At 64.9% G+C, this 111,752-nt stretch carries 118 protein-coding genes and 2 tRNA genes (1 of these 120 cut by a window edge); 62 read left to right on the top strand and 58 right to left on the bottom strand.

The window, feature by feature from the left end:
* Window positions 1–35: 35 nt before the first annotated feature.
* Window positions 36–488: a universal stress protein gene (locus M0209_RS12215; RefSeq protein WP_258888540.1), complete on the bottom strand. Its 453-nt coding sequence runs from the start codon at window positions 486–488 to the stop codon at window positions 36–38.
* Between the two features lie 99 nt (window positions 489–587).
* On the opposite strand from M0209_RS12215, the gene M0209_RS12210 reads away from it, so the two are divergent.
* The 5 genes from M0209_RS12210 (at window position 588) to M0209_RS12190 (ending at window position 5,937) form a co-directional block, all read left to right on the top strand.
* Window positions 588–1,913 carry a pyruvate dehydrogenase complex dihydrolipoamide acetyltransferase gene (locus M0209_RS12210; protein WP_258888539.1) on the top strand — a complete coding sequence of 442 codons (1,326 nt, stop codon included), beginning with the start codon at window positions 588–590 and terminating at the stop codon, window positions 1,911–1,913.
* A gap of 117 nt (window positions 1,914–2,030) precedes the next feature.
* Window positions 2,031–2,444: an endonuclease domain-containing protein gene (locus M0209_RS12205; protein WP_258888538.1), complete on the top strand. Its 414-nt coding sequence runs from the start codon at window positions 2,031–2,033 to the stop codon at window positions 2,442–2,444.
* Complete coding sequence (gene lpdA, locus M0209_RS12200) at window positions 2,437–3,831, top strand: dihydrolipoyl dehydrogenase (RefSeq protein ID WP_258888537.1); 1,395 nt, start codon at window positions 2,437–2,439, stop codon at window positions 3,829–3,831. The genes M0209_RS12205 and lpdA overlap by 8 nt, the downstream gene beginning before the upstream one ends.
* A 214-nt stretch (window positions 3,832–4,045) precedes the next feature.
* Entirely contained in the window at window positions 4,046–5,323 is a 1,278-nt protein-coding gene (locus M0209_RS12195) for an amidohydrolase family protein (RefSeq protein WP_258888536.1), read from the top strand.
* The gene (locus M0209_RS12190) at window positions 5,320–5,937 is read left to right on the top strand and encodes a phosphatase PAP2 family protein (protein ID WP_258888535.1); all 618 of its coding nucleotides are present in this window, start codon (window positions 5,320–5,322) and stop codon (window positions 5,935–5,937) included. Before M0209_RS12195 ends, M0209_RS12190 begins: the two co-directional genes overlap by 4 nt.
* Window positions 5,938–5,941: 4 nt before the next feature.
* On the opposite strand, the gene M0209_RS12185 is transcribed toward M0209_RS12190, so the two are convergent.
* From M0209_RS12185 to M0209_RS12170, 4 genes are read right to left on the bottom strand one after another with little or no spacing between them, the layout of a single operon-like run.
* Window positions 5,942–7,741 (bottom strand): aminopeptidase P family protein, encoded by a 1,800-nt coding sequence (locus M0209_RS12185; protein WP_258888534.1) that lies wholly within the window; start codon window positions 7,739–7,741, stop codon window positions 5,942–5,944.
* Window positions 7,734–8,621: an alpha/beta fold hydrolase gene (locus tag M0209_RS12180; protein ID WP_258888533.1), complete on the bottom strand. Its 888-nt coding sequence runs from the start codon at window positions 8,619–8,621 to the stop codon at window positions 7,734–7,736. Before M0209_RS12180 ends, M0209_RS12185 begins: the two co-directional genes overlap by 8 nt.
* Window positions 8,618–9,082: an NUDIX hydrolase gene (locus M0209_RS12175; RefSeq protein WP_258888532.1), complete on the bottom strand. Its 465-nt coding sequence runs from the start codon at window positions 9,080–9,082 to the stop codon at window positions 8,618–8,620. The genes M0209_RS12180 and M0209_RS12175 overlap by 4 nt, the downstream gene beginning before the upstream one ends.
* Window positions 9,079–9,357: a BolA family protein gene (locus M0209_RS12170; RefSeq protein WP_408988201.1), complete on the bottom strand. Its 279-nt coding sequence runs from the start codon at window positions 9,355–9,357 to the stop codon at window positions 9,079–9,081. Before M0209_RS12170 ends, M0209_RS12175 begins: the two co-directional genes overlap by 4 nt.
* Window positions 9,358–9,395: 38 nt before the next feature.
* Here M0209_RS12170 and M0209_RS12165 point away from each other — a divergent pair, with 38 nt between their 5' ends.
* Both M0209_RS12165 and M0209_RS12160 read left to right on the top strand, forming a co-directional pair.
* A complete protein-coding gene (locus tag M0209_RS12165) occupies window positions 9,396–9,902 on the top strand; it encodes a hypothetical protein (protein ID WP_258888531.1) in 507 nt (168 codons plus the stop codon).
* Entirely contained in the window at window positions 9,899–10,483 is a 585-nt protein-coding gene (locus tag M0209_RS12160; protein WP_258888530.1) for a J domain-containing protein, read from the top strand. Before M0209_RS12165 ends, M0209_RS12160 begins: the two co-directional genes overlap by 4 nt.
* Before the next feature lie 5 nt (window positions 10,484–10,488).
* Here M0209_RS12160 and M0209_RS12155 read toward each other — a convergent pair whose 3' ends face one another.
* From M0209_RS12155 to M0209_RS12085, 15 genes are all read right to left on the bottom strand, one after another.
* A complete protein-coding gene (locus M0209_RS12155) occupies window positions 10,489–11,484 on the bottom strand; it encodes a hypothetical protein (RefSeq protein ID WP_258888529.1) in 996 nt (331 codons plus the stop codon).
* 85 nt (window positions 11,485–11,569) lie between these two features.
* The gene (locus M0209_RS12150; protein WP_258888528.1) at window positions 11,570–12,415 is read right to left on the bottom strand and encodes a TIGR04222 domain-containing membrane protein; all 846 of its coding nucleotides are present in this window, start codon (window positions 12,413–12,415) and stop codon (window positions 11,570–11,572) included.
* 2 nt (window positions 12,416–12,417) lie between these two features.
* Complete coding sequence (locus tag M0209_RS12145; protein WP_258888527.1) at window positions 12,418–12,996, bottom strand: hypothetical protein; 579 nt, start codon at window positions 12,994–12,996, stop codon at window positions 12,418–12,420.
* 59 nt (window positions 12,997–13,055) lie between these two features.
* Window positions 13,056–13,565, bottom strand: coding sequence for a DUF1697 domain-containing protein (locus M0209_RS12140; RefSeq protein WP_258888526.1), 510 nt, complete (start codon window positions 13,563–13,565; stop codon window positions 13,056–13,058).
* Window positions 13,562–14,002 carry an SRPBCC domain-containing protein gene (locus M0209_RS12135; protein ID WP_258888525.1) on the bottom strand — a complete coding sequence of 147 codons (441 nt, stop codon included), beginning with the start codon at window positions 14,000–14,002 and terminating at the stop codon, window positions 13,562–13,564. The genes M0209_RS12140 and M0209_RS12135 overlap by 4 nt, the downstream gene beginning before the upstream one ends.
* A gap of 11 nt (window positions 14,003–14,013) precedes the next feature.
* Window positions 14,014–14,661, bottom strand: a complete 648-nt coding sequence (locus M0209_RS12130) for a glutathione S-transferase family protein (RefSeq protein WP_258888524.1) — start codon at window positions 14,659–14,661, stop codon at window positions 14,014–14,016.
* Window positions 14,658–15,107 carry an aminoglycoside 6'-N-acetyltransferase gene (gene aac(6'), locus M0209_RS12125; protein WP_258888523.1) on the bottom strand — a complete coding sequence of 150 codons (450 nt, stop codon included), beginning with the start codon at window positions 15,105–15,107 and terminating at the stop codon, window positions 14,658–14,660. Before aac(6') ends, M0209_RS12130 begins: the two co-directional genes overlap by 4 nt.
* On the bottom strand, window positions 15,104–15,502 hold the full coding sequence (locus M0209_RS12120) for a hypothetical protein (RefSeq protein WP_258888522.1): 399 nt from the start codon (window positions 15,500–15,502) through the stop codon (window positions 15,104–15,106). Before M0209_RS12120 ends, aac(6') begins: the two co-directional genes overlap by 4 nt.
* 3 nt (window positions 15,503–15,505) lie before the next feature.
* Window positions 15,506–15,985 carry a VOC family protein gene (locus M0209_RS12115; RefSeq protein ID WP_258888521.1) on the bottom strand — a complete coding sequence of 160 codons (480 nt, stop codon included), beginning with the start codon at window positions 15,983–15,985 and terminating at the stop codon, window positions 15,506–15,508.
* 130 nt (window positions 15,986–16,115) lie between these two features.
* Entirely contained in the window at window positions 16,116–16,931 is an 816-nt protein-coding gene (locus M0209_RS12110) for a VOC family protein (protein ID WP_258888520.1), read from the bottom strand.
* Between the two features lie 11 nt (window positions 16,932–16,942).
* Window positions 16,943–17,293, bottom strand: a complete 351-nt coding sequence (locus M0209_RS12105) for a DUF1428 domain-containing protein (RefSeq protein WP_258888519.1) — start codon at window positions 17,291–17,293, stop codon at window positions 16,943–16,945.
* Window positions 17,294–17,307: 14 nt separating this feature from the next.
* On the bottom strand, window positions 17,308–17,679 hold the full coding sequence (locus M0209_RS12100) for a DUF1428 domain-containing protein (protein WP_258888518.1): 372 nt from the start codon (window positions 17,677–17,679) through the stop codon (window positions 17,308–17,310).
* Window positions 17,676–18,113, bottom strand: a complete 438-nt coding sequence (locus tag M0209_RS12095) for a VOC family protein (RefSeq protein WP_258888517.1) — start codon at window positions 18,111–18,113, stop codon at window positions 17,676–17,678. Before M0209_RS12095 ends, M0209_RS12100 begins: the two co-directional genes overlap by 4 nt.
* 22 nt (window positions 18,114–18,135) lie before the next feature.
* Window positions 18,136–18,549, bottom strand: coding sequence for a VOC family protein (locus M0209_RS12090; RefSeq protein WP_258888516.1), 414 nt, complete (start codon window positions 18,547–18,549; stop codon window positions 18,136–18,138).
* A gap of 4 nt (window positions 18,550–18,553) precedes the next feature.
* Entirely contained in the window at window positions 18,554–19,189 is a 636-nt protein-coding gene (locus M0209_RS12085; protein ID WP_258888515.1) for a TetR/AcrR family transcriptional regulator, read from the bottom strand.
* A gap of 129 nt (window positions 19,190–19,318) precedes the next feature.
* Between M0209_RS12085 and cobS the strand changes: the two genes are divergently transcribed.
* Complete coding sequence (cobS, locus tag M0209_RS12080; RefSeq protein WP_258888514.1) at window positions 19,319–20,323, top strand: cobaltochelatase subunit CobS; 1,005 nt, start codon at window positions 19,319–19,321, stop codon at window positions 20,321–20,323.
* On the opposite strand, the gene M0209_RS12075 is transcribed toward cobS, so the two are convergent.
* From M0209_RS12075 to M0209_RS12065, 3 genes are all read right to left on the bottom strand, one after another.
* The gene (locus M0209_RS12075; protein WP_258888513.1) at window positions 20,320–20,871 is read right to left on the bottom strand and encodes a hypothetical protein; all 552 of its coding nucleotides are present in this window, start codon (window positions 20,869–20,871) and stop codon (window positions 20,320–20,322) included. The two genes, cobS and M0209_RS12075, sit on opposite strands and share 4 nt — an antisense overlap.
* Window positions 20,872–21,146: 275 nt before the next feature.
* Window positions 21,147–21,404, bottom strand: a complete 258-nt coding sequence (locus tag M0209_RS12070; RefSeq protein ID WP_258888512.1) for a hypothetical protein — start codon at window positions 21,402–21,404, stop codon at window positions 21,147–21,149.
* Window positions 21,405–21,434: 30 nt separating this feature from the next.
* On the bottom strand, window positions 21,435–22,241 hold the full coding sequence (locus M0209_RS12065; RefSeq protein WP_258889635.1) for a transglutaminase family protein: 807 nt from the start codon (window positions 22,239–22,241) through the stop codon (window positions 21,435–21,437).
* Between the two features lie 153 nt (window positions 22,242–22,394).
* On the opposite strand from M0209_RS12065, the gene M0209_RS12060 reads away from it, so the two are divergent.
* The 3 genes from M0209_RS12060 to M0209_RS12050 are packed head-to-tail and all read left to right on the top strand — an operon-like array spanning window position 22,395 to window position 24,105.
* Window positions 22,395–22,919: a hypothetical protein gene (locus tag M0209_RS12060; protein WP_258888511.1), complete on the top strand. Its 525-nt coding sequence runs from the start codon at window positions 22,395–22,397 to the stop codon at window positions 22,917–22,919.
* Window positions 22,916–23,914: a UDP-glucose 4-epimerase GalE gene (gene galE / locus M0209_RS12055; protein WP_258888510.1), complete on the top strand. Its 999-nt coding sequence runs from the start codon at window positions 22,916–22,918 to the stop codon at window positions 23,912–23,914. The genes M0209_RS12060 and galE overlap by 4 nt, the downstream gene beginning before the upstream one ends.
* Window positions 23,911–24,105: a DUF1737 domain-containing protein gene (locus tag M0209_RS12050; protein ID WP_258888509.1), complete on the top strand. Its 195-nt coding sequence runs from the start codon at window positions 23,911–23,913 to the stop codon at window positions 24,103–24,105. The genes galE and M0209_RS12050 overlap by 4 nt, the downstream gene beginning before the upstream one ends.
* Window positions 24,106–24,887: 782 nt before the next feature.
* Here the strand turns inward: M0209_RS12050 and M0209_RS12045 are convergent.
* Both M0209_RS12045 and M0209_RS12040 read right to left on the bottom strand, forming a co-directional pair.
* Window positions 24,888–25,511 (bottom strand): NYN domain-containing protein, encoded by a 624-nt coding sequence (locus M0209_RS12045; protein WP_258888508.1) that lies wholly within the window; start codon window positions 25,509–25,511, stop codon window positions 24,888–24,890.
* A 21-nt stretch (window positions 25,512–25,532) separates the two neighbouring features.
* Window positions 25,533–26,282, bottom strand: a complete 750-nt coding sequence (locus M0209_RS12040; RefSeq protein ID WP_258888507.1) for a hypothetical protein — start codon at window positions 26,280–26,282, stop codon at window positions 25,533–25,535.
* 80 nt (window positions 26,283–26,362) lie between these two features.
* Between M0209_RS12040 and M0209_RS12035 the strand changes: the two genes are divergently transcribed.
* Window positions 26,363–27,007: a hypothetical protein gene (locus tag M0209_RS12035; RefSeq protein ID WP_258888506.1), complete on the top strand. Its 645-nt coding sequence runs from the start codon at window positions 26,363–26,365 to the stop codon at window positions 27,005–27,007.
* Window positions 27,004–27,903, top strand: coding sequence for a DUF1838 domain-containing protein (locus M0209_RS12030; RefSeq protein WP_258888505.1), 900 nt, complete (start codon window positions 27,004–27,006; stop codon window positions 27,901–27,903). The genes M0209_RS12035 and M0209_RS12030 overlap by 4 nt, the downstream gene beginning before the upstream one ends.
* Before the next feature lie 260 nt (window positions 27,904–28,163).
* Here the strand turns inward: M0209_RS12030 and M0209_RS12025 are convergent, their stop codons facing one another.
* The gene (locus M0209_RS12025) at window positions 28,164–30,662 is read right to left on the bottom strand and encodes a TonB-dependent siderophore receptor (RefSeq protein WP_258888504.1); all 2,499 of its coding nucleotides are present in this window, start codon (window positions 30,660–30,662) and stop codon (window positions 28,164–28,166) included.
* A gap of 134 nt (window positions 30,663–30,796) precedes the next feature.
* Between M0209_RS12025 and M0209_RS12020 the strand changes: the two genes are divergently transcribed.
* The gene (locus tag M0209_RS12020) at window positions 30,797–31,105 is read left to right on the top strand and encodes a DUF1330 domain-containing protein (protein WP_258888503.1); all 309 of its coding nucleotides are present in this window, start codon (window positions 30,797–30,799) and stop codon (window positions 31,103–31,105) included.
* 18 nt (window positions 31,106–31,123) lie between these two features.
* Window positions 31,124–32,095 carry a quinone oxidoreductase gene (locus M0209_RS12015; protein WP_258888502.1) on the top strand — a complete coding sequence of 324 codons (972 nt, stop codon included), beginning with the start codon at window positions 31,124–31,126 and terminating at the stop codon, window positions 32,093–32,095.
* 31 nt (window positions 32,096–32,126) lie between these two features.
* On the opposite strand, the gene M0209_RS12010 is transcribed toward M0209_RS12015, so the two are convergent.
* From M0209_RS12010 to M0209_RS11950, 13 genes are all read right to left on the bottom strand, one after another.
* Entirely contained in the window at window positions 32,127–32,264 is a 138-nt protein-coding gene (locus tag M0209_RS12010) for a hypothetical protein (RefSeq protein WP_258888501.1), read from the bottom strand.
* Window positions 32,265–32,428: 164 nt separating this feature from the next.
* On the bottom strand, window positions 32,429–33,673 hold the full coding sequence (locus M0209_RS12005) for an ABC transporter permease (protein WP_258888500.1): 1,245 nt from the start codon (window positions 33,671–33,673) through the stop codon (window positions 32,429–32,431).
* Entirely contained in the window at window positions 33,670–34,389 is a 720-nt protein-coding gene (locus tag M0209_RS12000; RefSeq protein WP_258888499.1) for an ABC transporter ATP-binding protein, read from the bottom strand. The genes M0209_RS12005 and M0209_RS12000 overlap by 4 nt, the downstream gene beginning before the upstream one ends.
* On the bottom strand, window positions 34,373–35,629 hold the full coding sequence (locus M0209_RS11995) for an efflux RND transporter periplasmic adaptor subunit (RefSeq protein ID WP_258888498.1): 1,257 nt from the start codon (window positions 35,627–35,629) through the stop codon (window positions 34,373–34,375). The genes M0209_RS12000 and M0209_RS11995 overlap by 17 nt, the downstream gene beginning before the upstream one ends.
* A 55-nt stretch (window positions 35,630–35,684) precedes the next feature.
* Window positions 35,685–36,572 carry a VOC family protein gene (locus tag M0209_RS11990; protein WP_258888497.1) on the bottom strand — a complete coding sequence of 296 codons (888 nt, stop codon included), beginning with the start codon at window positions 36,570–36,572 and terminating at the stop codon, window positions 35,685–35,687.
* Window positions 36,569–37,315 carry an enoyl-CoA hydratase/isomerase family protein gene (locus tag M0209_RS11985; protein WP_258889634.1) on the bottom strand — a complete coding sequence of 249 codons (747 nt, stop codon included), beginning with the start codon at window positions 37,313–37,315 and terminating at the stop codon, window positions 36,569–36,571. The genes M0209_RS11990 and M0209_RS11985 overlap by 4 nt, the downstream gene beginning before the upstream one ends.
* Window positions 37,315–38,169, bottom strand: coding sequence for a polysaccharide deacetylase family protein (locus M0209_RS11980; protein ID WP_258888496.1), 855 nt, complete (start codon window positions 38,167–38,169; stop codon window positions 37,315–37,317). Before M0209_RS11980 ends, M0209_RS11985 begins: the two co-directional genes overlap by 1 nt.
* Window positions 38,170–38,320: 151 nt before the next feature.
* Complete coding sequence (locus M0209_RS11975) at window positions 38,321–39,121, bottom strand: SDR family NAD(P)-dependent oxidoreductase (protein WP_258888495.1); 801 nt, start codon at window positions 39,119–39,121, stop codon at window positions 38,321–38,323.
* Window positions 39,118–39,426, bottom strand: coding sequence for an REDY-like protein HapK (locus M0209_RS11970; protein WP_258888494.1), 309 nt, complete (start codon window positions 39,424–39,426; stop codon window positions 39,118–39,120). The genes M0209_RS11975 and M0209_RS11970 overlap by 4 nt, the downstream gene beginning before the upstream one ends.
* On the bottom strand, window positions 39,423–40,598 hold the full coding sequence (locus M0209_RS11965; protein ID WP_309547065.1) for an amidase: 1,176 nt from the start codon (window positions 40,596–40,598) through the stop codon (window positions 39,423–39,425). The genes M0209_RS11970 and M0209_RS11965 overlap by 4 nt, the downstream gene beginning before the upstream one ends.
* Window positions 40,598–41,944, bottom strand: a complete 1,347-nt coding sequence (locus tag M0209_RS11960; protein ID WP_258888493.1) for a phenylacetate--CoA ligase family protein — start codon at window positions 41,942–41,944, stop codon at window positions 40,598–40,600. The genes M0209_RS11965 and M0209_RS11960 overlap by 1 nt, the downstream gene beginning before the upstream one ends.
* The gene (locus tag M0209_RS11955) at window positions 41,941–43,350 is read right to left on the bottom strand and encodes an MmgE/PrpD family protein (protein WP_258888492.1); all 1,410 of its coding nucleotides are present in this window, start codon (window positions 43,348–43,350) and stop codon (window positions 41,941–41,943) included. The genes M0209_RS11960 and M0209_RS11955 overlap by 4 nt, the downstream gene beginning before the upstream one ends.
* A gap of 118 nt (window positions 43,351–43,468) precedes the next feature.
* On the bottom strand, window positions 43,469–44,701 hold the full coding sequence (locus M0209_RS11950) for an MmgE/PrpD family protein (RefSeq protein ID WP_258888491.1): 1,233 nt from the start codon (window positions 44,699–44,701) through the stop codon (window positions 43,469–43,471).
* Between the two features lie 26 nt (window positions 44,702–44,727).
* Here M0209_RS11950 and M0209_RS11945 point away from each other — a divergent pair, with 26 nt between their 5' ends.
* A complete protein-coding gene (locus M0209_RS11945) occupies window positions 44,728–45,465 on the top strand; it encodes a GntR family transcriptional regulator (RefSeq protein ID WP_258888490.1) in 738 nt (245 codons plus the stop codon).
* 1 nt (window position 45,466) lies between these two features.
* Here M0209_RS11945 and M0209_RS11940 read toward each other — a convergent pair whose 3' ends face one another.
* From M0209_RS11940 to M0209_RS11910, 7 genes are read right to left on the bottom strand one after another with little or no spacing between them, the layout of a single operon-like run.
* Window positions 45,467–46,507, bottom strand: a complete 1,041-nt coding sequence (locus M0209_RS11940) for a CaiB/BaiF CoA-transferase family protein (RefSeq protein WP_258888489.1) — start codon at window positions 46,505–46,507, stop codon at window positions 45,467–45,469.
* Window positions 46,507–47,685: a CaiB/BaiF CoA-transferase family protein gene (locus M0209_RS11935; protein WP_258888488.1), complete on the bottom strand. Its 1,179-nt coding sequence runs from the start codon at window positions 47,683–47,685 to the stop codon at window positions 46,507–46,509. Before M0209_RS11935 ends, M0209_RS11940 begins: the two co-directional genes overlap by 1 nt.
* On the bottom strand, window positions 47,682–48,191 hold the full coding sequence (locus M0209_RS11930) for an endonuclease domain-containing protein (RefSeq protein WP_258888487.1): 510 nt from the start codon (window positions 48,189–48,191) through the stop codon (window positions 47,682–47,684). The genes M0209_RS11935 and M0209_RS11930 overlap by 4 nt, the downstream gene beginning before the upstream one ends.
* A gap of 8 nt (window positions 48,192–48,199) precedes the next feature.
* Entirely contained in the window at window positions 48,200–49,384 is a 1,185-nt protein-coding gene (locus M0209_RS11925) for an acyl-CoA dehydrogenase family protein (protein WP_258888486.1), read from the bottom strand.
* Between the two features lie 11 nt (window positions 49,385–49,395).
* Complete coding sequence (locus M0209_RS11920) at window positions 49,396–49,905, bottom strand: MaoC family dehydratase (RefSeq protein ID WP_258888485.1); 510 nt, start codon at window positions 49,903–49,905, stop codon at window positions 49,396–49,398.
* Window positions 49,898–50,707, bottom strand: a complete 810-nt coding sequence (locus tag M0209_RS11915; RefSeq protein WP_258888484.1) for a CoA ester lyase — start codon at window positions 50,705–50,707, stop codon at window positions 49,898–49,900. Before M0209_RS11915 ends, M0209_RS11920 begins: the two co-directional genes overlap by 8 nt.
* Window positions 50,708–50,753: 46 nt before the next feature.
* A complete protein-coding gene (locus M0209_RS11910) occupies window positions 50,754–51,434 on the bottom strand; it encodes a hypothetical protein (RefSeq protein ID WP_258888483.1) in 681 nt (226 codons plus the stop codon).
* Window positions 51,435–51,571: 137 nt separating this feature from the next.
* Here M0209_RS11910 and M0209_RS11905 point away from each other — a divergent pair, with 137 nt between their 5' ends.
* The 15 genes from M0209_RS11905 to M0209_RS11835 all read left to right on the top strand — a co-directional run bounded on the left by M0209_RS11905 (window position 51,572) and on the right by M0209_RS11835 (window position 68,647).
* Entirely contained in the window at window positions 51,572–54,070 is a 2,499-nt protein-coding gene (locus M0209_RS11905) for a TonB-dependent receptor (RefSeq protein WP_258888482.1), read from the top strand.
* Window positions 54,067–54,780, top strand: a complete 714-nt coding sequence (locus tag M0209_RS11900; RefSeq protein WP_258888481.1) for a DUF3108 domain-containing protein — start codon at window positions 54,067–54,069, stop codon at window positions 54,778–54,780. The genes M0209_RS11905 and M0209_RS11900 overlap by 4 nt, the downstream gene beginning before the upstream one ends.
* Window positions 54,777–56,006 (top strand): MFS transporter, encoded by a 1,230-nt coding sequence (locus M0209_RS11895; protein ID WP_258888480.1) that lies wholly within the window; start codon window positions 54,777–54,779, stop codon window positions 56,004–56,006. The genes M0209_RS11900 and M0209_RS11895 overlap by 4 nt, the downstream gene beginning before the upstream one ends.
* Window positions 56,006–57,547, top strand: coding sequence for an FAD-binding oxidoreductase (locus M0209_RS11890; protein WP_258888479.1), 1,542 nt, complete (start codon window positions 56,006–56,008; stop codon window positions 57,545–57,547). Before M0209_RS11895 ends, M0209_RS11890 begins: the two co-directional genes overlap by 1 nt.
* Before the next feature lie 26 nt (window positions 57,548–57,573).
* Window positions 57,574–58,041, top strand: coding sequence for an endonuclease domain-containing protein (locus M0209_RS11885; RefSeq protein ID WP_408988234.1), 468 nt, complete (start codon window positions 57,574–57,576; stop codon window positions 58,039–58,041).
* On the top strand, window positions 58,038–59,063 hold the full coding sequence (locus M0209_RS11880; protein WP_258888478.1) for a nitrilase-related carbon-nitrogen hydrolase: 1,026 nt from the start codon (window positions 58,038–58,040) through the stop codon (window positions 59,061–59,063). The genes M0209_RS11885 and M0209_RS11880 overlap by 4 nt, the downstream gene beginning before the upstream one ends.
* Window positions 59,060–60,304 (top strand): class I SAM-dependent methyltransferase, encoded by a 1,245-nt coding sequence (locus tag M0209_RS11875; protein ID WP_258888477.1) that lies wholly within the window; start codon window positions 59,060–59,062, stop codon window positions 60,302–60,304. The genes M0209_RS11880 and M0209_RS11875 overlap by 4 nt, the downstream gene beginning before the upstream one ends.
* Before the next feature lie 69 nt (window positions 60,305–60,373).
* Entirely contained in the window at window positions 60,374–60,724 is a 351-nt protein-coding gene (locus M0209_RS11870; protein WP_258888476.1) for a BREX-1 system adenine-specific DNA-methyltransferase PglX, read from the top strand.
* A gap of 54 nt (window positions 60,725–60,778) precedes the next feature.
* Window positions 60,779–62,770 (top strand): threonine--tRNA ligase, encoded by a 1,992-nt coding sequence (gene thrS, locus M0209_RS11865; RefSeq protein WP_258888475.1) that lies wholly within the window; start codon window positions 60,779–60,781, stop codon window positions 62,768–62,770.
* A gap of 59 nt (window positions 62,771–62,829) precedes the next feature.
* Window positions 62,830–64,065 carry a putative DNA modification/repair radical SAM protein gene (locus M0209_RS11860; RefSeq protein WP_258888474.1) on the top strand — a complete coding sequence of 412 codons (1,236 nt, stop codon included), beginning with the start codon at window positions 62,830–62,832 and terminating at the stop codon, window positions 64,063–64,065.
* A gap of 67 nt (window positions 64,066–64,132) precedes the next feature.
* Entirely contained in the window at window positions 64,133–64,969 is an 837-nt protein-coding gene (locus tag M0209_RS11855; RefSeq protein WP_258888473.1) for a DUF2971 domain-containing protein, read from the top strand.
* A gap of 77 nt (window positions 64,970–65,046) precedes the next feature.
* A complete protein-coding gene (locus M0209_RS11850) occupies window positions 65,047–65,976 on the top strand; it encodes an ABC transporter ATP-binding protein (RefSeq protein WP_258888472.1) in 930 nt (309 codons plus the stop codon).
* The gene (locus M0209_RS11845) at window positions 65,973–66,749 is read left to right on the top strand and encodes an ABC transporter permease (protein WP_258888471.1); all 777 of its coding nucleotides are present in this window, start codon (window positions 65,973–65,975) and stop codon (window positions 66,747–66,749) included. Before M0209_RS11850 ends, M0209_RS11845 begins: the two co-directional genes overlap by 4 nt.
* A gap of 42 nt (window positions 66,750–66,791) precedes the next feature.
* The gene (locus M0209_RS11840; RefSeq protein WP_258888470.1) at window positions 66,792–67,280 is read left to right on the top strand and encodes a hemerythrin domain-containing protein; all 489 of its coding nucleotides are present in this window, start codon (window positions 66,792–66,794) and stop codon (window positions 67,278–67,280) included.
* 23 nt (window positions 67,281–67,303) lie between these two features.
* The gene (locus tag M0209_RS11835) at window positions 67,304–68,647 is read left to right on the top strand and encodes a UdgX family uracil-DNA binding protein (RefSeq protein WP_258888469.1); all 1,344 of its coding nucleotides are present in this window, start codon (window positions 67,304–67,306) and stop codon (window positions 68,645–68,647) included.
* A gap of 95 nt (window positions 68,648–68,742) precedes the next feature.
* Here the strand turns inward: M0209_RS11835 and M0209_RS11830 are convergent, their stop codons facing one another.
* Entirely contained in the window at window positions 68,743–68,997 is a 255-nt protein-coding gene (locus tag M0209_RS11830; protein ID WP_258888468.1) for a hypothetical protein, read from the bottom strand.
* Window positions 68,998–69,129: 132 nt separating this feature from the next.
* Here M0209_RS11830 and M0209_RS11825 point away from each other — a divergent pair, with 132 nt between their 5' ends.
* The 13 genes from M0209_RS11825 to M0209_RS11765 all read left to right on the top strand — a co-directional run bounded on the left by M0209_RS11825 (window position 69,130) and on the right by M0209_RS11765 (window position 78,501).
* Entirely contained in the window at window positions 69,130–69,702 is a 573-nt protein-coding gene (locus M0209_RS11825) for a NifU family protein (RefSeq protein ID WP_258888467.1), read from the top strand.
* Between the two features lie 22 nt (window positions 69,703–69,724).
* Window positions 69,725–70,312 (top strand): malonic semialdehyde reductase, encoded by a 588-nt coding sequence (locus tag M0209_RS11820; protein ID WP_258888466.1) that lies wholly within the window; start codon window positions 69,725–69,727, stop codon window positions 70,310–70,312.
* Window positions 70,309–70,920, top strand: coding sequence for a tRNA (adenosine(37)-N6)-threonylcarbamoyltransferase complex dimerization subunit type 1 TsaB (gene tsaB, locus M0209_RS11815; protein WP_258888465.1), 612 nt, complete (start codon window positions 70,309–70,311; stop codon window positions 70,918–70,920). The genes M0209_RS11820 and tsaB overlap by 4 nt, the downstream gene beginning before the upstream one ends.
* Window positions 70,917–71,372, top strand: a complete 456-nt coding sequence (gene rimI, locus M0209_RS11810) for a ribosomal protein S18-alanine N-acetyltransferase (protein ID WP_258888464.1) — start codon at window positions 70,917–70,919, stop codon at window positions 71,370–71,372. Before tsaB ends, rimI begins: the two co-directional genes overlap by 4 nt.
* A gap of 109 nt (window positions 71,373–71,481) precedes the next feature.
* Window positions 71,482–71,904: a MucR family transcriptional regulator gene (locus M0209_RS11805; protein WP_258888463.1), complete on the top strand. Its 423-nt coding sequence runs from the start codon at window positions 71,482–71,484 to the stop codon at window positions 71,902–71,904.
* Between the two features lie 62 nt (window positions 71,905–71,966).
* Window positions 71,967–72,389, top strand: coding sequence for a Fur family transcriptional regulator (locus tag M0209_RS11800; RefSeq protein WP_258888462.1), 423 nt, complete (start codon window positions 71,967–71,969; stop codon window positions 72,387–72,389).
* The gene (locus M0209_RS11795) at window positions 72,361–73,281 is read left to right on the top strand and encodes a 1-acyl-sn-glycerol-3-phosphate acyltransferase (RefSeq protein ID WP_258888461.1); all 921 of its coding nucleotides are present in this window, start codon (window positions 72,361–72,363) and stop codon (window positions 73,279–73,281) included. The genes M0209_RS11800 and M0209_RS11795 overlap by 29 nt, the downstream gene beginning before the upstream one ends.
* Before the next feature lie 8 nt (window positions 73,282–73,289).
* Window positions 73,290–74,606 carry a tRNA (N6-isopentenyl adenosine(37)-C2)-methylthiotransferase MiaB gene (gene miaB / locus M0209_RS11790; RefSeq protein WP_258888460.1) on the top strand — a complete coding sequence of 439 codons (1,317 nt, stop codon included), beginning with the start codon at window positions 73,290–73,292 and terminating at the stop codon, window positions 74,604–74,606.
* Between the two features lie 54 nt (window positions 74,607–74,660).
* Window positions 74,661–75,599 (top strand): PhoH family protein, encoded by a 939-nt coding sequence (locus M0209_RS11785; protein WP_258889631.1) that lies wholly within the window; start codon window positions 74,661–74,663, stop codon window positions 75,597–75,599.
* Window positions 75,596–76,108, top strand: coding sequence for an rRNA maturation RNase YbeY (ybeY, locus tag M0209_RS11780; RefSeq protein WP_258888459.1), 513 nt, complete (start codon window positions 75,596–75,598; stop codon window positions 76,106–76,108). The genes M0209_RS11785 and ybeY overlap by 4 nt, the downstream gene beginning before the upstream one ends.
* Window positions 76,105–77,001: a hemolysin family protein gene (locus tag M0209_RS11775; protein WP_258888458.1), complete on the top strand. Its 897-nt coding sequence runs from the start codon at window positions 76,105–76,107 to the stop codon at window positions 76,999–77,001. The genes ybeY and M0209_RS11775 overlap by 4 nt, the downstream gene beginning before the upstream one ends.
* Window positions 77,002–77,018: 17 nt before the next feature.
* Window positions 77,019–78,329, top strand: a complete 1,311-nt coding sequence (locus M0209_RS11770; RefSeq protein WP_258888457.1) for a sorbosone dehydrogenase family protein — start codon at window positions 77,019–77,021, stop codon at window positions 78,327–78,329.
* Window positions 78,330–78,425: 96 nt separating this feature from the next.
* Window positions 78,426–78,501, top strand: a tRNA-Ala gene (locus M0209_RS11765).
* A 15-nt stretch (window positions 78,502–78,516) separates the two neighbouring features.
* Here M0209_RS11765 and M0209_RS11760 read toward each other — a convergent pair.
* The 4 genes from M0209_RS11760 to M0209_RS11745 are packed head-to-tail and all read right to left on the bottom strand — an operon-like array spanning window position 78,517 to window position 81,993.
* A complete protein-coding gene (locus tag M0209_RS11760; RefSeq protein ID WP_258888456.1) occupies window positions 78,517–79,089 on the bottom strand; it encodes an ABC-type transport auxiliary lipoprotein family protein in 573 nt (190 codons plus the stop codon).
* Window positions 79,086–80,027: an MlaD family protein gene (locus tag M0209_RS11755; protein WP_258888455.1), complete on the bottom strand. Its 942-nt coding sequence runs from the start codon at window positions 80,025–80,027 to the stop codon at window positions 79,086–79,088. Before M0209_RS11755 ends, M0209_RS11760 begins: the two co-directional genes overlap by 4 nt.
* Window positions 80,027–80,890 carry an ABC transporter ATP-binding protein gene (locus tag M0209_RS11750; protein ID WP_258888454.1) on the bottom strand — a complete coding sequence of 288 codons (864 nt, stop codon included), beginning with the start codon at window positions 80,888–80,890 and terminating at the stop codon, window positions 80,027–80,029. Before M0209_RS11750 ends, M0209_RS11755 begins: the two co-directional genes overlap by 1 nt.
* Window positions 80,887–81,993 (bottom strand): ABC transporter permease, encoded by a 1,107-nt coding sequence (locus M0209_RS11745; protein WP_258888453.1) that lies wholly within the window; start codon window positions 81,991–81,993, stop codon window positions 80,887–80,889. The genes M0209_RS11750 and M0209_RS11745 overlap by 4 nt, the downstream gene beginning before the upstream one ends.
* A gap of 62 nt (window positions 81,994–82,055) precedes the next feature.
* On the opposite strand from M0209_RS11745, the gene M0209_RS11740 reads away from it, so the two are divergent.
* The gene (locus M0209_RS11740; protein WP_258888452.1) at window positions 82,056–82,751 is read left to right on the top strand and encodes an HAD family phosphatase; all 696 of its coding nucleotides are present in this window, start codon (window positions 82,056–82,058) and stop codon (window positions 82,749–82,751) included.
* Window positions 82,752–82,760: 9 nt separating this feature from the next.
* Here the strand turns inward: M0209_RS11740 and M0209_RS11735 are convergent, their stop codons facing one another.
* The 4 genes from M0209_RS11735 to lgt are packed head-to-tail and all read right to left on the bottom strand — an operon-like array spanning window position 82,761 to window position 86,824.
* On the bottom strand, window positions 82,761–84,065 hold the full coding sequence (locus tag M0209_RS11735; protein WP_258888451.1) for a cystathionine gamma-synthase family protein: 1,305 nt from the start codon (window positions 84,063–84,065) through the stop codon (window positions 82,761–82,763).
* A 43-nt stretch (window positions 84,066–84,108) separates the two neighbouring features.
* Entirely contained in the window at window positions 84,109–84,870 is a 762-nt protein-coding gene (gene pgeF / locus M0209_RS11730; RefSeq protein ID WP_408988200.1) for a peptidoglycan editing factor PgeF, read from the bottom strand.
* The gene (locus M0209_RS11725) at window positions 84,867–85,931 is read right to left on the bottom strand and encodes a class I SAM-dependent methyltransferase (RefSeq protein WP_408988199.1); all 1,065 of its coding nucleotides are present in this window, start codon (window positions 85,929–85,931) and stop codon (window positions 84,867–84,869) included. Before M0209_RS11725 ends, pgeF begins: the two co-directional genes overlap by 4 nt.
* Window positions 85,928–86,824: a prolipoprotein diacylglyceryl transferase gene (gene lgt / locus M0209_RS11720; RefSeq protein WP_258888449.1), complete on the bottom strand. Its 897-nt coding sequence runs from the start codon at window positions 86,822–86,824 to the stop codon at window positions 85,928–85,930. The genes M0209_RS11725 and lgt overlap by 4 nt, the downstream gene beginning before the upstream one ends.
* A 69-nt stretch (window positions 86,825–86,893) precedes the next feature.
* Here lgt and M0209_RS11715 point away from each other — a divergent pair, with 69 nt between their 5' ends.
* The 10 genes from M0209_RS11715 (at window position 86,894) to M0209_RS11670 (ending at window position 98,464) form a co-directional block, all read left to right on the top strand.
* Window positions 86,894–88,615: a class I adenylate-forming enzyme family protein gene (locus M0209_RS11715; RefSeq protein ID WP_258888448.1), complete on the top strand. Its 1,722-nt coding sequence runs from the start codon at window positions 86,894–86,896 to the stop codon at window positions 88,613–88,615.
* Window positions 88,616–88,716: 101 nt separating this feature from the next.
* Complete coding sequence (locus M0209_RS11710) at window positions 88,717–90,876, top strand: molybdopterin cofactor-binding domain-containing protein (protein ID WP_309547064.1); 2,160 nt, start codon at window positions 88,717–88,719, stop codon at window positions 90,874–90,876.
* Complete coding sequence (gene hemH, locus M0209_RS11705; RefSeq protein WP_258888446.1) at window positions 90,876–91,886, top strand: ferrochelatase; 1,011 nt, start codon at window positions 90,876–90,878, stop codon at window positions 91,884–91,886. The genes M0209_RS11710 and hemH overlap by 1 nt, the downstream gene beginning before the upstream one ends.
* A 28-nt stretch (window positions 91,887–91,914) precedes the next feature.
* Entirely contained in the window at window positions 91,915–92,637 is a 723-nt protein-coding gene (phbB, locus tag M0209_RS11700; protein ID WP_258888445.1) for an acetoacetyl-CoA reductase, read from the top strand.
* 203 nt (window positions 92,638–92,840) lie between these two features.
* The gene (locus M0209_RS11695) at window positions 92,841–93,167 is read left to right on the top strand and encodes a hypothetical protein (protein ID WP_258888444.1); all 327 of its coding nucleotides are present in this window, start codon (window positions 92,841–92,843) and stop codon (window positions 93,165–93,167) included.
* Window positions 93,168–93,249: 82 nt separating this feature from the next.
* Window positions 93,250–93,819, top strand: a complete 570-nt coding sequence (locus M0209_RS11690; protein WP_258888443.1) for a Uma2 family endonuclease — start codon at window positions 93,250–93,252, stop codon at window positions 93,817–93,819.
* 7 nt (window positions 93,820–93,826) lie between these two features.
* The gene (locus tag M0209_RS11685) at window positions 93,827–94,081 is read left to right on the top strand and encodes a ribbon-helix-helix domain-containing protein (protein WP_258888442.1); all 255 of its coding nucleotides are present in this window, start codon (window positions 93,827–93,829) and stop codon (window positions 94,079–94,081) included.
* Between the two features lie 49 nt (window positions 94,082–94,130).
* Entirely contained in the window at window positions 94,131–96,647 is a 2,517-nt protein-coding gene (locus tag M0209_RS11680; protein ID WP_258888441.1) for a TonB-dependent siderophore receptor, read from the top strand.
* Window positions 96,648–97,319: a Fe2+-dependent dioxygenase gene (locus M0209_RS11675; protein WP_258888440.1), complete on the top strand. Its 672-nt coding sequence runs from the start codon at window positions 96,648–96,650 to the stop codon at window positions 97,317–97,319.
* Between the two features lie 14 nt (window positions 97,320–97,333).
* Complete coding sequence (locus tag M0209_RS11670; protein WP_258888439.1) at window positions 97,334–98,464, top strand: PepSY domain-containing protein; 1,131 nt, start codon at window positions 97,334–97,336, stop codon at window positions 98,462–98,464.
* On the opposite strand, the gene M0209_RS11665 is transcribed toward M0209_RS11670, so the two are convergent.
* Together M0209_RS11665 and M0209_RS11660 are read right to left on the bottom strand one after the other, a co-directional pair.
* A complete protein-coding gene (locus M0209_RS11665) occupies window positions 98,450–103,078 on the bottom strand; it encodes an NAD-glutamate dehydrogenase (protein WP_258888438.1) in 4,629 nt (1,542 codons plus the stop codon). The two genes, M0209_RS11670 and M0209_RS11665, sit on opposite strands and share 15 nt — an antisense overlap.
* A gap of 93 nt (window positions 103,079–103,171) precedes the next feature.
* On the bottom strand, window positions 103,172–104,467 hold the full coding sequence (locus tag M0209_RS11660; RefSeq protein ID WP_258888437.1) for a hypothetical protein: 1,296 nt from the start codon (window positions 104,465–104,467) through the stop codon (window positions 103,172–103,174).
* A gap of 146 nt (window positions 104,468–104,613) precedes the next feature.
* On the opposite strand from M0209_RS11660, the gene M0209_RS11655 reads away from it, so the two are divergent.
* Together M0209_RS11655 and M0209_RS11650 are read left to right on the top strand one after the other, a co-directional pair.
* Window positions 104,614–104,689, top strand: a tRNA-Thr gene (locus tag M0209_RS11655).
* A gap of 173 nt (window positions 104,690–104,862) precedes the next feature.
* On the top strand, window positions 104,863–105,576 hold the full coding sequence (locus M0209_RS11650; protein ID WP_258888436.1) for a hypothetical protein: 714 nt from the start codon (window positions 104,863–104,865) through the stop codon (window positions 105,574–105,576).
* Between the two features lie 123 nt (window positions 105,577–105,699).
* Here M0209_RS11650 and M0209_RS11645 read toward each other — a convergent pair whose 3' ends face one another.
* On the bottom strand, window positions 105,700–106,713 hold the full coding sequence (locus M0209_RS11645; protein WP_258888435.1) for an AraC family transcriptional regulator: 1,014 nt from the start codon (window positions 106,711–106,713) through the stop codon (window positions 105,700–105,702).
* Between the two features lie 110 nt (window positions 106,714–106,823).
* Between M0209_RS11645 and M0209_RS11640 the strand changes: the two genes are divergently transcribed.
* The 5 genes in view from M0209_RS11640 to M0209_RS11620 are tightly spaced (at most 34 nt apart) and all read left to right on the top strand, a layout consistent with a single transcriptional unit that may run on beyond the window.
* Window positions 106,824–107,801 (top strand): quinone oxidoreductase, encoded by a 978-nt coding sequence (locus M0209_RS11640; RefSeq protein ID WP_258888434.1) that lies wholly within the window; start codon window positions 106,824–106,826, stop codon window positions 107,799–107,801.
* The gene (locus tag M0209_RS11635; RefSeq protein ID WP_258888433.1) at window positions 107,798–108,646 is read left to right on the top strand and encodes a TauD/TfdA family dioxygenase; all 849 of its coding nucleotides are present in this window, start codon (window positions 107,798–107,800) and stop codon (window positions 108,644–108,646) included. Before M0209_RS11640 ends, M0209_RS11635 begins: the two co-directional genes overlap by 4 nt.
* Before the next feature lie 18 nt (window positions 108,647–108,664).
* Window positions 108,665–109,720: a 3-keto-5-aminohexanoate cleavage protein gene (locus M0209_RS11630; protein ID WP_258888432.1), complete on the top strand. Its 1,056-nt coding sequence runs from the start codon at window positions 108,665–108,667 to the stop codon at window positions 109,718–109,720.
* 9 nt (window positions 109,721–109,729) lie between these two features.
* The gene (locus M0209_RS11625; RefSeq protein WP_258888431.1) at window positions 109,730–111,079 is read left to right on the top strand and encodes an MFS transporter; all 1,350 of its coding nucleotides are present in this window, start codon (window positions 109,730–109,732) and stop codon (window positions 111,077–111,079) included.
* A 34-nt stretch (window positions 111,080–111,113) separates the two neighbouring features.
* A protein-coding gene (locus M0209_RS11620) for a TonB-dependent receptor (RefSeq protein ID WP_258888430.1) crosses the window boundary here: on the top strand, window positions 111,114–111,752 show its 5' portion. It continues 1,722 nt past the right edge of the window; the window shows 639 of its 2,361 coding nt (coding positions 1–639); its start codon is at window positions 111,114–111,116; its stop codon lies beyond the right edge, outside the window.

Genomic DNA, 111,752 nt, shown 5'->3' with positions numbered 1-111,752 from the left:
CCTTTGCGCCTTCGCGCCTCCTTCGCGTTCAAACCTCAACTCAACCGGTCGAGCGCTTCCGTGTCCAGCCCGCCTGGTACGATCATCACGGGGCACGGCAGCTGCCCCGCTTCGCCCGCAAAATGCGATACCAAAGGCCCCGGCGCGCCGCTCGCCGCCGCGCCCAGCACCAGCGCCGCGACATTGGGATTATCGGCAATCGCCTTGCGGATCAGCGGCACCGGCTCGCCCGTCTCGACCAGGATCGAGGGGTGGATGCCCTGTTCCTCGCTCAGCATGCCCGCCGCGCCCGCGACCAGCGCCTCGGCGTGCTGCCGCGCTTCCTCCTCCATGGTCGCCTGAACGCCGCTCAGCCCCACGAACTCGACCGGCGGGATCAGCGCCAGGATCTGCACCGTCCCCCCGGTCTTGGCCGCGCGCCGCGCCGCAAAGCGCAGCGCCGCCTCGGCTTCGGGCGTTTCGTCGATGACGACGAGATAGGTCCGCATTGAAATCTCCCCTGCGATATAAGCTGCACACAGCACGGGCTTGACCGCAAGCCCCCCCTTGGCGAAGGGGGATTGACGCTACGGCCATAAGGAAGAGCGATGCCGATCGAGCTGAAGATGCCTGCCCTGTCCCCGACGATGGAAGAGGGGACGCTTGCGAAATGGCTCGTGAAGGTTGGCGATACCGTCAAGTCCGGCGACGTGATGGCCGAAATCGAAACCGACAAGGCGACGATGGAATTCGAAGCGGTCGACGAGGGGGTGATTGCGTCGATCACCGTCGCGGAAGGGACCGAGGGGGTGAAGGTCGGCACCGTCATTGCGACGATTGCGGCGGACGGCGAAGAGGCCCAACCCTCTCCACCCCGTGGAGAGGGCGGGGAGGCGCAGCCGAGCCGGGAGAGGCCCGAACCGGCGGCAGTGGCTGCGGCGCCGGTCGCGGCAGCGCCCATGCCCGCACCTGAATCCTCTCCCGATGCTGGCGCATCGCCCTCTCCGCAAAGCGAAGAGGGTAGGATTCTCATCTCCCCGCTCGCCAAACGGCTGGCCGAGGAAAAAGGTATCGACCTGTCGACGCTCAAGGGCACCGGCCCCAATGGGCGAATCGTGAAGGCGGACGTAGAGGGCGCAACGCCCGGAGCCGCGAAGGCCGCGCCTGTCGCTGCCGCTCCGGCACCTGCCGCGACACCTGCACCCGCGGCCCCTGCGCCCGCTGCCGCGCCGTTCGCCTCCGACATCCCGCACGAGGCGGTCAAGCTCACCAATATCCGCAAGGTCATTGCGCGCCGCCTGACCGAATCGAAGCAGCAGGTGCCGCACATCTATCTGACCGTCGACGTGCGGCTCGATGCGTTGCTCAAACTGCGCGGGGAGCTCAATGCGGCGCTTGCGGGCCAGAATGTGAAGCTCAGCGTCAACGACCTGCTGATCAAGGCGTTGGCGAAATCGCTGGTCGCAGTGCCGAGCTGCAACGTCAGTTTCACGCCCACCGACCTCATCAAGTTCAGCCGCGCCGACATCAGTGTCGCGGTATCGACGCCGACCGGCCTCATCACCCCGATCATCGTCGATGCAGGCAGCAAATCGGTGTCCGCGATCTCGACCGAAATGGCGGCGCTCGCGGTCAAGGCGAAGGACGGCAAGCTGCAACCGCACGAATTCCAGGGCGGCACCGCGTCGCTCTCGAACATGGGCATGATGGGCATCAAGCAGTTCGAAGCCGTCATCAACCCGCCGCAGGGCATGATCATGGCGATCGGCGCGGGCGAACAGCGCCCCTATGTGGTCGACGGCGCGCTCGCCATCGCGACCGTGATGAGCGCCACCGGCAGCTTCGACCACCGCGCCATCGACGGCGCGGATGGCGCGCAGTTGATGAAGGCGTTCAAGGAACTGGTGGAGAGCCCGCTGGGGTTGGTGGCGTAAGTGGCGACGGGGGCGCACTCTAGCCCCTCCCCCCCTGCGGGGGAGGGGTTGGGGAGAGGGGGTGGCGGCGATAGCCGCCCAAAGACTCTGGCCGAGGCCCAAACACGGCACGCGCTTATGCGGGAGCGCGCCAATTACATGCGCTCAAACCCGACGGACGCAGAGATTCGCCTGTGGTCGATCCTTCGAGCCAAGCGGCTGGAGGCGCTCAAATGGCGGCATCAAGTCGTATTTGACGACCTCTACATCGCCGACTTCGTATGCTTCGAGCATCGCTTGATCGTCGAGGCCGATGGCGGCCAACATGCCGACGGCAAGCACGATGCGATGCGGAATGCCTGGTTTAGACGGCAAGGCTTCCAGATTTTGCACTTCTGGAACAACGACATTCTGACCAATACAGAAGGCGTCGCCACAGCAATTCTTCACGCCGTTGAGTCTTTGTGCGCCGCAGACGCGGCGCGTCCCCTCTCCCCAACCCCTCCCCCGCAAGGGGGGAGGGGCTTTGAAGGTGCTCTCGACCATGCCTGACCAATACGACCTCATCGTCCTCGGCTCCGGACCCGGCGGCTATGTCGCGGCGATCCGCGCGGCGCAGCTCGGGCTCAAGACTGCCATCGTCGAGCGCGAGAATCTCGGCGGCATCTGTCTCAACTGGGGGTGCATCCCGACCAAGGCGCTGCTGCGGTCGGCGGAAATCTATCACTATATGCAGCACGCCAAGGACTATGGCCTTGCCGCATCGGGGATCAGCGCCGACATCGAGGCTGTGGTGAAGCGGTCGCGCGGGGTCGCGAGGCAGCTCAATCAGGGCGTCACGCACCTGATGAAGAAGAACAAGATCACGGTGCACATGGGCGACGGCAAGCTGACCGCCGCGAATGCGATTTCCGTCACCAAAGACGGCACGACGACCGAACTGACCGCCAAGAACATCATTATCGCGACCGGTGCCCGCGCCCGCGACCTGCCCTTCGCGCCTGCCGACGGCAAGCGCATCTGGACCTATCGCCACGCGATGGTCCCGCCCGAAATGCCGACGAAACTGCTCGTCATCGGGTCGGGCGCGATCGGGATCGAGTTCGCCAGCTTCTACAACGACATGGGCGCGAAGGTGACCGTCGTCGAAATGCTCGACCGCATCGTGCCGGTCGAGGACGCGGACGTCTCGACGTTCCTGCACAAGGCGCTGGCGAAACAGGGCATGGACATCCGCCCGTCGACCGGCGTGCAGAAAATCACCGATACCGGCAGCGGCATTTCGGCAGAGATCAAGGCGAAGGACGGCAATGTCACCACCGAGGATTTCAGCCATGTCATCGTCGCGGTCGGCATCGTGCCGAACACCGAGAACATCGGGCTGGAAGCGCTCGGCATCGCGACCGACCGCGGCCATATCGTCACCAATGCGATGTGCCAGACCAGCGTTGCGGGCGTCTGGGCTATCGGCGACGTGACCCAGCCGCCGTGGCTGGCGCACAAGGCTTCGCACGAAGGCACGATTGCGGCAGAAGCGATTGCAGGCGGCCATCCGCATGCGATGGACCCGAAGAACATCCCCGGCTGCACCTATTGCCACCCGCAGGTCGCGAGCGTCGGCCTGACCGAGGCCAAGGCCAAGGAAGCGGGCCACGCGGTCAAGGTCGGCAATTTCCCCTTCATCGGCAACGGGAAGGCGATTGCGCTGGGCGAAGCGGAAGGGTTCATCAAGACGGTGTTCGACGCGAAGACCGGCGAACTGCTCGGCGCGCATATGGTGGGGGCCGAGGTTACCGAACTGATCCAGGGTTATACCGTCGGCAAGACGGCGGAGCTGGTCGAGGCGGATTTCATGCACACCGTCTTCCCGCATCCGACGTTGTCGGAAATGATGCACGAGAGTGTGCTGGGCGCATACGGTCGGGCGTTGCACTTTTAACTCCTCCCCAGCGCAGCGCAGGGGAGGTGCCCGCAGGGCGGAGGGGCCGCCGCGTTCAGCGGCGGACGGTCTCACCAAACGAAACGGCGTCCCGACGGAAACATCGTCGCTCGCTGCGCTCGCGCCACCTCCCCTGCGCTTCGTGGGGAGGAATTAGGGAGTTCCCCTCGCTCCCGACCCCGCTAAGCTGTCCGCAACCATAAAGGGGATTTCCATGCGCCTGTTGCTCACCGCTGCCGTTCTGACCCTCGCCGCCCCTGCGCTCGCCGAGACCGTCCACTTTCGCGCCGCGCACATGATCGACGTCGAGACCGGCCGCGTCATCGACTATCCGCTGGTCACCGTCACCGACGGGCGCGTTGCGGGGATTGCGGATTCACGCACCGTGCGCCTCTCCGGCGAGGCGAAGATCGTCGATCTGGGCGACCGGACAATCCTGCCCGGCCTCATCGACATGCACGTCCACCTCGATTCGCCCGCCGATATCGGCGGCTATCGCGGGCTGGAATTCACTGACAGCTTCTTCGGCATGACCGCCGTCGGCAATGCCCGCGCGATGCTCGATGCCGGGTTCACCACCGTCCGCAATGTCGGGTCGGGCAACCGCAACGACATCGGGCTGAAACAGGCCATCGACAATGGCTATGCGGTCGGCCCGCGCATCGTCCCTGCCGGTTATGCGCTCGGCGCGACCGGCGGGCACTGCGACAGCACGTTCCTGCCACCCTCCCTTGAAAAACCCAAGAAGGAAGAAGGGGTCGCCGACGGGGTCGAGGAGTTCCGCTATCAGGTTCGCCGCCAGCGCAAATTCGGGGCCGAAGTCATCAAGGTCTGCGCGACCGGCGGCGTGTTCAGCCGCAACACCGAACCTGGCCAGCAGCAGCTGAGCGAAGTGGAACTCCGCGCCATCGCCGACGAGGCGCACCAATGGGGTCTGCAAGTTGCCGCCCACGCGCACGGGGCCGACGGCATCAAGGCCGCGATCCGCGCCGGCATCGACACCATCGAACATGCCAGCCTGGTCGATGACGAAGGCATCAAGCTCGCGGTCGCGCGCGTCCGCCCGGTGTGGTTTTCGATGGACATTTTCAACACCGATTACACCCAGGCCGAGGGCGCGAAGAACGGCGTGCTGCCCGACAACCTCCGCAAGGACCGCGAGATCGCGCAGCTCCAGCGCGATAATTTCCGCAAGGCCGCGCGCGCGGGCGTCCGGATGGTGTTCGGCAGCGACGCGGGGGTGATGCCGCACGGGCAGGTCGGCGGGCAGTTCCGTTACATGGTCGAATACGGGCTGACCCCGTTGCAGGCGATCCAGGCCGCAACCCGCAACGCCGCGCAGGCACTGCGCCGCGAAAAGGACGTGGGGGCGATTGCGGTCGGTCGCTATGCCGACATGATCGCGGTCGATGGCGACCCGCTGAAGGACGTGCGCGTGCTCGAAAAGGTCGCGGTGGTAGTGAAGGGCGGCGTGGTGGTGAAGGGTCGTTGAACCGCCGCATCGCGACCGGGGCTGCGCTGGTCGCGGCTGCCGTCGCGCTCGGTTTTGCGATCGTGGCGGGGTGGCTGGCGTGGTTCGACACGCCGGTCATGTACGCGCTGGCGCTGACCGGGGCGTCGCCGCGCTGGCTGGTCGCGGCGACGCAGTTCGTCACCGAACTGGGCGATGTCGATCCGCGCAGTGTGTTCGTGATCCTCGTCTGCATCGTGCTGATCGCGCGGCACTGCTGGCGCTCGGCGGTGGTTTACCTGATCACCGTCAGCGTCTCGATCATGGGACATACGCAGGCCAAGCTGTTCTACGGCCGCGCGCGTCCGCGCCTGACGCCGTGGTTCGACCAGGCGGGCGACCTCAGCTTCCCCAGCGGCCATGCGGGCGGCGCCATGGTCGTGCTGCTCGCCGCCGCGCTGTTGATGCGCGAGGGGTGGCTGCGCTGGCCCGCGCTCGGCATTGCGCTTGCTATCGCCGTCACCCGCCCGATGCTCGGCGTCCATTGGCCGACCGATATCATCGGCGGTGCCCTCTGGGGCGCAGGCTTCGCGCTGATCGGCGCGGGAGTCGCAGGCGCGCTGGGACTGCCGAAAGCGCGGATGCTCCAAGGCTGACCGTTCAAAGCGGCGCGCAAACGCTTTCCAGCCACGCCTTTGCTTCGCCCTCGACCTGCGGCCCGACGATCCGCAGCACATCCGCATGATAGCCGTCGAGCCACGCGCGTTCGGCGTCGCTGAGCAGCGCAGGTTCGATCATCGTCTTGTCGATTGGGGCAAAGGTCAGCGTTTCGAACCCCAGCATCGGCATGTCGCCGCCCGCGATCTGCCGCTCCTCGACCAGCACCAGATTCTCGATGCGGATGCCGTAATGGTCGGGCTTGTAATAGCCCGGCTCGTTCGACAGGAACATGCCCGCGACCAGCGGTTCGGCCGTGCCCGGCTGTCCGCCGCCGGGCTTGGCGATGCGCTGCGGCCCCTCGTGCACCGCGAGGAACGCGCCGACACCGTGGCCGGTCCCGTGCGCGTAGTCGCACCCTGCCGCCCACAGGAACTGGCGCGCAAATCCGTCGAGTTGCCCGCCGGTCGTCCCCGCCGGAAAGACCGCGCGCGCAATCGCGATATGCCCTTGCAGTACGCGGGTGAAGCGGTCCTTCACTTCGGCAGGCGGATCGCCCGGGCCGACCCAGATCGTCCGCGTCACATCGGTGGTGCCGTCGGCGTACTGCCCGCCACTGTCGCACAGATAGACCGACGACGGATCGATCCGCCGGTCGGTCTCGGCGCTCGCCTTGTAATGCATGATCGCGCCATGCGGCCCCGCGCCCGAAATGGTGTCGAAGCTCAAATCGAGCAGCTTGCCGGTCGCTTCGCGGAATTTGCGAAGCTGGTCGGACGCCGAAATCTCGGTCAGCCCGCCCTTCGGGGCCTCGACCGACAGCCAGTGGAGATAGCGGCTGAGCGCCGCGCCGTCGCGCGCCTGAGCCGACCGCTGCCCCGCCTGTTCGACGCGGTTCTTGATCGCCTTGGCCAGCACCGCCGGATCGCGCGCTTCGACGATGGTCGCGCCGCCCTTCGCCAACGCGTCGAACACCGCGACGACCGCGCGTTCGGGGTCGCTCGCGATGCGCTTGCCTTGTAGGCTCGCCAGCATCGCCGCGAACGCCGCGCGGTCATGCACCCGCACGCCATTGCCGAGCGCCGCGCGCACCGTTTCGTCGATCTTGTGCGGCTCGACGAACAGGTCGGCGGTCGCATCGGCGTGGAGGATCGCGAACGCCAGCCCGACCGGCGTGTGCGTCACATCGTCGCCGCGCAGGTTGAACGTCCAGGCGACCGAATCGAGCGCGGTCATCACTGTTGCGTCGAGGCCATGGCCGGTCAGCCAGTCGGCGATTTCGGCGCGTTTGTCGGCGGCGCTGCGTCCGGCGAGCTCGTTCGACTGGACCTTCAGCTTGGCGGGCGACATCGCCGGACGGTCGGCCCACACCGCATCGAGCGGATTGCGGGCAACGGGCACCAGCGTGACGACCTTGCCGACGCTCTCCACCCAGCCCTTGTTATGCAGCCAGGGATCGTAGCCGATCCGCGCGCCAGCCTTGGCATGCTCGCCCAGCCACGCCGCGATGCTCGATTGCGGCACGCCGACATAGTCGAACAGGCTGCCGTCGACCTGCTGCTGCACCTGCAACGTGTAGCGTCCGTCGACGAACACCGCAGCGCGGTCGGGCAGGACCGCCGCCGCCCCCGCCGACCCGCGAAAGCCGGTCAGCCATTCGAGCCGCTTGGCATAATCGCCGACATATTCGCTCATATGCTCGTCGGTCAGCGGCACGACGAAACCGTCGAGTCCGTCCGCCGCCAGTTGCGTGCGAAACGCGGTCAGGCGTGCGGCATAATTGGGGAGGTCATGGTCAGCCATCGAGAAACTCGCGCAATGCCGAGGTCACCGCCTCTGGCTTTTCCCAGGTAATGAAATGGCCCGCGTCGGCCACTTTCACAAGGCGCAGGTCGGCGCACAGTTCGTCGAGGCCGACGAGTTGCGACGGGGTGAGTGCCTTGTCCTGCATCCCCCAGACGACCAGCACCGGCATCTTGAGCACCGGGAAGGGCGCGTCGAGGAAGGCGGGGCGCTGCGGCGTCTCGTCCATGGCGGGGACGATAATCGTCGCCGCGCGATACCAGTTGAGCATTGCGGTGACTGCGCCGGGCTGGCCCCATTCGTCGAGATAGGCGGCTTTGTCATCGGCGGTCACGTTCAGCGAGAAATGCTCGCCGAAGGTCTTGCGAAAGAAATTGTCGAGGTCGCCGCCGATATGGTCCTCCATGCCGGGGACGCGGAAGGCGCGGATATATTGCGACGCCTCACGCTGGCCGATGTCGTCGAACATCGCCTTTTGAAAGACGAAGGGGTGCGGCGCGTTGACGATGGCGAGCCGCGCGACCCGGTCGGGATGGCCGAGCGCCACCGCCCAGGCAATCGCGCCGCCCCAGTCGTGGCCGACCATCGTGAACTTGTCCACGCCCACCGCATCGGCCAGCGCGATCAGGTCGGCAACGGGCTTGTCGTGCGTATAGCTCTCGACCCCCGCCGGTTTCGAAGACCGCGCAAAGCCGCGCTGGTCGGGCGCGAACACGCGGTAGTTGCGCGACAGATCGGCCAGCTGATGCCGCCACGTCCGCGACGATTCGGGAAAGCCGTGGAGGAAGAAGATCGCAGGCGCATCCTCGGGGCCGCCATGGGTGACGTCGAGCTCGACGCCGGTGGGCAGGGCAAAACGGGTGGTGGTCAGTGCAGTCATCGCGTTTTGGCATCCTCGGCTGCGTTCAGGCTCGCCTCGACAAGGTCGGCCAGATCTTCGGGAAACACGGTCTGCCGCGTTTCGCGCAATTCGTCGAGCGTCCACCAGTGGTGTCCAGTCATCACGCGGCGTTCGAGTTCGGTATAGCCGTCTGCCGAAATCGTGCGGTCGGCAACACGGACGAGGAAATAGCGCTCGTCCGCGCTGACATCCTGTCCCTCGATGGTCGTGAATTCGGCTGTCTTTTGGGCGACTTCGGGGCCGGGGTCGGCGTCGATCCCCGTTTCCTCGATCAATTCGCGCCGCGCGGCTTGCGCGTAGGTCTCGCCCGGGTCGCACGCGCCGCCCGGCGTCGCCCAGAAGTCCGCGCCGTTCGGGGGCGTGAAGTGGAACATCAGCACGCGGCGCTCGGCATCGACGATGAGCAGCCGCGCGGCAGGGCGGGCAACGCGGACAGTCATTCACCCGGTGCTATCGCCTTGATAGCCAGCGCGTGCACCCGTTGCCCCGGCAGGTCGCCGAGCGCGCGGTTGACCATGCGCTGACGCTCCAGCCGCCCGACGCCGGTGAAGGCCGCGCTTTCCACCGTCACGCTGAAATGCGATTCGCCCGACCCGTCGTCGCCGCTATGCCCGCTGTGCTTGGCGCTGTCGTTCGACACGATCAGACGGTTGGGGGCGAGCGCGGCGCGCAGCCGGTTCTCGATTTCCTGCGCGACAGGTCCGGTGGTCATCATGGCTTAACATTCGGCGCATCGCTTGCCATGTTCAAGCGATGATCGTGACGATTACCAAGCAGCGCGACCACGACCGCATCCTGATCGACCGCCCGGACTGCCCGCCCGTCGAAACGCGCTTCCCGAAAAAGGGCAGCGTGCCGCACGATGCCGTCCATTTCATCGTCGAACGCGCACTCGGTCTTCGCCGGGGATTCTGGGGCTTGGTTGCCGATGGCGTCGATCCCGGGGAAATTCAAAATCTGGCGAAGCAAGCTGGACACGCCAGTGCGAGCCGCGCCCATCCGCCAGCGCCGCAGATCGTCGAACTGCTGCAAGCCGAGCGGCTGGTCGAATGTTTCGAAGCCGCGTTGTGGGACAATGGAGCTGACCCGGCCACGCTGCGCGACATCGCGCGGGTGGCGTGCGAGAGTTCGTTCGTGGCATTGCCCCCGCTGGACGACGCGACAATATTGGCGATCATGGCGCAGGTTCGGGAGCTTCATACGGGGTGGGCGAACGCCCCTGTCGGTCATGCCATCCGTTATGACTGGCAAGTCGCGTGACCGACGCATTCCGCTCCCGAACCCGTTTCCACGGCCGCATCGAGCGCGATGCGCCGTGCAGCGAGCCAGGATGCAGCGAGCCCGGCGAATTCCGCGCGCCGATGTCGCCCGGAAACTTCGACGGGCCGGGGTCGTGGCGCTGGCTGTGCCTCGACCATGTCCGCGAGTTCAATGCGAAGTATAACTATTTCACGGGCATGACCCCCGACGAGATCGAGGAACAGCAGCGTCCGATGGCGGGCTGGGAGCGCGAAACACGCGCCTTCTCCACCGGCGGGGCCGACCGCCCACCGAGTTGGGCCGACTTCACCGACCCGCTCGACGCGATTTCGGGCCGCTTCCGCCGTGGCGCGCCTGTGGAGCGCAAGGACGGCCGCGCGCTGTCAGGCGAACAGCGCCGCGACCTGAAAACTTTGGGCCTCGACATCGACGCGGACCGCCGTGCGCTCCGTACCCGCTATTCCGACCTCGTCCGCCGTTACCACCCCGACCGCAATGGCGGCGACCGCAGTCATGAGAAGTCGCTGACCGAGGTCATAGCCGCCTATCAGCGGCTGAAGGGCGCAGCGGCATTTGCTTGAAGGGCTCAGTGCGCTGCGGACCTCGCCGCGAGCTGGCGGCACACTGCGTGTTCGACAGGTTCGGTCCATGCGGCATCGCCGTCGCTCCCGAGCTTGCCAAGATAGACACCGGCCTCGCTCCCGTCGCCCATGCGGCAGGCAATCTTCGCAAAATTCGCGAAGTTCCAGTCGTCGGGATAACGCACAGCCACATCGGCCATGGCGGTCTTCATCGTCGGCCAGTCGATCTCCGACCGGCGCAGGCAGTTGCACTGGTCGAGGTGCCAATAGAAGCGCGCATAGCCGCCGGTGCCCTCGACCGCGCTCGACCGTTCGGCGGCGAAACGGGCGAGCGCATCGACTTCGGCATAGCTGCCGAACCATTGCGGCTGATAATATTGAAAGGCGTTGAAATAGAGCGGCCAATAGGCCGGTTCGCGCGCCGTCGCCTCGTCGAGCATTCGCCGAAACGCCGCCTTGTCGCGGCCCTGCAACAGGTAAATCTCCGCCATGACGGCATAATATTCGGGATCGGCGGAGGCGACGCGCTTGTTCGCGGCGAGCAGGGCATGCGCTTCGGCGACGGCGGCGGCCACTTTCGGCCATGCGGCGGGATCGACCTGCGCCGCCGTCCCCGATCCACGCAGGCACCAGGCGCGATCGACAAGGACGGCCGCCCCGACGATCGACGGTCCCGGTGCATCGGGCGTCGCCGCGCGCCAGTCGGCAAGGAAGCGCGCCGCGTCATTGTCGCACGATCCCTCAATCTGCTTGCCCTTTGCCGCGTAGCGGAGCTGGGCATGAAACAGCGCAAGCTTCCACGTGCCGCTGGGCGTGCGGACCCGATGCGTCGCATAGTCGGTTTCGAGTGCGCTCAGCCGGGCAAAATCGCGCGCGGTCGCAGCTTGTCCCGTGGCGTCGAGGATTGCCTTGCGCGTGCCGAGTTCGCCGCCCGGCGTCGCGGCTTGGACCGCGCAAATCGGCAGGAGGATGACGGCGAAGAGAAGCTTCCAGAAGCTCATTGCTGCAAGCTAATCGGCAATCCTTGCCGAAGCGTTGCCGGTCCGCTGGCGTGCGAAGAAAAGGGCGGGGTTATGTCATCCCGCCCTAACTCCCGCAGCCGCCGCATCCCCCGCCGCCGCAACCGCTTCCCCCAACGCCGCAACCGCTGCTGCCGCCATCGCCCGACGACGAACTGCCGCCGTCGCCGCTGCCTGCCGAGCGCATCCTGTGGAGGTCGCTCCATGCCGATCCCGCCAGCACGCCGGTGCCGAACAGCGCGACTGCCGTGCCGATCTCGCTCGATGTCGGTGCGCGCTTCAGCCTTTCGTTACGGCTGGCGGCATCGGCCAGCGCGCCGTGCGCGGCTTGCGTCCGGCGGTCGATCCTGAACCAGCGGATCGCGGCGAACACCGCCGTGACCACCAGCAGGCCGATCAAGAACCCGACCGGTTTGCCACGCGCCTCGCCGACCATCAGCTTGACCGTGCCGAACCCGATCAGCAGCACATAAGGCAATGTCTGCCACCAGCGGGTCCGCGCGGCCTCCTCATCGGTCATGTACAGCCCGCTGCCCGCCAGCTTGCGCGCGACGGGTTCGGCGTAATCGGCGATTTGCGTCTGGATGGTCGTCCATTTGATCGGTGCGGACAGCGCGAGCACCCGCTGTTCGGCGGCGGTGTTGCCGCTTGCGCCTGCCTTTGCGGCAAAGCCACTGCGCCCGAGGATGACCAGCGCCCCGCGCGCCAGCAGCCGCGCGACCAGCGCCTCGACGAAGCGCCCCTTGCCGCCCGCCAGCACCGCCAGCATGTCGGGGTCGGCAATGTCCTGCGCGCGCCCCGGCGGACGCAGGCGGACGGGAATGACGAAGCCCGCCACCACCGCTGCCACCAGCAGCACGAGGTAGAGGATCAGGAACGGTCCGCCGGTCAGATCGAAAGGGCCGAGCCCCATGACTATGCTCCTTGCCAGAGAAACACGCACACACCGCCCGCCAGCGCCGCCAGCGCGAGCAGGGCAATCAGGATGGATTTACGGATGACGATCCCGTCGCGCGGATGGATCCGCCGCGCGCGCGGATCGTCGTTCAGCCGCCGGTCCGCCGAGGGCCACAGATCGGGCGGCGGGCTTTCGCCGAACACGCTTTCGTAGCTTTTGAGCGTGTCGGCATATTGGTCGAAATAACGTGCCTGCTCCGCCCCGCCGCCTGCCGTCGGGCCATGGTGGAGCGGACGGCCGAGCACGTCGGGGCAGAACCGCTCCCAATAGTCGCGGCTGTAGGTCAGATGCAGATGCCAGGCTTGGTCGACTGCGTCCGACGGGGTGACCGGATGCGCAGCCACGACGGCAAGGAAGCAGAAGCGCCGGTATTCCTCGATCACCCGCGCAGCCCGCACCGCCGTCCAGCCGTTCTCGCGCGCAAGCCGCTGCGTGAACGACAGCGCCGCGTCTTCGGGGCCGATGATGTAACGGGAGAGCGCGATCCGGACCGGGTGGCCGGGATACGAAACGGGCATGACGTCCGGATCGCTCATCTGGAATTCCTATTACACGAATAGGAATTAAATGTCAAGCTTCGGGTGCATGCCCCGGTTCAGGCGTTGAGCAACGTCGCCATCTTCTTCACCGAGTTCATGTTCCGCCCGGTGCGGTCTTGCTTTCCCGCGATCTTGAGCTTGGTGAAACGGATACCTTCGCCGTAATCCACGAATAGCTCGCGCGTCCCCAGCGCAAGCCGTTCGCCCTGTATATCGCGGCACTCAGCGATCACGTCGGGCGGCGGCGGCGCGTCGTAGAAAAACACCATGTGCCGGCTGCCATGCGCGTCGGGGAAGGGATCGGCGGCGACGATGGCCGCCAGTTCGGCAGCGTTGCGGACCAGCACCGGCACCCGCTTGCCCGCATAGACGGCGAGCCGCGCCTCGAGTTGCGCCTTGACCTCGCCCTCCGGCAAGTCGCTGTCGAACAACAGATTGCCGCTGGCGATGAATGTCCGCACCCGCGCAAAGCCCAGTGCTTCGCCCATGGCCCGCAGGTCGGCCATCGCCAGCTTGCCCGTGCCCCCGACGTTCACCGCGCGGAGCAGCGCGACATAGCTCGTCATGCTTCGCAGAGCGCCTTCAACTGGTCGGCGCAGGCACCCCAGCCCTGGTCGAAGCCCATATCGGCGTGGTTCTTCGACGCCTCCTCGGTCCAGTGGCGCGCGACCGCCGCGTAGCGTGTGCCCTCGCCTTCGGGGGCGACCGACCATATGCCGATCATGAACGGTCCGGCCGGTTCGAGGTCGCCGACGATCGCGTCGGTAAAGGCAAAGCGCCGCCCCTCGTCCCATGCCAGCACCGTGCCGGGGTGCGGGTGCACTTCGCCGTCGGGACCGTACATCGTGCAGGTCGAGGTGCCGCCCGCGCGCCGTTCGAGCGTCGAGAACTCGGCGCGCCAGGGTGTCGGGCACCACCATTCCTCGATGCGGTCGGTCATGACCGACCACACTTCGGCCGGCGGTGCCGCGATGAAGCGGGTGACACTCAGTTCGTTACTCATCCTTGGTCTCCTTAATCGCGGTCGGGTGCGCCGAGCGGGAAATAATGGCGATAGGGGCGCGCGCCGTCGACACAGCGCGCCATCGACGGCCGCGCGAGCAAGCGGGCGCGATAGGCGCGCAGTGTGGCGAATTCTGGGGCAATGGGGTGCACCCAGTCGGCGTAGAACAGCGAGGGCGCGCCCGCACAATCGGCGAGACCGAAGTCGTCGCCTGCCGCCCAGGTCCGCCCGGCCAGCCGTGCGTCGAGCCAGCCATAGATTTTGTCGAGCGCCGTCGCGCACGTGGCGCGCGCCTTCGCTACCTCATCGGAGTCGCGGCCATGGACGATGGCGGCGAGCACGACCTGCTGCATCATGTTCATGACATGATTGTCGAAAATCCGGTCGAGCATCCGCACCTCGCGCGCGGCATCGCGGTCGTCGGGCACGAAATGCGGCGCGACATGTTCGACGATGATGCTCGATTCGACGATGACATTCCCGCCGTCCACCAGCACGGGGAACTTGCCCACCGGCCAGTGCGCCGCCAGCGCCGCACCGTTCTCTGGAAATTCCGCATCGAGCACCCGGAATTCAAAGGGCGTGCCGGTTTCATACAGCGGGATCAGCGCCTTCCATGTATAGGACGAAAAGGGGTGTCCGAAGAGTTCGAGGGTCATTGCAAATCCCTTTTGAAAAACACCACGCGCTCGGTTTCGGCAAGGCCGACGGCGGCGTGGAACGCATGGCTTTCGACGTCTTCGATCAGCGCATCCGAGGCAAATTCGGTGCAGCCCTGCGCCCGGCCCCAATCGGCGACGGCCTCGACCAGCATGCGCCCGACGCCCTTCAGCCGTCCGGCGGGATCGACACAAATCCCCTCCAGATAGGCGACAGGTGACGTGTCGCACGCCTCGACATAATCGTGCCGCAACGCCGCCTCGGCAAAGCCGATAATGTCGCCGCCATCACTGACGGCCATGAACGCAGCCTGCTCAGGGTTCGACGCGGTGAAATAGGTCGCGATTTCGGCGCGGTGGTCGTCGGGATCGTCGTCATGCCAGAGGATAGCGCGCAGCGATTGCCAGCGTGCGGCGTCGGCTGGTTGTGCGGGCCGGACGATCACAGGCCGCCTTCCGCAATCTTCATCTGTTGCCCTACACGGTGCCCGCCGAGCACCGCAAACGGGACGATACAGGCCCACCAACCCAGATGATACCAGACGGGATACTGGTCCCAGATCCTGATATGCCAGACGACGGAAAGCACGAGCAGGACTGTGCCGAAGGCCAACGCTGCGGACCTGCTGCCCCTGTCCGCCCGAGCCGCCACCGCCCCGCCTGCGACCGCCGCCAGCGATCCGGCTGTCAGCCGCACAAGCAGCATTAACAGATCATAGGCACGGGTAGGTTCGGCCTCGGCATAGGCGGGCCAGCCCGTACGCGCTGCGAACAGGCACAGCAGTACGACGGCCTCGAAGGCCAAAAAGCCCGCCAGCACGGCACCGGTTCGTCGCAACACAGTCTAATCGCCCCGCACCGCTGCCTCGATCGCCGCGACGTCGATCTTCTTCATCGGCATCATCGCGGCGAACGCGCGCCCGGCAACTTCTCCCCCCGCCGACATCGCCTGGGTCAGGGCGCGGGGCGTGATCTGCCAAGAGATGCCCCATTTGTCGCGGCACCAGCCGCACTGGCTTTCCTCGCCGCCATCGCTGGTCAGCGCATCCCAGTAACGGTCGGTCTCGGCCTGGTCGTCGGTCGCCACCTGAAAGCTGAACGCCTCGCTGTGCTTGAAGCGGGGCCCGCCGTTCAGGCCGATGCAGGGCACCCCCATCACGCTGAATTCGACGACGAGCGCATCGCCCTTCTTGCCGTCGGGATAGTCGCCGGGCGCGCGGTGGACGCCGGTGACATGGGTGTCGGGAAACGTCGCCGCGTAAAAATTCGCGGCTTCTTCTGCGGCATGTTCGTACCACAGGCAGACGATATTCTTGGCCGTCATCGTTGCTCACCTCCTTCTTGTCGCCGAGCGCGAGCGAGGTGCTCCTTCGAGCGCCAGCGAGAAACGTCGCATTGCAAACCTCGCTTGCGCTCGGTGGAGCACCTCGCTGACGCTCGGCGAGGAATGGCCATCAACCCTTCCTGCTGCCGACCAGCGCGAAAAACGCGCTCTGCGGATCGATCCCGTTCAGCGAATAATCCCCTCCGGGAATTTCGACCGGGCCGTGGATCACCTTGCCGCCGCTCGCTTCGATGTGCGCGACGGCGGCATCGATATCGGCAACGCGGAAATAATGGTTCCACGCCGAAACCGGCACTTCGGGTACCTTCGGCATCACCGCGCCCAGCATTCCCTGTCCCGGCGGCGACCCGTCGGGCGCGCGACCGGCGTGCCGCAGGAACGCGTATTTGCCCATCGGCCCCATATCCATCTCGCCGTCCTTCACCCAGCCGAAGCGCTGGCCGTAGAAGTGCAGCGCGGCAGCGGGGTCGCTGGTGTGCAGCTCGTTCCACGCGCAATGGCCAATGCGGGGGCGGTCGTATGAAAAGGCGTTGCTCACCTTGTCCGGATCGTTGGCGGGCGGTATCGGCTTCATGACATAAAAGGCCGCGCCCTGCGGGTCGGCGACCATGGCGAAGCGCCCGATACCCGGCATGTCGCGCGCGGGCATGTAAGTCCGTCCGCCGCCATGTTCGATTGATTCGACCATCTTGTCGACGTCGTCAACGAGTACATAGCCGACCCAAGCCGGACGCGCGCCGCCCGCCGTCATTTCGGGGGTCAGTTGCAACATCCCGCCGACGCCGCCTTCGCTGCCCTGTATTTCGCGGTATTCGTCGTTGCCGCTGAAGCTCCAGCCGAGCAGCGGGCCGTAAAATGCCGCCGAAGCTGCGCCCTCGGTCGTCATCAGTTCGTACCAGATGAAATCGCCGTGATGATTGGTCATGGGTCTTCTCCCTATTTTGCGTGCACCGACACCGCCTCGAACGCGCCGAAGATCATGCGCTTGCCGTCGAAGGGTGGCTGGCCGCCGCCCATGCGCTCGTCTTTCATCGCCGCTTCCCAGCCGGTGTCGCGCGTCGCTTTGTCGGGCCATTCGATCCAGCCGAACACCACCGTCTCGCCTTCCTCGGCTGCGACCGCACGATAGAAGTCGGTCTGTTTGCCGCGCGGCACATCGTCGCCCCAGCTGTCGACCACGCGCGTCGCCCCGTAATCGAGAAACAATGTGTCCACGCGGTTGGCATAGGCGGTGAAAGCGTCGCGTTCGCCGTCTTTCACGCTCGCCATGAATCCGTCGATATACATCGGTTCTCTCCCTTTCAGAGTTCGACGACGGGGGTGAAGCCGCCGTAGATCATCCGCGCGCCGTCGAAAGGCATCGGGTTCTTCGCCGGATCCATGCGCGGGTCGCTTTTCGCTTCCATCATCTCGGTGGTCTTCGCCATTGCCGCATCGCGCGTCGGCTTGTCGGGCCATTCGATCCAGCTGAACGCGATCGTCTCGCTCTCCTTTGCCGCCACCGCCCGGTGGAAATCGGTCTGTTTGCCGTGCGGCACATCGTCGCCCCAGCATTCGACGACGCGCAGCGCGCCGAGTTCCTTGAAGATGGCGTCGATCGTTTTCGCGTGGTGGATGAACTTGTCCTTGCCCGCAGCGGGAACCGGGATCACGAACCCGTCGATATAGGTCATTGGCCTGCTCCCTCGATTGGCGCGCCCAGCGCCCAGCGATAGCCGAACGGGTCGGCGACCTGGCCGTAACGGTCACCCCAGAACATGTTTTCGGGCTTCATCGCGGGGGTCGCCCCGGCAGCGACGGCGCGGTCGAACCATGCATCGACGTCATCGACTTGCAAGTGAAGCGTCACCCCCAGCGGCGGCCCCGAACCGACATCGGCACCCCCGCGATATTCGGGGAAGTCGTCGTTGAGCATCAGCGAAGATCCGTTGACGACCAGATGCGCGTGCATCAGCCGCTTGCCGTCGTCGGCGGGCATCCGCATCAGCTCGGTCGCGCCGAACGCCTTTTTATACCAGTCGATGGCTTCGGCAGCGGTCCCGCCGCTGGCGATGGTCAGGTGCGGGGTAAGGCCGCCGATCGGGTCCTGGTCGGGATTCCTTGCCATTTTTCCTCTCCTTCGTTGACGATTATGCCGCCGCACCTCCCGCAGCCGCCGTATCCATCCAGAACGGTTCCCAGACATGGCCGTCGGGGTCGAGGATGGTGCGCTGGTACATGAACCCGTGGTCCTCGGGCGGGTTGACGTCGGCGGTGCCGCCCGCCTTTGCCCCTGCTTCGACAAGCGCATCGACCGCGGCGCGGTCGTCAACGGCCAGCGCCAGCGACACTTCGCTTGCGCCGGCGTCGCAGATCGGTCGTTTGGTAAAACCGCTCCATTTGGCGTGCGTCAGGATCATGACGTAAATCGCCTCGCTCCACACCATGCATGCCCCCGCATCGTCGCTGAATGCCGGATTATGGGTGAAGCCGAGCGCTTCGTAGAAGCCGCGCGCACGGGCCAGGTCGGCGACCGGCAGGTTGATGAAAATCATCTTGCTCATGGGGTTATTCCTCTCCCGAACTGCATTTCCCGAACAGCATCTCGACGTAACGCTTCAGATGCGTGACCGATGCCCGCGCAATCGCCGGATCGTTCTTGGCCTTGGCCAGAATGAACGCCCCCTGCAGCACCGCCTGGATATGATAGGCGAGATCGAGCGCGGTTGTGTTGCCCGCGATGCCGTAGCGGTCGATGGCAGCTTGAACGTCCTCGGCCAGTCGCTCGGCGTAGGCGGCAATGCTGGCGTCGCACGCGGCCCGGATATTGTCGTTGGTCGCAAATGCTTCCTGCACCATCGTGCCGACGAAGCAGGTGAATTCCTCGACCGGCCCGTCGAGCATCGCCAGGCGGAAATCGATGTGGGCGAGGAGGCGTGCTAGGGGGTCGTCGAAACGCATCCATGGCGCGTCGGTAAATATCCGCGCCTCGGCATGGTCGGTCCAGGCCTGTGCGCCCGCGACCGCCAGCGCTTCCTTCGACGGAAAATGGTGAAAGAACGCGCCCTTGGTGACGCCCGCCGCTCTGCACAGATCGTCGATACTGGTCGCCGCATAGCCCTTTTGCCGGACAATCGTCGTCGCCGCTTCGAGCAATTTGGCTCGTGCACCAGGGGGCTTGGCAAGGGCAGATCGACTCGACATCAGCTGAACATACCGACCGACCGGTATGTAGTCAAACTTTCAGGTGTGACTTTTGTGACCTTTGGCCGTTTTCCTTGACCTTTGCGTTTCACATCCGCACGGACTTTGCCGTTCCTCCAGGAAGCACCGATGACCGATCTGCCCAACGCCCAGCCCGACAGCCGCACCGACACGGTGATGGACGCGCCCGACCTGAAGGTTTCGGTGCGCGACATCTTCGGCATCGACACCGACATGATGGTCCCCGCGTTCAGCGAGGCCGACGAGCGCGTGCCGGACCTCGACCCGAGCTATGTCTTCGACGGCGACACCACGCTCGCGATCCTCGCAGGCTTCGCGTTCAACCGCCGCGTGATGGTGCAGGGCTATCACGGCACCGGCAAATCGACGCATATCGAACAGGTCGCGGCGCGCCTGAAATGGCCGTGCATCCGCATCAACCTCGACGCGCATATCAGCCGGATCGACCTGATCGGCCGCGACGCCATCGTGCTGCGCGACGGGCAACAGGTCACCGAGTTCCGCGAGGGGCTGCTCCCCTGGGCGCTGCAGACCCCTACCGCGTTGGTCTTCGACGAATATGATGCCGGCCGCCCCGATGTGATGTTCGTGATCCAGCGCGTGCTGGAAACCGAGGGCAAGCTGACCCTGCTCGACCAGAACCGCGTCATCCGCCCCAACCCGTATTTCCGCCTGTTCGCGACCGCCAACACCGTTGGGCTGGGCGATACCAGCGGGCTGTATCACGGGACGCAGCAGATCAACCAGGGCCAGATGGACCGCTGGAACATCGTCGTCACGCTCAACTACCTCCCCGCCGCCGTGGAGGCGCAGATCGTCCTCGCGAAGAGCGGCGAGTACGACCACGAGGGCGGCAAGGCCGAGGTCGACAACATGGTCAAGGTCGCCGAACTGACGCGGCAGGGCTTCATCAACGGCGACATCTCGACCGTGATGAGCCCGCGCACCGTGATCACCTGGGCGCAGAACGCGCTGATCTTCAACGACGTCGGCTTCGCGTTCCGCTTGAGCTTCCTCAACAAGTGCGACGAGGCGGAACGGGCGCTGGTGGCGGAATATTACCAGCGGGTATTCGGGAAGGATTTGCCGGAGAGTGTGGTCGGGCGGAGCTAATTCGCCGCCCCGCTCATCTCCACCTTGTCGACCCACTCCGGGTAGAACACCGGTTCGCGGTTCGACCAGCCGGGCGCTGTCGCGGCGGCTTCGCTGATCGACTGGAGCAGGGTACGCCGCTTCTCGGGGTGGAGATGCGGGAGCGCTGCCGCTGCGCAGAACGCGCCGGGCAGCCACGGCCGCGCCGCTGCACCGATCAGGCGTTCGTAGAGAAAGCGATACGCGGCAAAGCCCGACAGGCGGTCCTGCCCCAGGTCGAATGCCGACATCGTGACCAGCGGGGCCATGAATGGTTCGACGCGGTCGAGGCCGCTGTCTTCGGGGACTTGCGCGCGGACGCTGTCGAGGCGGCTGTAGACTTTGGTCTGCGCCTTGATGCTGGCTGCTTCGATCGGGTCGCGGGACCACAGGCCGATGGCGTCGGTACGCTGGAACCCGATGTCGAGCGAACGGCGGATGTAGCGCTGCGTGCCCTTGTCGAAACCCGCAAACTCTTTCAGCTCGTTGAGCGTGTTCGCGCCCTCGGCCGGTTTCGCACTCGTACCCATCACCTTGCACTCCGCACCCAAAGTGCCGCAGCCCCGCGCTGCGGACGGCTGCGATCATGCGCCTTCATGGTTAGCAAGAGCTTAACCATCTGTTCGGGCATGATTCAGGCCGCAGACGCAGTGAATCACAGCATTTGTTGCAGTGCAACAGGCAAATGCGATGAAGCGATGTACGCCGAACTCGCGACGAGGAACAGGGGACTGTCCCCTCTTGGGGACTGTCCCCCGCTAAGGTGAAGAGGGACAGTCCCCAAGAGGGGACAGTCCCTAGCCTGTTATGCGTTGCTGCGGACTTCGGGTTCCTCGCCGTGCTGGCCATCGGTGGGCGCAGGTTCGGCGGCACGGGCGGGCTGGGCGATGGAGATCGGGTCGGACCCGTCCATCGAGGCATCGAGCGCGGCGTCGAGCTGGGCATCGGGGTCTTCGGGGTTGGCTTCGAGCCGCTCGACCAGCGCCTCGTCCTGCAAGGCGGTCTGGCCCTCGGGATGGGCGGGATTCCGGTCGGTCGGCATGCGGGTCTGGGCGTCGGTCACGGTCACTCTCCGTTGCGGTTCGTGCCTCCTTCAACCCGCAGGTGCGCCCACGGGTTCCGCCGTCACCGACACCCGCTGGTCGAGCAGAGTCGCGGTGCCGAACACCGTCATGAACGCGATATCGGTGGCGTCGCGGCCGATGGCGACGCGCGCGATCTCGTCGGGATGCGCCATCCCCGTCGCATCGACCAGATGCCAGCCGCCGTCGAGCCAGACCTCGACCACCGCATGGAAATCGGGCGGGGTCACGCCGGGTGCATAGGCCGACACGAGCCGCGCCGGGATCAACGCCGCGCGCGCGAACGCCGCCATCAGATGCGCATAGTCGCGGCACACCCCTTCGCGCCGGACAAAGGTGTCCTTGGCGGTGGTGTAGCCGTCGGACGCGCCGGGGACATAGCTCAGCTCGCGCATGATCCAGTCGCGCATCGCCACGACCTTGGCCCCGCCGACCAGATCGCCGAACTGGCGCTGGACGAAGGTTTCGAACAAATGGCTTTCGACATAGCGGCTGGGCAGCAGATAGGGCAGCACCAGTCCCGGCAGGTCGCGCGCGAGCGTAAGGCCCAGCGGCGCGAGATCGGGAACCGCGCGGTCGATGTCCACGGTGGCGGCATAATGCGCGGAGAAGCGACCGACGCCTGCCGCCCAGGTACGTTGTCCGATCGAGTCCTCGCCAGGGACGGCGCGCAGCCGTTCGGGTGAGGTCGCGGTCAGTTTCTCGCTGACGATCCGCTGGTCGGCCATGGCGGCGGCCTCGACCTGCAGCAGGACATCGGTGGGTTCGTCGGTCGGCGGCAAGGAATAATCGAGCAGGACGTCGATGGCGAGGCGCATCGCGGGGAGGACTTTCACATCTGGAGGGCCGCCCTTGTCGGGGCGGTTCGTTACGGTATCGAGGCGCTGCGATGAATGCGCCGTCGCTCGACAAGTTCCGTGGCGGTCGCCATAGGCGCGCAAAGTCGGTTTGTCTCGGGAGTTCGTTTCGCCATGGTGCGTTTTTTGCCGGTGCTGCTGGCGCTGCTGCTCGGCCTGTTCCCCGCCAGCGCGCGCGCCGATATCGAGGTCGGTTTCTGGACGCGCGAGCTGGGACTCGAACTGCCGCACGCCTTTTTCACGATCGACGGGACGGTGGACGGGAAGCCGGTCAGCGAGACCTATGGCTTCACGGCGAAGGCGATCACACCTGCGCTGCTGTGGGGACCGGTGCCCGGCCGCATCGATATCGCCAGTAAGGGCTATATGGCGGCGAGCCACAAACTCTACACCGTGACCGTGCCCGATGCGGCCTATGCGAAACTCAAGGCTGTCGTCGCACGCTATTCGGAAAAGCCCGGCAGCATCTACCGGATGAACGAGCGCAACTGCGTGCATTTTACGGCTGAGGCCGCGGCGGCCATCGGCTTCCGGCTGCCCGACGGCAAGGGCATGATGAAGCGTCCGACCAGCTACATGATGGCGGTTGCCGCCGCCAACAAGGACTTCCCGACGCTGAAAATGGTGGCGCACAAATGACCGCAAAGCCGACCGTTCTCGTCACCGGCGGGGCCGGCTATATCGGCAGCCATGCCGTGCTGGCGCTGCGCGACGCCGGCTATGGCGTGGTCGTCATCGACAATCTGGTCACCGGCTTTCGCTGGGCGGTGCCGGAAGGGGTGCCGTTCGTCGAGGCCAGCATCGACGATGCCGCAACCGTGGCAGCAACGATCCGCGACCACGATATCGGGGCTATCGTGCACTTCGCCGGATCGGTGGTCGTGCCCGAATCGGTCAGCGACCCGCTCAAATATTATCTCAACAACACTGTCCGCAGCCGCAGCCTGATCGAGAGCGCGGTGACCGGCGGCGTCAAGCACTTCATCTTCTCCTCGACCGCGGCGACCTATGGCATTCCCGACACGGTGCCGGTGCGCGAGGATATGCCGACGGTGCCGATCAATCCCTATGGCATGTCGAAACTGATGACCGAAGCGATGCTGCGCGACACCGCCGCCGCCCACCCGCTCAACTACGCCGCGCTACGCTATTTCAACGTGGCGGGTGCGGACCCCAAGGGCCGCACCGGGCAATCGACCGCAGGCGCGACGCACCTGATCAAGATCGCGGCGGAGGCGGCGACCGGCAAGCGCGCGTCGGTCAGCGTATTCGGCACCGATTACGCGACCGAGGATGGCACCGGGGTGCGCGACTATATCCATGTCAGCGACTTGGCTGACGCACATGTCGCGGCGCTCGACTGGCTGATCGCGAACCCGACCGAGAATCTGACGGCGAACGCGGGCTATGGCACAGGTTTCAGCGTGAACCAGGTGCTCGATGCGGTCGACCGCGTCACCAACATGAAGCTCGACCGGCGTTATGAAGGGCGTCGCGCGGGCGACCCCGATGCGCTGGTTGCCGACAATGCTCGCATCCTTTCGACGCTCGACTGGACGCCGCAACGCGCCGACCTCGACGGTATCGTTCGCGATGCGCTGGCGTGGGAACGGCATCTGGGAGAACGCGCATGAGCAGGACTTCGCCGCCCGATGGGAAGCTCGTCTATCGCTTGATGACGGGGACCGACGACAAGGTATTTTGCCAACGTGTGTCGCAGGCGCTGGCAGAGGGCTATGAGCTCTACGGCCTGCCCGTCATGACGTTCGACCCTGCGCGCGTCGAGATGCGCGTCGCGCAGGCGGTGGTGTGGAGCGGAAGTTAGTCTGACGGAGTAAGAGTAAGCGAAGGGCTTCGACAAGCTCAGCCAAGTCGGGTTGAGAGCCTGTCCCCCCAACCGACTTGGCTGAGCTTGTCGAAGCCCCTTCTTGCTGAAATCTCCAACATCGACAGACACACGCCTCCCTCCGCAGCTACCCCGCGCGAAATTGCGGCCGGCGCGTCCTGCCACGGGCATCCGGGCGGGACGCTTGTTTTGGGGACAAGCATCCCCGTCTAGGCACTTGGGAGAGTGCCGTGTCGTCGCTGGTCCTGCCTCGTCATGAAATGTGGCGACGTCGGCATGTCGATCCTGACCCCGCTGCCTGCACCGTGAGGGGTGCAGGGGTCGAACGACCGGCGCAGTCCCGCACGCGGCGGGACCGACGACCGGCAAGCCTCCCCCTGAAAGGAGCGGCCTGGCCGTGCCGGACGTCCAGCGGGCGTTGCGGTTGACCGAACGGCTGGACCGGTGACGATCCGGCGACGATGCATCGGTTTGAAACCGGATGACTCCGCGCCGGCCGCATGTCGCAGACAGAGCCGAAGCCCCGCCCGCGCATCCCGGCCGCCACGCTGCGCGGGCGTTTAGGCCGGGACCGGGTTCTGATAACCGATCTGGTTATGTCTGTCAAGTACAAAGTGAGAACATTGTTACACGGCGGATGCGCAGACAAGTCCTCCCCAGCGCAGCGCTGGGGAGGAGTTGGTAACCCAAGCGACCACCGCCTTCCCGATCTTCCCCGGCGTGCGCGGCGGCTCGCCCTGCCGGACCGCGAAGGGGCAAGGTCAGTCGTCGCCTTCGCCATCGACCCCGTTTTCAGGCCGGTCGTCGTCTTGCCGGTGGTCGTCGTCGTGGTAATCGATGAACGGCTTGCCGACCTCGTCGAAAAAGTCGCGCAGGTCGATGAATTCGTTGACCGCGCGCTTCAGTTCGCCCGACATCGCCTGCGGCAGGCTTGCCGCCTCGACATGGATGCCGCGCCGCCGCAGCTTGTTGGCGAGATAGGCGAAATCGCCGTCGCCCGAGACGAGCACGACGATATCGGGCTTTGCCTCGAGCGAAAGTTCGAGCGCGTCCATCGCCATCAGCATGTCGATATTGGCGGCAAAAGCGGGCGGGTTGCTGTTGAACAATTGCTTGCCGCGCCACGCGACTGTCATGATCCCGTTGTTCTCGAGCGCATGGCGCAGGCGGTGCTTGCTGTCATAGGCGCGCCGCCAGCCTTCGGGCAGGTCTTCCGGCCGCCAGTCGGGCGGCAGGCCGATATAGACGACCATCTCGATCAGGTTGCGCCCGGTCTCGGGGTCGGCGAGCCAGTTCTTGAGCGCGATCAGGTCGGGCTGGAACCCGGCGTGGCGGGCGGAACGACCGAAATTGGCTTCGTCGACGAAAATCAGCAAGCGGGGCATCAATAGAATTCCTTCAAAAAATCACATCTTCGGTGGGGCGAACAGGCTGTCATCGACCGGACCGTTCACGACCGTTTTCGTCCAGTACACCGTGTTCGCTTTTACGCCATTGTAATAGAGCGTCACAATGCGCGCCTGCAACCAGCGCGGGTTCTTGAGCGCGACGAAATCGTCATAGGTCCGCAGGTGCCAGCCCTTGGGGGTCATGAAACCCATGGTGCGAATGGCATAGCTGCGCCGGTCAACGCCGAACAACGTGACGCCACCCGTCGGGTCGGTCAGGCGGACCATATAGAGTTGGTGGCTACCGACCGCGTCATCGGCGACGCGCTCGGCCTTGAAGCCCGGATTGCCCGCCCGGCGGATGATGCCGAAGCCGAAGTTCGACGCCCAGAACACATCGGCCTCGGCCTTGGGGATCACGCCTTTCTCGTTCCACGTCGTGGCGCCGTCGAAGCCGACCGTGAATTGCTGCACGCCCTTCGCCTTCGACACGATCCGCACTTTGCCCTCCGCACTGTGCGCGGCAGTGCGGCCGGGGTCGAAGACGCGCCACATGCGATAGTCGTCGGCGGTCGAACGCGGCGTCGCGCCGGTCGACCCCCAGAAGACGGCATGCCCCTCCAGCACCAGCGTCTTGGCATTCGCCCAGCCTTCGCCGCCATGCGCCTCTGCCGCGCGGGCGAGGATGGTTGCGCCGTCGGGTGCGTCCGCCGCAACGGCGGCCGCCGGAAGCAGCATCAGCAGGATGGGGAACAGCCAGCGCATCATATCTCTCGCATAAAGTTGTCCGGACATATTTGCTTTTTTTTCGAATCGGTCTAGCCCTGCCGGTCGAGGGAGAAAAGGCGATGCACGGACCGATGCTGGCACTGGCGGCGCTCATTGCGCCTGCGCTTGCCGCTGCGGCACCGCTCCCGCCCGGCATCTATACCAACGAAGAAGAAGTGTATTTCGACAAAGAGGCCAAGCGCGCCGCAGCGCCCTGGCTCGGCGTGACGGTTGCGGCGGACGGCAAGGTCGCGTTCGTCGATCTGTTCGGCAAGTCGGTCGCGGCTATCCCGTACAAGTTGGTTTCGTCTATCGAGCCATTCGATCGAATTCGCATGACCCTTGCCGATGGCCGTGTCACCGAACTCCGCCGCGCGCGTACCGCGACCTGCTGGGGCGCGGCCCCCAAAGCCGTGAAAAAGGCCGATGGCAGCGAGGACTGGGCGGGCGCGCGCGACCTGAAACTCCATGATCAGGGCGGGCGCGTCAGCTTCGGCGGCGGCACCACGGGTGCGCCCGAAGTGGTCCTGCGGATGCGGAATGTCATCTGGCCGAGCGGCCCGAGCCGCCCGAGCCTTGTCCTCTATGTCCACAAGCCCGACGCGCCGGACAAGGCGGTCAGCTACAGCTGGGCGGACCCCGGCGCCAAAATGATCGGCATTAACCTGCGCTGGATGCAGGCAAGCTGCACCATCGACACGACCAATGAGGAGAAGGCCAAGTGAAGCTCATCAAACTCGCGCTGCTCGCGACAGCAGCGCTCGGCAGCGCCGCTTCGGCGCGGATGCTCGATCCTGCCGTTCCCGCCGATGCCTTCGAGATTTCGAAGCGCGTCCAGTGCGGCGAGGCCGATGGCAAGCAGGCGGTCTATCATTTCTCGGGCAAAATCTATTCGCGGGTCGCGGGCGAACCCGACCGGCTGCTGTTCCTCGCCGAGGGGATGAACGTGCGCCAGTGCGTCGCGGTGACCGATCCGGTGCGGGGCAAGGGCTACCGCCTGGTCAGCCGCGAAGTGCTGTTCTACCTCGACCCCAAGACCGGCCAGGTGCTGCGCCAATGGGCCAATCCCTGGTCGGGCGAAACCGTCGAGGTCATGCACATCAACAACGATCCGGTGAATTCGCGTCCCAATTTCCCGATCGGTGCCGACGGCAAGCCCGCGACGTTCAACGGTCGCCGCGAAGGCAAATGGATTTTCATGCCGTTCGAAGCGCCGCTGTTCTACGAGAACCCGCTGTCGGGCGCGTATCAGGATTATGTCGGCGGCAAATACCACGCGATGGAGATTTTCGACTTTTTTGCCGACGCCAGCGACATCCTCGATACCAAGAATCCGACCGCCTATCCCGGCGTCGGCTGGGTCCGCATTTCGGACTGGATGCCGTGGATGAAGCAGCGCGGACGCCAAGGCCAGATGGTGTTCAACGCAATGGGGTCGAAGCTCAAGAGCTTCGACGAACTGCCGACGGTGATGAAGGAAGAGATCGCGAAGAACTATCCGATCTACACCGCGCCGCCGGCGGGCGACGATACCCGGCCGAATGCGACGACCTGGACGGTGTTCAAGGCCAAGGTCGACGCCGAGCGCGCGGCGGCGAAGGGCGAAGCGGGCCGCAAATAGAGCAGCGGTCGCGTAGCGACGCGCAAGCTATTTGCGGACTCCGCGCCCGCCCGGACGGCGGGTTGGCACAGCCAAGCCCGACCGACGGGTGCGGGATTTATTCCCGCGCCTTACATGGTCTTGCCGCACCAGACCGGGATTAGAATTGCATAAGCATCGCGGCAAAGCCGCGCCGTCGGTCCTCGCGCGCGAGGACGTCCGACCGTTCGCGTTCGCCGGTGGCGAGCCGGCTCGCAGCGCCGCTGCCAGCCTCGCTCCGGTCAGAACCCTGCGCTGAACACCACCCCGAAGCGACGCTGCGGCCGCAGCCCTGCCGTGAAGTTGCGGCGCAGGTCGTTGTTTGCATCGGCGTAGCGGATGATCTGGTTGATCGCCGTCTCGTTGGTCGCGTTCTTTACATAGAACTGGACCTTGAACCGGTCGTTCTGGAACCCCGCGCGAAGGTCGACGACTGCCGAACCGCCGGTCGAGGCCAGATTGTGGACCTGTGCATAGCTGGTCGAGATCACGTTGACATTGGCGCCGGCAAAGAAGTTCCAGCCGCTGCCGCCCACCGGCATACGCCAGTCGATATCGGCGAAGATGGTGTGCTGCGGGGCGCGCGGGATACGCTTGCCCACGATCGAGCCATAGGCCGACTGGCACCCTGTCACGAGCGGGAACTGGTCGCCGGTCGAGCAATTGACGAGCTGGTCGTCGAGCACGTCGTTCAAAACGCCCTGCTGCTCGTCGAAGCCGCTGGTGAAGAGCGCATTGGTAAAGGCGTAGTTGGCCGTGAAAGTCAGGTTGCGGACCGGGCGCGCCTGAAGTTCCACTTCGAAGCCCCGGATGCGCGCATTGCCGGCGTTGACGATCAGCGACACCTGGTTGGGCGGCACCGACACGTTCTGGGTCAGCTGGTATCCGGTAATTGTATTCTGGAATGCCGCGAAATTTGCGATGAGCTTACCGCCGAACAGCGTGTGCTTCATGCCGAGCTCGAAGGTTTCGACGTCCTCGGGGGCGTAGGTCGGGAAGCCCGCGACGATCGCCGTATTGCTGTTGAACCCGCCGGGCTTCTGGCCGCGCGCGAAGACTGCATAGAACAGATTGTTCGGTGTCGCCTGCCAGCTGGCGGTGATGCGCGGCGTGAACTTCTTGAACGTTGCGGTGACGACGCTCGGTGCGGGGATCGGATTGGTCAGCGTGGTATAGGTCTGCGTCGCCTGGGTGATCTGTTCCTCGGCGTAGCGGCCTTCGGCGCTGATCGAGAATTGCGGCGTCAGCTTGAGCGTAACCGCACCGAAGATCGCCTTGTTCTCGATATCGTAGTTGTTGACGTTGCGCGACGGCGCATAGAGGCCATAGTCGGCGCTCCCGACAGCCGGAACGGTCGTCGCAATCGCGATCGGCGTGAACGATCCGCAGTTGGCGATGCGCGCACAAAGCGCGGCGGCTGCGGCCGTCGCATTGGCCTGCGCCAGGGCCACTGCCCCGGCGGGGACGACGCGGGTATCGTTGGTGTCGTCGTCCTGGCGGAAATAATAGCCGCCGAGCAGAACATCGACCGCGTCGCTCTTGAACTGCAGCCGCAGCTCCTGCGACCAGTCTTTCGTGACCTGGCGGTTCGAGAAAGTGAAATCCTGCGTCGAGCGCGCGACTCCGGCATAGTTGAGCGTGCGCGGCGCAACGCCGCCAATTGCCGGACCGGTCGGCGCGGCGGCGAAGAACACCTGCTGGAAACTGTTCGCCGAATAGTCGCCGTCTGTCTTGTTGTCGGCCGTCCGCTTGTTGTAGCCGGTCAGCGAGGTCAGGGTCAGGCTGTCGCTGAGATCGACGTCGAGGCGGAACGCCGCGTTGAGCGTTTCCGAATGAAGGCCGACATTCTCGGGATCGACGAACTGGCGGCTGTAATCGCTCGACGCCTGTCGCGGCTGGATGACGCCGCAGAAATACCGGCCCTGGCCGCGATATTGCGAGCCGGTGCCATTGTCGAAATAGCAGTTGTTCTCCGCCGGACTCGTCGCGAAAATCGCGGGCTGACCGTCGTCGGTCTTGTTCCAGTTCGCCCTCAGGCTGGCGCGGATCGGGCCGTCATTGTCGTACATCAGCACGCCGAACAGCGACTTCGTCCGCTGCTTGCCGAGGCGCGACCCGTCATAGGCGTTCACGAACTCGCCCTTGTTGTCGTAATAGCGCCCGCCAAGCGACACGCCGAGACCCTGTGCGATCGGGCCGCGCACGCCCGCCGTGATTTCATAGCGGTCGCGCTCGGACAGGTCGACGCTGGCGCGCCCGGTCCAGCTGTCGCCGGGCATTTTTGAAATGATGTTGATCGCGCCCGAATAGGTATTGCGCCCGTAAAGCGCCGATTGCGGCCCCTTCACGACTTCGATCCGCGATACCGACTCCACATCGTAATCGGCGATCGACCCCGAATAATAAATGCCGTCGATGAAATAGGCGACGCCCGACTGGCCAAGGATGTTGGCCTGCCCGCGGATGACGGGGCGGTTGCCGTCGCGACCGAAGCTGTCGTCGAACACGATGCCCGGCGTCGTCTTGGTGATGTCGGCGATGCTGTCGAGGCCGAGCCGGTCGATCTGCTCCGCCGTCGCGACGGCGACTGTGGTCGGCGCGTTCTGCAGCTTTTCCTCGGTCTTGCGCGCAGTGACGATGATGTCGCCATAGCCGGTATCGGCAGGCGCGGCCTGCGCGAGCGCTGCGGCGGGCACCAGGGCCGTCACGGCAAGCAGGCTGGCTTTGATCGACGTTTTCATGCGGTGTCCCCCCAAAGGTCACATTTATATTAGCCCTAGGCTTCCATTTTTCCGATAAGTTGTCCAGACAAATTTTACCTGCTGGGCAATCGCGGCCAGCCTGTTACCCAAGTGCAACACGAAGGGGTTTCTCCATGCCGGCCTATATGATCGTCACCGCCGAAATTGCCGACCGCGAGGCGTTCATCGGCGGTTATGGCGCCGCAGCGGGCGCGCTGGTCGCCAAATTCGGCGGCAAATACGTCTTGCGCGGCCCGGGCGCGACTTTGCTGGAAGGCCATTTCGGCGACGGGGCGTCGATGGTCATATCGGAATGGGCCGACAAGGCCGCTGCCGAAGCGTTCTGGAACTCTCCGGAATATGCCGAGGTGAAGAAGCTGCGCGCCGGGATTGCCGATTGCCAAGTCTTGCTGATCGAGACATCCACGTCGATCGCAGGCTGAATCCGAGGAGAACGAACGATGGCGCGTGCAGCACGGATTACGGCCCACGGCGGACCAGAAGTGATCGAATGGGTCGATATGGATGTGCCGGCGCCCGGCCCGGGCGAAGTGCGGTTCCGCTCGACCGCCGTCGGCCTGAACTTCATCGACACCTATCACCGGCGCGGCATCTATCCGGTGGCGTTGCCGAGCGGACTGGGTCTCGAGGCAGCGGGTGTGGTCGAGGCGGTGGGCGAGGGGGCCGGTTTCGAGGTGGGCCAACGCGTCGCGACCTTCGGCCCGGCGCTGGGCGCTTATGCCACCGAACGCAATGTCGCGGCGTCGAGCCTGTTCGCCATTCCCGACGACATCGACGACGCAACCGCGGCAGCGGGATTGTTGAAAGGGTGCACGACCGAATTCCTCGTCGAGCGCTGTGCCCGGGTGCAGCCGGGCTGGGACGTGCTGGTCCATGCGGCGGCGGGGGGTGTCGGATTGTTGCTGGTGCAATGGTTGAAACATACCGGCGCGCGGGTGATCGGGACGGTCTCGACCGAAGCGAAGGCCGACGCCGCGCGCGCCGCAGGGGCGGACGAGATCATCCTCTATTCGCAGGAAGCCGTCGCGCCGCGCGTGCGCGAGCTGACCGGCGGCGCGGGGGTTCGGGTGACGTTCGACGGCGTCGGCATGGCCACCTGGGAGGCGTCGCTCGATTCGACCGGACGGCGCGGGATGATCGTGAATTACGGCAATGCCGATGCGCCGGTCGGCGGGGTCGATCTGGGAATATTGGCGCGCAAGGGATCGCTGTTCAACACGCGACCGACCCTGTTCGATTACTATGCCACACCCGAAGAGCGCGCGGCGGGGAGCGATTATGTGTGGGACATGTTCCGGCAGGGCATCATCGCGGTGACGGTCGGCCAGACCTATGCGCTCGAGGACGCCGCGCAAGCGCATATCGACCTCGAGGGGCGACGGACGACGGGGAGTACGGTATTGACCGTGTGACCCCGCCGTCCGCGCCGGACCACCGCACCGCTTAGCGGGCTGGGGTGGTGGCGACGGTCGTCTGGGCGTGGACCGGCTGCGCGATGCCGACAGCAGTCACGGCGAAGAAGGCGACCCCGATGACGATGGTGACGATGTTGGCGGCGCTCGAAGCGAGAGTGTTGTTCATGGTAAGTCTCCGTTGGTTTTCTCCGGCCCCTTGCCGGTATGCCAACGTCAATGCAGCAAGCGTGCCAATTTGAAAAATGTCGGAAATCCGTCGATTTCATTTGATGATGCAAGTGTAATATCAAGCAAGTTGGTATTTTTTCCCAACTATCGGCAGCGATCTGATCACTCGCTCCTGAGCGCCTCGATCGGCGACAGGCGCGAGGCGCGGATGGCAGGATAGCTGCCGAAGGCGAGGCCGATGAAGGCCGAGAACAGGATCGCGCCAATGGCGGTCGAGAGGCTGACGACGACCGGGAAATCGAGCGCCTTTTCGAGCACGACCGAAAGCCCCGCCGCCAGCGCTAGCCCGATGGCCCCGCCGATCACGCACAGCACCGCCGCCTCGACCAGGAACTGGTTGCGGATGTCGCTGCGTTTCGCGCCCAGCGCCATGCGGAGGCCGATCTCGCGGGTGCGTTCGGTCACGCTGACCAGCATGATGTTCATGATGCCGATGCCGCCGACAAGCAGCGAGATCGACGCGATGGCGACGAGCACGCCCTGAAACACCGACGTTACCACGCCGGTCTGCTTCATGAACTCCTCGGTGGTGTTGACGGTAAACGGGCTGATCTCGCCCTTGGGCACATTGTTGCGCGCGCGCAGCACGCGGACGATGTTCTTCTTGGCTTCGGCAAGTTCGATGCCGTCGTCGAATCCCACGAACAGGACGTGGAGGTCGTCGGGCCCCTGTGTTGCGGTGCTGGCAAAGCGTTGCCGCGCGGTGGTGATGGGGACGAGCGTCAAATCGTCGTTGTCGTTGCCGAAGGTGCTGCCCTTGCTCGCCAGCACCCCGATGATGGTGAAGGGCACACGGTTGACGCGGACGCTCTGGCCGAGCGGATCGAAGCTGCCGAACAATTTGGTCGCGACGCTTGCGCCCACGACGATGACGCGCGACGCGGTGCGGACATCGGCTTCCTCGATCAACCGACCGGTGTCGATTTCGACATTGGCGACGCGCGGATATTCGGCAGTGACCCCGACGGCCGTGGTCGTCGTGTTACGCCCCTGAATGACGAGTTGCACGGTCGAGCGCAGCTGCGGCGCGATGCCGCTGACGCCGGGAACCAGGCGCTGGATTGCGGCGGCGTCGCGCTCGGTCAGCCGCCCCCGGTCGACCACCCGCCGTCCGCCGCGGTTTTCGGGCTGGGGAAAGATGATCGCCATGTTGGAGCCGAGCTGGTTGATCGACTCCATGACCGAAAGCTTGGCCCCGTCGCCGACCGCGACGGCGAGGATGACCGCCAGCACCCCGATCATCACGCCGAGCGTGGTCAGGATCGAGCGCATCAAATTGGTCCGCAGCGCCGTCAGCGCGATCGCGATGTTGATGCCCCAACCGGCAATGGTGCGAGCCAGATTCATGCGGCCCGCCTGCGGTCGGCGACGGGGGCGTCCTCGATCACCTTGCCGTCGCGGAACAGGATGCGGCGGGCGGCATATTGCGCGACATCGGGTTCGTGCGTCACGACGATCACGGTAATGCCGTCGTCGTTCAGCCGCTGGAAAATGCCCATGATGTCCTCGGAGGTGGCGGTGTCGAGCGCCCCCGTCGGCTCGTCGGCGAGCAGCATCAGCGGCTCGGTGACCAGCGCGCGGGCAATGGCTACGCGCTGCTGCTGCCCGCCCGAGAGTTTGGCGGGGGTGTGGCCCATGCGGTCGGACAGGCCCATGCTAGCGAGGGTCTTTGCGGCCCGCTCGCGGCGTTCGGTGCCGTTCAGGCCCGCATAGACCAGCGGGGTCGCCACATTGTCGAGGGCGGTGGTGCGCGCGAGCAGGTTGAACTGCTGGAAAACGAAACCGATCTTGCGGTTGCGGATTTCGGCGAGTTCGTCGCTTGAGAGCCCGCCGACATCGACCCCGTCGAGCAGGAGCGTGCCGCTGGTCGGCAGGTCGAGCGCGCCGATCATGTTCATGAAGGTCGATTTGCCCGAGCCGCTCGCGCCCATGATCGCGACGAATTCCCCGCGCGCGACGGTCAGCGAAACATCGGCGACGGCATGCACGGTCTCGCCGCCGAGGACATAGTCCTTCACGAGGTGGCGGGTTTCGAGGAGCGGAACCTCAGTTGGTGTCGGCATCGTCGCTCTCGTCGGCGGCGTCCTCGTTCACGGCTTTCTTGACCTTCGATTTGCTCCGCACGACGACCTTCTCGCCGGGTTTCAGGCCGGACCTGACTTCGACGAAATCCTCGCCTTGTAGCCCCAGCTTCACGAGGCGGCGTTCGGGTTTGTAGGGATCGGCCGCCGCAACGAAGAGATAGGGCGTTCCCGGCGCCGGCGCCTTGCCCTTGGGCCGGTCGCTGGTTTTGGGTCGGAAGCGCAGCGCCGTTGTAGGCGCGCGAACGACGTTACGCACGATTCCGGTGATGATCTCGACGTTCGCGGTCATGCCCGGGAGCAGCTTGCCGTCCTTGTTGTCGACATCGAGAATAACGAGGTAGCTGACGACGTTCTGCGTCTCGGTCGCGGCCTTGCGGATTTGGCGGACGGTCGCCGCGAACGTCTCGCCGGGGTAGCTGTCCACAGTGAACCGCACTCCTTGGCCGTCGCGGACCTGCCCGATATCGGCTTCGTCGACCGACGCCTCCACCTGCATGCGCGTGGTATCGGCGGCGATCTCGAACAGGTTCGGCGTCTGGAAACTGGCAGCAACGGTGGTGCCGGGTTCGACCAGCTTGTTGATGATGACGCCCGACGCCGGGGCGATGATGGTCGTGCGGCTGAGGTCGAGCAGTGCCGACGACAGCTCGGCACTGGCCTGCGCGATCTGGGCACGGGCGCTGGCGACCTGTGCGGCGGCGGTGCGGGTGCCCGCGCGGGCGGAGGCGAGCGCGCTCGATGCCGTGTCGAGGCCCGATTTCGAAACGAAACCGCGTTCGGCGAGCTGCGCGCGGCGGCTGTATTCGCGCTCCTGAATCAGGATATCGGTGCCGGTGCGCGAGACCGAGGCCTGCGCCTGTGCGAGCGCCGCCTGCGCGGTCGCAACCTGCGCGCGCGCCTGTTGCGCGCGGGCATTCAGCCGGGTGGGGTCGATGCGGGCCAGCACCTGTCCTTTGGTCACCGGCGAATTGAAATCCACGTAAACGTCGGTGATCTGGCCCGACACTTCGGCCCCGACTTTGATCGTATTGAGCGCGCGGAGTTTCCCCGACGCCGTGACACGGCGCACCACTTCGCCCCGGTCGGCGGCCTGCGTCACGTATTCATATGTTTTGGGGGTCGGCTTCAGGACCATGTAAAGCAGCAGCAGCGTCGCAATGCCGATGGCAATCGACCATTTCGGGTGTGCCCTTATCCACGCACGTATCCGTTCGAACATTGGCAACCCCGGTTGATTTTAAGGTGTTTTAGCGGGGTAGGACAGTCGCGGCTAGTCAGATTTCGACCAATTCCAGCAATTCGCCCGCCAGCCCCCGCACCGTCGCCGCGCGTCTCCCCGCATAGAGCGCACCTGCCCGCGCCACCGGCGGGGCGATCCAGTCGAGGTCGAGCGCGTCGAGGTCTTCCGCCGCCAGCGTGACCATGGCGTTCCCCGGCACCAGGCTGCCCGTGTCGCAGGGGCGCACCGTGGCGGCTTCGGGGTAACCGTCGATCTCGACGATCGGCATCCGGCCCTTTTGCGCCATGGTGATCGTCGAGAGATGGTCGTCGGGCAGGCCGAACGCCTTGGAAATCATCGTATAGGGGATGGTGTAGTCCGCGCCGATATCGAGATGCAGCCGCTGTGCGTACCAGTCGAGCACCGCTGGCCGCTCGGCGCAGGCGAGGATGACGATGAACAGGCGGTCGACCGGCGACTGCGCGGGCGGCAGGTCGCTCGTCGGCGTGTTGCTGCGGACTTCGTTGAGATAGACCATCTCGCGCCCGCGCCCGAGCATCTGCATCGCAACGAAATAGGGCAGGCCGGGGATTTCCTTAGGCGCGCCAACGATGTCGAAGCCCGATCCGGCGAGTTTGGCGGGCCAGCCGAACACATCCTGCACGGTGATTTCGAAGGCGGCCCAGCCGTAGGTGGTCGTCGGGACGAAGGCGGGCGGCAGCGGCTGTTCGACAAGGCGGATGAACGCGCGGGAGCCGCTCTGCGGTTGGAGGATGGCGTAGCGCGCGCCGGTGCTTGCGGGCGCGGCCCAGCTCGTGGCGAGGTCGGCGGGGATGGTGCCGCTTTCCACCACCGACAGGCCCAGCGTGTCGCGATAATCGGTCAGCGCCGCGTCGAGATCGGGCACCGTTGCGGTGCCGCAGAGGATTTGGCCGTGGGTCATTTGAAGTCGGCTTTGCGCTTCCCCAGAAACGCGGCGACCCCTTCCCTGAAATCCGGCCCTTCGAAGGCTTCGGCGAACATCGCCAGCGTCTCGGCATCGTCGGCGGCCTGCCCGTCGAGGATGCGCCGCACGATATGTTTCGACTGGCGCTGGCTGTGCAGCGAATTGCCAGCGATGCTGCCCAGCAGGTCGTCGGGATGATCGGCGATCAGGTCGATCAGGCCGATCCGTAGCGCTTCCTCGGCCCCGATCAGATCGCCGGTGTAGAGGATGCGCTTGGCCTGTCCCGGCCCGACGAGATCGACCAGCAGCTTGGTGTCGTGGAGCGGATAGACGAGGCCGAGCTTCGCAGGCGTAATGCCAAAACGTGCGCGCAGCGTCCCCACCCGGATATCGCAGGCCAGCGCCATGCCGCAGCCGCCGCCGACGCAATCGCCGTCGACGAATGCGACCGTCGGACGGTCGGCGCGGGCAAGCGCCAGCTGTGCCGCATTGATCGCCCGCTGGTTCGCCCCGCGCCACGCAGGATCGCCGGCATGGGCGGACAATTCGCCGATGTCGGCCCCCGCACAGAACAGCCCCGCACGCGCCGATGTGAGCAGGATCGCGCGGACGTGTTTCTTGCCCTCGGCTTCGGCGACGAGCCCGGGAATGCTCTCGAACATCGCCGTGTTCATCGCATTGCGCTTGAGCGGCTGGTCGATCAGCAGCCGCGCAATCCCGCCGATGACTTCCATCCGCATCACGGCAACACGACTTTCGCGATTTCGTGGCGCGTCGCGAACCAGACGCCGTCGTGGCCGCGCACATGTTTCAGGAATTCGTCGAGCGCCCAGATGCGGCCCGGTCGCCCTATGATCCGCAAATGCAGGCCGAGCGACATCATCTTGGGATCGCCCGCTTGCCCCTCCGCATAGGTCCAGTCGAACGCACGCCGGGCATAGTCGAGCCAGTTGGCGGGCGTATAGGCGGGGTCGCTCCACATCTTCATGTCGTTGGTGTCGAGTTGATAGGGGACGATGGCAATCGGTTTTCCCGCCACCGTGGACGAATCGACGAACGGCACGTCGCCCGAATAATCGTCCATATGATAGGCGAAGCCCTCCTCGATGAGCAGGCGCCGGGTGTTGTCGGTGTGAAAGTAGCGTGACAGCCAGCCATAGGGGCGCGTGCCCGTCGAATCTTCGATGCTAGTGACGGCCTTGCGGATGAAGTCGCGCTCGGCGGCTTCGTCCATCTTGAACTGGTGGACCCAGCGATAGCCGTGGCTAACCGGCTCGTCGCCACGCACGCGGATGGCGGCGGCGATGTCGGGGTAATTTTCTAGGCTGAGCGCCGCCACCGTCCAGCTCGCGCGGACATCGTGCTTGTCGAGCAGGGCGACAACGCGCGGCGCGCCTGCCTTGATCCCGTAGAGGTAATTGCTCTCGTTGCCGTAATTGCGGATCGGCGACTTGATATGGATGCCGAGCTCGTCGACCGGTTCCATTCCCCGGTCGCCGCGCGCAACGGTCATCTCGCTGCCTTCCTCGACGTTGACGACGATGGACAGGGCGATTTTGGCAGCGTTCGGCCAGTCGATGCTTTCGGGGATCATTTGTTGCACTTATGATCGGGAGGAATGCATGCCATCCTGCATGGTTTTCCTTTCTTGCAAGGCGGCGCGAGCAGACGTTTTCCGTCACAAGCAGCGGTCGTGAGTAGCGCCATTACGAGCAGGCCAACTGGCGCGGCTTTGAACGTTTTCATCAATGCATCTCCTCCCCGCCGCTGACGTTGATCGCCTCGCCGGTGATGTAGGCGGCGTCGTCGCTCGCCAGCCATGCACACGTTGCGGCGGTGTCGCTGGCGAGTCCGGGTCGCCCCATCGGGTTTTTTGCCGCCATGTTTTTGAGGTACGCGGCGACGCTGTCGAAGCCGAGCAGCCGCGAGAAATACTCGTTCTGGTCCGACCCTAGGCCCGTCGTGACATGGTTCGGGCAGACCGCGTTGACGGTGATCCCGTGTGCGCCAAGTTCGATTGCGCTGGTCCGCGTCAGGCCGATCATACCGTGTTTCGACGACACATAGCTCGCCATATGCGGGAAGCCGGTCTTGGCCGCCTGCGACGCGATGTTGATGATCCGCCCGCCGTTCTTGCCCGCGATCATCGCGCGCGCCGCCGCCTGGGTGCAATAGAATGCCCCCGACAGGTTGACCCCGATGACGGTGTCCCAGTCGCTCGGCTCGACGTCGAGCAGCGGTTTCATCATGAACCCGATTCCCGCGTTGTTGACGAGAATGTCGAGCCGCCCGAACGTCTCGACCGTCTTTCGCACCAGCGTCTGGCACTGCGTGACCTTGCCGACGTCGCAGGGAATGGTCGCGACCTTTACTCCGCGCGCCGACAAGTCGGCGGCGACGCCTTCGGTCTCGGGCGTGATGTTCTGGTCGCTGACGACGCAGTTCGCGCCTTCGTCGGCAAAGCGGCGCAGGATGGCCTGGCCGAGGCCACGCTCGCGGCCCGAGCCGGTGACGACGACGGTCTTCCCCTCGAAGCGCTTGGTCACAGCTCGTCCGACGTGATGAAGACGGGGTCGTCGGCGTAGTTCCGCATGTCGGCGGCGAGCGCCTGCACCACCGGTCCCGCTGCTTCCTCGCCGAATAGCGCGACATCGCCGATCTCGATGATTTCGATATAGGCGTAAGGCGACGGGTCGCCGCTTCCGAGGATGCCGGTCGCGCGCTGGACATGATAGCCGCTGACCGATTTCAGCGCGCGGACGCCGGGGATGTCGGTCCCGCGCGCCCATGCTTCGTACGCCTCGACCGAGACGCCGGGTTTCAAATTGAACAGGACGATGATCTTCATCATTTTTCTCCCTTGAGGTGCGTATCGAGCATTTCGGCGACCGCGAAAAGGCGGTCTTCGCTGTGCGCGGGGCCGACGATCTGGACGCCGACGGGCATGCCATCCTCGTCCTCGCCCATGGGAATCGCCAGCGCAGGCAGGCCTGCGACACTGGCGAGGCAGGTGAAATCGGCCTGGTTGGCGGGGGGACGGCCATGCGGGAAGGCGGCTTGCGGGGCAGTGGGCATCAGGAGGATGCCGTCGGTGCCGAGCGCATCGGTCAGAGCGGTGCGGGTGTCGGCGAGGATATCGGGGCGCGGTTCCTGATTTTCGGCATAGTCGAGCATGAAGTGCAGTTCGGGCGAAATCAGCTTGGCACGCGTATGCCGCAACGCGCCGAGTTCGCCGATCAGATAGCGGCCCGAAGCGATAAAGCCCGCGAGGCGGACGTCGGTGACGGGATGGGGGAGGGTGAGTTCGAGCGATGACTGGCCGAATGCGGCCAGCGCGCGAGTGTAGGCAGTCTGGACGGCGGATTGGACGGTGACGTTGGCGAGATTGGCGATGGTGAGAACCCTGTGCTCCTGCGAAAGCAGGAGCCTTGAAGACGGTCGAACGTTCGCGTCGCCAAGGCTCCTGCTGTCGCAGGAGCGCATCGCTTCCCACACCCGCTCCAACACCGCCAAATCCTGCGCCAGCGGCCCGATGCAGTCGAGCGACGGTTCCAGCATCGCGAGGCCATCCTGCGACACCGCACCGTGCGTCGGTTTCAGCCCGTAAACCCCGTTATACGCCGCCGGAATCCGCACCGAACCCATCGTGTCGGTGCCGAGCGCCGCGTCGCACAGCCCCGCCGCGACCGCAGCGCCCGATCCGCCCGACGATCCGCCGGGGGTATAGCCGATGCGCCTTCCGTTTTCGGTCCGCCCGTAGAACGCATTATCGGTCGTCGCGCCGAGTGCCGCTTCGTGCATGTTGAGCGTCCCGGGGATCTTCGCGCCCGCCGCGCGCAGCCGCGCCACGACTTCGGCATCGCGCAGCGCGATCCGGTCATGGAACAGGCCCATCCCTGCCGTCCACGGCAGCCCCGCGACCATGATGTTCGACTTGATACCGATGCTCAGGTCGGACAGCGGGCCGGTACCGGGCGCGGCATCCGGGTCCAGATCCACAAAGGCGTTCCAGCGGTCGTCCACTAAACGCCCCGCTCGTCGATCAGACGGATCGGCTTTTGCCGACTGTCGATCTGCGTCGCTGCCGCCGTCCCGCCCGGCGGGCACAGTGCGACCGCGACTTCGACACCCAGCCCCTGTCGCAGCAAGGCAATCAGTTGCGCCTCATCGGTTCCGCCCCGGCTTTCAATCGTCACCACCATGTCGTCGCGCCCCTCGGTGCGGGTCAGGTGGCAGACATACTCACCCGTCAAATCGCTGCGGTTCTCGATCAGAGATGCGATGGCGTGGGGGAATAGGTTGATGCCACGCAGCTTGACCATGTTGTCGCTGCGTCCCTTGAACCCGGCGATGCGCTTGAAGGCGAGCGCGCCGCGCCCCGACAATTCATGCGTGATATCGTGCGTGTTGAACCGGATGCAGGGCGCGATATCGTCCTTGAACAGGCAGGTGACGACCATGTCGCCGGTCTCGCCCTGCGCGACCGGCGTGCCGTGATCGACGTCGAGCAGTTCGAGATATTGCGCGTCCTCCCACACGTACAGCCCGTCGCGGTCGGGCCCCTCGCCCGCGATGCTGCCGGTGTCGCCGACGCCGTACCAGTCATAGGCTTTGGCGCCGTGCCAGGCGGCTTCGGTCGCGGCACGGTCTTCGGTGCCAAGGTGGCCGATGATCATCTTGAGCTTGATCCGGTCGAACAGCTTTTCCGCCTCTGCGACTTCGGCCAGCTTGCGGATGTAATCGACGAAGCCGACCATCACCGTCACCCCGAAATCGGCCATCAGATTGACCTGCGCGGCGCTCCGCGTCTCGATCCCGGTGCCCGCTGACAGGAACAGCGAGTTGGTGAAATGCGTCACCGCCTCGCGGATGTAATGCCCGCCGTTGATCATGCCGTGTCCGTACACCGACTGGACGACATCTTCGGGCCTCAATCCCATCCAGCGATACATGCGCCCGACGAGCAAATTGGTGATCTCGCGGCCTTTGGGGCCGAACAGCAGCGGTTGCGGGCGGCCTGTCGTGCCGCTGGTGGTGTGGAAGACGACAGGATCAGTGCCGCGCCCGCTGAAATCGCCATAGGGCGGATTGGCGGCGACCGAGGCCATCAGGTCGGTCTTGTCGTAAACCGGCAGCTTCACGATGTCATCGAGGCTGCGGATATCGCCCGCCTCGATCCCCTTCGCGCCCCACAGCCGCTGATAGAAAGGGATTTCCCAGCCGCGCTTCATGAGTGTGGCGAACCGCGCCTCCTGCAGCGCGCGGAGTTCGTCGGTCGACATGGTGCCATAGGCACCGACCAGATCGAGCGGGTAGTCCGCCAGCATCGCCTTTGCATCGAACGCTTCGAAATAGGTCGGGTAACTCATTGAGGCTCCGTGGCGTAGGCGAGGGGGGCGTCGAAAATCCGCGGGTCGGCATCCGGCGCGAGCGCGCGGCACAAATCGTATTTGGCGGCAGCCTGCGCGGGTGACATTGGGGCAGCGGGGCTGCCGAGCGTGGCCGGGATCTGGCGTTCGATAACGCTGCCGTCCTTCAGCGTGACGACCAGTCGCTGCGGCGACAGTGCGTTGCCGTCGGGGTTGCCGTCGAGCACGACCTCGACGCGGCGTGCCAGATTTTCATCGGTCTCCGTCAGGCGGGGGTCGATGATGCCGTCGCGCAGCATCAAGGGCGCAAGGAACGCGAGGCAGAGCCGGTTGTAGCTCATCGGCGCATCGCGCTTGAAAGGTCGCCCGACGAGGCGGTGGATCAGCGGCGAGGCGTGGAGGGTGATGGCTTTGATGAAATCCTCCCCTAAGCGCAGACTTAGGGGAGGGGGACCGCGCCGCGTAGACGGCGTGGTGGAGGGGCGAGCATCCGTCAGACTATGCGCGAACCGGTCGTCCGCTCGCCCCTCCACCACGCTTCGCGCGGTCCCCCTCCCCTGCGTCTCCGCGCAGGGGAGGATTTCATCGCGCAATTCCTGCAACGCACCCAGCGCACCATGGCTCGCGCGGCCGCTGGGGAAGGGTTTGATGCTGACTTCGGCGATGCGCCACCGCGGGCCGGGGGTGTAGCGCGACAGGTCCAAAGGCTCGATCAGCGCGCCATAACCGAACGGCCCCTCCAGTACGTCATGCGGCCCATCCAGCCCCGCGCGTACGAGATCGACCGCCTGCACCGCCGCCTGCGCGGCGCGCCCGATCTGCAACGGCAGTGCCACCGACGCCTCGACATGCGCCTGCATCGTGCCGCCTGCGAAGCTGTAGGCGAGGCCGAGCACGTCGGCGAATTGGTAGCGCGACAGCCCTTCGAGCCGAGCTACTGCCAGTGCTGCGCCGATCACTCCGGCGGTGGCGGGGCGGAAGAACTTCATCGGGCCGGTGGCGCACAGACCGAGGCCGCTGGCGATATCGACGCCGACCGCGAGTGCGGTGAGAAATTCGTCAGGATCGCTGCCGCCCGCGCGATCCGAAGCCGCAAGCAGCGCCGCTGTCACCACCGACAGCGCATGGACGACGGCGGGCTCGTGCACTGCATCCCATTCGAGGCAGTGAATCGCAAAGCCGTTGAAGAAGGCGGCAGCGGGTGCGGGCGCGGTGCCGCCGGAGAGAAGGCGGACTTCGGTGCCTTCTCCGATCGTTGCGAGCAGCTTCACCGCCTCGGGCGAAGCCGCCCCTGCCGCTCCGCCCGCGAGCGTATCGGCGAGCAGGCGTTCGGCATCGGCGCGGACGGGCGGGGGCAAGGCGTGCGGACCGTGTGCGAAGTCGAGGATGGCGGTGGTGTGGGTCACGCCGTCTCCTCTTGTTCGAGCGCGAGCGAGAACCCCCTTCGAGCGCAGCGAGAACCGCTGCGGTGCAAACCTCGCTGACGCTCGGCGGGGCTTCTCGCTCGCGCTCGAAGAAGAAGACTCACGACAGCCACTCCTCGAGCATCGCCACAATCGCCCCGGCATCGTCCCCGCGCAGCGCGAGGTCGGCGGCGCGGTCGGCTTCGCTGGGGGGCAGGCCGCCCCATTCGGCGAGCATGTGCATCTTGGCGATAATGTCGGCCTCGCCGACGGGGCGTTCGGGGTCTCCCCGTGTGTCAACCAGCTCGAAGCCGTTCAGCCGAGCCCCAAAATGCGCGGGGTAGCGTGCGGTGATTTCGGGGGCTTCGGCGACGGTCACTTGCGCGCGCAACGGGGCGAGCGCCGCAATCGCTTCGGGCGTGAAATCAGCGGGAGTCGCATTGCGACCGTCGGCGATCACCGCGATGGCGTGCTGGAGCGAGAATTTCGCGTCGGTCTCGGTCGTCGGGTACGGCTTGTCGCAAAAGGTCAGCGCGTCGGCATAGGTGTCGAGCGTGTAGGGCGCGGACAGCTTGCCCGCCGCGCGCAATTCGAGCGCGCAGTCGATGGCGGGGTGTGCGTGGCGGCACGCGGCCCAGGGCTTGAAGCTCATCTCCTCGATCCGCCAGCCGGGGCCGAGGACCATGGGTTTGGGCTCGCGACAAGTGGCGGCGTAAAGGCCTTGCGGCCCTTCGAGAATTGCAAGTGGACCCGAAACTTGGTCGATAGCCGCCCAAGTCGCATCAACACCTGTTCGCATCGCATGATGCGAATGCCACTGTTTTGAGCGCACGTCGTCGTGGCGCAAGTGCCACAGCCCCCCACTCACCGACCCCGCGTTTGCCAATGCCCAGCCAGTTTCGGCTTCGTCCAGCCCCGCTGCGGAGGCGCAAGTGGCTGCGCTACCGAACACGCCGGCGGTAGCCGTAGGGTGCCAATGCGCGTAGTGATAGGCGTCGAAAGTCGCGCCGACAGCAACCATTGCTTCGTAACCGCGCGCCGCAGCGTCGAGCAGCACGATCAAATCTTTCTCAACGAACCGGAACATGAAGGCGCTCGGCCATATGACCGGTCCGGGATGAAGCAAAGCGCTCCGGTGGACATCGTCCATTTCCAGGACATTTCCCAGAAATGGTGGCTGCCACATCCGAAGCGGCTCGCCGAGCATTTCCCGCCGTCCGAGCATCGAACCCCGCGCGCCCGCCACACACGCCAGCCAGTCGAGCAAATGCAGCCGCGCCTTTGTCCGGACATTCGCAGGCACCGGGCGTTGCAAATGGCGGGCAAGCTGCGCGATAAGCGGTTCTGCGGTCATCGGTTACAAACCGCCGGGAGACAGGGGTGCCCAACAGAGCGAAGCGGAAGCCCCGCTATCTGGAGCTTGCCGACGAACTGCGCGCCGAGGTATTGGCGGGGGCGTTTCCCGACGGATTTCCGACCGAAAGTACGTTGTGCGCGCGTTTCGGTGTTTCGCGCTTTACTGTGCGCGAGGCGCTGCGGACGCTGTCGGGCGAAGGCCTGATCGAGCGCAAGCGCGGGTCGGGCACAGTGATCCAGCCGCCGAGTGCGCGCGGCGGGGCGCTGCACCAGCCGCTGTCGAACGTCGGCGAGTTGCTCCAATACGCGCGAGACAGCCGCTATGAATTCGAACGCCTGCCGACCGGCGGCCTGCCGCGCGCCTATGCCGAACAGCTCGGCATGGTCGCGGGCGGGCGCTGGTTCCGTTTTCGCGGCGTCCGTCTGCCCGCCGGCGGCGGCGATGCCATCGCGCTGACCGAGGCGTTCCTCCACCGCGATCTGGAAGACGTCGTCGATGCGATCCGGCCCAACGCGGGCGAGACGATCTTCCGACAGGTCGAACAGCTCGCGGGCGTCAAGGTCGCGCGGGTGACGCAGGATATCCAGGCGTGCGCGGCGACCGGCGACCTTGCGCTGGCGCTGGGCATCGCGCGCCGCAGCCCGTGCCTGCGCATCCTGCGCTGCTACCTCGACGAACAGGGGCGCGTGTTCGAGATTTCGGCGAGCCATCACCCGGGCGACCGCTTTGCCTATGCCATGCATATCGAGGTGGACGGGTAGCTCAGCCATCGGCGAACCGGATCGCAGGCCCGATCATGTGCCCGCCGTCTGCTTCGACCAACAGCCCGCGTTCGGCGATGTGCGGCGCGTCGAGCGCTTCGCGGAAGTCGAGGACGGGCGCGAAAGCGACGTCCTTGTCGGCGAACCACGTCACCCATTCGTCGCGGGTGCGGGTGGCGAAGGTGGCGCGGAGGAAGTCGATCAGCGGGCCTTGTTCGCCTGCCGGGGCGCTGCCCATGGCGATCAGGTCCGGACGGTCGAGCGCGGTCAGCAGATTGCCGACGAACTTTTCCTCGCGCCCGCCGAGCACGATGTGCCGCGCGTCGGACGTTGCGTAGACTTGATAAAACGCCGCGCCCCCGAGCGAACGCTGGCTGGTCGAACGCGGTGCATCGCCGCCCGCAATCGCGTTGCCCGCGATATGCGCGCACCATGGCAACAGGCTGTCGAACATCGCGCAGTCGATATAGTCTCCGCGCCCGGTCTTTTCGCGCCCGATCAGTGCCATCAACACGGCGGACAGGCCGGTCAGTCCCGCCGCCAGATCGGCGCTGGGGACGCCGGGGACGACCGGCGTGCCATCCGGCCCGTCGTTGACCGACAGAAACCCCGCCATCGCCTGCGCCGCCATGTCGTGCGCGGGGTGATGTGCCAGCGCGCCGCTCTGGCCGAACGCAGAAATGCTGCAATAGACGATTGCCGCATTGCGCGCCGAAACCGCCGCATAATCGAAGCCGAGCCGCGCCATGACGCCGGGGCGGAACCCCTCGACAAACACGTCCGCCGTGTCGATCAACGCCCAGAGCGCGTCGCGCCCCGCGTCCGATTTCAGGTCGAGGCGACGGCAGCTCTTGCCGCGATTGAGGTTGCGGAACCAAACCGACTGGTCGCCCTCGAACGGCGCCTGATCGCGCGCGGGATCGCCCGCCAGCGGCTCGACCTTGACGACTTCGGCCCCCTGGTCGGCCATCATCATCGTCAGCATCGGCCCCGGCAGGAACAGCGACAAGTCGACGACCCGGATGCCGGAGAGTTTGCCCATCAGATCGTTCCGCTGGCGCGCAATTCCGCAATTTCGGCGCGCGTGAATCCGGCCTCGTCGAGCACCGTATCGGTATCCGCGCCCAGCTTGGGCGAGGCACGGTTCGGCAGGCGTTCGCCACCCACCTTGATCGGGTTGGACAGCACGCGCAGCGGCCCCTGCGGGTGATCGACCGTGTCGATCATGTCGATCATGCGCGGATTGTCGAGCGCCTGTTTCAGGTCATAGACCGGCGCGACCGGCACCTTGCCGCCCAGCACTGCCTCCCAATGCGCGGTCGGATGCTGCAGGAACACGCCGTCGAGGATCGTCGTCAGTTCGGCGCGGTGGTCGAAACGCGCCTCCATCGTCGCGAAACGCGGGTCGGTCGCCAGATGCGCGACACCCAGCGCATCGACGAGCAGGGTCCAGAACTTGCCCATCTGCGCCATCACGAACACCCAGCCGTCGGCCGTGCGGAACGTCTGGCTGGGGGTGACGCTCGGGTGCGCCGAACGCGGGGCGCGGCCGACGACATGGCTTTCGTTGAGATACCAGAGCGCGGGATAGCTGGTCTGGTGAAGCGCCGCATCGAGCAGCGCCACATCGAAATCGCGGCCCTTGCCGGTGGCGCGCGCCTCGATCAGCCCGCTGAGCGTCGCGGTCGCCAGCATGGTGCCGGTAATGAAATCGACCATCGACAGGCCGAACCGCGTCGGCGGCGCATCGGGTTCGCCGGTCACCGACATGAACCCGGCCTCGGCCTGCATCAGGTAGTCATAGCCCGGCCAGGACGCGCGCGGGCCGGTGCGGCCATAAGCGCTGGCGTGGACGCACACGACTTTCGGATTGATCTGGCCCAATGCGGCATAATCCAGCCCGAGCTTGGCAGGCAGATCGCCGCGCGCGTTGTTGGTGACCGCATCTGCGGTGGCGACCAGCCGGTGCAGCACCGCTTTGCCTGCAGCGCTGCGCGTGTCGAGGGTCAGCGAGCGCTTGTTGAGGTTGAACGTCTGGTAGAACAGGCTGTCATCGTCGCCGAGGAAATACGGCCCCGTCGCCCGCGCGCTGTCGCCGCCTTTGGGTGGCTCGATCTTGATGACCTCTGCCCCCAATTGCGCGAGGAACATCGTGCCATATGGGCCTGCGCCGTACTGTTCGGATGACAGGATGCGGGTGCCTGCGAGGGGGAGGGTCATCGTTCCACTCCTGGCGCTGCGCGCCGTCCTCTCCGCGAAGTGGAGAGGATTGAACCCTCTCCACTTTGTGGAGAGGGCGACCGCGTAGCGGTCGGGAGAGGCAGTGCCAGTTCGGCGCGAATGGCCTCCACCACCGCATAGATGCTGAACAGCACCTCATTGTTCCAGAAGCGCAGCACCCGAAATCCATCACGTTCAAAGCGGCGCGTTCGGCGAAAATCGTAATTTATGGTTTCGCCATGCTGGCTGCCGTCGACCTCGACGATCAGCTTGGCGGCGATGCAGACGAAGTCGGCAATAAATGGCGGTTTGGGATGTTGATTCCGGAATTTCCACCCGTCGAGACGGCTGGCCCGCAGATACTGCCATAATTTGTCTTCGGCCTCAGTCGGTTCCCGTCGCATCAGGCGCGCGCGACCGACCAGCGTGGAGGGCGCAGGCTGTTCCTCTCCCGGCTTCGCTTCGCTTCGCCGCCCTCTCCGCACAGCGGAGAGGGTTTTGAACATGCGCTCCCTCAAATCCGGTGCTCCTTCAGCCACTGCTTGGCGACGATCATGCGTTGCATTTCGTTCGTGCCCTCGCCGATGCACATCAGCATCGAGTCGCGGTAAAAACGTTCGATTTCGTATTCTTTCGAATAGGAATAGCCGCCGAAGATCCGCATCGCGGTCTGGCTGTTGTCGACCGCCGCTTCGCTCGCGAAATACTTCGCCATGCCCGCCTGCATGTCGCAGCGTTCGCCGCGATCGTACGCCTCCGCCGCGTCGAAAGTCAGCAGCCGCGCGGCGCGGGCGCGGGTCACCATTTCGCCCAGATACAGCTGGATCGCCTGATGCTCGGCAATCGGTTTGCCCATCGTCTGGCGCATCTGGGCGTATTCTGTGGCGAGGCGCAGCGCCCCTTCGGCCAGCCCGACGCCGCGCGCCGCGACGTTGATACGGCCGAGTTCGAGGCCGCCGGTCGCCTGGAAGAAACCCTGCCCCTCGACGCCGCCGATGAGGTTGTCGGCAGGGATGCGGTAGTCCTCGAAGATCAACTCGGCGCTGTCGATCGCGTGATAGCCGAGCTTGTCGAACTTCTTGCCCGTCGTGAATCCTGGCCCCTTGGGCGCGATCATCATCGACATGCCCTTGTAGCGCGGGTCGGCCTTGGGATCGGTCTTGACCAGCAGCGCAAAGCAGCTGCCGTTGATGCCGTTCGATATCCACGTCTTGGTGCCGTTGATGACATACTCGTCGCCGTCACGCACAGCGGTGGTGCGGATCGCTTGCAGGTCGGTCCCCGCATTCGGTTCGGTCAATGCGAGGCCACCGCGAATTTCGCCGCTGGCAAACTTCGGCAGCCATTTCATCTTCTGCGCGGGCGTCCCGAAGCGTTCGACCGCACACGCCATGATCAGGTGCGAATTGAAGATGCCGGTGATCGCCATCCAGTAGGACGCGATATGCGCGACGATCTTCGCATAGGTGACCGCCGGCAACCCGAGCCCGCCATATTCCTGGCCGATGGTCGCGCCGAACAGGCCCATTTCGGCCATTTGCGCGACGAGTTCCGCCGGCCAGATATCCTCGTGATCGTGCTTCATCACGACCGGGCGGACTTCCTTTTGCACCCATTTATCGATGGCATCGAGGAAGGCGGCTTCCTCGTCGGGGTCCATGGCAGGGCGCGAAGTATCGAGAGCGAGAGCGGTGGCCACTTATTATCTCCTTAGTCGTCAGCCGGTCCGTGGCCACGCTTCCACACCAGCACGGTGCGCTTGTAGGTGCTCACAACCTTGCCGTCCTGATTCTTGCCGATGGTTTTGAACGTCACGATCCCCTGGTCGGGGCGGCTCTTGCTCTCGCGCTTGTCGAGCACTTCGCTCTCGGCATAGAGCGTGTCGCCGACGAACAGCGGGTGCGTCATCCGCACTTCGTCCCAGCCGAGATTGGCGATGGCTTTTCCGCTGGTGTCCGAAACGCTCATCCCCGTCATCAGCGCGATGGTAAACGGGCTGACGACGAGCGGCTTGCCGAACTCGGTTTTCTTCGAGAATTCATAGTCGAAATGCGCCGGATGCGTGTTCATCGTCAGCAGCGTGAACCAAACGTTATCGGCGTCGGTGATCGTCCGGCCTGGGCGATGTTCGTAGACATGGCCGACTTCGAATTCCTCGAAATAGCGCCCCTGCACCTCGCGGAACCGCCCGGGGGCAACTTCCTTGACACCGTCACGCATTACCCACTCCCTGTAGTGCCAATATTCTGCGGTAGCGCGCCATCACCGGCGCCTCGAGCATCTTGCCGTTCCAGCGCACCGCGCTTTCGCCCGCCGCCGCATACACGGCCTCGGCGTCATGCGCTTCGGCGATCTGTTCGGCAGTCGGACGCATTACGCGGTGCACGACCTCGATATGTTTGGGGTGGACCACCGATTTTGCCGTGAACCCCATGTCGCGGACGCGCGCGACGTCGTCGGCAAGGCCGTCGAGATTGTCGAGATCGAGATACGGCACGTCGATCGACGGCACTTTGGCCGAGGCACAGGCCATCGCGATATGCGCGCGCGCCGCGTAGAGCGCGTCCCACGACATCGCGACGCCGAGTTCGCCCGCAAAGTCCGCGCCGCCGAGCATGACCCCGCCAATGCCGGGCGACGCCGCAATGGCGTCGGCGTTGCGAAGTCCTTTAACCGTTTCGATCAGCGGGAGCAGCGCAACTGCGGGCAGCACGGCATGGACGATCTCGATCTCGGCAACCGCCTCGACCATCGGGATCATGACGAAGGGCGGCGCGGTCCCGGCAGCGGCAATCGCGACCAGATCGGCCAGCCCTTGCCGGGTGCGAACACCGTTTATGCGAATGCCGAGATTGGCCGGTGCCATTGCTGCAAGCGCAGCGTCCCGCGCTGCGTCCTTGTCAGCAGGGCCGACCGCGTCCTCGAGGTCGATGGTCACAAGGTCGGCACCCGACGCCAGCGCTTTCCCGAAACGCTCGGGGCGACTGCCGGGGACGAACAACAGGGATTGATAGGGTTTCAATTCAGCTCCTCAGGTCCGCCCAATTTGTCCGGACAACTTACATCGGTCAACCCGGTTTGACGACGCCGAGCCACGAAGTGACGATCAGCAGCGCATAAACCGCCCATACCCAGTAGCGCGTGTTGTTCATGACGCGAAGCAGCGGAAGTTCGGTCGCCTCGCTCGATCCCTCGGCCAGAAGCTTGCCGAGCAACGGACCCACCGGCTTGAACGTCACGTCGATCATGATCGCAGCGGCAAAGATCAGGCCGAACAGCAGCGCCTTCCACGCCAGCCAGCCGACCGCGATGGGATGACCGGTCAGCACCGATTCGACGCCGAGCCACAAATAGGCGGCGCACAGCAGGTAGCGCAGCCACCCCTCCCATTGGCGGTTGCGCGCGGCGCGGGGCGTCATGTCATGCGTGTGCGCGTCGAACACCAGCCACAGCCAGAACGCCGCGATGGCCCAGGCCGCGCCGACGATGGCAACCGGCACATCCCACCAGCCCCCTGCGTAGGACACCGTCAGCGACAGCGGCACCATCAGCGCCCAGGCGGCGCGCGGGGTCAGATCGACGATCACGAGGAGTTTCAGCAGCGCGATCCGCTGGTCGAGCGTGTAGGTCTCGCGCTTCCTGAAATGCTGGCCGAGCAGGAACACCCCGACATCGGCACCCAGCCACAGCACGAACAGCAGCAGGTGGACGTAAACCAGCGTCGGATAGGCGTATTGGGCAAAATCCATGCCGCACAAACTCCTTTCGGTCCCTTGACAGGGGAGCCTAGCCATGAAAACTTGTCCGGACAAATTATAAAAACAACACTGCCGGGCAGGGGCAACAGCCGCGTTCAAGATGGGCGCATCCATAGGGAGCTTCGATCATGCTGGGGACTTCACTGAAATCCGGAGTTGCGTTCATCGCGCTTTTGGCCGCTGCGCCGCTCTTTGCCCAAACACCTGCTGACGAGAGCGAGGGCGTCACCGACATCGTCGTCACCGCGCAGCGCCGCGCGGAGAAACTGCAGGACGTGCCGATTTCGATCTCGGCATTTTCGTCGGACCAGCTCCGCGCACAGGGCGTGTCGAGCGCGCTCGAAATCGGACAGTTCGTGCCCAATCTAGTTGCCCAGAACAACACCGGCCTGGGTTCGGCCAATGCCTATTATCTGCGCGGTCTAGGCAATACCGAAACCATCCCGACCTTCGATCCGCCGGTCGGCACCTATATCGACGATGTGTTCATGTCGCGGCAGAACGCCAACAATTTGAACCTGTTCGACGTCGAACGCGTCGAAGTGCTGCGCGGGCCGCAGGGTACCTTGTTCGGACGCAACACCACGGGCGGCGCGATCAACGTCATCCTGCGCGAGCCCGGCAAGGAATATGGCGGCTATGTCGAGGCGGGCTTCGGGCGCTATAACAAGATGCTGGTCCGGGCCTCGGTCGATGTGCCGCTCGCGCCGACATTCTCGGTCAAGATCAGCGGTTACGCGCAGAAGGACGACGGGTACGTCAAGAATGTGACGACCGGCGAGACGCTGAACGACGATACCGGCTGGGGCGCGCGGATCGGGCTGCGCGGCGAACTCAGCCCCGATATCACATGGAATGCGAGCTACGCCCATATCGCCGCCAATGGCGAGAATATCTTGAACTTCGCCTGCAATCCCGTCGTACCGACGCAGTGCAATGGCCGTTACGCGACGACGGGCCTCAGGATCGGACAGAACGGCTCGCAATTTGCGGGGCTGGCGGTACCGATCCAGGGACGCAAGGCCAATTTCCAGCTCGGCAATTTCACCGATACCGACCTCGTCACGTCGAAGCTCGACTGGAACATCGGCAAGGCGACGCTGACCGCGATCACCGGTTTCGTCTACCAATCGCAGCGTTACGCGCTCGATTTCTACGACGGGCGCTCGGGGCCGACGCTGACCCAGCCGTTCCCGGCGGTACTCGGTTTCCCGCGCGGCGGTTTCACGATCATCAACGACGGCAAGTCGGACCAGTTCAGCCAGGAGGTCAAGGTCACCGGAACGCTGGGCGACAAGCTGATCGATTATGTGGCGGGGGTCTATTACATCAAGGAGAATGTGAAGACCGACTTCGCCGATGTCTTCGCCAACACGCTGACGCTCGGCGACCGCGTTCTCAAGAACACGACCGAGGCGATTGCGGGCTATGTCCAGGCCGACGTCAATCTGGGAATGCTCAAGCTGACCGCCGGCATCCGCTACACCGACGAGATCAAGACGATCAGTTTCAGCGACAACCGCCCGGCCTGTGCGGTCGCGGTCCCGGCGACAACGTGTTTGTTCGACCAGAATTTCTTCGTGCCCGCCAATGGCGTGACGGTGCTGACCAACCAGCCGATCCCGCTGCGCCAGCAGGCAAAGGTCTGGACGCCGCGTGTGGCGATCAACCTGAAGCCGACCGACGACATCCTGCTGTTCGTCTCGGCGACCAAGGGCTTCAAATCGGGCGGCTGGAACGCGCGCGGCTATACGCCGTCGGGGGTCTTGCCGTTCGGGCCGGAAAAAGTCTGGAGCTATGAAGCGGGCATCAAGGCGGAGCTGTTCGACCGCAAACTGCGCGCCAATATCAGCGTGTACCGCATGGACGTCACCGACCTGCAAACGCTGTCGGGCATCGTCAATCCGACGACGGGCGCGATCAGTTTCGTCACCCGCAACTTCGCCGATTACCGCAACACCGGCGTCGAGGCGGAATTCACGCTGGTGCCGATGCGCGGGCTGAACCTGTTTGCCAATTTCGGTTATTCGAACGACAAATATCTGTTGCAGGCGAACGCGCCTGCATTCGACCAGTACGGCATCCAGTCGGTCGCGGGGCAGCTCGCCGCGTGTCAGGCGGCGCTGGCGGCGGGCAAGGTCGCGGGCGGGCCGAACGTCCCCGCGACGCAGCCGTCGATTGCGGCGTGCGCGGCGGGCATCGTCACCGCGCAGGGAACGCTGGCCTCGCCGGTCCGTACCCCCGACTGGACGATTGCACTGGGCGGCAATTACCGCGCCGAACTCGGCAACGGCATGTCGCTGGTGCCCTCGATTGCGGCGAGCTATCGCTCCGACCAGCAGGTCGCGACGTCGAACCTGACGATCTATACCGGCGGCATTACCGGCACCAACGGCACCTTTACCTACAATCCGAACAGCGGCACGCCGGTGATCGGATCGTTCAGCAAGGCGGCATGGCTGGTCAATGCAGGGCTGGCGCTCAACGGCATGGACGACCGCTGGCAGCTGTCGGTGCAATGCACCAACTGCTTCGACAAGGCCTATGTCCAGTCGGCGCTGGTCAACACCACCTACCTCAATCCGCCAATGTCGTGGCAAATCCGCGCGCGGTATAATTTCCGGTGAGTTTCGCCGCACTGCCGAGGATGCGCGGGCGGGTCGAGTATATCGCCCGCGCCAACGGCGAAGTCTGGGGGTTCGAGGACTGGTCGATCACGCGCGGCGCCGACGGTCTCCGCGTGTTTTCGGCGCATTGCGAGATGAGTTTCGGCAAGGACGAAGTGGTCCGCGATAACACCCTGTCGGTGCACCCCGATTTCCACCCGCACGACGCCTACGTCCGCATCATGAACAAGGGCAGCGTCACCGGCACCGGCTGGTTCCGCTTCACCGATACCGAGGCCGAATGCGAAAGCTGGAGCGTGGATTACGGGCGGATCAGCCAGCGCTGCCCGATTTCACGCCCGACGCGCGGTTTCGGCGTCCATGCGGTGCAGGGCGACGGCTGGCTGGCGGCGACATTTCCCTATGACAAGGGACCGGGCCACACCCAGTTCTTCGGGCGCAACCTTATCCATTCGCTCCACCATTTCGGCGCGACGGGACCGTTCATCCACACCAGTGGCAGCGGATTGCGCTATGTCGGCGACGAGACGGTGACGGTGAAGGCAGGCACCTTCGACTGCTTCCGTGTTGCGTTCGTCGGCTTGACCAACGATCATCCCGCCTATGACATGTGGCTGACCCGCGACGGCGAGTTCATTTACGTGAAGGGCGAAGTGGAGGGTTATATGGACTCGACATTCGAACTGGCGTCGCTGGAGCGCAACGCTTGAGCGAGTTCGGCAAAGGCTGGAAAGTTCTGGTCGCCGCCTTCCTCGGCGTCATGTGCGGCGCTTCGCCGATCCCCTTCAACATTCTGGGGCTGTTGTTCGCGCCGCTGCAGGCCGAATTCGGGTGGGACAGGTTTCAGGTAAGCGCAGGAATTACGGTCTTCGGCATCATTGCGTCGCTGATGGCCCCCGTCTTTGGCTGGCTCGCTGACCGGCACGGCGTCCGCAAGGTCGCAATCTGGTCGCTGGTCGCTTTCGCCGCTTCGTTCGCGGCGATGTCATTGACGCCCGCGTCACTGATCGGTTTTTATGCGCTTTGGGCGCTGGTCGGGTTGGTCGGCATTGGCTCGACCCCCGTCACCTGGAGCCGCGCGATTAGCCTGTGGTTCGTCAGGAATCGCGGCCTTGCGCTCGGCATCATGCTGATCGGCACGAGTGCCGCCGCTTTCGTTGTCCCGCAGCTCGCAGTATGGGCGATCGCCAATTACGGTTGGCGGCAGATGTTTTTGATCGTGGCAATGCTGCCGCTGCTGGTGGCGCTGCCGGTTGCGCTGGCCCTGTTCCGCGAGCCGCGCGCCGACGAACGGCCTGCCGCACTTAGCACGAGCGACGGTGCGGTTGCGGGCATGACCTTTGGCGAGGCGGTCAAAACGCGGCAATTCTGGACGCTTTGGGGTTCGATCTTCATCATCGCGATGGCCTATGGCGGGGCGCACATTCACATGATTCCGATTGTGATGGACCACGGCTTCGACGCCAAAACGGCGGCGGGCATGATGGGGATCGTCGGGCTTGGGCTGTTGGTCGGGCGTATCGGCGTCGGCTTCCTGCTCGACCGCATCTGGGGACCGGCGGTAGCGTTTCCGGTGCTGTGCCTGCCTGCGCTTGCCTGTTATTTGTTGATGGGCACCGCGAGCGACCTCGGCATGATCAGCGCTGCGGCATTCTTATTGGGCTTCGCGGCGGGGGCTGAAAGCGATCTGATCGCGTTCCTTGCTGCGCGCTATTTCGGGATGGCGCATTTCGGGCGCATCTACGGGATGTTATATATGCCGTTTGGATTGATGTCCGCGATCTCACCTCTCATCTACGGCTATGTTCGCGTTACGGCCAAAAGCTACGATCCGATATTGATGGCCGCATCGGTGCTGTTCGTTCTCGGCGGGGCGTTGCTGCTGACGATGGGGCGATATCCGGGGGATGTGAAGCTCAAGGAGGCCCTTGCATAATGGCCACGCTCGCCGAACCGCGCCTTGAAAATCGTTTTCCCGCCGGGTCGCTGATCACCGACGCCGCCGAATGCGCGTTCTATGCCGAGGACGTGTTTGCCGCAGGTCCCGTGCCCGCAGGTGTGTTTCGCCCTGGCAACATCGACGAACTGTCAGCGGGGCTGAAGGTCGCTGCCGCAGCAGGACTGGCCATCGTTCCGCGTGGTGGCGGCATGTCTTACACGTCGGGCTACGTCGCGGCAGAGTCGGGCGCGCTGATCGTCGATACCGGGCGCATGACCCGTATCCTTGAGATCGACGAGACCGACATGACCGTGACGGTCGAGGCGGGCGTGTCCTGGGGTGCTCTCTACGAAGCGCTGCACCCGCGCGGGTTGCAGACGCCGCTGTGGGGAACGCTTAGCGGTATCAAGGCGAGCGTCGGCGGCGGCATGAGCCAGAACGGGCTGTTCTGGGGCGCGGCACGCGGCACGATATCGGGAACCGCGCTAAGCATGGACGTCGTGCTTGCCGACGGCAGCGTCGTGCGAACGGGTAATGGCTTCCTGCGCCCCTATGGACCCGACCTCACTGGTCTGTTCGCGAGCGACGCGGGTGCGTTCGGGGTGAAGGCGCATATCACCCTGCCGTTGATGCGCGCTGCGGAGGCGTTTTCTTACGGCAGTTTCGCCTTCGACGCGCCCGCGCAATATTGCGCGGCGATGAGCGAGATCGGGCGGTCCGGGCTGGCCAGCGAGAGCTTCGGCTTCGACCCGTTTCTGCAAGCCCAACGCATGAAGCGCGACAGTCTTGCCACCGACGCCAAACAGCTCGTCGGCATGATGAAGTCGCAGGGGGGCTTCTGGAAAGGTTTGAAGGAGGGCGCAAAAGTCGTCGTGGCGGGGCGCAGCTTCCTCGACGAGGCCAAATTCTCGATCCACCTGATTGCCGAAGGACTGACGCAGGCCGAAGCCGACGAGCGGATGCGGCGGATCGATGCGATTGTGGAGCGCGCTGGCGGGCGCAAGGTCGAGAACACCATCCCCAAGGTGCTGCGCGCCAACCCCTTCCCGGCAGTCAATTCGATGGTCGGGCCGGACGGCGAACGCTGGGTGCCGGTGCACGGCATCGTGCGGCATTCCAAGGCGCTGGGCGTGATCGAGGCGATTACGGCGTTGTACGAAGCGAACGCCGCCGACATGGAGCGGCTGGGCGTCGGCGCGGGCTATATGTTCCTGACGGTCGCGACGACGGGGTTCCTGATCGAGCCAGTGTTCTACTGGCCGGACGCGCTCGGCGAAATCCATCGACGGTCGGTCGAACCCGCGCATTGGGCAAAGCTGAAACGCTTTCCCGCCGAGCCGCAAGCGCGCGCATTGGTCGAAAAACTGCGCGCGGCCGTGATCGGGATCATGCAGGCGGCGGGCGGGATGCACTTCCAGATCGGGCGCACCTATCCGCTGAAGGCGGGTAGCGATCCGCGCGGGTGGCGCATCCTTGAGGCGATGAAGGTCGAGGTCGATCCGGAAGGCCGGATGAATCCGGGGGCTTTGGGGCTGTGATAAGGCGTGCCTATTCTTCCCTCTCCCTGAAGGGGAGAGGGACAGGCGCGAAGCGCCAGGGTGAGGGGAACGACGTTACGATAAGAGGCAAGACCCCCGACCATATCCTGACCCGCTCGCGCCAACTCCGCCGGGATATGACCGAGGCGGAAGAACACCTTTGGCATCGAGTTCGCGATCGCCGCTTGGGGGGCTACAAGTTTCGCACCCAGGCACCAATTGGCCCTTACTATGCGGATTTTCTGTGCTCGAAGGAACGGCTCGTGGTCGAACTCGACGGGAGCCAACATGTCGATGACAAGGATCATGACGACAACCGGACTGCTTTTCTTGCTCGCCAAGGATATCGAGTGATCCGTTTCTGGAATAATGATGTGCTCGCGCGGACGGACGAAGTGCTCGACGCCATTCTGGCTGCGCTGAGGGCCCCTCACCCTGCGGCTTCGCCGCTGTCCCTCTCCCCTTCAGGGAGAGGGAAAGGGGACATGTCATGACCTACGCCGCCGTCGCTATGCAGCTTGCTGCGCGGTCCGCCATCAACGCCGCCGATCCGCGCGCCGCGATGCTGGCGCACATCGGTGAGGTCGCGGGGCGGCTGCGCGGAGCGGCGATCTTTATCGAGCAATATGGCGGCGCGCCGGTCAAGCTCGCGGTGCTGCCCGAATATCTGTTCACCAGCTACCCGGCGCGCGTCTCGATCCCCGATTTTGCGGCGAAGGTCGGCTGGGCGGCGGACGGGCCGGAGTATGAGGCGCTGGGCAAAGTCGCACAGGAACTGGGTCTGTTCGTCGCTGGCAATGCCTATGAGACCGACACGCATTTCCCCGGCCTCTATTTTCAGGCGAGTTTCGTCATTGCGCCATCGGGCGATGTCGTGCTGCGCTATCGCCGCCTCAATTCGATGTACGCGCCGACGCCGCACGATGTCTGGTCGAAATATCTCGATATTTACGGGCTCGACGGCGTGTTCCCGGTTGCACGGACAGAGATCGGCAACCTGGCGGCGATCGCGTCGGAGGAAATTCTCTACCCAGAAATCGCCCGCGCCCATGCGCTGCGCGGTGCCGAGATATTCGTACATTCGTCGTCCGAAATCGGATCGCCGCTGCGAACGCCCAAGATGATCGCCAAACAGGCCCGCGCGTTCGAGAATATGGCCTATGTCGTGTCGGCGAATACCGCCGGGATCGATGGTTTTTCGGACGCCGACGGCAATTCGATGGTGGTGGACTGGAAGGGCAATGTGCTCGCCGAGAGCAACGCGGGCGAGACGTTCACCGCCTTTGCCGACATCGATCTCGCCGCCTTGCGCGAAAAGCGGCGTCGGCCGGGCATGACCAATGTGCTGTCGCGCCAGCGGCTCGCCGCCTTCGCGAACACCTATACGACCGACAATCACCAGCGCGCGAACACTTTGCTCGATGCCGACGGGGTTGTCTCGGTTCCGGACCGCGACCATTTCAATCGCGTCCAGGCCGAAACGCTGGAACGTCTGGCAAGGGATGGGTTGATATGAGCGCCACCGATGTTCCCCCGCCATATAGCGCGGTCGCCCGCCACGGCGTGAGTCCGGACGTCGCGCATGACGAGGCCGCGCGGTTCAATTTCCTCGCCAATCTGAACAAGGCGCTCGCCGGGTTCAGCGCGGGTAACAAGCTCGCTTACGATACGCGCGTCCTGCCCGCCTTCGAGGCCGAACACGGCCGCGCGCCCAAGGACCGGTTCGAAATTCGCCACGCGATGAACCGCGATCCGTGGCACCGCTACTGGTCGGCGCTGAAGCGCAATTCGATGGAAATGCGCCAGCAGAACGGGCGGTCGATGGTGCTGCGCCAGTTGGACGAACTCGATGCCAAGGCGCGGCAATATAACGAGGGGCGCGATACGCTCGTGCTGGACCCGTCGGTTGCGGTGCCGCGCTATCAGTCCGCCATCGATATTCATTGCATGCCGGGGAGCTATCACGGCGAGGAGCGGCCGGGCGACGTCTCGGCGGGCGCAAACTACGATTGCGGGATTTTCGCGACGACCGGCGGCGGCCTCGGTGCACTCAACGACGGCGGCGGGGCGGCGCTGGTCGACTGGATCAGGCGCGAACGCCCCGGCTGGGTGCCGAAACGTATTCTCGATATCGGTGCGACCATCGGCCATAACATCGTACCGCTGGCGCTCGCCTTTCCCGACACCGAAGTGATCGCCATCGATACGGCGGCACCCTCGCTGCGTTACGGTCATGCCCGCGCACAGTCGCTTGGCGCGTATAATCTGAAGTTCGTGCAGATGAGCGGCGAGGATTTGTCCGCCTATCCCGACGGCCATTTCGACTGGGTGCAGACGACGATGTTCCTGCACGAATTGTCCGGCACCGCGCTGCCGCGCGTGATCCGCGAGGGCGTCCGCGTGATGGCCCCCGGCGGGCTGATGCTCCACCTCGAACAGCCGCAATATTCGGACGACATGCCGCTGTACGAACAATTCATCCGCGACTGGGACGCGTTCAACAACAACGAGCCATTCTGGTCGGCGATGCACGCGCTCGACCTGAAATCGATCATGGTCGAAGCGGGACTGCCGCGCGACAGCCTGTTCGTGACGGGCGTGCGCGCTGTCGTCGACGAGGAGATTTTCCCGCGCCAGGACACCGGCGTCGAAGACCATGGCCGCGCGGCAGTGTGGAGCGCCTATGGGGCGTGGAAACCATCTTGCCCTCTCCCTGAAGGGGAGAGGGTCGACTTGCGCGAAGCGCAAGCGGGGTGAGGGGATGATGGAGTGTTCCCTCACCCTGGCGCTTCGCGCCTGTCCCTCTCCCCTTCAGGGAGGGGGAAATTGGTAGACTGGATCGCCCGCGCCGGGGCCAAGGCCAAGGGCAAACGCCCGCAGTATTTCGAAGACCCCGCTGTCGATCGCACTTTGTCGATTGTCATGGCCATCGCGGGCGAAGTTGCTGTGCTGCGCGAGCGGCTTGATACGGTCGAACGCCTGCTCGATGCCAAGGGCACGATCAGCCGTGCCGATATCGAGGCTTACACGCCCGACCGTCAGGCAGGCGCGGAACGCGGGCTGCTCCACAAGGAATATCTCGCGCGCATCCTGCGCGGCGTGCAGCAGGACATGGAGGCGATGGCCGAGAAAGGGCCGAGCGTCGAGGAGCTCAGCCGCGAGCTGCGCGACCTGTAAACCCATTGCGGCACCGGCTTGCCCGTGCGTTGCCGCGCGGGCATAGGCGCGCACATGTCAGAGATGCTCAAGATCGCCCTGCCCGATGGTTCCGTGCGCGAAGTTGCGCGCGGCACGACCCCCGCCGATATTGCAGCGGCCATCGGGCCGGGACTGGCAAAAGCGGCATTGGCGGCGCGCGTCGACGGCGAACTGCGCGATCTGGGTCGCCCGCTGGAGGCCGATGCGACGCTCGCGCTGGTGACGGCGCGCGACGAGGCTGATGCGCTCGAACTCGCCCGCCACGATTACGCGCATGTGCTGGCGGAGGCGGTGCAGAACCTTTTCCCGGGGACGCAGATCACGTTCGGGCCGTCGACCGACGACGGCTTTTATTATGACTTTGCGCCGAAGGATCGCCCGTTCACCGACGAGGATCTGCCCGCCATCGAAGGCGAGATGCGCGCGATTATCGCCCGCAACGAGCCGCTGGTCCGCGAAGTGTGGGACCGCGACGACCTGATCGCGAAATGGCAGGCCGAGGGCGAGGCGTTCAAGGCCGAATGGGCCGCCGAGCTGCCGCAAGGCGAGGAACTGACCGTCTATCGCGCGGGCACCTGGATGGACATGTGCCGGGGGCCGCATCTGCCTTCGACGGGGAAGCTCGACCCCGCCGCGTTCAAGCTGATGCGCGTGTCGGGGGCCTATTGGCGCGGCGACCAGAACAATCCGCAGTTGAGCCGCATCTATGGCACCGGCTGGCTCAACAAGAAGCAGCTGGCCGAGCATCTGACGCGGCTCGAGGAGGCCGCCAAGCGCGACCACCGGCGGCTTGGGCAGGACATGGACCTGTTCCATTTGCAGCAGGAAGCGCATGGCAGCGTCTTCTGGCATCCTCACGGCTTCACGATCTGGCGCCAGCTCGAATCCTATATGCGCCGGGCCATCGACGCGGCGGGCTATCGCGAGGTCAAAACCCCGCAGGTGATGGACGCGCGCCAGTGGGAGGCTTCGGGGCATTGGGGCAAATATCGCGAGAATATGTTCGTCATTCCGGACGAGGTGCCGAACACCGAGGATGAAGGTCCGGTGATCAGCGGCGACGCCGACTGGATGGCGCTGAAACCGATGAACTGTCCCGCGCACGTCCTGATCTTTCGCCAGGGGATCAAGTCGTACCGCGACCTGCCGCTGCGCCTCTACGAACACGGCTGCTGCCACCGCAACGAACCCCACGGCGCCCTCCACGGCCTGATGCGGGTGCGCCAATTCACGCAGGATGACGCGCATATCTTCTGCCGCGAGGACCAGATCGTCGAGGAGGCGCGCGCATTCTGTGCGCTGGCCGATCGCATCTACAAGGATTTCGGCTTCAGCTATGCGGTGAAGCTCGCGCTGCGGCCCGAGAAGCGTTTCGGCAGCGAGGCCGACTGGGACAAGGCCGAGGCCGAACTGCGCGAAGCGGTCGCACGCGCGGGGATGGCAAATGCCGAGTACGGCTGGGAGGAACTGCCGGGCGAAGGGGCGTTCTACGCGCCGAAGCTCGAATGGCACCTGACCGACGCGATCGGGCGCACCTGGCAGGTAGGGACGCTCCAGTCCGACCGCGTGCTGCCCGAACGGCTCGACGCGAGCTACGTGGGCGAGGATGGCGGCAAGCACCGTCCGGTGATGCTCCACCGGGCGATCTTCGGATCGTACGAGCGGTTCATCGGCATTTTGATCGAACATTATGCGGGGCGCTTCCCGCTGTGGCTCGCGCCGGTGCAGGCCGTAGTCGCGACCATCGTGAGCGATGCCGACGGCTATGCGGGCGAAGTGGCGGCGGCGCTGACGGCGGCGGGGCTGAGGGTCGAAACCGACATCCGCAACGAGAAGATCAACTACAAGGTGCGCGAGCATTCGCTGGCGAAGGTGCCTCAACTGCTCGTCGTCGGGCGGCGCGAGGCAGAGGAGCGCACGGTGGCGATCCGGACTTTGGGCGAAGAGGGGCAGCGGGTGATGTCGCTCGACGAGGCCGTGGCCATGCTGCGCGCCGAGGCGGTGCCACCGGACCTCCGGCCTTAAGTTTTTCAAACCCCTGTAAATTTCTCGACAGAGCCTGTTTCGGAACATATACCGAACACATGGCCCAGCTCGACGTCCGGCAGAAGCTCGAAATCCTCGCCGATGCGGCGAAATACGATGCGTCGTGCGCCTCGTCGGGGACGAGCAAGCGCAATTCGAAAGACGGCAAGGGGCTGGGGTCGACCGAGGGCATAGGCATCTGCCACGCCTATGCACCCGACGGACGGTGCATTTCGCTGCTCAAGATCCTGCTGACCAACAGCTGCATCTTCGACTGCCATTATTGCATCAACCGCAAGAGCAGCAACGTCCGCCGCGCGCGCTTCACCGCGAAGGAAGTCGTCGACCTCACCATCGCCTTTTACAAGCGCAATTACATCGAGGGACTGTTCCTGTCGTCGGGCATCATCGGCAGCTCAAATTATACGATGGAACAGATGGTCGAGGTCGCGCGGTCGTTGCGCGAGGACTATCATTTCCGAGGCTATATCCATCTGAAAACGATCCCCGATGCCGACCCCGAACTGGTCGAGGCGGCAGGGCGGCATGCCGACCGCGTGTCGATCAATGTCGAGCTGCCGACGGTGGGCGGGCTGAAGCGGCTCGCACCCGAAAAATCGGCAAGCCGGATCGAAGGCGCGATGGGGGCAATGAAGACCTCGATCATTGACGCGCGCGACGCGACCAAGAAATACAAGTCCGCGCCGCGCTACGCCCCCGCCGGCCAATCGACGCAAATGATCGTGGGGGCGGACGCCGCGACCGACAGCGATATCGTGTCACGCGCGAGCGGCCTGTACGACGCATTCGGGATGCGCCGCGTCTATTACAGCGCGTTCAGCCCGATCCCCGATGCGAGTGCGGTGCTGCCACTCAAACGCCCCCCGTTGATGCGCGAACACCGGCTGTACCAGTCCGACTGGCTGATGCGCTTTTACGGCTTCGCACCGGGCGAAGTGCAGGCCGCGACCACCGACGGCATGCTCCCGCTCGACATCGATCCCAAGCTCGCCTGGGCACTCAAATTCCGCGAGAGCTTCCCCGTCGACATCAACCGCGCGCCCAAGTCGATGCTCCTCCGCGTCCCCGGCCTCGGCACTAAGGCGGTTGCGCGCATCCTGACGACGCGCAAATGGCGGCGGTTGCGGTTGGACGATGTCGGCAGGTTGACCGTGTCGGTGGCGAAGGTGCGGCCGTTTATCGTAACCGAGGACTGGCGGCCGACAGTGCTATTGGACCGGGTCAATCTGCGGGAGGTGGTTGCGCCGAGGGCGGAGCAGATGGAGTTGTTTTGAGCAGCGGCTCGTTTTGGTGACACGACTAGGGTAGGGAGCGATAAAGACAATTGGAGGCGGATGTTTTATGGTGAGCCTGAAATCACCCGATAAAGAAAAGCCGCCGCGCGAAATTAGCCACTATACAACACTTGAAGGCTTGAAAGGGATAGTTGAATCTGGCTCCCTTTGGGCTTCCAATGCCTCGTTTTTGAATGATCGTGCAGAACTTGAGCACGCCCTGAGCGTGTCAGAGCGAGTCATACAAAAGTTGTCTTCGGAGACGACATTGAAGGCTTGGTCCTCAATGCTGAAACGCGTTTTCAAAGAGCTGAACGATGGAGAACGACCCAATACCTACGTTGCTTGTTTCTGTCGGGATGACGACAATCTCAGCCAGTGGCGTGGATACGGTGGTACTGAACAGGGTGTCAGTATCACATTCGGTCGGGCAAGCCTGGCTGGCCGCTTGAAGTCCGACGAGGCAAAATTCCTCCGAGTGAGCTACTCAAAATATTCCACCGTAAACAAGGTTCATAGCGCTCTTGAAGAGCAGCTAAGCGCGATCGCTGACCTCGACGATTTAGTGGGTAGCCTGACCGCCGCGGAAAAATATGACGAGCTGCGCTCACGGGTTTCGGCATTGCTGCCGCGCTTCAAACATATCGGTTTTCAAGATGAGCGAGAATGGCGCTTTGTGATTCAGCGGAAAGTCGATCCTTCGGCCCTCCAATTTCGGGTTTCCAAAAACAAGATTGTGCCTTTCATCGTCGTCGGCAGCAGCTCCGAGCGGTTGCCGATCACTGCCGTGCGGATCGGGCCTGGACCCGATCAACTTTTGACCGCCAAGAGCGTTCAGGCGTTTCTAGCTGCAAGGGGCTACGACGTGCCAGTCAGAACTTCAGAAGTGCCTTTCAGACCATGATGTTTATCGATGCAGCCGGTTCGAAGCTTAACTTTGCCGAACTAGACGAGCGTCAGCCATAAGTTAAAGCCCCCACCATGCCCCCCATCCTCTCCATCACCGCCCTCTCCAAAACCTATGCGGGCGGCCATGTCGCGCTCGACGACGTGTCACTCGACATCGTGCGGGGGGAGATTTTTGCGTTGCTCGGGCCGAACGGGGCGGGGAAGACGACGCTCATTGGCGCGGTGTGCGGGCTGGTGAACCCCACCGGTGGGACGATCGCTTTCGACGGCATCGACATGCGCGACGGATGGCGGGCGGCGCGGGGGCGGATCGGGTTGGTGCCGCAGGAGCTGGCGACCGACATGTTCGAGACGGTCGGCGACACCGTCGCTTTTTCTCGCGGGCTGTTCGGCAAGCCGCGTTCGCCCGGGACGGTCGAGCGTGTGCTCAAATCGCTGTCGCTGTGGGACAAGCGCGACGCGAAAATCATGCAATTGTCGGGCGGGATGAAGCGCCGCGTGCTGATCGCCAAGGCGCTGGCGCACGAGCCCGACCTGCTGTTCCTCGACGAGCCGTCGGCGGGCGTGGACGTGGAACTCCGCCGCGACATGTGGGCGATGATCGGGCGGCTGCGTGATGACGGCGTCACCATCATCCTGACCACGCATTATATCGAGGAGGCCGAGGAAATGGCCGACCGCATCGGCGTGATCGACAAGGGCAGACTGATCCTGGTCGAGGAGAAAGCCGCGCTGATGGCAAAACTCGGCAAGTCGGAAGTGGTGGTGGGCCTCGCCGCGCCCATCGACGCGCTGCCGGGCGTGTTCGACGACTGGCCGGTGACGCTGAGCGAGGATCGGCAGAAGCTGACCTACGCGGTCACCGCCGAGGAGGCCGAAACGCGCGGTGTCGCCAAATTCGTGAAGGCACTCGACGCGGCGGGCGTCGATTTCACGACGCTCGACACGCACCGGTCCTCGCTCGAAGACATATTCGTCGATCTGGTGGAGAAGCGGGCATGAACGCTTTGAGCGTAAATTGGCACGCGATCCGCGCAATCTACATGTTCGAGCTCGCGCGCTTCCGCCGCACGCTGTTCCAGTCGATCTTCACGCCGGTGCTGACCACCTCGCTCTATTTCGTCGTGTTCGGCTCGGCCATCGGCGGGCGCATGGCCGAGGTCGGCGGAGTGCCGTACGGCGCGTTCATCATCCCCGGGCTGATGCTGCTGACGGTGCTCAGCGAAAGCATCTCGAACGCGAGCTTCGGTTTCTACATGCCGCGCTTCACCGGCACGATCTACGAAGTGCTGTCTGCACCCATCGGCGCTGTCGAGACGGTGATCGGCTATGTCGGCGCGGCGGCGACCAAGTCATTCATTCTCGCGCTCATCATCCTGGCCACCGCGCGGCTGTTCGTGCCGTTCCATATCGAGCATTCCATTTGGGCCGCGGTATTCCTCGTGCTCATCACGGTCAGTTTCTGCCTGTTCGGCTTCATCCTCGGCTGCTGGGCCGACGGGTTCGAGAAATTGCAGGTCGTGCCGCTGATGATCATCACGCCGATGACGTTTCTGGGCGGCACCTTTTATTCGATCGACATGCTGCCCGAACCGTGGCGGACGGTGACGTTGTTCAACCCCATCGTCTATCTGGTGAACGGGCTGCGCTGGACCTTCTACGGCAAATCGGACGTGAACATCGGCGTCGCGGCGGGGATGCTGGCGCTGTTTCTGGTGGCCTGTATCAGCGTGATCGCCTTCATCTTCCGCACGGGATGGCGGCTGCGGACCTAATTCGCGGATCGACCGTTCCTCTGCCGAAACAGGAGGACCCCCATGGCCAGCGCCAGCATCTTCGACGATCTGAAAGCCGATCACGACCGTCACCGCGAATTGCTCGCTGAAATCGCAGACGCCGCGGGCGATGCGGACAAGCGGGCAGAGCTGATCGAGGCGTTCCGCGTCGATGTGTCGGGCCACGCCGCCGCCGAGGAGCAGTCGCTCTACGCGACGATGCTCGCCGATCCCGAATTGCAGGAGGAAGCGCGCCACTCGGTCAGCGAGCACAAGGAACTCGAGGACATGCTGACGACGCTTTACGGACTCAAGACCGACGGCACGGCTTGGCGGCGCGAGTTCGACAAGCTGCGCACCCGTTACGACCACCATATCACCGAGGAAGAGGAAGAAGTCTTCCCGATGGCGGCGGAGCTGTTGAGCGACGCCGACGAGGCGCGGCTGGCGAAGGTTTTCGAGGCGCGCAAACCGGCCGAGGCGAAGAAGGCGGCAGCGACCGACCCGACCGAGAAGGAGGAGAAGGAATAGCCAGCACGCTCCGTGCTGTTACCTTGTCGGAACCCGACGATTTCGACGGGTGGCGCGATGTCGCGCGGGCGCTGATCCTGAACGGTGTCCCGCCCGAGGCGGTGGTGTGGACGAGCGGCGAAGCGGATTTGTTTGGCGAGGCGGTGCCCACCACCGCCGCAACCGGCACGCTGTCTGTGCCGCGCAATTTCGTCGAGCTGGCACAAAGCGTCGTGTGCCATTCGGACCCCGAACGCTTTGCCCTGCTCTATACGCTGCTGTGGCGGTTGCAGGACCAGAAGGCGCTGATCCACGACCATGCCGATCCATTAGTGCGCCGCTGCGAAGAACTGGCCAAGGCGGTGCGGCGCGACATCCACAAGATGCGCGCCTTCGTGCGGTTTCGCGAACTGAACGGAGTCTATGTGGCTTGGTTCGAGCCCGATCACCACATCGTTCGCGCCAATGCAGGATTCTTCGTCCGCCGCTTCACAAGTATGAAATGGTCGATCCTGACGCCCGAAGTGTCGATCCATTGGGACGGCAAGAAGCTGACGGAGGGGCCGGGGGCGTCGAAGGCGGACGCGCCCGATGGCGATCCGGTCGAGGAGGTGTGGAAGACCTATTACGCCAGCATCTTCAACCCCGCGCGGGTGAAGGTCGGCGCGATGCTCAAGGAAATGCCGCGCAAATACTGGAAAAACATGCCCGAAACCGCGTTGGTGCCGCAGCTATTGGCAGCGGCACAGGCACGGGAAAGCGGCATGATCGAACGGGCACAGGAACGCGGTGGCAACAGCGTGATCGCGTGGGACGCGCTGCGCGAGGAAGCGCTGGGCTGCACCCGTTGCCCGTTGTGGAAGCCCGCGACGCAGACGGTGTTCGGCGAGGGGCCGGTCGACGCGCCGCTGATGTTCATCGGCGAGCAGCCGGGGGATCAGGAGGATCTGGCGGGTCGTCCCTTTGTCGGGCCTGCAGGGCAGATGTTCGACCGGGCACTGGCCGAGGCCGGCGTCGATCGGACGCGGGCGTATGTCACCAACGCGGTCAAGCACTTCAAGTTCGAGCAACGGGGCAAGCGGCGCATCCATGCGAAGCCGGGTGCGGGCGAAATCGAGGCGTGTCGCTGGTGGATCGATCAGGAGCGCGACATCGTGCGGCCCCGCGTGACGGTGGCGCTGGGCGCGACGGCGGCGCGCAGCCTGTTCGGCAAGGTCATGACGATCTCACGCGAACGCGGTCGCGCCCTCGAACTGTCCGACGGCGGTGAGGCGTGGATCACGATCCATCCAAGCTATCTGCTGCGGATCGAGGACGCAGGTGCCGCGCGGGAGGAATATGCGCGGTTCGTCGAGGATTTGCGGACGATTGGCGCGCGCCTCGGATGAACGCGCCAAGGGCGGACGGTCCGGCAAGGGAAACGGACCGTCCGCATCTCGCTGCGGTTCTCACCCCGGAACCGGGGCGGTCGCAGTCGAAATAGCTACATTTGCGATGCGGGATGCATCGCCGAATGTCTGGCGCACTGTGCATTCTTCTTAGCGGCTGCGGGCGTCATTTTGGCGCATTTTGCCATTACGGCCTTTTCGGCTTTCGTCATGGGCTTCATCGCGGCCATCTTGTCGCCGGACGCCATCATCGCATCGCCGCTCGACATGGCATCGCCCGATTTCATCTGGGCCAGCGACGGGCCGGCGGCAGCGACAAGGGCAAGGGCCATAACTGCCTTGAGGATCATTGCATCTCTCCATCTGTGCAGGCCGCTTCTTTGCTACCTGTGAAGCGGTTACGAGCGTGCGACATCGCCGGTTACAGATGACGCATGGACCGGGCGCTTGATACATTGCGACTTACAGCCCACATGGCACCCATGCTGATCGAAACCGAAACGACGCCCAATCCTGCGACGCTGAAATTCCTGCCGGGTCGCACCGTCATGGATATGGGCACGCGCGATTTCGCGACGCCCGAGGAGGCGGAGAGCTCGCCGCTGGCTGAGGCGCTGTTCGGGCTGGGCGATGTGACCGGGGTGTTCTTCGGTCATGCCTTTGTGTCGGTGACCGCTGCGCCGGGTGTGGCGTGGGCGCAACTGAAGCCCGATGTGCTGAACGTCCTGCTCGACCATTTTTCGGCGAACATGCCGTTGTTCAAGCCCGCGAGTGCGTCGGGAATTGCGGTCCCTGTCGAAGACAACTTTGCCGATGACCCTGCTGACGCTGACATTGTCGACCAGATAAAGGATCTGATCGAAACGCGGGTCCGCCCTGCAGTCGCGAGCGATGGCGGCGACATCGTCTATCGCGGGTTCCGCGAGGGTAAGGTCTATCTGCAGTTGCAGGGCGCGTGCTCGGGCTGTCCTTCGTCCTCGGCTACGCTGAAGGGCGGCATCGAATCGCTGCTCAAATATTATGTGCCCGAGGTCACCGAAGTCCTCGCTGTCTGATCGCCATTTTTCCGGAGTTCCGATGCCCAAACTCGACGACGCTGCGCTCGACCAGCTGTTCCGCACCGCGCGCAGCTATAACGGCTATACCGACGAACCGGTCACCCGCGCCGAAATGGACGCGATCTGGGAAGTGATGAAATTCGGGCCGACCTCGGCCAACTGCCTGCCCGCGCGGCTGGTGTGGTGCGAGAGCGACGCCGCCAAGGCGCGGCTCGCGGCACATGCAGGCGGGACCAACGGGCCGAAGATCCTCGCCGCCCCCGTGACCGTGATCGTGGGCATGGACATGGAATTCTACGAACAACTGCCCGACCTGTTCCCGCCTGCTGATGCGCGCAGCTGGTTCACCGGAAACGATGCCGTGATTGCCGCCACCGCGATGCGGAACTCGTCGTTGCAGGGTGCCTATTTTATTATGGCGGCGCGGGCGCTGGGCCTCGACACCGGACCGATGTCGGGTTTCGACAATGCCGCTGTCGATGCCGAATTCTTCGCAGGGACGCCGGTCAGGTCGAACTTCATTTCGACGCTTGGGCATGGCGACCCCTCGACCATCTTCGGGCGGCTGCCGCGACCGGGATTCGGGCGCTTCAACACGGTACTGTGAGGCTGCTGGCCATCGAGACGGCGACTTCTGCCTGTTCGGTCGCGCTGATCGAAGACGGGCGCGTCGTTGCATCGGATCATGTCGTCGTCGGGCGCGGGCATGCAGAGCGATTGCTACCGATGATCGCCGCGCTCCCTGACGGCGGGCGCGGCGATGCGATTCTCGTCGATGTCGGCCCGGGCAGCTTTACCGGGATCAGGGTCGGTGTTGCGGCGGCACGCGCGCTGGGTTTTGCCTGGGACGTGCCGGTTGCGGGTTACGCGTCGCTGGCACTGCTGGCGGCGACCGACGGCGGACGCGCGGACACGGTGGTGGCGATCGAGGGCGGGCACGGCGAGCTGTTCGTCGGGCGCTATGGCGGCGATCCGCTGCGCGAGATCGATCCTGTCCGGTCGATGCCGTTCGATGCCGCGGTGTCCGGCATTTGCGCGGACCGGATTATCGGCAACGCGGCGGCGCGCCTCGTTGCCGCCGGCGTGCGGGCCCAGTGCCTAGACATTGCGCCGGACGCGCGGGCAACGATCCTGTTGCCGCCCGGTCTTGCCGCGTTGCCGCCGGTGCCGCTTTACGGGCGGGGAGCGGATGCCAAGCCAATGATCGCGACATGACGGTCATCACCTCGCACGGCATCGAAGGACTCGCCGACGCGATGACAGTCATGGTCAGCGCTTTCGACCCGCAGTTCGGCGAGGCGTGGACAGCGGCACAATGCACCGGTGTGCTGGCGATGCCGGGCGCACATTTGCTGATCGCCAGGAACGCTGCGCCGGTCGGCTTTGCCCTGCTTCGCACGGTAATCGACGAAGCCGAGCTGATGCTGCTTGCGGTCGCACCCGAAGCACGCGGCCAAGGGATCGGCCGGGCCTTGTTGCAGCACAGCATCGACACGGCCACAACATCGAACGCGACAAGTTATTTCCTCGAAGTTCGCAGCGACAATCCCGCCATAGATTTTTACGAAAGATTCGGCTTGCGACAGGTCGGTGTTCGGCGGGACTATTATCGGGCAGGTAACGGAGTTCGGCGCGACGCGCTGACCTATCGGCTGTCCTTGCGCTAAATTTGGACAGCAATAGTTCAGACGACACGCCTATAGCGCCATTATTGGCCGCAGACTCATCTCGCGGACAGTAATGTTCGTCATTTGAAAACAAGGATCGGATTGGCTCATGGCCGACGAAAACGAAATGCAGGAAACCTTCATCACGCTGACCGCCGACATTGTCGCCGCGCACGTCAGCAACAACAGCGTCGCGGTCAACGACTTGCCGACCCTGATTTCCAACGTCCATGGTGCTCTGGCGGCGCTGGCCGGCCCGGCGCCGGTCGTGCCCGAACCCAAGCAGGAGCCCGCCGTCTCGATCCGTTCGTCGATCAAGCCCGACTATGTCGTGTGCCTCGAGGACGGCAAGAAGCTCAAGATGCTCAAGCGCCACCTGATGACGCATTACGGCATGACGCCCGACCAGTATCGCGCCAAATGGGGCCTGCCGTCGGACTATCCGATGGTTGCGCCCAACTATGCCGAACAGCGCCGCACGCTCGCCAAGAGCATCGGTCTCGGCACCAAGGGCCGTCGCAAGGCGAAGTAATCCGCCCCGGCTCCCTGTTAATGCACTTTGCGGCGGCGCAGGCTTCGGCTAGCGTCGCCGCAATGCATCGTAGAATCGATATCGAGGCGCTCTGCGCCGAAAAGGGCCTTCGCATCACCGAGCAGCGGCGTGTCATCGCGCGCGTCCTGTCGGAGGCCGACGACCACCCCGATGTCGAGGCGCTGCACGCGCGGTCGTCGGCGATCGACCCCGGCATTTCGATTGCCACCGTCTATCGCACGGTCCGCCTTTTCGAAGAGGCGGGCATCCTCGAACGTCACGAGTTCGGCGACGGGCGCGCGCGCTATGAAGCCGCCGCCGAGGCGCATCACGATCATCTGATCGATGTCGAAACCGGGAAAGTCATCGAGTTCGTCGATCCCGAGATCGAGGCCCTGCAAAAGCAGATTGCCGAAAAGCTGGGATTCCGGCTCGTCGACCATCGCATGGAGCTCTATGGCGTCGCCCTCGACCGCCCGGCCTGACCGACCCGCTTTCAGTCCGGAACGGCTCGCGGCTGCGGCGGGCAATCCGCCGCCGATATCGCCGATGGGCTGGACCCGGATCGGCGTTCGCGCCACCGGGATCGTGGCGATCCTGCTCCCGCTGATCGTCCTGCATTACCTGTGGCGCGCTCTGCGGCAGTCGTCGCCCTGGCCACGGCTGTTCCTCGGCTGGACCGGCTGGATTGCGGGCGCGCGGGCGGACCGGTCGGGCATCCCCGTTCGACGCAATGTGGTGTTCATCTCCAACCATGTCAGCTGGATCGACATACTCGTCATTGCGGGTGCCAGCGGGAGCGCGTTCGTCGCCAAGGCCGAGATCCGCAACGCGCCGGTGGTCGGCTGGCTGTCGACGCTGAACCGCACCGTATTCGTCACGCGCGAAGACCGTACGGGCGTGGGCGACCAGATCGAGCGGCTCCGCGAGGCGCTGGCCGACACTTGGTCGGTGACGATTTTTCCGGAAGGGACCACCGACGACGGGCGGTCGCTGCTGCCGTTCAAGTCTTCGTTGCTCAAGATCCTGGAGCCGCCACCGCCGGGTGTCGTGGTGCAGCCGTTGATGCTCGATTACGGCGCGGACGGCCCCGACATCGGCTGGCTGGGGGACGAGGCCGGCCAGCACAACGCCTTGCGCGTGCTGGCACGGCCGGGCAGCTTTCGCGTCGGGGTCAATTTTCTCGACCCGTTTTCGCCGGTCGATTTTCCGGGGCGCAAGGCGATTGCTGCCGAGGCGCGGACGCGTATCGAAGCGGCGCTGGCGGCCGTGCTCGGACGAACGGTCGAAACCTTTATCGGTCATGCGGCCTGGGCTTCGGGTATCGCCGGAAGCCTCGACGAAAGCAGTTCAGCTTCGGTGGCGGCGGCGCTATGACAGGCGCAATGACTTCTCCCAAGACTTACCACGTCAAATCCTTCGGCTGCCAGATGAACGTCTATGACGGCGACCGCATGGGCGAGTTGCTGAGCGCCGAGGGCATGACGGCGGCGACCGATGCCGACAGCGCCGATGTCGTGGTGCTCAACACCTGCCACATCCGCGAACGCGCGGTACACCGGGTCTATTCGGAGATCGGCGCGCTGCGCCGCGACGACGGGACGCGACCGATGATCGCGGTCGCGGGCTGCGTCGCACAGGCCGAAGGGGCCGAGGTCGCGAAGCGCGCGAGGGACGTCGATGTCGTGGTCGGCCCTCAGGCCTATCACCGCTTGCCCGCGCTGCTCGCCGAGGCGCGCGCGAGGGGCAAGGCGCAGATCGACACCGACATGCCTGCCGAATCCAAGTTCGATGCGCTGCCGACGCGCGGCCCAGGCCGCCCCTCGGCGTTCCTGACGGTGCAGGAAGGCTGCGACAAATTCTGCACCTATTGCGTGGTGCCGTACACACGCGGGGCCGAAGTCTCGCGCGGGTTCGAGGCGGTTCTCGACGAGGCGCGCGCGCTGGTCGATGGCGGCGCGAGGGAAATCACGCTGCTCGGGCAAAATGTGAATGCTTGGGACGATGCGGGGCGGGGCCTGCATGACCTGATCGTGGCGCTCGACAAGCTCCCCGGGCTGGCGCGCATCCGCTATACGACGAGCCACCCGAACGACATGCGCCAAGGGCTGATCGATGCGCACCGCGACGTCGAAAAGCTGATGCCGTTCCTCCATCTGCCGGTGCAGTCGGGCAGCGACCGCGTCTTGAAAGCGATGAACCGCAGCCATGACACCGCATCCTATCTCCGCCTGATAGAGCGCGTCCGTGAGGCGCGCCCCGATATCGCGATCTCGGGCGACTTCATTGTCGGATTTCCGGGCGAAACCGGTGCCGAGTTCGAGGAGACGCTGAACATCGTCCGTGCCGTGAACTACGCACAGGCATTCAGCTTTGCCTATAGCCCGCGCCCCGGCACGCCCGCCGCGACGATGGACGCGCAGGTGCCGAAAGCGGTGATGGACGAGCGGCTGCAACGACTGCAGGCGCTGCTCAACGAACAGCAATATGCGTTCAACACCGCCAGCGTCGGTCGCCGCACCAGCGTGCTGATCGAACGCAAGGGCAAGATTGCGGGGCAGATGCTCGGCAAGTCGCCCTGGCTTCAATCGGTGCATGTCGTCGATCCGACGCTCAAAATCGGCGACCTCGTCGAGGTCGACCTGACCCATGCCGGACCCAATAGCCTGCGAGGTACTGCTCCTATGAAACTGGCCGCCTGAGTGCCGAAAAAGCCCATTCCCGCCGCGCTCGGCGACCGCAGCCGCATCGAAGTCATGTTCGACAAGCCGCAACTGCTCGCGCGGGTGCTCGGCGAATACGACCGCAACCTCGTCGCCATCGAGAACCGGCTGGGCGTCTATATCGCGGCGCGCGGCAACAAGCTCCAAATCGAGGGCGAGGCGGCAGCGTGCGCGCGGGCGCGCGACGTACTGACCGGCCTCTACAACCGCGTGGTGCAGGGGCAGGACATCGATACCGGCGAAGTCGATGCGGTGATCGCAATGTCTGCCGAACCGACGCTCGATGGCATCATCCGCCATGATGTGGCGACGCCGCCGAGCATCATGATCCGCACGCGCAAGAAAACGATTGTCCCGCGCTCGGCGACGCAGACGCGCTATATGGAAGCGCTGATCGCGCACGACATCATCTTCGCACTGGGACCGGCGGGGACGGGCAAGACCTATCTCGCGGTCGCACAGGCCGTGTCGCAGCTTATCACTGGCAGCGTCGACCGCCTCATCCTGTCGCGCCCCGCCGTCGAGGCAGGCGAGAAGATCGGCTTCCTGCCCGGCGATATGAAGGAAAAAGTCGATCCGTACCTGCGGCCCCTGTACGATGCGCTCTACGATTGCCTGCCCGCCGAACAGGTCGAGCGGCGCATCGCCAGCGGTGAAATCGAGATCGCGCCGATCGCCTTCATGCGCGGGCGGACGCTCGCGGAATCGTTCATCATCCTCGACGAGGCGCAGAACACCACGCCCGCGCAGATGAAGATGTTCCTCACCCGCTTCGGCCAGAACAGCCGCATGGTGGTGTGCGGCGATCCCAACCAGACCGACCTGCCCAAGGGCCAGGAATCGGGCCTGAACGACGCGGTCGGCAAGCTGGAGGGGATCGAGGGCATCGGCACGGTCCGCTTCGGCATCGGCGACGTCGTGCGGCATCCGGTGGTGGGGCGGATCGTCGAGGCGTATGAGGGGGGTGGGTGATCGAGGTTGCTGCCCTGCGCGAAGACCCTTGGCCCGAAGCGGATTGGGAAAGTCTTTCGGATAAGGCGGTCGAAGCGGCGATATCTGCCAGTGTACAGTCAGCGCTGGCCGAAACCGCTGCGACCGTCGAAATCGCTGTCCGCCTCACGTCCGACGCCGAGGTCCGCACGCTAAACTTCCAGTATCGCCAGCAGGACAAGCCGACCAATGTCCTGTCCTTCCCGATGGTCCAGCCCGACCTGATCGAGACGCTTGGCAACACTGACGACGGCGAAGTGCTGCTCGGCGATATCGTCCTTGCCTACGAGACCTGCGCGCGCGAGGCGGCCGAGAAGGGGGTGCCGCTGGCGGATCATGCCGCGCATCTGATTGTGCATGGGGTCCTCCATCTGTTAGGGTACGACCATATCGACGACGCGGAGGCCGAGGCGATGGAAGATATCGAGCGGGCCGCCATGTCCGCGCTGGGTCTGCACGACCCCTATGAGGACCACGAAACCCCCCAATGAAAGAAGGCGATAGTAGCCGCGAGAGCGGCCTGTGGAATACGGTCCGCTCGCTGTTCGGCGACGGCCCCGAGCCGACCCTGCGCGAACAGATCGAAGAAGCGATCGACGAGCATGAGGACGATCCCGCTCCCGACGAGAAGGGCGACCTGTCCCCGGTCGAGCGCCAGATGGTCCGCAATCTGCTGAGCTTCGGCAAGCGCACCGTCGACGATGTGGGCGTGCCGCGCGCCGATATCGTCGCGATCCCCGAGACTTCGACCTTCGCCGAACTGGTCGCGGTTCTGGCCGACGCGCCGCACAGCCGCCTGCCGGTCTATCGCGACAGCCTCGACCAGGTCGTCGGCATGATCCACATCAAGGACGCCTTTGCGCTGCTGGCGCGCGGCGAACCGTTCCCCGAGACGATATCGGGGCTGATCCGTCAGCCGCTCTATGTGCCGCAATCGATGGGCGTGCTCGACTTGCTCGCCGAAATGCGCGCCCAGCGTGTCCACCTTGCGATCGTCATCGACGAATATTCGGGGACAGAGGGACTGGTGACGATCGAGGATCTGGTCGAGGAAATCGTCGGCGATATCGAGGACGAAACCGACGACGCGGTCGTGCCGCAGCTGGTCCAGCTCGAGGACGGGATGTGGGACGCCGATGCACGAGCCGAGCTCGAAGACATTGCCGAGACCGTCGATCCACGCTTGGCCGTTATCGACGAGGATGTCGACACCATCGGCGGTCTGGCCTTCATGCTGGCAGGTCATGTGCCGCAGCCGGGCGAAATGCTGATGCATGACAGCGGCTGGCGGATCGAGGTGACCGAGGGCGACACCCGCCGGGCTACCCGGCTGCGGCTGCATCCGCCGATTGTTGATCCAGAGGGTGGCGCTGCGAGCAAGTGATTGCCATATCGGGCATCATGACCTTTCGCGCCAAAATCCTCTCGTCCGTCCTGCTGCTCGTGCTCATCGGCGCGGGGGCTCTCTGGTATCTTTCGCGCGGGGTGCCGGCGTTACTGCCGGTCGAGGCCGTGTCGGGGACCAGACCGAAGATCACACCGGCCCGCACGGAGAAGGTGCCGACGGTGAGCCTTGCCAAGCCGGTCGGCTGGACCGGCACGGCCGCGCCGGTTGCCGCAGCCGGTTTGACGGTCGCCGCGTTCGCGCGCGACCTCGACCATCCGCGCTGGATGTACGAACTCCCCAACGGCGATGTGCTGGTTGCCGAGACCAATTCGCCGCCGCGCGAAGGCGGCGGCATCACCGGCTGGGTCATGACGACGCTGATGGGTTACGCCGGCGCAGGCGTCCCGAGCGCCAACCGCATCACGTTGCTCCGCGATGCCGACGGCGACGGTGTCGCCGAGGTAAAGACGCCGTTTCTGACCGGCCTCAATTCGCCGTTCGGCATGGCGCTGGTCGGCGACCAGCTTTACATTGGCAACCACGATGCACTGGTTGTCGTACCCTATGTTGCGGGCGAGACGAAGATCGGCGCGACCCCCAAAAAAGTGATGTCGCTCCCCGGCGGCGGCAACCATTGGGCGAAAAACGTGGTGGCCGCGCCCGATAACCAGTCGCTGTTCATTTCGGTCGGCTCCTCGTCGAATATCGCCGAGGGCGGCATGGATGCCGAGGATAACCGTGCCAATATCCTCGAGCTCAACCTTGCGACCAAGGCGCTCCGCGTGTGGACGGCGGGGCTTCGCAATCCGGTCGGCATGGCGTGGGAGCCGCAGAGCAAATCGCTGTGGACCGTCGTCAACGAGCGCGACATGCTCGGCGGCGACCTTGCGCCCGATTATCTGACGCGTGCCGATTTCGGGGCGTTCTACGGCTGGCCCTACACCTATTGGGGCGGCTATCGCGACGAACGCGCTGAGGACCGGCCCGACCTGCTGCAATATACCCGCCGTCCCGACTATGCGCTGGGGGCGCATACCGCGTCGCTGGGCCTCGCATTCGGGTCGCTCGGTGCCTTTCAAAAGGGGGCGTTCATCGGCCAGCACGGATCGTGGAACCGCAAGCCGCCGTCGGGCTACAAGGTCGTGTTCGTCGGCTTCAACGCGCGCGGCTTCCCCGAAGGACCGATGCGCGACGTGTTGACCGGCTTTCTCGACAAGGACGGTCAGGCGCAGGGTCGCCCGGTCGGGGTGATCGCGCGCAGCAAGGGCGACCTGCTCGTCGCCGACGATGTCGGCAACCGCATCTGGCGGGTCGCGGCGAAATAGCACGGCACAAACAGGGCGTTGCATCGCCGCCACGCCCTCGTTATGGGGTCCGCCTCCGCGACGCCGCCCCCATGCGGCACGCGATAGATCTGGTGAGGGGCTGTAGCTCAGTTGGGAGAGCGCGTCGTTCGCAATGACGAGGTCAGCGGTTCGATCCCGCTCAGCTCCACCAGATGTTTCCGCGGTGCTATTTTACCCAATCGGCGACCTGCATGGCCAGATCGTTGGCCGCGCGGTTGAGCGCGGTTCCGGCCTGTGCCGCATCGACGGCGGCAAGCGGCGCGCGTGCCTCGAAACGCCGGGTTTCGACCCGCCCGCCCTCGCGCGACAGTTGCGCGTCGAAAGTTGCCACCGCCTGCATGGCGTTCGGGTCGATCCCGAAGCGCTGGAGCTGACCCGACAGCCGCATGGCGGGGCTGGCACCGAATTGGCGGGGATCGAGCACGATCTTGGCCGTCCGCGCCGTCACCGTCTCGGACAGCAGCCGCTGGATCGCGCGTACCGGCGGCTCGTTCCACGCACCATCGGCGACATAGGCGAGCGCGGTGCCGTCATAGACCGGTATCCGCACCGTCTGGACGGCAGCATTGGCGGTGGGCGTCAGGATGAGCACGGTATTCTCGGCAGAAGCCTGCCGGACCGCATCGGTCGGGACCGTCGCCGAGGTGGTCAGCGTCATCAGCATCTTGGGCGGCTTGCCCCCGAAGCTGACGCACCCGCCGAGCAACAAGAGTCCGCATATCGCAGCCGGACGGATCATTTGCGGTCTCCTTTAGGCTTGTAGTCGGGCAGGCGCGGGCTGCCGATAATGCTGCCGGCGCCACCCTGATCGATCTTGCCAGCCACCGCCGTCAGGCTTTCGGCCATGACCCGCAGATCGCGGACGAGCTGCCCGATTTCGGGCAGGGTCTGTTTGGAAAAGGCCTGCACGCCGGGCTGGGCGTCCTTCAGCGTCGCGTCGAGCGTCGTCATGCTGCGGTTGGCCGAGGCAATGGCGCTGCGCAGGTCGGTAATCAGCGGACCCGACTGCCCGTCGACGGTTTGCGCGAGATTGCCGATTTTTTCGGCCGCATCGCCTGCTTTCTGCACGGCAACCCGCGTTTCGGCGATGGTCGCGGCAATCTCCGGCCCGCGGTTGGCGAGGTCGCCCGACAGCTTGTCGACATTGGCCAAAATGCCCGAAAACGACTTCTGGTTCTTGTCGTTGAGCACTTCGGTCAGCCGCTCGGTCAGCGTCGAAATGCGCTCGAGCAACTGCGGGGCAGAATTGAGCAACGCGCCGAGGCCGCCGCGTTTGGTCGGGATCACCGGCACACCCGCCGGCCCCGGATCGGTGATCGGCGGTGCGCCTTTGATCGCCCCGTCGAGCACGACCGTCGACGGCCCGGTAAAGCTGCCCAGAATCGTTGCAGTCGTGCCCTGTAGGATGGGCGTATCGTTCTTCAACTCCACGCGGACACGCTTGAACTCGGGATTGTCTTTCCACAGCTCGATACCGGTAATCTGTCCCGACGGCACGCCCGAGAAAGTCACGGTCGATCCGGTGGCCAGCCCTTCGACCGATTGCTTGAAGAAAATGTCATAGGTCTTGGTCTTGCCGCCCGAGACGCCCGACAGCCAGACAAGAAACAGCGCAATGGCAACGAGCAGGGTGAGCACCACGCTGCCGACGAGCACCTGGTTCGATCGCGTTTCCATCAGGCAGCACTTTCTTTCTGGGGAGCGGCTGGAGTCGGCTTGTTTTCCTGTCGGCCGAGCGCCGCTGTGGCGGCCCGCCCGCGCGGGCCGTTGAAATACTCCTGGATCCACGAATGGTCGAGCGCGAGCAGCTCGGGGATCGTGCCCACGGCGATAACCTTTTTGTCGGCGAGCACCGCGACCCGGTCGCAGATGGCATAGAGCGTGTCGAGATCATGGGTGATCAGGAAAACGGTCAGGCCCATCGTCCGTTGCAGGTCGCGGGTCAGCTCGTCGAACGCCGCCGCACCGATGGGATCGAGCCCGGCCGTCGGTTCGTCGAGAAACAGCAATTCGGGGTCGAGCGCGAGCGCACGGGCGAGTCCGGCGCGCTTCTTCATGCCGCCCGACAGTTCGGACGGGTATTTGGGGCCTGCGTCGACCGGCAAGCCCGCCATTTCGACTTTGTAGCCGGCGATCTGGTCGAGCAGCGTTTTCGACAGCTTCGGATAGAATTCGCGCAACGGAAACTCGACATTCTCCGCAACCGTCAGCGTCGAGAACAGCGCACCGCCCTGAAACAACACGCCCCAGCGGCGGCGGATGCTGCCGTCCTCGTCGTCGTGGCTCATATCCTCGCCGAAGACATGGACTTCGCCCGCTTCGGGGGTTTGCAGCCCGATGATCGAGCGCATCAGCACCGACTTGCCCGTGCCCGACCCGCCGACGACGCCCATGATCTCGCCGCGTCGCACATCGAGGTCGAGGCCGTCGTGGATCACCGCATCGCCGAAACTGTTCCGCAGACCGCGGACCGAAACGACGATATCGTCCCGGATTGCGGGCGAGGTTGCGGGGGCGGGCGGGGTGCCGGCCTCGCTCATTTCCACCCGATCCCGGTGAAGAACACCGCAAAGAACGCGTCGAGCACGATGACCAGGAAGATCGCCTGCACCACCGACGCCGTGGTGCGAAGCCCGACCTGTTCGGCATTTCCCTCGACCTGCAGCCCCTGAAAACAACCCGAGGCGGAAATGATCAGGCCGAACACCACGGCCTTGATCAGGCCGATATAGACGTCGGTCGCGGGCACGACTTCGCGGATACGCTGGATATAGGTCACCGGCTGGATACCGAGCACGGTCCAGCAGAATAGCCCGCCGCCGACCACCGCGACCATCGACGCGTAAAATCCCAGCAGCGGCATCATCAGCACGGTCGCGATGATGCGCGGCAGGACCAGTGCCTCGTTCGGCGAGATGCCGATCGTCCGCATCGCGTCGATTTCCTCGGTCAGCTTCATCGTGCCGAGTTCGGCGGCGAACGCCGATCCCGAGCGCCCCGCAACCATGATCGCGGTCATCAACACACCGAGTTCGCGAAAGGTGATCCGGCCGACAAGGTTGACCGTGAAACTTTCGAACCCGAATTGCTGAAGCTGCACCGCACCCTGTTGCGCGATGACAAAGCCGATCAGGAAGCTCATCAAACCGATAATACCGAACGCTTTCACCCCGACGATCTCGAACCGCTGGATGACCGCGTCGAGTCGGAACCGCGACGGGTGGCGGATGACATTGGCAAAGGCGATGCACACCGCCCCGAAAAAACCGAGCAGGCCGAGCAGGGTCCGCCCGGCGATCTGCGTCGCCTCGCCGATCTCGCCGAGCACACGCACCAGCGGCAGGACATGGTCCGGGCGCACTTTCATCGGGGTGTCGCTGCGCGAAACCTGGGCAATCAGATGGGCGTTATCGGCACTTGCTCCAGTAATCGTTGCGCCGGTGTCGCGCGACAGACGGTGGACGACCCAGGCCCCGATGGTGTCCATCTGACCGACGTCCGACAGGTCGATGGTGGCGGCGTGCGGCGGGTCGTTCTCCAGCCGATTGGGCAATTCGCCCAACTGCGACAGGGTGAGCGCGCCGGTGAACACCAGCGTCCGCGTACCATCGCGGTCGATCTCGGAAAAATCGGCCCCTGTCATCGTTATGGGTGATGCGGCATTAATGCTGGCGCGGCAAGACGTTGCAACGATAGGGCAGGGCGATGAGCGAAACCGAAATCCCGGCCAAAATCCGTCTGGCGATTTATGACATGGACAAGACGGTCACGCGCCGTCCGACATATACCCCGTTTCTCATCCATGCTGCCCGAACGCGCAAACCATGGCGTTTGTTGCTGCTTCCTTTCGTGATCGTCACGATTTTGCTGTACGCGGCGCGGATCATCGACCGGGGGCGGTTGAAAGAGCTCAACCATAGCCTGCTCGTTGGGCCGGCCCTTTCACCCGCCGATGCGTCGGCACTCGCGGAAAGCTTTGCCGCCGAAACACTGGCCACGAACATATTGCCGCAAGCGCAGACCCGCGTTCTCGCCGACAAGGGCGACGGGTACCGGATGGTGCTCGCGACCGCCTCGTATGAATTCTATGCGCGGGCCATCGCGCGCACGCTCGGCTTCGACGATGTGATCGGGACGATGACCCGTACCGATACGGCGGGCGCGCTGCTGGCGCGGATCGATGCGCAGAATTGCTATGGCACCGCCAAGCTCGAAATGGTGCAGGCGTGGCTGGTGCGGCAGGGGCTGGCGCGCGAGGATTGCCATATCCGCTTCTACAGCGATCATGTCTCCGACGCGCCGTGTCTCAACTGGGCGGACGAGGCGTTCGCCACCAACCCCCACCCGCCGCTGGTCGCGCTGGCCGCGCAGCGGGGGTGGCAGGTATTCAACTGGCGCTAGATTGCCCGGTCAGATTGCCCGTAGCGCCTGTCGGAAATCGGCAATCAGGTCCTCGGCATTTTCGACCCCCACCGAAATCCGCACGAGGTTGTCGCCGATGCCGAGCGCGTCCTTGCGCTCCTGCGGCACTGAGAGATGCGTCATCGCGGCCGGGCAACTCGCCAGTGTTTCGGTGCCGCCCAGACTAACCGCCAGCTTGGCAATCTTGAGCGCGTCAAGGAACGCAAAGGACTCGCGCTCCCCACCTTTCAGATAGAGCGAGAAGGTCGATCCGGCGCCGGTGCAGTGCCGCGCATAGATATCGGCCTGTCGCGATCCGGGTTCCAGAAAGCCGAGATAGCCGACGGTTTCGACCTGCGGCTGTTCGCGTAGAAAGGCGCAGACCTTGGCGGCATTCTCGCCTGCGCGGCTCATGCGGAGTTCGAGCGTTTCGAGCGAGCGCAGCAGCATCCACGCCGAATGCGGATCGGTGATCGTACCGATGGTGTTGCGCATCATGCGGACGGTGTTGATGATGCTCTTTGCCCCCACCGCGCCGCCCGCGACGAGGTCGCTGTGCCCGCCGGCATATTTGGTCAGGCTGTAGAGCACGAGGTCCGCGCCCTGCCGTAGCGGCTTGGCCCAGAGCGGCCCGAGGAACGTGTTGTCGATGACGATGGGGGGCTTGTCGCCATCGAACGCCGTATCGCGGGCGTCGCGCACCGCTTCGACATCGACCAGCGCATTGGTCGGGTTGGCCGGGCTTTCGAGATAGACCATGGCGACATTGCCCAGCGTCTTTGCCTTGGCGAGCACCGCATCGATTTCTTCGCGCGTCGCCCCTGCCGGGAAATCCAGCCAGTGCACGCCGTACCGCCCGAAAATGCGACCGATCAGCGTTTCGGTCGCGGCATAGAGAGGTGCTGAATGGACGATGACGTCGCCCGATTTGACCAGCGCCAGCATCACCGTCGCGATCGCCGACATGCCGGACGAAAAGACCAGCGCATCTTCGGCATCTTCCCAGATGCCGAGCCGGTCCTCGAGGATTTCCTGATTGGGTCCGTTGAAGCGCGAATAGACGAGGCCTTCCGCGCCGCCGGGGCGCTTGCCGGTCACGCCTTCGAAAAAGCGTTTTCCCGCCGCCGCATTCTCGAACACGAACGTCGAGGTCAGGAAAATCGGGGGTTTGAGCGATCCTTCCGACAGGGCGGGATCGAAGCCATGCCCCATCATGAGCGTCTCGGGTGCAAGGCGGCGGTTGTCGATGGCGAGGATGTCGGGTTTGGGCCGGCGACGCTGGGGCGTGCCGGTCAGTGTAGCTTCGTCTTCCAAGGTTTCTCTCCGGTGCCGAGCGCGCCCAGAGTCCGAGCAGACTCTACCGGAGCGCGATCAGCGATATTTGCCGACCATAGTCCGGTTCACCGGCCAATGTCGCGCGTCGAAAACTGTAGAAGCGGCTGTCGAGTTCCAGCGTGTCGAGTCCGAGTACCTCGACGCGGCCGACACCGGCGGCGCTCAGCCGTTGCGCGACATAGCCGGGCAGGTCGAATTGCATATGGCCGGGGCGACCCGCCACAAAGAAGCGTTCGTTGTCGATATCGACTGCAACAAAGCGCGCGCGAAAGCCTTCATCGATCTCGTAGCTCGCCTGCGCGATGCACGGGCCGACGACTGCGCTGATGCGGTCGCGCCGCGCGCCCAGCCCTTCCATCGCGGTAATCGTTGCGTCGGTAACGCCGCCGATCGCCCCCTTCCACCCGGCGTGCGCCGCACCGATCACGCCCGCGTCGACATCGGCGAACAGCACAGGCGCGCAATCGGCGGTCAGGATGCCGAGCGCGAGGCCGGGGCGGTCGGTGACCAACGCATCTGCAGGCGGGCGGGCGTCGTCGGGCCAAGCGGTATCTGGCGTGACAACCTCGATCCCGTGGACCTGAAACACCGTGACCAGCGCCGCATCGGGCGCGACGGCGGCCAGCGCACGGCGGCGGTTCTCCGCCACCGCAAGTGGATCGTCGGCACTGCCCAGCCCCACGTTGAGGCCCGCGACAAGACCGGTCGAAACGCCGCCCTGCCGTCCGAGGAAGCCGTGGCGAACCCCATCCAACAGCGGTGAAGCGACAACATCGATGCTCACGCAAACCCCGCCGGTTGCGGCCATCCGCTGCCGGTAAGCGCCATCGCCCGGAACAGCGTGCCCATGGCGTCCGCGCCGGTCAGTCGCGCGTGGGCCGAGCCGATTTCGTCGGCGCGGGGCGGCGATGCCTTGGCCAGCGCCGCCGCGCGTGTTGCGATGCCGAGCTGCCCAAGGAAATCGCGTTGGGGCACCGGACCATGTACCGTCGCCCCGGCAACCTGCCCCGCCGCTCCCAGCACCGCGAAATCGACATGCGCGCTCAGATCGACCTCGCCCGGCGCGTCGAACGGATTGGCGAACCCATGCCCCCGCACCGCCTGCAATGTTTCGCCTAGCGCTGGCCCGTCATAGCCGTAATCGACGATCAGTGCCGCGCCGCCCTGTCGGGCCAGTCGCGCCGCCAGCTCGCGGACCACGCCGACGCTCGCGGGCGACGATTCGATCAGACTGCCGACGGGCGCATCGCGCAGATGTTCGGGAACGATGGCCTCGGGCATGACCGGCCCTGCGATCGGCAGGAACAGCGTGTCCTGACACGCGACCAGCCGCCGGTGCCAGCCCCCTTGGCCGCGCACGATCTGTTCGATGGGCAGTGCATCGAAAAACTCGTTGGCGACAACGACTAGCGGCGCGTCGTCAGGCAGCGTCGACACATCGTCGTGCCAGATCGCCCCCGGCACCCGGGCTGCCTGTTCGGCGCGCAGCCGCGGAGAGGTCTCGACGAAATGCACGGTCGGCGTCAGGCTCGCTTTTGCCATCGTTCGCAGGGCGTCCGCCGCGAGCGTCCCGCGTCCTGGCCCCAGCTCCACATAATGGACCGCCGGTCGCCCCGCGCGGCCCCAAAGATCGGCGATCCACGCGCCGATCATTTCGCCGAACATCTGGCTGATTTCGGGTGCCGTGATGAAATCGCCTGCCGCGCCGATGGCGCGGGCCTTCGCGTAATATTCAGCGTTGGCCGCCGCCATGAACCGCGACACCGGGATCGGCCCCGCCAGCGTGATGGCGCGGGCAAGCCGGTCGGCCAGCCTCCCTTCGCCTGCCGCCTCGGCCTCGATCACGCGACGCTCGCGTTTCCGGCAATCGGCTCTATCCGGTGACGCCGCCCCTTCGACGTCGTCAGCAACCACAGCCCGACCAGCAGCACCGGCAACGACAGGGTCTGCCCCATCGTCAGCCCCCACGACAGATGCTCGAGGCCCGCATCGGGCGCGCGTACCCGCTCCAGCCCGAAGCGGACCAGCGCGTAAAAGGTCAGCCCCGCCCCGGCCAGCCGCCCCGGATAGTAACGCGCATCGGTCTTCCAGAAGAGCCACCACAGCAGCAGCCCCAGACCAAGCCCCTCCAGACCCGCTTCGTAAAGTTGGCTGGGGTGTCGCGCGACATCTCCGCCGCCCGGAAAGACGATGCCCCACGGCAGGTCGGTCGGACGGCCCCACAGCTCGCCGTTCACGAAATTGGCGAGGCGTACGAAGAACTCGCCGAAGGGCGTCGCACAGCCGACATAATCGAGCACACGCAGCAGCGGCAGCTTGTTCTTCCAGGCAAAATACAGGATCGCCGCCACCAGCCCGATCAGCCCGCCGTGGAACGACATACCGCCCTCCCACAGCTTGATGATATCGGTCGGCGTGCCAAGCATTTCGGGCTTGTAGAACAAGACATAGCCCAGCCGCCCGCCGAGGATGATGCCGAGCGTCGCATAAAAGACGAAATCGTCGGCGTGGCGCTGCGCCATCGGTGCGCCCGGCTGTTTGAGCAACTTCGACAGATACCACCAGCCCAGCACGATTCCGGCGATATAGGCCAGGCTGTACCAGCGCAGCGCGAACCAGCCGATGCGGAATACCACCGGATCGAGGCCGAGATCGGTAAAGCGGATCGCGCCCGCCGAGGCTGCCGACGCTACGGCACCCGCACTTGCAACAACACTCAATGCAAATTCGTGCAGCAAGGCTTTTCCCTTCCGGTTTTCGCCCCCATACAAGCGGCATTGGCGAAGACCAAGCGGAGAGGGAATCACATGCCGTCCGAACTCGACCTGCGGATCGACCGCGCCATCGGCGCGCTTTCGGTCGAAGGCGGCCCGTTGCCGCTCGGCAGCTTCACGCTTCCCTGCGGGGTCGATGTGCCGGTCATCGCCGCCGCGCCGCCGACGCTCATCGGCTATTTCGCGCATTTCTGCGCCCAGCACGGCGATGCGGATTTTCTGGTCGACGGCGACGAGCGGCTGAGCTTTGCCACAGTCCACGCCGAAGCAGTCAAGGTCGCGCACGCCTTGGTCGGCGGATACGGCGTGAAAAAGGGAGACCGTATCGGCATCGCGATGCGGAATGCGCCGTCTTGGGTCGTGCTCTACATGGGCATATTGATGGCAGGCGGCGTTGCGACCTTGCTCAATGGCTGGTGGCAGGGCGGCGAGCTGTGCGACGGGATCGCGGCGGTCGATGCCAAACTCGTCTTCGCGGATCCGCCGCGTGCCAAGCGGGTCGCCGAATGCGGACGTGAAACCGGGTTCGAGATCGTGCTCGTCGATGTCGCGCTGCCCTTGGGCGAGGCAATGGAACCGGTGCTGGCACGCGGCGGCGCGGACGCGGGGCTCCCTGACGTCGGCCCCGACGATCTGGCCACGATCCTGTTCACCTCCGGGTCCACCGGCCAATCGAAGGGCGCCTATTCGACGCACCGCGCGGTGGTGCAGGGTACGTTCAATTACATCGCGATGGCGCTGATGATGCTCCAGATCGGCACCGAGGACGGGACGATCAAGGAACCGCGTCCGCAACACGCCGTGTTGATGACGGTGCCACTGTTCCACGTGACAGGTGAAATCCCCATGCTGCTCGTCAGCTTCGCCATCGGGCGCAAGATGGTGATGATGGCCAAATGGAACGCGCTCGAGGCAATGAAGCTGATCGAGGGCGAAAAGGTCACCAACTTCACCGGTGTGCCGCTGATGAGCTGGGAAATTCTCAACCACCCCGAACGCGGCAATTACGACCTCTCGACCGTACAGTCGTTCGCGGCGGGTGGCGCGCCGCGTCCGCCCGAGCACGTCCGGCGGTTGAACGACGAAATGCCGGCCCCGCCTGCGCTCGGCTATGGCTTGACCGAGACTAATGCCGTCGGCTGCGGCTCGTTCTCGAGCAATTATCTCGACAAGCCCAACAGCACCGGTCGCGCGTCGAAGCCGCTGGTCGATGTCGCGATCCTTGATGATGACGGCAAGCCGCAAGCGCAGGGCGAACGCGGGGAAATCAGCATCCGCTCGGTCGCCAATTTCAGCGGCTATTGGAACAACCCCACTGCAACGGCAGCGTGCATGACCGCCGACGGCTATTTCCGCACCGGCGACATCGGTTATCTCGATCCCGACGGCTATCTCTTCATCGTCGACCGCAAGAAGGACATCATCATCCGCGGCGGCGAGAATATCAGCTGCCAGGAAGTCGAGGCGGCGATCTACGCGCACCCCGCCATTGCCGAGGCGTGCGTGTTCGGCCTGCCCGACGAACGGCTCGGTGAAATTGTCGGGGCCATCGTGCACGTCCATCCCGGCGAGCATCTGAGCGAAGAAGCGCTGCTGTTCTTCCTCGGCGAACAGCTGGCGGCGTTCAAAGTGCCCGCGCGGCTGTGGTTCGAGGCCGACCCCCTGCCCAAACTCGGCACCGAAAAGATCGACAAGGTCGGGCTGCGCGCGAAATACCGTGCGGTGCACGAAGCCGAGGCGAAACAGACGGCCTGATTCTCAAGGGGATTGGCAGCGGCGCTCCCCGCCCGTAACGCCCCTCCATGCCCGCGCCTAAAATCTCCCGCCGTAACTTGCTTGTCGGCGGCGGTGCTGGGTTGGGCCTGGTTGTCGGCTTTGCCCTGTGGCCGCGTGCCTATGCGCCCGGCCTGAATACCGCGCCCGGCGAACATGTGCTCGGCGGCTTCGTGAAGATCGGCGAAGACGGCCATGTCGCCATCGTCGTGCCGCAGGTCGAACTCGGCCACGGTGTCTTTACAACTCATGCCCAGATTATCGCCGATGAACTCGGCGCAGACTGGCGCACGGTCGCGGTCGAGGCGGCACACGCGGGGCCGCTTTATGCCAGTGCGCTGTTAATGCGCGAATGGGACGAAGGATTGGGACGCAGTGCGCCGGCGCGGCTGGTCGACCGGCGTAACGACGTGATGGCTACCGGCGGATCGACGTCGGTGCGCGGGTTCGAAGGCGTGCTGCGCGATGCGGGCGCGGCGGCGCGGGCGCTGCTCTGCTCGGCGGCAGCGGAACGCTGGGACGCCGACTGGCGGGCATGCGACACGCACGGCGGCTTCGTCTGGCGCGGCGACGAGCGGATGCGGTTCGGCGAAGTCGCTGCCGAGGCGGCTAGACTTAAGCTGCCCGGCGACGTCGCATGGCGGACGGGCAGCGCGAACCGGCTGGTCGCGACCGAAGTGCCGCGTCTCGACCTGCCGTCGAAGGTCGACGGCAGTGCCAATTTCGCCGCCGATATCCGCCTGCCCGACATGGTCTATGCCGCGATTGCCGAAGGGCCGGTAGGCGACACCCGGCTGAAATCGATCGACCGGGCGGCGGCGGAGAAGGTGACCGGCGTCACCGATGTAGTCGAAACCGAGCGCTGGGTCGCGGTCGCCGCCACCAACTGGTGGGCAGCGAACGAAGGGCTGCGCGCGGCAAAACCGACGTTTGTGGTTGCAGGGACGCCCGCCAACGACCGCAGCATCGCGCGCGCGCTGGACGCCGCGTTCGACCGGGGCGAGCGGCTGTCGGCGGTTGGCGATATCGGCGGCGCGTTCGCCGGGGCCGATGTCCTGACCCAGAGCTATCGCGTCGGCCTTGCGCCGCATGCCGCCGTCGAGACGGCGTCGGTGACCGTGCAGATCGACGGCAACGGGGTGCAGGTCTGGACCGGGACGCAGGTGCCGGGGTTGGCCGCCGCGGCCGCCGCACGCGTGCTCGGCATCGATGCGGCCCGGATCGTCGTCCACCCGATGATGGTCGGCGGGGCCTTTGGCGCGCGGTACGAGACCGATCTGGTCGGCCATGCCGCGACGCTTGCCGACCGGCTGAAACGCCCCGTCCAGCTCATGCGCTCGCGCGGCGAGGAAATGCGTCGCGACACGTTCCGCCCCGCCACCGTCGTCAAGGTCGCGGCACGCACGACCGCCGAGGGACGGATCGGTGCCTTGTTCGCACAGGTCGCGACTCCCGCCGCACTTCACGAACTCGATGCGCGGATTTTCGGGGGCAAGACGGGGGCAGCGGCAATGGCAGCGAGCGCCGGTGTTGCCGAACCGGCGGCGATCATGGGCGCGGCAACGCCGTATGACATCCCGATCCATGCGCTCGATCACCATCCGGCGGCGCTCGGAATCCCGGTCGGCGACTGGCGCGGGCGGGCTTTTGGCGCCAACGCTTTTGTCACCGAAAGCTTCGTCGACGAGGTCGCGCACATGACCGGCAACGACCCGTTCTCGGTGCGGATGGCGATGCTCGGCCAGAACCCGCGACTGGCCCAATGCCTGACCAAAGTTGCCGAGACCGGCGGCTGGCAGGGCGGCGCGCAAGGTTCGAACCAGGGGCTGGCCGTATGTTCGATGACGGGCAGCCATATCGCGGTGCTGGCCGAAGCGCGGATCGGCGACGGCGGGCGGGTGCAGGTCGACCGGCTGTTTGCGGTTGCCGATGTCGGGCGCGTCATTCACCCGGGCATTGTGCGCGCGCAGATCATCGGCGGGCTGGTGTTCGGCATGTCGGCGGCGACGAGTGCGGCGGTCTCGGTCCATCGCGGCCTTGCCGGACCCGAGCGCTTTGGCGACTTGCGCCTGCCGCGAATGGCGGATTGCCCGAAGATCGAGATCGAGCTGATCGTCAGCCGCGCCGATCCCGGCGGTGCGGGCGAACTCGCGGTGCCGCCGGTCGCGCCCGCCATTGCCAATGCCCTGTTCGCGGCGACGGGCATGCGCTACCGCCAGCTTCCCCTCATTCAGGACGCCTGATGCGCGCTGCCCAGCTTCCCGGCGACCACCCGATTATTCCGCCGCCCAAAATCGGCGTGCTGCTCGTCAACCTCGGCTCGCCCGAGGCACCGACGCGCGACGCGGTGAAGGCGTACCTGCGCGAATTTTTGTCCGACCGCCGCGTTGTCGAACTGCCGCCGCTGTTGTGGCAGATCATCTTGCGGGGGTTCGTGCTCAACACGCGGCCCGCGACCACCGCGCATGCCTATCGCCAGATCTGGACCGAGGCAGGGTCGCCGCTGGCCGCGATCACGGCCGAACAGGCGCGTGGCCTGTCGTTCGGCGACACGGTGATCGTCGACTGGGCGATGCGGTACGGGAAGCCCGCGATTGCCGACCGGGTGAAGGCGCTGAAGGATGCCGGCTGCCAGCGCATCCTGATTGCGCCGCTCTATCCGCAATATTCGGGGGCGACGACTGCGACGGTCAACGACCGCGTGTTCGACGTGCTGAAGCAGATGCGCTGGCAGCCCGCGCTCCGTACCCTGCCGCCATGGCATGACGATCCTGCCTATATCGAGGCGCTGAAGGTGTCGGTCGAGCGGCAGATTGCGGCGCTGTCGTTCGTGCCCGACACGATCGTTGCCAGCTTCCATTCGATGCCGGTGTCGACGCTCGAGGACGGCGATCCCTATCACTGCCAGTGCCAGAAAACGGCACGGCTGCTTGGCAACGCGTTAAGGCGCGACCTCGTCGTCAGCTTCCAGAGCAAGCTCGGCCGCGCCAAATGGCTCGAACCGTCGACCGAGGAGACGCTGGCGCGCTTGGGACGCGAAGGGGTGAAATCGGTCGCGGTGGTGACGCCGGGATTCGCCGCCGACAATCTCGAAACGCTTGAGGAGATTGCGATTCGTGGCCGCGAGACGTTCGTCGAGGCGGGCGGCAGCGATTTCGCGGCGCTCGAATGCCTCAATGCCTCTACGGAAAGCATGGAACTTATGCATTTAATCATTGGGCGTGAACTTGAAGGGTGGCTGCCCCACAGTTAGGCTCCCCTAAAACAACAGGAGGATGACCATGGGCAGAGTTGCAATCGTAACCGGCGGCACGCGCGGGATCGGCGAGGCGATCAGCCTCACGCTCAAGGACATGGGCATCACCGTGGCCGCGAATTACGCGGGCAACGACGAAAAGGCCAAGGCGTTCGAGGATGCGACCGGCATCCGCGTGTTCAAATGGGACGTTGGCGATCATCAGGCCTGCCTCGACGGCTGTGCGGCGGTTGAGGCCGAACTTGGCCCCGTCGATATCGTCGTCAACAACGCCGGGATCACCCGCGACGGCGTGCTCGCGCGGATGAGCTTCGACGACTGGAACGACGTGATGCGCGTCAATCTGGGCGGCTGTTTCAACATGGCCAAGGCAACCTTCGGCGGCATGACCGCGCGAGGATGGGGCCGGGTGGTCAACATCGGGTCGATCAACGGACAGGCGGGGCAATATGGTCAGGTCAACTACGCCGCTGCCAAATCGGGCATCCACGGCTTCACGAAAGCGCTGGCGCAGGAGGGCGCGAAAAAAGGCGTGACGGTGAACGCGATCGCGCCGGGCTATATCGACACCGACATGGTCGCGGCCGTCCCGGCTGAAGTGCTGGCCAAGATCGTCGCGAAAATCCCGGTCGGGCGGCTGGGCCAGGCGCACGAAATCGCGCGCGGAGTCGCGTTTCTGGTGAGCGAAGACGGCGGGTTCGTGACGGGGTCGACGCTGAGCCTGAATGGCGGGCAGCATATGTACTGACGGTGGCAGGGGCGGCCACGTCCGCCCCGGTGCCAGCGAGCGGAGCGTCGCTGGCAGCCACCGGCACGGCCGGCGGGGCCAGCAGCCCCGACCGACGACAGCGGCGGCTTTGCCGACCGCTTTGACCGGCGCAGTTGAAGACATAGGCAATCTAGCGATTTTTGTATCGGGTTAGTCGAATCGACTTCTTGGGTGGTGCTCAAATGAAAGTGAAAATCTCCTCTCCGGGAGAATATGATCGACATGATAAGGTCGTTCGTTTTGATGCGGCTGTAGATAGAGCTCCGATAAGCGTCGTCATTGATGATCTTGCACTCCTTACTATCGCTAAGGCGCTCGGCAATGCTGCAACGGAACCGCTTACCATTTACGCCATCGGGGGGCGCTTGCTTGAAGCAGTCGTCGCTGACGTCGTTCGAACTGCAACTCAGCCGCAAGCTACATATTACGTTAGCTATGCTGATGTTCTTCGAGTGACTGGAATGAGCGGCGACGGTGATCGATACGTGCCAAAGCATTGGACTGGTTAGAGGAGATGCCGTGGCTGCGGTGAACATCCCCTTATTCTTACCCCCTTCCTCCCTATCCCAATCTCCCCTAACATCACGAGCCATGAACGCGGTCACCACTCTTCGCACGCCTGAAAAGCTGGGCCTCCGCGTCGAGGACTATCTCCTTATCGCGCGCGCGGGTGCATTCGACGCACATGGCAAGACCGAATTGATTGAGGGGGACGTCTACGCAATGAACGCGCAGTACAGCGGCCATGCGCGCATCAAGACCCGCCTCACAATTCGGCTCAGCGCAGCGCTGGCCAAGGCTGGTAGCCTCTTTGAAGTCCTGTCGGAGGTGTCGGTGCAGCTGTCTGACAACACGATGCCAGAGCCCGATATTTCTGTGACGTCGTACACGGGCAACGACCCCGTGCCACTCGACCAACTCGCGCTGGTCGTCGAAGTGTCTGACACGACGCTGGCCATCGATCTCGGGCGCAAACGGTCGCTCTATGCGCGCGCAGGCGTTCCTGAATATTGGGTTGTCGATGTCGAGCAGGGCACGATCCATCAGAACTGGGGGCCGTCGGGCGATGAATATCGCGAGATGCGGATCGTGCCGTTCGGTCAGCCGATTGCGGCCGCGACGCTCGCGGGGGTTGAGGTGGAGACGGGCGGCTTGAACTAGTTCCCCCATGCCTCCCCTTTACGCACCCCCCGTCAAACGCTCGATCACCATCGCCGGCCACGAAACCGCGCTCACGCTGGAACCGGTGTTCTGGGACGCGCTCCGCGCCGCTGCACTCGCACAGAATTTGCCGCTCAACGCGCTCGTCGCGCGCATCGATGCCGAGCGGATTACCGCGCCCCATCCGCCCAATCTCGCCAGCGCCATCCGCTGCTGGCTGTTTGCGCGCTCCCAAAATGAGAATGTTTCGCAAGAGCGTTGACACTGCGAACGACTCTCAATAGCGACAGTCTCCTCAGGGAGAGAAGTTCATGTCGCGTACCGATGCCGTCCAGCCCCGCCACCCCGCACGCGCCGCAGCGTTCCTGGCGCTCGGCTGTGTCGGCTTTATCGCGAGCGCGCCTTCGCTGGCTGCCGACACCGCGCCCGATGCCGAGGAACAGGCTCGCGCGACAATCGTCGTCACCGGCACCCGCGATGACGACAGCAATGCGAAAACCGTCGCTCCCCTGCTCAACACGCCGCGCTCGGTCGTCGTCGTCGACAAGCAGATCATCAAGGACACCGGCTCTGCCACGCTTGTCGATGCGCTTCGCACTGTCCCCGGCATCACCTTCGGCGCGGCGGAGGGGGGTAACCCCATTGGCGATCGTCCGTTCATCCGCGGGTTCGATTCGCAGGGGTCGACCTTTGTCGACAATATCCGCGATACCAGCGCGCAAAGCCGAGAAGTGTTCGCCATCGAGCAGATCCAGATCGTGCGCGGCTCCGATTCGACGCTCGGCGGGCGTGGCAGCGCGGGTGGGTCGATCAACATCGTGTCGAAATTCCCGCGCGACAGGACGTTCGCTGAAGCGACCGCCAGCTATGGAACCGCCGATTACAAGCGCCTTACCGGTGACATCAATTACAAGCTGACCGACATGGTCTCGGTTCGCATTGCGGGCGTGTGGCACGACCAGAATGTCGCAGGCCGCGATGCCCTGTTCCAGGATCGCTGGGGAATTGCGCCGTCGATCAAGATCGGCGGCAAGGGGCCGACGACGCTGACGCTCGGCTATTATCACCTGACCAGCCACGAACTGCCCGACAGCGGGTTTCCGTACCAGCGCACCACCGCCAATGCGCCGCTGGGGTTCAGCTACTCAGAACCCGCCATCGGGCAATTCACGACAATCAGCGGAGCGACCGTGAGCATCCCGCGTAACGCCTTCTACGGTGTTAAAAGCCGCGACTTCCGCGACACCACGACCGACCAGATTACGATCCGCGCTGAGCATGATTTCGGGACGATCAAGCTCCGCAACACATCGCGGTTCAGCAACAGCGACCAAGCGTACATCTACACCCAACCCGACGACAGCCAAGGCAACGTCTATGGCACCAATGCCGCCAATGCCGCGACGGCAGGCGGCTATGTCTGGCGGCGGGCGAACACGCGCTATGGCTATGTCTCGACCCTTACCAACCAGACCGACCTGATTGGGACGTTCGACACGGGCAGTATCAAGCATAGTTTTTCTGCGGGTCTCGAACTCAGCTGGGAAAAGGCGCGGCGGGGGATTTTCGTGACGCGCGGGTACGTAAATCCGGCCAACGGCAATGAAATCCTGTCGACGGGCGCGCTGATTTCGCCGCGCTGCACGGCGGCGGCACTGGTACGCTATTACTGCACGACTTTGGGCAACCCGAACCCCAACGACCCCTGGGTCAATTACGCCAGCGATACCTCGACCGCCACTGCGCCGGTATCGCGCAACCTCGCCATTGCCGAAACGCAGAACGACGCCAGCACGGTGTCAGCCTATGCGTTCGATTCGATCACGATCACCCCGGCGCTGATCCTCAACCTCGGCGCGCGGGTCGACCGGTTCAAATCGACGACCACCCCCGGTCAGCCGATTGCCGCCACATCGACGTTCAGCTTCGACCGCACCGATACGTTGTTCAACTGGCAGGCGGGGCTAGTGTTCAAACCGACGGCGAACACCAGCGTCTACGCCTCTTACGCGACTTCGGCGACGCCACCGAACAGCCTGCTTGGCGAGGGACTCGAGGGCAACGCGCTGCCCACCACCAGCGGGCAGGTGTCGGTCGATATTCTCGACGCGCTGAAGGTCGAACAGACCCGCTCGTTGGAGGTCGGCGCCAAGGCCGATCTGTTCGGCAACCGCCTGTCGCTGAGCGTTGCCGCGTTTCGCACCGATACCGACAATGCCCGCGTCGTGGGGGCCGATGGCAACCCGCAATTCATCGGCAAGCGGCGCGTCAACGGGATCGAATTCGGCTTCAACGGACAGATCCGGCCCGGCTGGACGGTGTTCGGCGGCTACACCTACCTCGATGCGACCATCCTCGATGCCGGCAATACGATCTTCGTGGTGCCCGCCGTTGTCGTCGGTGGCGTGACCGTCACGCCCGCGCGCAACATCATCCAGCCGTCGGTCAACACCGGTCGCCGCTTCCCCCAAACCGCCGAACACAGCGCGACGCTCTGGACCGATGTCGCGGTGACGAAGAAGCTCAGCGTCGGCGGGGGCGCGTTCTACACGGGCCGCGTGTTCGGCACCTATGCCGACAACCGTGCGGTGACCGGCGTAGGCGCGGCAGCGGTGGTCAACCCGGCCACGCGGATTATCGCGCGCACCATTCCCGGCTACTGGCGCTTCGATGCGCGCGCGGGCTACAAGTTCAGCGACAAACTGGAAGTGAGCGTCAACGTGCAGAACCTGACCGACAAGACCTATTTCATCTCGGCAAACAGCGCGCATTACGCGACCGTCGCGCCGGGGCGCAGCGCCTTTGCGACGCTATCGGTGAAATACTGAATGCTGGCCGTTCCCGCCGTCCTTTCGCCCGACGAGGTCGCCCATCTGCGCGCTACCATTGACGCCGCCGACTGGATCGACGGCAATGCGACATCGGGTCACCAGTCGGCGCAGGCTAAGCACAATACGCAACTGCCCGAGGACTCGGCGGCGGCGCATACTGCGGGTGAGATCGTTCTCGACGCGCTCGGGCGGTCGCCGCTGTTCGTGGCCGCCGCGCTGCCGCTGAAGGTCTATCCGCCGCTGTTCAACCGCTACGCAGCGGGCGACGCTTTCGGCACCCACGTCGATACCGCCATCCGCATCCGGTACGGCAGCGATTTCCGTATCCGCAGCGATGTGTCGGCGACGCTCTTCCTGTCCGATCCCGACGACTATGACGGCGGCGAACTGCTCGTCGAGGACCGTCCGGGCGTAAAACTGTCGGCGGGCGACATGATCCTATACCCCGCTTCGACCTTGCACCGGGTAGCACCGGTCACGCGCGGCACCCGCGTCGCGTCGTTTTTCTGGGTGCAGTCGATGGTTCGCAGCGACAGCGATCGCGCCATATTGTTCGAGCTGGACACCGCCATTCAGGGGTTGACCGGCGCGACCGGCAACGACGATGCCGAACTCGTCCGCCTCACCGGCGTTTATCACAACCTCCTCCGCCGCTGGGCGGAGCTCTGAACGGAGCAATCCTCGTGCCCAGTGCGGTCAAGATGCGGCGGACGTGGTTTTCGGTCCATAAATGGCTCGGGATCATCTTTGCGGTCGTCGTCATCCCGCTGTCGTTCACCGGCGCGGCACTGGTGTGGGACCACGCGCTCGACAAAGCGGTCAACCCGCAGCGGTTCGCGGTCAGCGGAACGGCGACCTTGCCGCCTTCCGCCTATGTTGCCGCTGCCTCGAAAGCGCTAGCGCCCGGTGAGCAGGTCGCCTCGATCCGCTTCCCCGAAGAGGGTGGGCCGGTCGTCGTTTCGGCCAGCGCGCCGCCCAGGGAGGGCGCACGGCCCGGCCCGCCGCAGCGGACCAACCTCTATCTCGATCCGCCGACCGCACGCGTGCTCGACACCGCCAAGAGCAATGATGGACTGCTCCGCGTGCTCCACCAGCTCCACGGTACCCTCATGATCCCCGGCGTCGGCCGGTCGATCGTCGGCTGGCTCGGCGTTGCGATGCTGATTTCGTCGCTGACCGGCATCTGGCTGTGGTGGCCGCTTACGGGCTCGTTCCGCAGTGGTTTCCGCTGGAAGCGACAGGCAACGACGAATGCGAACCTGCATTACCTGACCGGCTTCTGGATTTCGGTGCCACTGGCGATGCTGTCGTTCACCGGCATCTGGATCAGCTTCCCGGCGTTCTTCGCCAATATGTCGGGGGCCAAGGCGCCCAATCCTGCCGACCGCGCGCGGATGATGGCGGCCCGTCCGCTGGCCGCGACGGTACAGGGCGTCGATGGCGCTTTTGCCCTCGCCCGCCCGCTCGCAGGCGGCGCACCGGTGCAAGTGACCTTCCCAACCGACAAGGCAGCCGAATGGAAAATCTCGTTTGCGCGCGACGGCGGCCCTGCCGAAGTCGTCGTCGACGATGCGCGCGGCACCGTGAAGCCGCTCAAGCCGCCGCAGCCCGAAACGTTCGCCCGCACCATGCGGCGCTGGCACGACGGGCACGACATGGGGTTTGCGTTTCAGCTCGTCATCTTCCTCGGCGGCCTGATCCCGGTGCTGCTCGCGATCACCGGGATCGTCATGTGGCTCCGCACGCGTAAATGGCGTGCCGACATCGACGCGAAGCTGCACGACCGGAGCGTGACGCCGCTACCGGCCGAGTAGCACCCGCGCCTGCCCCGCGATCTGCGCAAGCATGGCAGGCGAGGGCGCGACCGAGAGCTTCGCCCGGTCGACCAGTCGCCGGAAGTCGCCGACACGCGTCGTGTGGGTGCCGAGCCAAACGGTAACCCGCGCGCCCGGATCGGTCGCGTCGCGTGCCAGCCACTCGAGGCGCATCTGCTGGAAATCCCGGCTGAGGCCCGCGACGAGCAGCCGCTCCCACGGATCGACCGGATTGGCGCGCATCGCGGCGCCCTGTGCCCAGTCGAGGCCGAGCGCACTGCCAAGTGTACCGAACGCCCGGGTCAGAACGATGGCATCGGTGCCCGACCGTTCGGCAAGCGCGGCCAGCCCGACTGCGCCGTCCATTTCGGCAAGGCGCACGACACGTTCGACCAGCTTGCGCGGCGCGCCTGCATCGGTCAGCCGCGCGGCGAAACCGCGCGCCTGCATCCGGGTTTCGTCGAGCAGCAGGGCATCGACGTTCGCGTCGAGCTGGACGACGCCCGGCGTCAACGCCGCAATCGTATCGCCGACAGAACGCCCCGCGACCGAACCGCGAAGCAGGTCTGCCATTGCGGCGCGCAATTCGACCGCGACCTGTTCGAACAACAACAGCCGCCCGCCTTCGCCGATGTCGGCACTGTCGATCGCCGCCCACAGCGACCGCACGTCGAACAGCGCCTCGGCAATGACGAAGGCTCCGGCGATATCGCCCAGCGACGCGCCTTCTTCCTCGGCGAGTTCGTACGGATGGATCAGGCCCATCCGGTTGACGATGCGGTTGGCGACCTTGGTCGCGACGATCTCGCCGCGCAGCTGGTGATGCTCGATGGCCCCGGCATGACCCTTTCGCATCCCCGCCGGGAACGCTGCGAGCAGCTCGGGCGTCATCGCCGGGTCGGCGGCGAGGTCGGTGTGTTCGATGGCGTCCTGCAACGCGAGCTTTGCCGTCGCGAGCACCACCGCCAGTTCGGGGCGGGTCAGTCCGTGCCCGTCCTGTGCGCGCCGCGCGAGCAGGTCGTTCGACGCAAGGCCCTCGACCGCACGGTCGAGCCGACCCGACGCTTCGAACGTCTCGATCAGGCGAACCAGCGACGGCACTGCGCTCGCCCCACCGCGCTCGGCAATCGACAGCGCCAGCGTCTGGAGACGGTTATCCTCGAGCACCAGATCTGCGACCTGATCGGTCATTTTGGCCAGTAGCGTGTTGCGTTTCGGCATGGTCAGCGCGCCGCCCGCAACCTCGGCATTGAGCGCAATCTTGATATTGACCTCATGGTCCGAACAATCGACGCCCGCCGAATTGTCGATGAAGTCGGTGTTGATCCGCCCGCCCTTCAGCGAGAACGCGATGCGTGCCGCCTGGGTAACGCCCAGGTTCGCGCCCTCGCCGATGGCGCGCGCGCGCACGTCCTCGGCATCGACGCGCAGGATGTCGTTGGCAGGGTCGCCGACCTGCCCGTCGGTTTCGCTCGCCGCCTTCACATAGGTACCGATGCCGCCGAACCAGATCAGGTCGACCGGGCTTTTGAGAATGGCGGAAATCAGCATCGTCGGCTCGATCTCGGCCTCGGCAATGTCGAGCGCGGCGCGGGCTTCCTTCGACAGCTTGATCGATTTGGCCGAACGCGGGAACACGCCGCCGCCTTTCGAAATCAGCTTCGTATCATAGTCGGCCCAGCTCGAACGCGGCAGCGCAAACATCCGTGCTCGCTCGTCCCAGCTTGCGGAGGGGTCGGGATCGGGGTCGATGAAGATATGGCGGTGGTCGAACGCCGCGACGATCTTCAGCGCCTTCGACAGCAGCATCCCATTACCGAACACATCGCCCGACATGTCGCCGCACCCGACGACGCGGATCGGCTGCGCCTGCACATCTGTGCCCAGTTCGGCAAAGTGGCGCTGGACCGAGACCCAAGCGCCCTTGGCGGTGATGCCCATCGCCTTGTGGTCGTAGCCGACCGACCCGCCGCTTGCGAACGCATCGCCGAGCCAGAAGTGGTGCTCCAGCGCGATGGCGTTGGCGACATCGCTGAAAGTTGCGGTCCCCTTGTCGGCGGCGACGACGAAATACGGGTCCTCGCCGTCGTGGACGACGACCTGCGCCGGATGCACGACCTTGCCGCCCACGATGTTGTCGGTGACCGACAGCAAGGTGCGGATGAAGATGCGGTAGCTCTCGGTCCCCTCCGCCAGCCACGCATCGCGGTCGGTTGCCGGACTGGGCAGCATCTTGGGAAAGAAGCCGCCCTTTGCGCCCGTCGGCACAATGACCGCGTTCTTGACGCGCTGCGCCTTCATCAGCCCGAGGATTTCGGTGCGGAAATCGTCGCGCCGGTCGGACCAGCGCAAGCCGCCGCGCGCGACTGGTCCCGCGCGCAGATGGATGCCCTCGACACGGGGGCTATAGACCCAAATCTCGCGCCACGGCACCGGGGCGGGGAGACCCGGCACCTTCGCGCTGTCGAACTTGAACGCAATCGCGGTCTGTCCGGCAGGCGCGTAGAAATTGGTACGCAGCGTCGCGCGCACCACCGCGCGCAGCAGGCGCAGAACGCGGTCTTCGTCGATAGCGGCGACCTGCGACAGGCCGCGCTCGATGGCGTGCTCGGCGGCTTCGCGCGCGGCCTCGCGCTTCTTGGCCGCCGGGTCGTGGAGGGCGGCGAACAGATCGACGACGGCGCGCGCGATATGCGGGTGGCGGCGCAGCGCCTCGACCACGGTGATGAGGCCATAGGTGAGTCCGGTCTGGCGCAGATAGCGGAACATGGCGCGCAGCAGCACCACGGCGCGCGGATCGAACGCGGCGGCAACGATCAGCTCGTTGAAACGGTCGTTCTCTGCCGATCCCTCGAGCACCGCGGCAATCGCCCCTTCGACGACGGACGCCCGGTCTAGGAGTGCCGCCGCATCGCCCGCACCCAGATCGAGAACGAACCGGTGCATATGCCCCAACGTCCCGTCGCCGATCAGCGTCGAAACCTCTTCAACCACGCGGAACCCGAAACATTCGAGCGCGGGCACGACGTCGGACAGCATGACCGGCGCAAGGCTGTAGAGTTTCAACCGCAACCGCCCCTTGGCATCAGTCGCACGGCGATAGAGCCGCACTTGCCTGTCGGTCGGGGTGTCGAGTTCGGCCAGCCGCACGATATCGCGCGCCGCCTCATCGGGTCCGGCGCCGGTGCGATAGAGTGGCGGAAACGCCTCGGCGTAACGCAATGCCAGTCGCGTCGCGCCTTTGTCCTCGCCCGCTGCGATCAGGCTCGCTTCGACTGCTTCGGGCCACCCGCGTACCATCGCGACAAGCGCTGCACGCAAGCTCGCTTCATCGGGTTCGCGCTGCGCGCCGCGTCGGTCGAACGTATAGCGGATCAGCGCGACTTCGCCGTCGCCCAGATCGATCGACCAGCTGAGCAGATCGCCGTCTGCCTCTGTTGCGATCATCTCTGAAATCGCAATGCGCCGCGCCGTCGTCAGCTCGTCGCGCGGTAGCCAGACGAACGCAAACATGTGCCGGTCGAGTGCATCGCGGGTCAGCACCAGATCGGCGCGCGGCCGGTCGGCCAGCGACATCGCGGTCAGCGCCAGCCGTTCGAGTGTCGCCGCATCGATCGCCAGCAACAGATCGTGCGGCAGGTCGGTCAGTGCGTGCGCCAGCGCTTTTCCGGCATGGCCATCGGGCGAGAACCCGTACTTCGCCATCAATGCCGAAAGCCGGTCGCGCAGCACCGGGATATCCTGCGGCGCGGCGGCAAGTGCGGCGCTGGTCCATAGGCCGGCATGGATACGTACGCCGCCATCCGACGGCACGACAATCAGATCGAGCGGGGCGCGGCGGTGGACAGTCGACAGGAAGTTCGACTTGGCGAGCATTGGCGCATCATGCGCTTTCAGCCAGCTTTGCGCCTTGGCCCGCTGTTCGGGCGAGAGCACGGCATCGCCGATATCGGCCGCGATCCCCAGCGCTTCCTTCGTCCCGCCCTTGGCCGGATAGGTCGCCGATCCCAGCAAAGTGAAATTGCGGTCGAGGAACCAGTCGAGCAATTTGGCGCCCTCGCTGTCGCCCAGGCGCGCAACGTCCATCGCGACTGCCGCCTTCATCGCCGTCCAATCGGTGACCGCTGCACGGACATGCTTGAGCGCCGTTTCGATGGCCGCGCTCAGGTCGTGCCGCACCCGCGCATCGGCACGTTCGGTTTCCATATAGACGAGCGACGTTCGCGCGCCGCCGTCACCCAGCCCGGCAAAGCCGCCGTCCTTGCCGCGCCCGACCGACACGATCGGATGCAAAATTCGGTCGATGGCCAAGCCCTGTGCGGTGATTGCATCCGCGATCGAATCGACCAGAAACGGCATGTCGCTGTTGGCGACCGCCAGCCGCATCAGCCGCCGTCCGTCGCTCCCGCTGCCCGATTCGATGCGGATGGCGGGCGCGTCGCCGCGCCGCCCGTCGAGCGCATCCAGCGCCAGTGCGGCCGCCGCGCGGCGGTCGTCCTTGGTGAACCCGGCGGTTTCGCCGGGCAGGGCACCGGCGACCAGCGCCTTGGCCAGCAGATCGGTGTGGCGTGAATCGGAAATTGTCGCGGGCGAAGTCGCGCGGGTGGCAGCCATAGGGTCGGGCATCCGTATCGTTTTTTTGTCGATACGCCTCTATGCGCCCGCGCGGTTACAGCCTCAAGGCTCGCGTAATTTTATTCCACGCCCTTATTCCACAACGTGGCGAAGCGCGCGGTCGAGCAGCGGCTTGTCGTCGCCGACCACGCCGATGATCGCGACGCGGTCGGCATCGACACGGCGGGCGACCATGATGACGAATTCGTCGTTACCCGACAGCGTCAGATAGGCCTGCTCGGGCAGTTCGCGGGCACGTTCGCGGGTCGTGTCGGGCTTGGCTTCCTTCCCCTCGGGCCGCCGCTCGCGGCGTTCGGCGGCGACGATGGCCTTGAGGCCGCCGGGGAAATTTTCGAGGAACAGCTTCATACCGCCTGCAGGCAATTCGCGGCGGTGGGCAAAGCTCATCGCGGCGGCAAATTCGGTCAGGCGGGTCTTGTCGTAACTTGCCCCGAACACGAGCTTGGCAACGGGCGTCATCGGCGCGCGCGCCTGCGACCCGATTTTGCTTTCGCGCAGCAGCGCGGCATATTCGTCGGCGCGCTGTTCGGCCACGAGCGCGAAATCATAGGCACCCGACAAGGCGCGATACAGCGCACCCCGGCTGCGCGTATCGGCGGTCAGCGCGACATCGGCGTTGGCGCGCGCGGCGGCGAGCCAGTCGCCGAGCGTCTCGCCTTCGCCCGGCGGCGTCGCATCGATGTCTTCCTCGACGGATTCCTCGACTGCGGCCGCATCTTTGGCAGCCTGCTCCAGGCGGCTCGGACCATCGGCCCAGACCGGCACGACCGGGCGCGACGGCACCGTCGCAACGCTGGCGCGCATCTCGCGCTCGATCGCATCGACTTCGACCTCGCCGGCGATTTCCTTCCAGTTGATGACGCCGTAGATGAAATCGATCGTGTCGTTGTCCGACGAGAACGGCAGCAGGATCCCGCGATACATGGTGTTGTTACCGCGCGCGTTCTGGAATTCGGCCTCGAAGCCGATGGGCGCGCGGTTGGCAATGATCTGCAGATGATGGTCGGTCAGCCGCGACAACAGCGAGCGCGACGGTACTTCGGACACGACGCTGGCCACGCTGTCGGACAGATCGCATTCGGCGCGCAGCTTCTCGCCGAGCCAGGCGATCGCGGGGTCTTCGCCGGCATGGGTGAAATCGAGCAGGACGCTTTGCGGGCCGAAATCGGTGGCATTGTCGAGGTCGATGTCCTCGACCGACGGATAGGAGCGGCCATCGAGCAGCGAGACCCAGTAGTTATAGGCGCGGACATGCATGCGCCGCTCGTCGGTGCCGATCACGACCGGCGCGTCGATACCGGTATCGGCGTCTGCCGTCGTGCCGATTTCGCTCTCGGTCTCCCGCGCAAAATCCTGAAGCCTGTCCATCGGTGCCGACCCCCAAACTGGTCCATTGAGAAATCCTGACGCCGGGAATGCACCGCCTTTGGTTACCAAGCCGTTAAGGGATTGGGGTGCTTCGATGCCCTTGCCGAGCGCCAGCGACGCTGATAAGCGCCCGCCGCACTGGTTCAGCCGCTTTAGCTCAGCCGGTAGAGCATCGCATTCGTAATGCGAGGGTCAGGTGTTCGAGTCACCTAAGCGGCACCAGTAGATTACCGCAGAAAAGCAGCATTCTCAGCTTACGACGACTGGCTCGATGGTGCTGGGTCGAACACTTTGGTATCGCACTGGTATCGCAAGTGCGCTGAAGTCAGTTTGCCGACGTCGCTCCAAAGTGTCTCCACTCCGTCGATAAACTGCTTGAGATACTCTGGGCGAATGTGACGATAGTGGCGGTTATTGGTGCCCTGGCCCCGGTGTCCGGCCGCAGTTTCGATCTGTGCCTCGGGTCTATTTCGAAGTTGCACCGACTGGCAGGGGAGGTCGATCCGTGCGCCTCGCCAAAGATAGCGCAGGTGACGGCTGATTTGCTTCAAGTCCGATCGGAGCGCGCGAATCGGAGGCCAGAGGCGGATTGCCATCGCTGGTTGACATCCAACGGCGTGCCAAACCAGGCATGCGTCACAGCTATGTTAGGCACAGAAGCGGGGCATGAGGTGCCTGACGCACGCAATCGTGCGCTGCTCCTCCTTGCTGTCGAGGGGCGCTACAGTCCGTCGGAACTCGTCGCGTTGAATTGGCACGACATCGTGGCATGCGACGACAGCAGCACCGGTGAAACCGACGATATAGCCTTGCCCGTTATGTTCAGGGTCAGACTGGGTAAAGAGGTAAAGACGGCGCTGTGGGCGTGGCGGACATTCAACAATGACGGTCACGTTTTTCGTCGGCTGTATTCCGTCCCATCCATGGACTACGATATCGACCGCCGCTGGCTCGTGGGCGGCCAACTCAGCAGACAGTCGATCAGTTTGATCTGTCGGTCGATGCTCGACCGCGCGAAATCCGGAAAAGCATTTGGCGAGCTGTCGGAAATCGATTGGTTCGACTTGCGCCGGGCAACCTCAGCCAGAAATATTTGCGGTCGGCGCTAACGGCCGCCTTGTTGGACACATTTCGCCTTATCGAACTATTTCAACGTTGGCGGTTGCGTCCCGTCCATCGCCTTGAGCGTGCTCAGCTCACGAGGTAAATTGAAGGCAGTCTTGTCCTTTTATTTACGTCAGAGCGCGTTTTCCATTTCGCCATCGCAACGGCGGCTCGCCGAACGACTTGGTGTGCCAACGGGTGAAGGCACCGATCGAGCCATAGCCCAGCAGCTCGGCTACATCGGTCACGCGCATACGGGGATTGGCGAGATATTGCGTGGCCAGTTGCATCCGCGCGCGTTGCAAGAGGTTTGTGAAGCTGATCTGTTCGGCATCGAGCGAGCGCTGGAGGGTGCGGACGGTCACGCCCAGCGACGCGGCACACATCTGGACGGTCGCCTTTCCGGAGGGAAGGAGCAGCGTGATCAGCTGTTCCACATCCTGGGTTATGGTTCGAGCCGTCGGGCTCATCACCGACTCCAATAATCGCCGGGCGTGCTGGGCGAGCTGGTCGTCGGCCTTGACGTTGGGCCGGTCGAGGTCGCGCGCGTCGAGAACGATGCCGTTCATCTCGCAGTCGAACTCGGGGCGGCAGCGAAAGACGCGGGTGAAGATCGCCAGCTCGGCGGCCGGCGGAGCTTCATGGGCAAAACATACGGTCAGGGGCGACCAGCTGTCTGCGAGCGCCGACCCGCAGAGCCGGGCAAGCACGCCCAGCGCCAGGTTCGACGACTGGCGCGACGGCTCGGGCTGCCGCAGGGCGAAGTCCTCGCGCAGGATCGCCTGGCCGTCCGCTTCCTCAAGGTGGAGAATCAGCGTCGAATTGATCCTCGCCCTGAACTCGGCAAGCGTGGCGAGCGCGGCGCGCAGCGTCGGCTGGTGCGCGATCAGCAGGCTGGTGGCCCCCAGGTCGGCAAGCGCGCGCGCCTCGACCATGCGCAGGCCGAGTGTCACACAACCCGTTGCCTGGGCGCTGCGCTCGAGCAGCCGGATCGTGGCCCGCGCCGGGATGAGCTGCTCGGGATTGATGAGCAGGTCGGCGGTGAGCCCCTGTTCGGCGAGCAGCGGGCGGGGATCGACGCCGAGCGCCGCCATCGCATCGAAATAGCCGGTCAGCGCCGCTACGCGGACGACTTCGGCCATACCCGTTCTCCTGTGACGTCTGGCGCCGAATGCCAAAAGAATGTCACGAACTGCGAAAACTGCAAGCGCGCCGCGCGGTAGGTCATTGCCAGTTTTGGAGAGGAAGCGAGATGGCCACAGCCGTCCGATTTTACGAGGCCGGCGGACCCGATGTGCTCAGGGTCGAGCAGGTCGATGTCGGCACGCCAGCGCCGGGCGAGGTCCGCATCCGCCACGCGGCGGTCGGCTGCAATTTCGCCGACACCTATTTCCGCTCGGGCTACTACCCCGTACCCGTACCGAACTCGATAGGTGTCGAGGGCGCGGGCGTGGTCGAATCCGTGGGCGAGGGCGTGACAGCCGTCGCAGTGGGGGATCGCGTCGCCTATAACGGCAGCCCGCTCGGAGCCTATAGCTCCGAGCGTGTCATGCCTGCGGCTCCGCTGTTCAAACTCCCCGACAACATCGCCTTCGAGACGGCGGCGGCATCGACGATGCGCGGGCTGTCGGCAACCTACTGGCTCCGCAAGACCGATCCGAGGCTCAAGGCGGGCGACACGATTTTGCTGCATGCAGCGGCCGGCGGGGTCGGCTTGCTCGCGATCCAGATTGCCAAGCTGATGGGCCTGCGCGTCATCGGGACGGTATCGAGCGAGGAAAAAGCAGCCAAGGCGCGCAGCTATGGGTGCGACGAGATCATCTTCTACCGGCGTGAGGATGTCGCGGCGCGGGTCACGGAACTGACCGGCGGCGAGGGCGTGCAAACCGTGTTCGACTCGGTCGGGAAGGACACGTTCGAGGGGTCGTTGAAGTCGCTCAGGCGGCGCGGGGTGCTGGTCGCGTGCGGCACCGCGTCGGGGGCATTCCCGCCGGTCGATGCGATGCAGCTGGTGCTGCAGGGTTCGGTCTATTTTACCCGGCCCGCCTTTGCCGATTATTACGCCGACCCGGTCGAGCGTGCCGAGCTCGCCGCCTTCTGGTTCGATCATCTGGCGGCGGGGCGCGTCACGGTCGATATCGGGCAGCGTTACGCGCTCGAAGACTGCGTGCAGGCACACCGCGATCTCGAAGCCGGCAAGACTATCGGTGCCTCGGTATTCGTGCTGTGAAAGTCGCCGCCCTCACCTGCCATATCGGTGCCGAGGTGCAGGGCGTCGGCCTTGCCGATGCCGCCCGCGACGACGCGCTGTTCGGTGAGGTGAAAGCGGCGCTCCTCGCGCACAAGGTGCTCTTCTTCCGCGACCAGGACATCACGCCCGCCGATCACGCGGCCTTTGCCGAGCGTTTCGCGCCGCTCGAGGGCCATCCCGTCGTCGGCAGCCATCCCGACCATCCGGGCCTGATCCAGATCTACAAGGACGAAAACAGCCCGCCCGATCATTTCGAGAACGCATGGCACTGTGACGCGACCTGGCGCGATGCACCGCCGATGGGCGCGGTGTTGCGCTGCGTCGCCTGCCCCGACGTCGGCGGCGACACGATGTGGGCGAATATGGCCAAGGCCTATGCCGATTTGCCGCCGCATGTGAAGGACACCATCGCGCCGCTGAAAGCGCGGCATTCGATCGAGGCGACCTTCGGCGCACGCATGCCCGAGGACAGACGCCATGCGCTCAAGGCGCAATTTCCCGATGCCGAGCACCCGGTCGTGCGGACGCATCCCGAAACGGGCGAAAAGGTGCTGTTCGTTAGCGGTTTCGCGACGCATTTCACCAATTTCCACACCAGCGCCAACGTCCGCTACGGCCAGGATTATGCGCCGGGCGGTGCGCAGTTGCTGGCGTATCTCATCGGCCGCGCCGCAATTCCCGAATATCAGGTGCGCTGGCGCTGGCGGCCCGGCGACGTGGCCGTGTGGGACAATCGCTGCACCCAGCATTACGCCGTCATGGATTACCCGCCGACGATCCGCCGCATGGAGCGCGCGAGCATCACCGGCGACCGGCCCTATTGAACCCCGAGGAGACGAACGATGCAGTTCTTCGACGACAGCCTGCTTCCCGAAACGCAGGATCCGCTGGTCATCCAGGTGGCGCCCTATGCGCCGAGCTTCTTTCCGCGTGACAGCGACGACATTCCGCTGAGCTATGCCGAGCAGGTGCAAAAGGCGGTCGACTGCTACAATGCAGGCGCAACCGTGCTCCACGTCCATGTCCGCGAACCCGACGGCAACGGATCGAAAGACCTCGACCGCTTCAACGAGATGCTCGACCGGCTGCGGAGCGCGGTGCCCGGCATGATCCTCCAGGTCGGCGGATCGATCAGCTTCGCGCCGAAGGGGGAGGGGCAGGAAGCCCTGTGGCTATCCGACGACACGCGCCACATGCTCGCCGATCTGAACCCCGCACCCGATCAGGTCACCCTTGCGGTCAACACCAACCAGATGAACGTGATGGAGATCATGAGCGACAGCGACGTCGCGGGCACCAGCATGGACGAGCCCGCCTATCGCGAAGCCTATACGGAGATGTACTACGAGGCCGGGCCGAAGTTCATGAAGGAGCACATGAAGCGGCTGACCGCGTCGGGCATCCAGACGCACTTCATGGTCGGCTGTTCACGCGACCTCGAAACCGTCGAACGGCTGGTGCGGAACGGGCATTATATGGGGCCGCTCGTCATCAACTGGGTCGCGATCGGCGGCGGCCATGACGGGCCCAACCCGCGCAACCTGATGGAATTCATCAACCGCCTGCCGCAGAATGCGGTGTTCACGGTCGAGGGGCTGATGCGGAACGTCTATCCGCTGTGTACGATGGGTATCGCGATGGGCGTCCACGTCCGCGTCGGGCAGGAAGACAATCTCTGGGGCCGCAAGGGCGAGCGCGCGACCTCGGTCCAGCAGATCGAGAAGATGGTGCGGATTTCTGAGGAACTCTACCGCCCCATCGCGACCGCCGCGGACGCACGGCGCATCTACAAGATCGGCACCTTTTATTCGAGCATCGACGAGACGCTGCGCGAGAATGGCTGGCTGCCCAACCGCACGCCCGCGCGACCGACCGACGGGCTCAGGATCGCGGCGTAGCGCCGACAAATGGCGCACTATTTTTTCTCCGGGGGGGATGGCGACCGGGCGGACGGGGATGCCCGTCCGGTCGCCTATGCCTGGCTGGTTTTCGCGCTCTGCTTCGGGCTGCTGATCTCCGACTATATGGCGCGGCAGGTGCTCAATGCGGTGTTTCCGCTGCTCAAGGCCGAATGGGCGCTGAGCGACGCGCAGCTCGGCACGCTCAGCGGCGCGGTCGCCTTGATGGTCGGGCTGCTGACCTTTCCGCTGTCGCTCCTCGCCGACCGCTGGGGCCGGATAAAGAGCCTGACGGTAATGGCGGTGCTGTGGAGCCTAGCGACCCTGCTCTGCGGCGTCGCGCGCAGTTACGAACAGATGCTGATCGGGCGCATCCTCGTCGGGGTGGGCGAGGCCGCCTATGGCAGCGTCGGCATCGCGCTCGTCATCGCCGTCTTTCCCGCACGCATGCGCGCGATGCTTTCGGCGGCCTTTATGGCGGGCGGGCTGTTCGGCCAGGTGCTCGGCGTCGCGCTTGGCGGTATCGTCGCGGCCGCGCATGGCTGGCGCACGGCATTCGTCGTCATCGCGCTGTCGGGGCTGGCGCTCGCCGTGATCTTCCCGCTGCTGGTTAAGGAAAATCGTCTCGGCGAGGTCGCATCGGACGGCGGCAATCCGGTCGCGCGGGTGTCGGCGATCGGCGTCGCGCAGCTTCGCACGCTCGTCGCCAGCCGGTCGGTGATCTGCGCCTATGTCGCGAGCGGGCTGCAGCTCTATGCGGCGGGCGCGCTGCCCGCCTGGTTGCCGACATTCTTCGTCCGCAGCTACAATCTGCCGCTCGCCAAAGCCTCGGGTCTGGCGGCGCTGTTCCTGCTGATCACCGGCGTCGGCATGATCCTGTGCGGTGCCATTGCCGACCGCGTGGCGAAGGGCCGCCCCGAAGCCAAGCTGAGCTTCGCGATCGCCTGCTGCCTCAGCTGTGCCGGGTTTCTCGCGCTCGCCTTCGCCCTGCCGCCGGGCCTTGCCCAACTGTTTGCGCTCGGTGCTGCCGTGTTTCTCGTCGCGGGTACGACAGGTCCGGCGGGCGCGATGGTCGCGAACCTGACGCCGGGTGTTATCCACGGCACCGCCTTCGCCACGCTGACGCTGGCGAATAATCTGCTGGGCCTCGCACCGGGGCCGATCCTGACCGGTCGCTTCGCCGATGCGATGGGCCTGGTCGATGCGCTGCGTATCCTCCCCGTGCCCTGCGTCCTGGCGGCGCTCGTGTTCGCGCTCGCGCGCCGCAGCTATGCCGACGACTGCAACCGCGTCGCCGATGGCACGAAAAGCAAAAAAGCTGTCGCGGAAGGTGAAATGGTCGCCAGCGCGAACGTCTAGGTATCGACTAACGATAAGATCGAGGGGAATGGGCATGAAGGCTTCGTCGTTTGCGACCGCGAGTGTGCTCGCGCTGGCATTGTCACTGGTAGTCGGCGGGACCGCCCAGGCACAAACCACGCCGCCGGCCGAAGCGCCCGAGGCGGACAGCGGCGAAATCGTCGTGACCGCGCAAAAGCGTTCGGAAAGCCTGCAAAATGTTCCGATTTCGATCGCCGCCTTCAACGGCGCGACGCTCGAGCGGACCAACGTCACGACCGTGCTCGATCTCGGGAAGATTGCGACCAATTTCCAGTCGGTCCGCTCGTCGAACACCGGCTCGACCCGGCTCGGCATTCGCGGCGTCGGCTCGCTCGCCAACACGCTGATCGAACCCAGCGTCGCAGTGTTCCTCGACGGCGTTTACGTGCCGCGTTCGGGTTCTATCCTCGGGGCTTTCCTCGACATCGACGGCGTCGAAGTACTGCGCGGGCCGCAGGGAACGCTGTTCGGTCGCAACGCCAGCGTCGGCGCCTTGTCGCTCAAAAGCGCGCTGCCGAAGCAGGATTTTTCGGGTCAGGTCAGCGGCGAGATCGGCTCGTTCGACCGGTACAAGGTCTCGGGTTTCGTCAACGTACCGCTCGCGGACAATGTCGCGCTGCGCGTTGCGGGCATGGGGCAGTGGTACAAGGGG

Source organism: Sphingomonas sp. SUN039 (genome assembly GCF_024758725.1).
In the GTDB taxonomy this organism is placed as follows: Bacteria; Pseudomonadota; Alphaproteobacteria; order Sphingomonadales; family Sphingomonadaceae; genus Sphingomonas_O.
Note: the sequence above shows the minus strand (reverse complement) of the source record. Positions and strands in the feature narration are given on the sequence as shown.

Excerpts from the sequence above, each read along its gene's own strand:
- M0209_RS12215 (WP_258888540.1), bottom strand. The coding sequence starts at position 488 with ATGCGGACCTATCTCGTCGTCATCGACGAAACGCCCGAAGCCGAGGCG.
- M0209_RS12210 (WP_258888539.1), top strand. The coding sequence starts at position 588 with ATGCCGATCGAGCTGAAGATGCCTGCCCTGTCCCCGACGATGGAAGAG.
- M0209_RS12205 (WP_258888538.1), top strand. The coding sequence starts at position 2,031 with ATGCGGGAGCGCGCCAATTACATGCGCTCAAACCCGACGGACGCAGAG.
- lpdA (WP_258888537.1), top strand. The coding sequence starts at position 2,437 with ATGCCTGACCAATACGACCTCATCGTCCTCGGCTCCGGACCCGGCGGC.
- M0209_RS12195 (WP_258888536.1), top strand. The coding sequence starts at position 4,046 with ATGCGCCTGTTGCTCACCGCTGCCGTTCTGACCCTCGCCGCCCCTGCG.
- M0209_RS12185 (WP_258888534.1), bottom strand. The coding sequence starts at position 7,741 with ATGGCTGACCATGACCTCCCCAATTATGCCGCACGCCTGACCGCGTTT.
- M0209_RS12180 (WP_258888533.1), bottom strand. The coding sequence starts at position 8,621 with ATGACTGCACTGACCACCACCCGTTTTGCCCTGCCCACCGGCGTCGAG.
- M0209_RS12175 (WP_258888532.1), bottom strand. The coding sequence starts at position 9,082 with ATGACTGTCCGCGTTGCCCGCCCTGCCGCGCGGCTGCTCATCGTCGAT.
- M0209_RS12170 (WP_408988201.1), bottom strand. The coding sequence starts at position 9,357 with ATGATGACCACCGGACCTGTCGCGCAGGAAATCGAGAACCGGCTGCGC.
- M0209_RS12165 (WP_258888531.1), top strand. The coding sequence starts at position 9,396 with ATGATCGTGACGATTACCAAGCAGCGCGACCACGACCGCATCCTGATC.
- M0209_RS12155 (WP_258888529.1), bottom strand. The coding sequence starts at position 11,484 with ATGAGCTTCTGGAAGCTTCTCTTCGCCGTCATCCTCCTGCCGATTTGC.
- M0209_RS12150 (WP_258888528.1), bottom strand. The coding sequence starts at position 12,415 with ATGGGGCTCGGCCCTTTCGATCTGACCGGCGGACCGTTCCTGATCCTC.
- M0209_RS12145 (WP_258888527.1), bottom strand. The coding sequence starts at position 12,996 with ATGAGCGATCCGGACGTCATGCCCGTTTCGTATCCCGGCCACCCGGTC.
- M0209_RS12140 (WP_258888526.1), bottom strand. The coding sequence starts at position 13,565 with ATGACGAGCTATGTCGCGCTGCTCCGCGCGGTGAACGTCGGGGGCACG.
- M0209_RS12135 (WP_258888525.1), bottom strand. The coding sequence starts at position 14,002 with ATGAGTAACGAACTGAGTGTCACCCGCTTCATCGCGGCACCGCCGGCC.
- M0209_RS12130 (WP_258888524.1), bottom strand. The coding sequence starts at position 14,661 with ATGACCCTCGAACTCTTCGGACACCCCTTTTCGTCCTATACATGGAAG.
- M0209_RS12115 (WP_258888521.1), bottom strand. The coding sequence starts at position 15,985 with ATGACGGCCAAGAATATCGTCTGCCTGTGGTACGAACATGCCGCAGAA.
- M0209_RS12110 (WP_258888520.1), bottom strand. The coding sequence starts at position 16,931 with ATGACCAATCATCACGGCGATTTCATCTGGTACGAACTGATGACGACC.
- M0209_RS12105 (WP_258888519.1), bottom strand. The coding sequence starts at position 17,293 with ATGTATATCGACGGATTCATGGCGAGCGTGAAAGACGGCGAACGCGAC.
- M0209_RS12100 (WP_258888518.1), bottom strand. The coding sequence starts at position 17,679 with ATGACCTATATCGACGGGTTCGTGATCCCGGTTCCCGCTGCGGGCAAG.
- M0209_RS12095 (WP_258888517.1), bottom strand. The coding sequence starts at position 18,113 with ATGGCAAGGAATCCCGACCAGGACCCGATCGGCGGCCTTACCCCGCAC.
- M0209_RS12090 (WP_258888516.1), bottom strand. The coding sequence starts at position 18,549 with ATGAGCAAGATGATTTTCATCAACCTGCCGGTCGCCGACCTGGCCCGT.
- M0209_RS12085 (WP_258888515.1), bottom strand. The coding sequence starts at position 19,189 with ATGTCGAGTCGATCTGCCCTTGCCAAGCCCCCTGGTGCACGAGCCAAA.
- cobS (WP_258888514.1), top strand. The coding sequence starts at position 19,319 with ATGACCGATCTGCCCAACGCCCAGCCCGACAGCCGCACCGACACGGTG.
- M0209_RS12075 (WP_258888513.1), bottom strand. The coding sequence starts at position 20,871 with ATGGGTACGAGTGCGAAACCGGCCGAGGGCGCGAACACGCTCAACGAG.
- M0209_RS12065 (WP_258889635.1), bottom strand. The coding sequence starts at position 22,241 with ATGCGCCTCGCCATCGACGTCCTGCTCGATTATTCCTTGCCGCCGACC.
- M0209_RS12060 (WP_258888511.1), top strand. The coding sequence starts at position 22,395 with ATGGTGCGTTTTTTGCCGGTGCTGCTGGCGCTGCTGCTCGGCCTGTTC.
- galE (WP_258888510.1), top strand. The coding sequence starts at position 22,916 with ATGACCGCAAAGCCGACCGTTCTCGTCACCGGCGGGGCCGGCTATATC.
- M0209_RS12050 (WP_258888509.1), top strand. The coding sequence starts at position 23,911 with ATGAGCAGGACTTCGCCGCCCGATGGGAAGCTCGTCTATCGCTTGATG.
- M0209_RS12045 (WP_258888508.1), bottom strand. The coding sequence starts at position 25,511 with ATGCCCCGCTTGCTGATTTTCGTCGACGAAGCCAATTTCGGTCGTTCC.
- M0209_RS12040 (WP_258888507.1), bottom strand. The coding sequence starts at position 26,282 with ATGATGCGCTGGCTGTTCCCCATCCTGCTGATGCTGCTTCCGGCGGCC.
- M0209_RS12035 (WP_258888506.1), top strand. The coding sequence starts at position 26,363 with ATGCACGGACCGATGCTGGCACTGGCGGCGCTCATTGCGCCTGCGCTT.
- M0209_RS12025 (WP_258888504.1), bottom strand. The coding sequence starts at position 30,662 with ATGAAAACGTCGATCAAAGCCAGCCTGCTTGCCGTGACGGCCCTGGTG.
- M0209_RS12020 (WP_258888503.1), top strand. The coding sequence starts at position 30,797 with ATGCCGGCCTATATGATCGTCACCGCCGAAATTGCCGACCGCGAGGCG.
- M0209_RS12015 (WP_258888502.1), top strand. The coding sequence starts at position 31,124 with ATGGCGCGTGCAGCACGGATTACGGCCCACGGCGGACCAGAAGTGATC.
- M0209_RS12010 (WP_258888501.1), bottom strand. The coding sequence starts at position 32,264 with ATGAACAACACTCTCGCTTCGAGCGCCGCCAACATCGTCACCATCGTC.
- M0209_RS12005 (WP_258888500.1), bottom strand. The coding sequence starts at position 33,673 with ATGAATCTGGCTCGCACCATTGCCGGTTGGGGCATCAACATCGCGATC.
- M0209_RS12000 (WP_258888499.1), bottom strand. The coding sequence starts at position 34,389 with ATGCCGACACCAACTGAGGTTCCGCTCCTCGAAACCCGCCACCTCGTG.
- M0209_RS11995 (WP_258888498.1), bottom strand. The coding sequence starts at position 35,629 with ATGTTCGAACGGATACGTGCGTGGATAAGGGCACACCCGAAATGGTCG.
- M0209_RS11990 (WP_258888497.1), bottom strand. The coding sequence starts at position 36,572 with ATGACCCACGGCCAAATCCTCTGCGGCACCGCAACGGTGCCCGATCTC.
- M0209_RS11985 (WP_258889634.1), bottom strand. The coding sequence starts at position 37,315 with ATGCGGATGGAAGTCATCGGCGGGATTGCGCGGCTGCTGATCGACCAG.
- M0209_RS11980 (WP_258888496.1), bottom strand. The coding sequence starts at position 38,169 with ATGATCCCCGAAAGCATCGACTGGCCGAACGCTGCCAAAATCGCCCTG.
- M0209_RS11970 (WP_258888494.1), bottom strand. The coding sequence starts at position 39,426 with ATGATGAAGATCATCGTCCTGTTCAATTTGAAACCCGGCGTCTCGGTC.
- M0209_RS11960 (WP_258888493.1), bottom strand. The coding sequence starts at position 41,944 with ATGAGTTACCCGACCTATTTCGAAGCGTTCGATGCAAAGGCGATGCTG.
- M0209_RS11950 (WP_258888491.1), bottom strand. The coding sequence starts at position 44,701 with ATGACCGCAGAACCGCTTATCGCGCAGCTTGCCCGCCATTTGCAACGC.
- M0209_RS11940 (WP_258888489.1), bottom strand. The coding sequence starts at position 46,507 with ATGGGCAAACTCTCCGGCATCCGGGTCGTCGACTTGTCGCTGTTCCTG.
- M0209_RS11935 (WP_258888488.1), bottom strand. The coding sequence starts at position 47,685 with ATGACCCTCCCCCTCGCAGGCACCCGCATCCTGTCATCCGAACAGTAC.
- M0209_RS11930 (WP_258888487.1), bottom strand. The coding sequence starts at position 48,191 with ATGTTCAAAACCCTCTCCGCTGTGCGGAGAGGGCGGCGAAGCGAAGCG.
- M0209_RS11920 (WP_258888485.1), bottom strand. The coding sequence starts at position 49,905 with ATGCGTGACGGTGTCAAGGAAGTTGCCCCCGGGCGGTTCCGCGAGGTG.
- M0209_RS11910 (WP_258888483.1), bottom strand. The coding sequence starts at position 51,434 with ATGGATTTTGCCCAATACGCCTATCCGACGCTGGTTTACGTCCACCTG.
- M0209_RS11905 (WP_258888482.1), top strand. The coding sequence starts at position 51,572 with ATGCTGGGGACTTCACTGAAATCCGGAGTTGCGTTCATCGCGCTTTTG.
- M0209_RS11890 (WP_258888479.1), top strand. The coding sequence starts at position 56,006 with ATGGCCACGCTCGCCGAACCGCGCCTTGAAAATCGTTTTCCCGCCGGG.
- M0209_RS11880 (WP_258888478.1), top strand. The coding sequence starts at position 58,038 with ATGACCTACGCCGCCGTCGCTATGCAGCTTGCTGCGCGGTCCGCCATC.
- M0209_RS11875 (WP_258888477.1), top strand. The coding sequence starts at position 59,060 with ATGAGCGCCACCGATGTTCCCCCGCCATATAGCGCGGTCGCCCGCCAC.
- thrS (WP_258888475.1), top strand. The coding sequence starts at position 60,779 with ATGTCAGAGATGCTCAAGATCGCCCTGCCCGATGGTTCCGTGCGCGAA.
- M0209_RS11860 (WP_258888474.1), top strand. The coding sequence starts at position 62,830 with ATGGCCCAGCTCGACGTCCGGCAGAAGCTCGAAATCCTCGCCGATGCG.
- M0209_RS11855 (WP_258888473.1), top strand. The coding sequence starts at position 64,133 with ATGGTGAGCCTGAAATCACCCGATAAAGAAAAGCCGCCGCGCGAAATT.
- M0209_RS11850 (WP_258888472.1), top strand. The coding sequence starts at position 65,047 with ATGCCCCCCATCCTCTCCATCACCGCCCTCTCCAAAACCTATGCGGGC.
- M0209_RS11845 (WP_258888471.1), top strand. The coding sequence starts at position 65,973 with ATGAACGCTTTGAGCGTAAATTGGCACGCGATCCGCGCAATCTACATG.
- M0209_RS11840 (WP_258888470.1), top strand. The coding sequence starts at position 66,792 with ATGGCCAGCGCCAGCATCTTCGACGATCTGAAAGCCGATCACGACCGT.
- M0209_RS11830 (WP_258888468.1), bottom strand. The coding sequence starts at position 68,997 with ATGATCCTCAAGGCAGTTATGGCCCTTGCCCTTGTCGCTGCCGCCGGC.
- M0209_RS11825 (WP_258888467.1), top strand. The coding sequence starts at position 69,130 with ATGCTGATCGAAACCGAAACGACGCCCAATCCTGCGACGCTGAAATTC.
- M0209_RS11820 (WP_258888466.1), top strand. The coding sequence starts at position 69,725 with ATGCCCAAACTCGACGACGCTGCGCTCGACCAGCTGTTCCGCACCGCG.
- rimI (WP_258888464.1), top strand. The coding sequence starts at position 70,917 with ATGACGGTCATCACCTCGCACGGCATCGAAGGACTCGCCGACGCGATG.
- M0209_RS11805 (WP_258888463.1), top strand. The coding sequence starts at position 71,482 with ATGGCCGACGAAAACGAAATGCAGGAAACCTTCATCACGCTGACCGCC.
- M0209_RS11800 (WP_258888462.1), top strand. The coding sequence starts at position 71,967 with ATGCATCGTAGAATCGATATCGAGGCGCTCTGCGCCGAAAAGGGCCTT.
- M0209_RS11795 (WP_258888461.1), top strand. The coding sequence starts at position 72,361 with ATGGCGTCGCCCTCGACCGCCCGGCCTGACCGACCCGCTTTCAGTCCG.
- miaB (WP_258888460.1), top strand. The coding sequence starts at position 73,290 with ATGACTTCTCCCAAGACTTACCACGTCAAATCCTTCGGCTGCCAGATG.
- M0209_RS11785 (WP_258889631.1), top strand. The coding sequence starts at position 74,661 with ATGTTCGACAAGCCGCAACTGCTCGCGCGGGTGCTCGGCGAATACGAC.
- M0209_RS11775 (WP_258888458.1), top strand. The coding sequence starts at position 76,105 with ATGAAAGAAGGCGATAGTAGCCGCGAGAGCGGCCTGTGGAATACGGTC.
- M0209_RS11770 (WP_258888457.1), top strand. The coding sequence starts at position 77,019 with ATGACCTTTCGCGCCAAAATCCTCTCGTCCGTCCTGCTGCTCGTGCTC.
- M0209_RS11760 (WP_258888456.1), bottom strand. The coding sequence starts at position 79,089 with ATGATCCGTCCGGCTGCGATATGCGGACTCTTGTTGCTCGGCGGGTGC.
- M0209_RS11755 (WP_258888455.1), bottom strand. The coding sequence starts at position 80,027 with ATGGAAACGCGATCGAACCAGGTGCTCGTCGGCAGCGTGGTGCTCACC.
- M0209_RS11750 (WP_258888454.1), bottom strand. The coding sequence starts at position 80,890 with ATGAGCGAGGCCGGCACCCCGCCCGCCCCCGCAACCTCGCCCGCAATC.
- M0209_RS11745 (WP_258888453.1), bottom strand. The coding sequence starts at position 81,993 with ATGACAGGGGCCGATTTTTCCGAGATCGACCGCGATGGTACGCGGACG.
- M0209_RS11740 (WP_258888452.1), top strand. The coding sequence starts at position 82,056 with ATGAGCGAAACCGAAATCCCGGCCAAAATCCGTCTGGCGATTTATGAC.
- M0209_RS11715 (WP_258888448.1), top strand. The coding sequence starts at position 86,894 with ATGCCGTCCGAACTCGACCTGCGGATCGACCGCGCCATCGGCGCGCTT.
- hemH (WP_258888446.1), top strand. The coding sequence starts at position 90,876 with ATGCGCGCTGCCCAGCTTCCCGGCGACCACCCGATTATTCCGCCGCCC.
- phbB (WP_258888445.1), top strand. The coding sequence starts at position 91,915 with ATGGGCAGAGTTGCAATCGTAACCGGCGGCACGCGCGGGATCGGCGAG.
- M0209_RS11695 (WP_258888444.1), top strand. The coding sequence starts at position 92,841 with ATGAAAGTGAAAATCTCCTCTCCGGGAGAATATGATCGACATGATAAG.
- M0209_RS11690 (WP_258888443.1), top strand. The coding sequence starts at position 93,250 with ATGAACGCGGTCACCACTCTTCGCACGCCTGAAAAGCTGGGCCTCCGC.
- M0209_RS11685 (WP_258888442.1), top strand. The coding sequence starts at position 93,827 with ATGCCTCCCCTTTACGCACCCCCCGTCAAACGCTCGATCACCATCGCC.
- M0209_RS11680 (WP_258888441.1), top strand. The coding sequence starts at position 94,131 with ATGTCGCGTACCGATGCCGTCCAGCCCCGCCACCCCGCACGCGCCGCA.
- M0209_RS11675 (WP_258888440.1), top strand. The coding sequence starts at position 96,648 with ATGCTGGCCGTTCCCGCCGTCCTTTCGCCCGACGAGGTCGCCCATCTG.
- M0209_RS11665 (WP_258888438.1), bottom strand. The coding sequence starts at position 103,078 with ATGGCTGCCACCCGCGCGACTTCGCCCGCGACAATTTCCGATTCACGC.
- M0209_RS11660 (WP_258888437.1), bottom strand. The coding sequence starts at position 104,467 with ATGGACAGGCTTCAGGATTTTGCGCGGGAGACCGAGAGCGAAATCGGC.
- M0209_RS11645 (WP_258888435.1), bottom strand. The coding sequence starts at position 106,713 with ATGGCCGAAGTCGTCCGCGTAGCGGCGCTGACCGGCTATTTCGATGCG.
- M0209_RS11640 (WP_258888434.1), top strand. The coding sequence starts at position 106,824 with ATGGCCACAGCCGTCCGATTTTACGAGGCCGGCGGACCCGATGTGCTC.
- M0209_RS11630 (WP_258888432.1), top strand. The coding sequence starts at position 108,665 with ATGCAGTTCTTCGACGACAGCCTGCTTCCCGAAACGCAGGATCCGCTG.
- M0209_RS11625 (WP_258888431.1), top strand. The coding sequence starts at position 109,730 with ATGGCGCACTATTTTTTCTCCGGGGGGGATGGCGACCGGGCGGACGGG.